The 109,181-nt window shown below is 63.6% G+C and carries 116 protein-coding genes (1 of these 116 cut by a window edge); 72 read left to right on the top strand and 44 right to left on the bottom strand.

The window, feature by feature from the left end:
* A complete protein-coding gene (locus ACTIGC_RS01860) occupies positions 1-861 on the top strand; it encodes a LysR family transcriptional regulator (RefSeq protein WP_439632793.1) in 861 nt (286 codons plus the stop codon).
* Here ACTIGC_RS01860 and ACTIGC_RS01865 read toward each other — a convergent pair.
* Positions 858-1,031 carry a hypothetical protein gene (locus ACTIGC_RS01865; protein WP_439632794.1) on the bottom strand — a complete coding sequence of 58 codons (174 nt, stop codon included), beginning with the start codon at positions 1,029-1,031 and terminating at the stop codon, positions 858-860. The genes ACTIGC_RS01860 and ACTIGC_RS01865 overlap by 4 nt on opposite strands.
* A gap of 25 nt (positions 1,032-1,056) precedes the next feature.
* Entirely contained in the window at positions 1,057-1,953 is an 897-nt protein-coding gene (locus ACTIGC_RS01870; protein ID WP_439632795.1) for an MBL fold metallo-hydrolase, read from the bottom strand.
* 101 nt (positions 1,954-2,054) lie between these two features.
* On the opposite strand from ACTIGC_RS01870, the gene ACTIGC_RS01875 reads away from it, so the two are divergent.
* The 8 genes from ACTIGC_RS01875 to ACTIGC_RS01910 all read left to right on the top strand — a co-directional run bounded on the left by ACTIGC_RS01875 (position 2,055) and on the right by ACTIGC_RS01910 (position 10,931).
* On the top strand, positions 2,055-2,648 hold the full coding sequence (locus tag ACTIGC_RS01875) for an SH3 domain-containing protein (protein WP_439632796.1): 594 nt from the start codon (positions 2,055-2,057) through the stop codon (positions 2,646-2,648).
* A gap of 161 nt (positions 2,649-2,809) precedes the next feature.
* Positions 2,810-3,346, top strand: coding sequence for a 3-hydroxyacyl-[acyl-carrier-protein] dehydratase FabA (gene fabA, locus ACTIGC_RS01880; RefSeq protein ID WP_127565332.1), 537 nt, complete (start codon positions 2,810-2,812; stop codon positions 3,344-3,346).
* A complete protein-coding gene (gene fabB / locus ACTIGC_RS01885; protein ID WP_439632797.1) occupies positions 3,343-4,554 on the top strand; it encodes a beta-ketoacyl-ACP synthase I in 1,212 nt (403 codons plus the stop codon). The genes fabA and fabB overlap by 4 nt, the downstream gene beginning before the upstream one ends.
* Before the next feature lie 483 nt (positions 4,555-5,037).
* Positions 5,038-6,096, top strand: coding sequence for a ribonucleotide-diphosphate reductase subunit beta (locus ACTIGC_RS01890; RefSeq protein WP_439632798.1), 1,059 nt, complete (start codon positions 5,038-5,040; stop codon positions 6,094-6,096).
* A gap of 261 nt (positions 6,097-6,357) precedes the next feature.
* Positions 6,358-7,965, top strand: coding sequence for a Na/Pi cotransporter family protein (locus ACTIGC_RS01895; RefSeq protein WP_439632799.1), 1,608 nt, complete (start codon positions 6,358-6,360; stop codon positions 7,963-7,965).
* Positions 7,966-8,060: 95 nt separating this feature from the next.
* Positions 8,061-8,624, top strand: a complete 564-nt coding sequence (locus ACTIGC_RS01900) for a thioredoxin family protein (protein WP_439632800.1) — start codon at positions 8,061-8,063, stop codon at positions 8,622-8,624.
* Positions 8,621-9,451 (top strand): PhzF family phenazine biosynthesis protein, encoded by an 831-nt coding sequence (locus ACTIGC_RS01905; RefSeq protein WP_439632801.1) that lies wholly within the window; start codon positions 8,621-8,623, stop codon positions 9,449-9,451. Before ACTIGC_RS01900 ends, ACTIGC_RS01905 begins: the two co-directional genes overlap by 4 nt.
* A gap of 133 nt (positions 9,452-9,584) precedes the next feature.
* Positions 9,585-10,931 carry a trypsin-like serine peptidase gene (locus ACTIGC_RS01910; RefSeq protein ID WP_439632802.1) on the top strand — a complete coding sequence of 449 codons (1,347 nt, stop codon included), beginning with the start codon at positions 9,585-9,587 and terminating at the stop codon, positions 10,929-10,931.
* A gap of 12 nt (positions 10,932-10,943) precedes the next feature.
* Here ACTIGC_RS01910 and ACTIGC_RS01915 read toward each other — a convergent pair whose 3' ends face one another.
* Entirely contained in the window at positions 10,944-11,987 is a 1,044-nt protein-coding gene (locus ACTIGC_RS01915; protein WP_439632803.1) for a DUF481 domain-containing protein, read from the bottom strand.
* A 135-nt stretch (positions 11,988-12,122) separates the two neighbouring features.
* Here ACTIGC_RS01915 and ACTIGC_RS01920 point away from each other — a divergent pair, with 135 nt between their 5' ends.
* The 4 genes from ACTIGC_RS01920 (at position 12,123) to ACTIGC_RS01935 (ending at position 14,402) form a co-directional block, all read left to right on the top strand.
* Positions 12,123-12,842 carry a lysoplasmalogenase gene (locus tag ACTIGC_RS01920; protein WP_439632804.1) on the top strand — a complete coding sequence of 240 codons (720 nt, stop codon included), beginning with the start codon at positions 12,123-12,125 and terminating at the stop codon, positions 12,840-12,842.
* Between the two features lie 18 nt (positions 12,843-12,860).
* A complete protein-coding gene (locus ACTIGC_RS01925) occupies positions 12,861-13,613 on the top strand; it encodes a DUF3800 domain-containing protein (RefSeq protein WP_439632805.1) in 753 nt (250 codons plus the stop codon).
* A 166-nt stretch (positions 13,614-13,779) separates the two neighbouring features.
* The gene (locus ACTIGC_RS01930; RefSeq protein ID WP_439632806.1) at positions 13,780-14,013 is read left to right on the top strand and encodes a FitA-like ribbon-helix-helix domain-containing protein; all 234 of its coding nucleotides are present in this window, start codon (positions 13,780-13,782) and stop codon (positions 14,011-14,013) included.
* A complete protein-coding gene (locus ACTIGC_RS01935; RefSeq protein WP_439632807.1) occupies positions 14,010-14,402 on the top strand; it encodes a type II toxin-antitoxin system VapC family toxin in 393 nt (130 codons plus the stop codon). The genes ACTIGC_RS01930 and ACTIGC_RS01935 overlap by 4 nt, the downstream gene beginning before the upstream one ends.
* Here ACTIGC_RS01935 and rpoH read toward each other — a convergent pair.
* Positions 14,399-15,286 (bottom strand): RNA polymerase sigma factor RpoH, encoded by an 888-nt coding sequence (gene rpoH, locus ACTIGC_RS01940; protein WP_439632808.1) that lies wholly within the window; start codon positions 15,284-15,286, stop codon positions 14,399-14,401. The genes ACTIGC_RS01935 and rpoH overlap by 4 nt on opposite strands.
* Before the next feature lie 259 nt (positions 15,287-15,545).
* On the opposite strand from rpoH, the gene ACTIGC_RS01945 reads away from it, so the two are divergent.
* The gene (locus tag ACTIGC_RS01945; protein WP_439632809.1) at positions 15,546-16,073 is read left to right on the top strand and encodes a GNAT family N-acetyltransferase; all 528 of its coding nucleotides are present in this window, start codon (positions 15,546-15,548) and stop codon (positions 16,071-16,073) included.
* A gap of 123 nt (positions 16,074-16,196) precedes the next feature.
* Positions 16,197-16,328 (top strand): hypothetical protein, encoded by a 132-nt coding sequence (locus tag ACTIGC_RS01950; protein ID WP_439632810.1) that lies wholly within the window; start codon positions 16,197-16,199, stop codon positions 16,326-16,328.
* Between the two features lie 23 nt (positions 16,329-16,351).
* Here ACTIGC_RS01950 and ACTIGC_RS01955 read toward each other — a convergent pair whose 3' ends face one another.
* On the bottom strand, positions 16,352-18,028 hold the full coding sequence (locus ACTIGC_RS01955; protein WP_439632811.1) for a methyl-accepting chemotaxis protein: 1,677 nt from the start codon (positions 18,026-18,028) through the stop codon (positions 16,352-16,354).
* Between the two features lie 144 nt (positions 18,029-18,172).
* Between ACTIGC_RS01955 and ACTIGC_RS01960 the strand changes: the two genes are divergently transcribed.
* Complete coding sequence (locus ACTIGC_RS01960; protein ID WP_439632812.1) at positions 18,173-19,063, top strand: bile acid:sodium symporter family protein; 891 nt, start codon at positions 18,173-18,175, stop codon at positions 19,061-19,063.
* 112 nt (positions 19,064-19,175) lie between these two features.
* Here the strand turns inward: ACTIGC_RS01960 and ACTIGC_RS01965 are convergent, their stop codons facing one another.
* Complete coding sequence (locus tag ACTIGC_RS01965; protein ID WP_439632813.1) at positions 19,176-20,186, bottom strand: RluA family pseudouridine synthase; 1,011 nt, start codon at positions 20,184-20,186, stop codon at positions 19,176-19,178.
* 174 nt (positions 20,187-20,360) lie between these two features.
* On the opposite strand from ACTIGC_RS01965, the gene ACTIGC_RS01970 reads away from it, so the two are divergent.
* A complete protein-coding gene (locus ACTIGC_RS01970; protein ID WP_439632814.1) occupies positions 20,361-22,724 on the top strand; it encodes a TonB-dependent receptor in 2,364 nt (787 codons plus the stop codon).
* 137 nt (positions 22,725-22,861) lie between these two features.
* Positions 22,862-24,577, top strand: a complete 1,716-nt coding sequence (locus ACTIGC_RS01975; protein ID WP_439632815.1) for an alkaline phosphatase D family protein — start codon at positions 22,862-22,864, stop codon at positions 24,575-24,577.
* 57 nt (positions 24,578-24,634) lie between these two features.
* On the opposite strand, the gene ACTIGC_RS01980 is transcribed toward ACTIGC_RS01975, so the two are convergent.
* The gene (locus tag ACTIGC_RS01980) at positions 24,635-25,033 is read right to left on the bottom strand and encodes a DUF4168 domain-containing protein (protein ID WP_439632816.1); all 399 of its coding nucleotides are present in this window, start codon (positions 25,031-25,033) and stop codon (positions 24,635-24,637) included.
* Positions 25,034-25,433: 400 nt separating this feature from the next.
* Between ACTIGC_RS01980 and ACTIGC_RS01985 the strand changes: the two genes are divergently transcribed.
* A complete protein-coding gene (locus ACTIGC_RS01985; RefSeq protein ID WP_439632817.1) occupies positions 25,434-26,660 on the top strand; it encodes a hypothetical protein in 1,227 nt (408 codons plus the stop codon).
* Entirely contained in the window at positions 26,641-27,651 is a 1,011-nt protein-coding gene (locus tag ACTIGC_RS01990) for a substrate-binding periplasmic protein (RefSeq protein WP_439632818.1), read from the top strand. Before ACTIGC_RS01985 ends, ACTIGC_RS01990 begins: the two co-directional genes overlap by 20 nt.
* A 58-nt stretch (positions 27,652-27,709) precedes the next feature.
* Here the strand turns inward: ACTIGC_RS01990 and folE are convergent, their stop codons facing one another.
* Positions 27,710-28,345 (bottom strand): GTP cyclohydrolase I FolE, encoded by a 636-nt coding sequence (gene folE, locus ACTIGC_RS01995; protein WP_439632819.1) that lies wholly within the window; start codon positions 28,343-28,345, stop codon positions 27,710-27,712.
* 327 nt (positions 28,346-28,672) lie between these two features.
* Between folE and cysS the strand changes: the two genes are divergently transcribed.
* From cysS to ACTIGC_RS02015, 4 genes are read left to right on the top strand one after another with little or no spacing between them, the layout of a single operon-like run.
* Positions 28,673-30,073, top strand: coding sequence for a cysteine--tRNA ligase (cysS, locus tag ACTIGC_RS02000; RefSeq protein ID WP_439632820.1), 1,401 nt, complete (start codon positions 28,673-28,675; stop codon positions 30,071-30,073).
* An 8-nt stretch (positions 30,074-30,081) separates the two neighbouring features.
* On the top strand, positions 30,082-30,522 hold the full coding sequence (locus ACTIGC_RS02005; RefSeq protein ID WP_439632821.1) for an iron-sulfur cluster assembly scaffold protein: 441 nt from the start codon (positions 30,082-30,084) through the stop codon (positions 30,520-30,522).
* A gap of 12 nt (positions 30,523-30,534) precedes the next feature.
* Positions 30,535-30,855 (top strand): membrane protein insertion efficiency factor YidD, encoded by a 321-nt coding sequence (gene yidD / locus ACTIGC_RS02010; protein ID WP_439632822.1) that lies wholly within the window; start codon positions 30,535-30,537, stop codon positions 30,853-30,855.
* Positions 30,856-30,888: 33 nt separating this feature from the next.
* Complete coding sequence (locus ACTIGC_RS02015; protein ID WP_439632823.1) at positions 30,889-31,824, top strand: glycosyltransferase family 2 protein; 936 nt, start codon at positions 30,889-30,891, stop codon at positions 31,822-31,824.
* Here the strand turns inward: ACTIGC_RS02015 and ACTIGC_RS02020 are convergent.
* Entirely contained in the window at positions 31,821-32,735 is a 915-nt protein-coding gene (locus tag ACTIGC_RS02020; RefSeq protein ID WP_439632824.1) for a hydroxymethylglutaryl-CoA lyase, read from the bottom strand. The two genes, ACTIGC_RS02015 and ACTIGC_RS02020, sit on opposite strands and share 4 nt — an antisense overlap.
* Entirely contained in the window at positions 32,732-34,447 is a 1,716-nt protein-coding gene (locus tag ACTIGC_RS02025) for an ArnT family glycosyltransferase (protein ID WP_439632825.1), read from the bottom strand. The genes ACTIGC_RS02020 and ACTIGC_RS02025 overlap by 4 nt, the downstream gene beginning before the upstream one ends.
* Positions 34,448-34,574: 127 nt before the next feature.
* Between ACTIGC_RS02025 and ACTIGC_RS02030 the strand changes: the two genes are divergently transcribed.
* Both ACTIGC_RS02030 and ACTIGC_RS02035 read left to right on the top strand, forming a co-directional pair.
* Positions 34,575-35,309, top strand: coding sequence for a glycosyltransferase family 2 protein (locus tag ACTIGC_RS02030; protein WP_439632826.1), 735 nt, complete (start codon positions 34,575-34,577; stop codon positions 35,307-35,309).
* Positions 35,310-35,432: 123 nt separating this feature from the next.
* Positions 35,433-35,846, top strand: a complete 414-nt coding sequence (locus ACTIGC_RS02035) for a hypothetical protein (protein WP_439632827.1) — start codon at positions 35,433-35,435, stop codon at positions 35,844-35,846.
* 140 nt (positions 35,847-35,986) lie between these two features.
* On the opposite strand, the gene ACTIGC_RS02040 is transcribed toward ACTIGC_RS02035, so the two are convergent.
* Both ACTIGC_RS02040 and phaR read right to left on the bottom strand, forming a co-directional pair.
* The gene (locus tag ACTIGC_RS02040; protein WP_439632828.1) at positions 35,987-36,298 is read right to left on the bottom strand and encodes a hypothetical protein; all 312 of its coding nucleotides are present in this window, start codon (positions 36,296-36,298) and stop codon (positions 35,987-35,989) included.
* Positions 36,299-36,471: 173 nt separating this feature from the next.
* Positions 36,472-37,056 carry a polyhydroxyalkanoate synthesis repressor PhaR gene (gene phaR, locus ACTIGC_RS02045; RefSeq protein ID WP_439632829.1) on the bottom strand — a complete coding sequence of 195 codons (585 nt, stop codon included), beginning with the start codon at positions 37,054-37,056 and terminating at the stop codon, positions 36,472-36,474.
* Between the two features lie 196 nt (positions 37,057-37,252).
* On the opposite strand from phaR, the gene ACTIGC_RS02050 reads away from it, so the two are divergent.
* Positions 37,253-37,975 (top strand): beta-ketoacyl-ACP reductase, encoded by a 723-nt coding sequence (locus tag ACTIGC_RS02050; RefSeq protein WP_439632830.1) that lies wholly within the window; start codon positions 37,253-37,255, stop codon positions 37,973-37,975.
* 91 nt (positions 37,976-38,066) lie between these two features.
* Positions 38,067-38,792 carry a DUF4908 domain-containing protein gene (locus tag ACTIGC_RS02055; RefSeq protein WP_439632831.1) on the top strand — a complete coding sequence of 242 codons (726 nt, stop codon included), beginning with the start codon at positions 38,067-38,069 and terminating at the stop codon, positions 38,790-38,792.
* A gap of 14 nt (positions 38,793-38,806) precedes the next feature.
* On the opposite strand, the gene ACTIGC_RS02060 is transcribed toward ACTIGC_RS02055, so the two are convergent.
* The gene (locus ACTIGC_RS02060) at positions 38,807-39,262 is read right to left on the bottom strand and encodes a cupin domain-containing protein (RefSeq protein ID WP_439632832.1); all 456 of its coding nucleotides are present in this window, start codon (positions 39,260-39,262) and stop codon (positions 38,807-38,809) included.
* A complete protein-coding gene (gene gloB / locus ACTIGC_RS02065; RefSeq protein ID WP_439632833.1) occupies positions 39,262-40,026 on the bottom strand; it encodes a hydroxyacylglutathione hydrolase in 765 nt (254 codons plus the stop codon). Before gloB ends, ACTIGC_RS02060 begins: the two co-directional genes overlap by 1 nt.
* 111 nt (positions 40,027-40,137) lie before the next feature.
* On the opposite strand from gloB, the gene ACTIGC_RS02070 reads away from it, so the two are divergent.
* Positions 40,138-40,917 (top strand): class I SAM-dependent methyltransferase, encoded by a 780-nt coding sequence (locus ACTIGC_RS02070; protein WP_439632834.1) that lies wholly within the window; start codon positions 40,138-40,140, stop codon positions 40,915-40,917.
* Positions 40,914-41,993, top strand: coding sequence for a histidinol-phosphate transaminase (hisC, locus tag ACTIGC_RS02075; protein WP_439632835.1), 1,080 nt, complete (start codon positions 40,914-40,916; stop codon positions 41,991-41,993). Before ACTIGC_RS02070 ends, hisC begins: the two co-directional genes overlap by 4 nt.
* Here the strand turns inward: hisC and ACTIGC_RS02080 are convergent.
* From ACTIGC_RS02080 to ftsE, 5 genes are all read right to left on the bottom strand, one after another.
* Positions 41,983-43,029 carry a DUF2125 domain-containing protein gene (locus tag ACTIGC_RS02080; protein WP_439632836.1) on the bottom strand — a complete coding sequence of 349 codons (1,047 nt, stop codon included), beginning with the start codon at positions 43,027-43,029 and terminating at the stop codon, positions 41,983-41,985. The genes hisC and ACTIGC_RS02080 overlap by 11 nt on opposite strands.
* Positions 43,030-43,089: 60 nt before the next feature.
* A complete protein-coding gene (locus ACTIGC_RS02085) occupies positions 43,090-43,818 on the bottom strand; it encodes a lysophospholipid acyltransferase family protein (RefSeq protein ID WP_439632837.1) in 729 nt (242 codons plus the stop codon).
* A 46-nt stretch (positions 43,819-43,864) separates the two neighbouring features.
* Complete coding sequence (locus ACTIGC_RS02090; protein ID WP_439632838.1) at positions 43,865-44,452, bottom strand: YdcF family protein; 588 nt, start codon at positions 44,450-44,452, stop codon at positions 43,865-43,867.
* Between the two features lie 88 nt (positions 44,453-44,540).
* Complete coding sequence (locus tag ACTIGC_RS02095; protein ID WP_439632839.1) at positions 44,541-45,431, bottom strand: cell division protein FtsX; 891 nt, start codon at positions 45,429-45,431, stop codon at positions 44,541-44,543.
* A complete protein-coding gene (gene ftsE, locus ACTIGC_RS02100) occupies positions 45,428-46,150 on the bottom strand; it encodes a cell division ATP-binding protein FtsE (RefSeq protein ID WP_439632840.1) in 723 nt (240 codons plus the stop codon). The genes ACTIGC_RS02095 and ftsE overlap by 4 nt, the downstream gene beginning before the upstream one ends.
* A 113-nt stretch (positions 46,151-46,263) precedes the next feature.
* On the opposite strand from ftsE, the gene ACTIGC_RS02105 reads away from it, so the two are divergent.
* A complete protein-coding gene (locus tag ACTIGC_RS02105) occupies positions 46,264-46,962 on the top strand; it encodes a DUF3426 domain-containing protein (protein ID WP_439632841.1) in 699 nt (232 codons plus the stop codon).
* A 10-nt stretch (positions 46,963-46,972) separates the two neighbouring features.
* On the opposite strand, the gene ACTIGC_RS02110 is transcribed toward ACTIGC_RS02105, so the two are convergent.
* The 3 genes from ACTIGC_RS02110 to argH are packed head-to-tail and all read right to left on the bottom strand — an operon-like array spanning position 46,973 to position 51,151.
* On the bottom strand, positions 46,973-49,459 hold the full coding sequence (locus ACTIGC_RS02110) for a DUF4175 domain-containing protein (RefSeq protein WP_439632842.1): 2,487 nt from the start codon (positions 49,457-49,459) through the stop codon (positions 46,973-46,975).
* Between the two features lie 41 nt (positions 49,460-49,500).
* Positions 49,501-49,725 (bottom strand): LPS translocon maturation chaperone LptM, encoded by a 225-nt coding sequence (gene lptM, locus ACTIGC_RS02115; protein ID WP_439632843.1) that lies wholly within the window; start codon positions 49,723-49,725, stop codon positions 49,501-49,503.
* Positions 49,726-49,729: 4 nt separating this feature from the next.
* Positions 49,730-51,151, bottom strand: coding sequence for an argininosuccinate lyase (argH, locus tag ACTIGC_RS02120; protein WP_439632844.1), 1,422 nt, complete (start codon positions 51,149-51,151; stop codon positions 49,730-49,732).
* A 30-nt stretch (positions 51,152-51,181) separates the two neighbouring features.
* Here argH and ACTIGC_RS02125 point away from each other — a divergent pair, with 30 nt between their 5' ends.
* On the top strand, positions 51,182-51,790 hold the full coding sequence (locus ACTIGC_RS02125; protein WP_439632845.1) for a TlpA family protein disulfide reductase: 609 nt from the start codon (positions 51,182-51,184) through the stop codon (positions 51,788-51,790).
* Between the two features lie 132 nt (positions 51,791-51,922).
* Here the strand turns inward: ACTIGC_RS02125 and ACTIGC_RS02130 are convergent, their stop codons facing one another.
* On the bottom strand, positions 51,923-52,438 hold the full coding sequence (locus ACTIGC_RS02130) for a hypothetical protein (protein ID WP_439632846.1): 516 nt from the start codon (positions 52,436-52,438) through the stop codon (positions 51,923-51,925).
* A 191-nt stretch (positions 52,439-52,629) separates the two neighbouring features.
* On the opposite strand from ACTIGC_RS02130, the gene ACTIGC_RS02135 reads away from it, so the two are divergent.
* Complete coding sequence (locus ACTIGC_RS02135; RefSeq protein WP_439632847.1) at positions 52,630-53,127, top strand: nuclear transport factor 2 family protein; 498 nt, start codon at positions 52,630-52,632, stop codon at positions 53,125-53,127.
* A gap of 68 nt (positions 53,128-53,195) precedes the next feature.
* Here the strand turns inward: ACTIGC_RS02135 and ACTIGC_RS02140 are convergent, their stop codons facing one another.
* From ACTIGC_RS02140 to ACTIGC_RS02155, 4 genes are all read right to left on the bottom strand, one after another.
* Positions 53,196-54,140, bottom strand: coding sequence for an electron transfer flavoprotein subunit alpha/FixB family protein (locus ACTIGC_RS02140; protein ID WP_439632848.1), 945 nt, complete (start codon positions 54,138-54,140; stop codon positions 53,196-53,198).
* A 2-nt stretch (positions 54,141-54,142) separates the two neighbouring features.
* Positions 54,143-54,892, bottom strand: a complete 750-nt coding sequence (locus ACTIGC_RS02145) for an electron transfer flavoprotein subunit beta/FixA family protein (protein ID WP_439632849.1) — start codon at positions 54,890-54,892, stop codon at positions 54,143-54,145.
* A gap of 293 nt (positions 54,893-55,185) precedes the next feature.
* Positions 55,186-55,788 carry a YceI family protein gene (locus tag ACTIGC_RS02150; RefSeq protein WP_439632850.1) on the bottom strand — a complete coding sequence of 201 codons (603 nt, stop codon included), beginning with the start codon at positions 55,786-55,788 and terminating at the stop codon, positions 55,186-55,188.
* A 129-nt stretch (positions 55,789-55,917) separates the two neighbouring features.
* Positions 55,918-56,490, bottom strand: a complete 573-nt coding sequence (locus tag ACTIGC_RS02155) for a cob(I)yrinic acid a,c-diamide adenosyltransferase (RefSeq protein WP_439632851.1) — start codon at positions 56,488-56,490, stop codon at positions 55,918-55,920.
* A 100-nt stretch (positions 56,491-56,590) separates the two neighbouring features.
* Here ACTIGC_RS02155 and ACTIGC_RS02160 point away from each other — a divergent pair, with 100 nt between their 5' ends.
* A complete protein-coding gene (locus tag ACTIGC_RS02160; RefSeq protein ID WP_439632852.1) occupies positions 56,591-57,661 on the top strand; it encodes a serine hydrolase domain-containing protein in 1,071 nt (356 codons plus the stop codon).
* On the opposite strand, the gene ACTIGC_RS02165 is transcribed toward ACTIGC_RS02160, so the two are convergent.
* Positions 57,658-57,864 carry a twin transmembrane helix small protein gene (locus tag ACTIGC_RS02165; protein ID WP_439632853.1) on the bottom strand — a complete coding sequence of 69 codons (207 nt, stop codon included), beginning with the start codon at positions 57,862-57,864 and terminating at the stop codon, positions 57,658-57,660. The two genes, ACTIGC_RS02160 and ACTIGC_RS02165, sit on opposite strands and share 4 nt — an antisense overlap.
* A 217-nt stretch (positions 57,865-58,081) precedes the next feature.
* Here ACTIGC_RS02165 and ACTIGC_RS02170 point away from each other — a divergent pair, with 217 nt between their 5' ends.
* A complete protein-coding gene (locus tag ACTIGC_RS02170; RefSeq protein WP_439632854.1) occupies positions 58,082-58,708 on the top strand; it encodes a TetR/AcrR family transcriptional regulator in 627 nt (208 codons plus the stop codon).
* Here ACTIGC_RS02170 and ACTIGC_RS02175 read toward each other — a convergent pair.
* Complete coding sequence (locus ACTIGC_RS02175; RefSeq protein WP_439632855.1) at positions 58,683-59,633, bottom strand: DMT family transporter; 951 nt, start codon at positions 59,631-59,633, stop codon at positions 58,683-58,685. The two genes, ACTIGC_RS02170 and ACTIGC_RS02175, sit on opposite strands and share 26 nt — an antisense overlap.
* Positions 59,626-60,537 carry a tRNA glutamyl-Q(34) synthetase GluQRS gene (gluQRS, locus tag ACTIGC_RS02180; RefSeq protein ID WP_439632856.1) on the bottom strand — a complete coding sequence of 304 codons (912 nt, stop codon included), beginning with the start codon at positions 60,535-60,537 and terminating at the stop codon, positions 59,626-59,628. Before gluQRS ends, ACTIGC_RS02175 begins: the two co-directional genes overlap by 8 nt.
* Before the next feature lie 110 nt (positions 60,538-60,647).
* Here gluQRS and ACTIGC_RS02185 point away from each other — a divergent pair, with 110 nt between their 5' ends.
* A complete protein-coding gene (locus tag ACTIGC_RS02185; RefSeq protein WP_127565386.1) occupies positions 60,648-61,322 on the top strand; it encodes an alpha/beta hydrolase in 675 nt (224 codons plus the stop codon).
* 271 nt (positions 61,323-61,593) lie between these two features.
* Complete coding sequence (locus ACTIGC_RS02190) at positions 61,594-62,160, top strand: HNH endonuclease (RefSeq protein ID WP_127569246.1); 567 nt, start codon at positions 61,594-61,596, stop codon at positions 62,158-62,160.
* An 8-nt stretch (positions 62,161-62,168) separates the two neighbouring features.
* On the opposite strand, the gene ACTIGC_RS02195 is transcribed toward ACTIGC_RS02190, so the two are convergent.
* The 5 genes from ACTIGC_RS02195 to ACTIGC_RS02215 are packed head-to-tail and all read right to left on the bottom strand — an operon-like array spanning position 62,169 to position 70,289.
* On the bottom strand, positions 62,169-63,509 hold the full coding sequence (locus ACTIGC_RS02195; RefSeq protein WP_439632857.1) for a mechanosensitive ion channel family protein: 1,341 nt from the start codon (positions 63,507-63,509) through the stop codon (positions 62,169-62,171).
* Between the two features lie 51 nt (positions 63,510-63,560).
* A complete protein-coding gene (locus tag ACTIGC_RS02200; RefSeq protein WP_439632858.1) occupies positions 63,561-65,615 on the bottom strand; it encodes a hypothetical protein in 2,055 nt (684 codons plus the stop codon).
* Positions 65,612-68,383 (bottom strand): DUF4159 domain-containing protein, encoded by a 2,772-nt coding sequence (locus tag ACTIGC_RS02205; protein ID WP_439632859.1) that lies wholly within the window; start codon positions 68,381-68,383, stop codon positions 65,612-65,614. The genes ACTIGC_RS02200 and ACTIGC_RS02205 overlap by 4 nt, the downstream gene beginning before the upstream one ends.
* Positions 68,383-69,279 (bottom strand): DUF58 domain-containing protein, encoded by an 897-nt coding sequence (locus ACTIGC_RS02210; RefSeq protein WP_439632860.1) that lies wholly within the window; start codon positions 69,277-69,279, stop codon positions 68,383-68,385. The genes ACTIGC_RS02205 and ACTIGC_RS02210 overlap by 1 nt, the downstream gene beginning before the upstream one ends.
* A gap of 11 nt (positions 69,280-69,290) precedes the next feature.
* Positions 69,291-70,289, bottom strand: coding sequence for an AAA family ATPase (locus ACTIGC_RS02215; protein ID WP_127565392.1), 999 nt, complete (start codon positions 70,287-70,289; stop codon positions 69,291-69,293).
* Positions 70,290-70,360: 71 nt separating this feature from the next.
* Between ACTIGC_RS02215 and ACTIGC_RS02220 the strand changes: the two genes are divergently transcribed.
* The 5 genes from ACTIGC_RS02220 to ACTIGC_RS02240 are packed head-to-tail and all read left to right on the top strand — an operon-like array spanning position 70,361 to position 74,673.
* Positions 70,361-70,936, top strand: a complete 576-nt coding sequence (locus ACTIGC_RS02220) for a DUF1285 domain-containing protein (protein ID WP_439632861.1) — start codon at positions 70,361-70,363, stop codon at positions 70,934-70,936.
* A complete protein-coding gene (locus ACTIGC_RS02225; RefSeq protein WP_439632862.1) occupies positions 70,936-71,568 on the top strand; it encodes an NUDIX hydrolase in 633 nt (210 codons plus the stop codon). Before ACTIGC_RS02220 ends, ACTIGC_RS02225 begins: the two co-directional genes overlap by 1 nt.
* Positions 71,569-71,583: 15 nt before the next feature.
* Positions 71,584-71,943, top strand: coding sequence for a hypothetical protein (locus ACTIGC_RS02230; RefSeq protein WP_439632863.1), 360 nt, complete (start codon positions 71,584-71,586; stop codon positions 71,941-71,943).
* The gene (locus tag ACTIGC_RS02235) at positions 71,927-73,171 is read left to right on the top strand and encodes a CCA tRNA nucleotidyltransferase (RefSeq protein WP_439632864.1); all 1,245 of its coding nucleotides are present in this window, start codon (positions 71,927-71,929) and stop codon (positions 73,169-73,171) included. Before ACTIGC_RS02230 ends, ACTIGC_RS02235 begins: the two co-directional genes overlap by 17 nt.
* Entirely contained in the window at positions 73,171-74,673 is a 1,503-nt protein-coding gene (locus tag ACTIGC_RS02240; protein ID WP_439632865.1) for a hypothetical protein, read from the top strand. The genes ACTIGC_RS02235 and ACTIGC_RS02240 overlap by 1 nt, the downstream gene beginning before the upstream one ends.
* A 160-nt stretch (positions 74,674-74,833) precedes the next feature.
* On the opposite strand, the gene hemF is transcribed toward ACTIGC_RS02240, so the two are convergent.
* Positions 74,834-75,742: an oxygen-dependent coproporphyrinogen oxidase gene (hemF, locus tag ACTIGC_RS02245; RefSeq protein ID WP_439632866.1), complete on the bottom strand. Its 909-nt coding sequence runs from the start codon at positions 75,740-75,742 to the stop codon at positions 74,834-74,836.
* Positions 75,743-75,922: 180 nt separating this feature from the next.
* Here hemF and ACTIGC_RS02250 point away from each other — a divergent pair, with 180 nt between their 5' ends.
* The 8 genes from ACTIGC_RS02250 to ACTIGC_RS02285 all read left to right on the top strand — a co-directional run bounded on the left by ACTIGC_RS02250 (position 75,923) and on the right by ACTIGC_RS02285 (position 83,410).
* Entirely contained in the window at positions 75,923-77,371 is a 1,449-nt protein-coding gene (locus ACTIGC_RS02250) for a tetratricopeptide repeat-containing sulfotransferase family protein (RefSeq protein ID WP_439632867.1), read from the top strand.
* Between the two features lie 417 nt (positions 77,372-77,788).
* Positions 77,789-78,406, top strand: a complete 618-nt coding sequence (petA, locus tag ACTIGC_RS02255) for a ubiquinol-cytochrome c reductase iron-sulfur subunit (protein ID WP_439632868.1) — start codon at positions 77,789-77,791, stop codon at positions 78,404-78,406.
* A gap of 14 nt (positions 78,407-78,420) precedes the next feature.
* Entirely contained in the window at positions 78,421-79,707 is a 1,287-nt protein-coding gene (locus ACTIGC_RS02260) for a cytochrome b (protein WP_439632869.1), read from the top strand.
* Between the two features lie 14 nt (positions 79,708-79,721).
* On the top strand, positions 79,722-80,525 hold the full coding sequence (locus ACTIGC_RS02265) for a cytochrome c1 (RefSeq protein ID WP_439632870.1): 804 nt from the start codon (positions 79,722-79,724) through the stop codon (positions 80,523-80,525).
* A 107-nt stretch (positions 80,526-80,632) separates the two neighbouring features.
* Positions 80,633-81,241: a GrpB family protein gene (locus tag ACTIGC_RS02270; protein ID WP_170175422.1), complete on the top strand. Its 609-nt coding sequence runs from the start codon at positions 80,633-80,635 to the stop codon at positions 81,239-81,241.
* Positions 81,241-82,125, top strand: a complete 885-nt coding sequence (locus ACTIGC_RS02275) for an S-methyl-5'-thioadenosine phosphorylase (protein ID WP_439632871.1) — start codon at positions 81,241-81,243, stop codon at positions 82,123-82,125. Before ACTIGC_RS02270 ends, ACTIGC_RS02275 begins: the two co-directional genes overlap by 1 nt.
* A 332-nt stretch (positions 82,126-82,457) precedes the next feature.
* Positions 82,458-82,805 carry a UrcA family protein gene (locus ACTIGC_RS02280; RefSeq protein ID WP_170175423.1) on the top strand — a complete coding sequence of 116 codons (348 nt, stop codon included), beginning with the start codon at positions 82,458-82,460 and terminating at the stop codon, positions 82,803-82,805.
* 74 nt (positions 82,806-82,879) lie between these two features.
* Positions 82,880-83,410 (top strand): adenine phosphoribosyltransferase, encoded by a 531-nt coding sequence (locus tag ACTIGC_RS02285; protein ID WP_439632872.1) that lies wholly within the window; start codon positions 82,880-82,882, stop codon positions 83,408-83,410.
* Positions 83,411-83,714: 304 nt separating this feature from the next.
* Here ACTIGC_RS02285 and ACTIGC_RS02290 read toward each other — a convergent pair whose 3' ends face one another.
* Complete coding sequence (locus ACTIGC_RS02290) at positions 83,715-85,214, bottom strand: S10 family peptidase (protein WP_439632873.1); 1,500 nt, start codon at positions 85,212-85,214, stop codon at positions 83,715-83,717.
* A 129-nt stretch (positions 85,215-85,343) separates the two neighbouring features.
* On the opposite strand from ACTIGC_RS02290, the gene ACTIGC_RS02295 reads away from it, so the two are divergent.
* Positions 85,344-86,237: a 23S rRNA (adenine(2030)-N(6))-methyltransferase RlmJ gene (locus ACTIGC_RS02295; protein ID WP_439632874.1), complete on the top strand. Its 894-nt coding sequence runs from the start codon at positions 85,344-85,346 to the stop codon at positions 86,235-86,237.
* A 122-nt stretch (positions 86,238-86,359) separates the two neighbouring features.
* Here ACTIGC_RS02295 and ACTIGC_RS02300 read toward each other — a convergent pair whose 3' ends face one another.
* The 3 genes from ACTIGC_RS02300 to ACTIGC_RS02310 all read right to left on the bottom strand — a co-directional run bounded on the left by ACTIGC_RS02300 (position 86,360) and on the right by ACTIGC_RS02310 (position 89,979).
* Positions 86,360-87,811, bottom strand: a complete 1,452-nt coding sequence (locus ACTIGC_RS02300; RefSeq protein ID WP_439632875.1) for an esterase/lipase family protein — start codon at positions 87,809-87,811, stop codon at positions 86,360-86,362.
* Between the two features lie 66 nt (positions 87,812-87,877).
* Entirely contained in the window at positions 87,878-89,125 is a 1,248-nt protein-coding gene (locus tag ACTIGC_RS02305) for a multidrug effflux MFS transporter (RefSeq protein WP_439632876.1), read from the bottom strand.
* A gap of 89 nt (positions 89,126-89,214) precedes the next feature.
* Complete coding sequence (locus ACTIGC_RS02310; protein WP_439632877.1) at positions 89,215-89,979, bottom strand: SDR family oxidoreductase; 765 nt, start codon at positions 89,977-89,979, stop codon at positions 89,215-89,217.
* Between the two features lie 110 nt (positions 89,980-90,089).
* Here ACTIGC_RS02310 and ACTIGC_RS02315 point away from each other — a divergent pair, with 110 nt between their 5' ends.
* The 7 genes from ACTIGC_RS02315 to ACTIGC_RS02345 all read left to right on the top strand — a co-directional run bounded on the left by ACTIGC_RS02315 (position 90,090) and on the right by ACTIGC_RS02345 (position 97,048).
* A complete protein-coding gene (locus ACTIGC_RS02315) occupies positions 90,090-90,437 on the top strand; it encodes a 6-pyruvoyl trahydropterin synthase family protein (protein WP_439632878.1) in 348 nt (115 codons plus the stop codon).
* 40 nt (positions 90,438-90,477) lie between these two features.
* Positions 90,478-90,897 carry a dihydroneopterin aldolase gene (gene folB / locus ACTIGC_RS02320; RefSeq protein WP_439632879.1) on the top strand — a complete coding sequence of 140 codons (420 nt, stop codon included), beginning with the start codon at positions 90,478-90,480 and terminating at the stop codon, positions 90,895-90,897.
* A 31-nt stretch (positions 90,898-90,928) separates the two neighbouring features.
* A complete protein-coding gene (gene uvrC / locus ACTIGC_RS02325) occupies positions 90,929-92,842 on the top strand; it encodes an excinuclease ABC subunit UvrC (protein WP_439632929.1) in 1,914 nt (637 codons plus the stop codon).
* Positions 92,843-92,852: 10 nt separating this feature from the next.
* Positions 92,853-93,443, top strand: a complete 591-nt coding sequence (locus ACTIGC_RS02330; RefSeq protein WP_439632880.1) for a CDP-alcohol phosphatidyltransferase family protein — start codon at positions 92,853-92,855, stop codon at positions 93,441-93,443.
* Between the two features lie 106 nt (positions 93,444-93,549).
* A complete protein-coding gene (locus tag ACTIGC_RS02335; RefSeq protein ID WP_439632881.1) occupies positions 93,550-94,911 on the top strand; it encodes a protoglobin domain-containing protein in 1,362 nt (453 codons plus the stop codon).
* 96 nt (positions 94,912-95,007) lie between these two features.
* On the top strand, positions 95,008-95,724 hold the full coding sequence (locus ACTIGC_RS02340; RefSeq protein WP_127565416.1) for a response regulator: 717 nt from the start codon (positions 95,008-95,010) through the stop codon (positions 95,722-95,724).
* Between the two features lie 10 nt (positions 95,725-95,734).
* Positions 95,735-97,048, top strand: coding sequence for an ATP-binding protein (locus tag ACTIGC_RS02345; protein WP_439632882.1), 1,314 nt, complete (start codon positions 95,735-95,737; stop codon positions 97,046-97,048).
* A gap of 5 nt (positions 97,049-97,053) precedes the next feature.
* On the opposite strand, the gene proC is transcribed toward ACTIGC_RS02345, so the two are convergent.
* The 3 genes from proC to ACTIGC_RS02360 form a co-directional block, all read right to left on the bottom strand.
* Positions 97,054-97,914, bottom strand: coding sequence for a pyrroline-5-carboxylate reductase (proC, locus tag ACTIGC_RS02350; RefSeq protein ID WP_439632883.1), 861 nt, complete (start codon positions 97,912-97,914; stop codon positions 97,054-97,056).
* An 11-nt stretch (positions 97,915-97,925) separates the two neighbouring features.
* A complete protein-coding gene (locus ACTIGC_RS02355; RefSeq protein WP_233352486.1) occupies positions 97,926-98,426 on the bottom strand; it encodes a YbjN domain-containing protein in 501 nt (166 codons plus the stop codon).
* 102 nt (positions 98,427-98,528) lie between these two features.
* The gene (locus tag ACTIGC_RS02360) at positions 98,529-98,948 is read right to left on the bottom strand and encodes an accessory factor UbiK family protein (RefSeq protein ID WP_439632884.1); all 420 of its coding nucleotides are present in this window, start codon (positions 98,946-98,948) and stop codon (positions 98,529-98,531) included.
* On the opposite strand from ACTIGC_RS02360, the gene lgt reads away from it, so the two are divergent.
* The 11 genes from lgt (at position 98,949) to ACTIGC_RS02415 (ending at position 107,156) form a co-directional block, all read left to right on the top strand.
* A complete protein-coding gene (gene lgt, locus ACTIGC_RS02365; RefSeq protein WP_439632885.1) occupies positions 98,949-99,839 on the top strand; it encodes a prolipoprotein diacylglyceryl transferase in 891 nt (296 codons plus the stop codon).
* A 2-nt stretch (positions 99,840-99,841) separates the two neighbouring features.
* Entirely contained in the window at positions 99,842-100,969 is a 1,128-nt protein-coding gene (locus ACTIGC_RS02370) for a class I SAM-dependent methyltransferase (protein WP_439632886.1), read from the top strand.
* 112 nt (positions 100,970-101,081) lie between these two features.
* The gene (locus ACTIGC_RS02375) at positions 101,082-102,014 is read left to right on the top strand and encodes a ribose-phosphate pyrophosphokinase (protein WP_439632887.1); all 933 of its coding nucleotides are present in this window, start codon (positions 101,082-101,084) and stop codon (positions 102,012-102,014) included.
* Between the two features lie 154 nt (positions 102,015-102,168).
* On the top strand, positions 102,169-102,804 hold the full coding sequence (locus ACTIGC_RS02380; protein ID WP_439632888.1) for a 50S ribosomal protein L25/general stress protein Ctc: 636 nt from the start codon (positions 102,169-102,171) through the stop codon (positions 102,802-102,804).
* Between the two features lie 126 nt (positions 102,805-102,930).
* A complete protein-coding gene (gene pth, locus ACTIGC_RS02385; protein ID WP_439632889.1) occupies positions 102,931-103,530 on the top strand; it encodes an aminoacyl-tRNA hydrolase in 600 nt (199 codons plus the stop codon).
* Between the two features lie 40 nt (positions 103,531-103,570).
* Positions 103,571-104,146 (top strand): hypothetical protein, encoded by a 576-nt coding sequence (locus tag ACTIGC_RS02390; RefSeq protein ID WP_439632890.1) that lies wholly within the window; start codon positions 103,571-103,573, stop codon positions 104,144-104,146.
* A 38-nt stretch (positions 104,147-104,184) separates the two neighbouring features.
* Positions 104,185-104,436: a type II toxin-antitoxin system VapB family antitoxin gene (locus ACTIGC_RS02395; protein WP_439632891.1), complete on the top strand. Its 252-nt coding sequence runs from the start codon at positions 104,185-104,187 to the stop codon at positions 104,434-104,436.
* Entirely contained in the window at positions 104,433-104,822 is a 390-nt protein-coding gene (locus ACTIGC_RS02400; protein ID WP_439632892.1) for a type II toxin-antitoxin system VapC family toxin, read from the top strand. The genes ACTIGC_RS02395 and ACTIGC_RS02400 overlap by 4 nt, the downstream gene beginning before the upstream one ends.
* An 85-nt stretch (positions 104,823-104,907) precedes the next feature.
* Positions 104,908-106,005 carry a redox-regulated ATPase YchF gene (gene ychF, locus ACTIGC_RS02405; RefSeq protein WP_439632893.1) on the top strand — a complete coding sequence of 366 codons (1,098 nt, stop codon included), beginning with the start codon at positions 104,908-104,910 and terminating at the stop codon, positions 106,003-106,005.
* A gap of 65 nt (positions 106,006-106,070) precedes the next feature.
* Entirely contained in the window at positions 106,071-106,943 is an 873-nt protein-coding gene (locus ACTIGC_RS02410) for an enoyl-CoA hydratase-related protein (RefSeq protein ID WP_439632894.1), read from the top strand.
* Positions 106,944-106,949: 6 nt separating this feature from the next.
* A complete protein-coding gene (locus tag ACTIGC_RS02415; protein ID WP_439632895.1) occupies positions 106,950-107,156 on the top strand; it encodes a hypothetical protein in 207 nt (68 codons plus the stop codon).
* 7 nt (positions 107,157-107,163) lie between these two features.
* On the opposite strand, the gene ACTIGC_RS02420 is transcribed toward ACTIGC_RS02415, so the two are convergent.
* Positions 107,164-108,177, bottom strand: coding sequence for a calcium/sodium antiporter (locus ACTIGC_RS02420; protein ID WP_439632896.1), 1,014 nt, complete (start codon positions 108,175-108,177; stop codon positions 107,164-107,166).
* Between ACTIGC_RS02420 and ACTIGC_RS02425 the strand changes: the two genes are divergently transcribed.
* The 3 genes from ACTIGC_RS02425 to ACTIGC_RS02435 all read left to right on the top strand — a co-directional run.
* The gene (locus ACTIGC_RS02425) at positions 108,176-108,328 is read left to right on the top strand and encodes a hypothetical protein (RefSeq protein ID WP_439632897.1); all 153 of its coding nucleotides are present in this window, start codon (positions 108,176-108,178) and stop codon (positions 108,326-108,328) included. The genes ACTIGC_RS02420 and ACTIGC_RS02425 overlap by 2 nt on opposite strands.
* Positions 108,329-108,502: 174 nt before the next feature.
* On the top strand, positions 108,503-108,823 hold the full coding sequence (locus ACTIGC_RS02430; RefSeq protein WP_439632898.1) for a hypothetical protein: 321 nt from the start codon (positions 108,503-108,505) through the stop codon (positions 108,821-108,823).
* Positions 108,824-108,970: 147 nt separating this feature from the next.
* A protein-coding gene (locus tag ACTIGC_RS02435; RefSeq protein WP_439632899.1) for a hypothetical protein crosses the window boundary here: on the top strand, positions 108,971-109,181 show its 5' portion. The gene runs 104 nt beyond the window's last position; 211 of the gene's 315 nt are visible here — the first part of the coding sequence; the start codon lies at positions 108,971-108,973; its stop codon lies off the right edge, out of view.

Consider the following 109,181-nt stretch of genomic DNA (forward strand, 5'->3'; position numbering starts at 1 on the left):
ATGCTCACCTTGCGCACGGCCCGCCTCTTCATCGCTTGCGCCGACCACGGCACGCTCACGGCGGCCGCCGGTGTGCTGAACGTCTCCCAGCCCGCGGCTACCAAGTCCCTCGCCCAGCTGGAGGCCGCGCTCGGCGGCGCGCTGTTCGAGCGCGCAGGCCGCCGCCTTTCTTTGACGGCGCTGGGCGAAGCGCTGCTGCCGCGGGCGCGGGCTCTGGTGCAGCAGGCGCGTGATCTGGAGGCAGAAGCCAGGCGCTGGCGCTCGGGCGAGGACGGCCTGATCCGGCTGGGCGCCGGTCCGGCAGTGGCGTTCAGCCTGCTGCCCGATGCGGTGAAGCGGTTTTACGCCTCTGGCAGCGCCGCGCGCCTGACCGTGCGCTCTGGCGCTGCCGGGGAGTTGATCGAGCGCCTGCGCCGGGGCGAGCTGGACATGGTGGTGGCAGACCGGGGCGATGACGAGGCCGATCCCGCCCTCGCTGCGCGCGCTCTGCCTGATCAGAGCCTTGCCGCCGCCGTGCGCCCCAGCCACCCGGCGCTTGCAGGCGCGCCGCTGGAGGATTTCCGCATCGCGACGGCTACGCCGCCAGAGCGCCTGCGCCAGTTTCCGCTGGGCTGGAATGCAGGCGCGCCGGGCATTGTCTGCGATGATTATGGCGTGCTGGCGCGTGCCTGCGCGGTGTCGGACCATATCCTGATCGCGCCGGAGCCGGTGATGGCGCGTATCCTCACCGAGTACGCGCTTGTGCCTCTGCCCGGCCCGGTCTCCGGCCTTGTCGTGCGCCCGGCCCTGATCTGGCGCAGTGATGCGCCGGCCAGCGCCGCGCGCGAGCGCCTGTGCGCGTGTTTTGAGGGGGTGAACTAACGCAGCCGCGTCGTCTTTTTCTTCTTTTTTGCCCCTTGCGCCGTCATCACCAGCACGCCGGTAAAGCCAAGGGCAAAGAGCGTGCCGACAATGGCGCCCGCCACCCAGCTTTGCATGAGCAGGGTGAACAGGAGCGCCAGCAGCACTCCTGTCCCGATGGGTAATACCATCACCCTTAGGGGCGGCAATTTGTGCTTATTGCGTGAGGCCGGTGATGTCACGATAGAAGGTCCATGTCATGCGCTCTGTGGTGATGAAACCCCAGTTCCACGCATCATGGAAGTCGCTTAGCGGATTTTCTTCCTGAATGGCCGCAAGGTCATGGCCCTCCTCCACCAGCGCGGCAACGCGCGCGCGGCCCTCGATCAGCATGTCACGGCTGGCGATCAGGTCATCGCGGGATGAAAGCGGGCCGTGGCCTGCGATGAAGCGCGTCTCCTCATCGCTAAAGCCGATAATCTCGTCCAGCGCCGCGATATAGCCCTCTACCGAGCCACCGGCATCCAGATCGATGAAGGGGTAGAGGCCCGAAAACAGAAGATCGCCCATATGGATGATATTGGCGTTAGCGATATTGACGATGATGTCGCCATCGGTGTGCGCATTGGCAAAGTGCAAGACCTCGCCCGTCACGCCAAAGCGGGTCAGCATCATGGCTTCACTGACGAAAATGTCCGGCAGGAAATCATCATCCAGCGCTTCGGGCGTGCGGCCCGTCAGCTGGCTGGTGACCGGGTTGGCGAGGCGCTCGGCGACATTGCGGTGGGCGAGAATGCCGGCTCCCAGAGCGGCGAAATGCGCATTGCCCAGCACGTGATCGCCGTGGAAATGGGTGTTGATGACCAGCGTCGGCGCACGGCCGCCGCTGGCTTCGCGTACCGCGCTTTCAAGATCATCGAGGAAAGGCGGCATCTGGGTATCGATCATGATCAGGTGATCGCCCGCATCGATAAGCCCCACATTGCCCGCCCGGTCATTGGCGATCATGTAGATGCCGTCTCCAAGATCGGTGGTCTCAAAACCGTTTTCCTGCGCGCAGGCCCCGGCGGCCAGGGCAAGGCTTGCAGCTATGGTGGTGAGGGTTCGCAGCATGGGTGTCTCCCTAGGATTTTCCGTAGCATACATGGTTCGGCGCAACCGGGCGCCAAGCTTAACCTCGAATTCACCACAGCGCGCCAGTTTCGGCTGCTGTGATGATCCGCTTCGCCCTCGCCCCTGTTCTGGTTGCTGTGACCGCCGCGCTGTCGGCGGCTGCGCCCGCTTGGGCGCAGGCCTGCGACACACCGTCGGGCCAGCCCGTGCCGCGCTTTGTCACGCTGAAATTCTCCGAGGTGCGCGGACGTATCGGCCCGTCGACCAGTCATCCGGTGCGCTGGGAATATCGCCGTCAGGGCCTTCCCGTAGAGATCGTCGCCGAAACTTCCGACTGGCGGCGTGTGCGCGACCCGCAGGGCGAGGAAAGCTGGATGCACCGGCGCACGCTGTCGGGCCGCCGCGCGGTGCATGTGATCGAGGAAACCGGGCTGCACACCCGCCCCGATGTCGAATCGCCGGAGACAGCACGCGCCGAACCCGGCGCGATCCTGTGGCTGGAGCGTTGCCGCTCCGGTTGGTGCCGCCTGGAATCCGATGGAATACGCGGCTGGGTCATAGCCGCTCATCTATGGGGCACCTATGCTTACGAGCAGGCGGCCGCGCCGGACCCTGAGTCTGCTGCCGGGCCGCCCTGTCATGGCGCGCGGTCCGTGGCGCAGGAAGCCGCTGTGCAGGGCGCGGCAGGCCTGTAGGCACGGCACGGCTGCATCGGGGGGAGACACGGGCGCTTTGCCCGGTCTAGATTGCCTGCCAATCAGCAAGCGCCGGTTCGGTGTGAACCGCCTTGAAAATCCCTTCGCCGTTCTGGCGCCAAGGCGCGCCGTTCAGAATGGCTCATCAGGCAGAGACACACATGTCCCAATACCCTTCCAGCTTTAATTATGACGGTCTGATCGAGTGCGGAAAAGGCCAGCTTTTCGGCCCCGGCAACGCCCAGCTTCCCTTGCCGCCCATGCTGATGGCAGACCGTATCACCCACATCTCCGGTGAGGGCGGCAAGTTCGGCAAGGGCCAGGTCGTTGCAGAGCTGGATATCAATCCCGATCTCTGGTTTTTCGCCTGCCATTTCGAGGGCGATCCTGTGATGCCGGGCTGCCTTGGCCTTGATGCGATGTGGCAGCTGGTCGGCTTCTTCCTTGGCTGGTCAGGCGCGCCGGGCAAGGGCCGTGCGCTGGGTGTCGGCGAGGTGAAGTTCACCGGCCAGGTGACGCCGGACGTCAAGAATGTGCGTTACGTGATTGATCTCAAGCGCGTCATCATGCGCAAGCTTGTGCTCGGGCTTGCCGATGGCCATGTCGAGGCGGACGGGAAGGTGATCTACACCGCCTCCGATCTGCGCGTGGGCCTGTTCAAGCCCGAGGACATGAACCAGTCAGGAGCGTCTGCATGAGACGGGTTGTCGTAACCGGAATCGGCATTGTTTCGTCCATCGGGGAAGACAAGGAAAAGGTCGCAGCGGCGCTGAAAGCCGGCAAGTCCGGCGTGATTGCCGCGCCCGAATACACCGAGCTGAACTTCAAGTGCCAGGTCCATGCCCGCCCGCCGGTAAAGGCGGCCGACCATGTCGACAAGCGCGCCATGCGCTTCATGGGTGAAGGCGCGGGCTGGGCCTATATGTCGATGGAGCAGGCCATCGCCGATGCCGGCCTTGAGCCGGGCGATGTCTCCAATCCGCGCACCGGCCTCATCGTCGGCACGGGTGGCCCCTCGACAGAAGCCATCGTGACCGCCGCCGATATTACCCGCGAGAAGGGTCCGCGCCGCATCGGCCCGTTCGCGGTGCCCAAGGCCATGGCCTCCACCGGCTCGGCAACGCTCGCCACCCCCTTCCAGATCAAGGGGCTGAATTATTCGATCAGCTCGGCCTGCACGACCTCGCTGCATTGCATTGGCGCGGCGGCTGAACAGATCCAGTGGGGCAAGCAGGATGTGATGTTCGCCGGTGGCGGCGAGGAGCTGCACTGGTCGCTCTCCAACCTGTTTGACGCCATGGGCGCGATGAGCTCGGCCTATAATGACACGCCGGAGCGCGCGAGCCGCGCCTTTGACAAGGACCGCGACGGCTTCGTCATCGCGGGCGGGGCGGGCATTCTGGTGCTGGAAGAGTATGAGCGGGCGAAAGCACGCGGCGCGAAAATCTATGCCGAGATCGTCGGCTATGGCGCCACCTCTGACGGCCATGACATGGTCCAGCCCTCCGGCGAGGGCGCGGTGCGCTGCATGCAGAACGCCATTGCCGAGGCTGGCGGGCGCAAGATCGACTACATCAACCCGCACGCTACCTCCACGCCGGTGGGCGATATCAAGGAGATGGGCGCGCTGCGCGATCTGTTTGGGAAAAATGTCCCGGCACTCTCGGCCACCAAATCGATGACGGGCCACTCTCTGGGCGCAGCCGGTGTGCAGGAGGCGATCTACTGCCTCCTGATGATGCGCGACGGCTTCATCGCCCCGTCCATCAATATCGACAATCTCGATCCTGAATTTGACGGCCTGCCCATCGTGCGTGAGACGACAAAGGCCGAGATCACCACCGCGCTGTCGAACTCGTTCGGCTTTGGCGGCACCAATGGCACGGTGATCTTCTCGAAGGTGTAGGGGATTTTTATAGTTCCGCAGCCCATCCCCCGCCTTCGCGGGGGCAGGCCGGGCTTCGCTCCTCGCTAAAGCTGCGGGCGCAAAGGCCAGTCCCCGACTTGATCGGGGATCGCGCTTGCGGCGCTGCGCGCCGGGCAGTCCACCTCATTTCGTCATTCCAGAAAGCGCGTCAGCGCTTATCTGGAACCCAGTGCTTCTGGAAAAACTGGGTTCCGGGTCTCGCCTGCGGCTCGCCCGGAATGACGAGGTGTGTGGGTTGCGACCCAGCAAAATCCCACTTTTCCACCGTCATGCTCATCACATTTTCACGTCCGGCGCACACTAGGGGTGGACGTTAGCGTTCGCTTAACCACAATATCTAGATGTTGAGGGTGAGGCGCGATGTGATTCACGCAAGAGGCGCGGCAAACACGCGCCTTGCCGGAATCGGCCGCGCGCCCAACCATAGTCTCAACGCGCCAGACAGAAGGATTTGCATTCGCCATGAGCACCGGCCTGATTGTTTCCAGCGACCGCCCCGGCCTGTTGACGCCCAGCTTTGCCTACAAGCCCTTCCGCTATCCGTGGGCCTATGAGTACTGGAAGCGCCAGCAGCAGGTTCACTGGCTGCCCGAAGAGGTGCCGCTGGGCGAGGACTGCAAGGACTGGGCGACCAAGCTCACCGATGGCGAGCGCAATCTGCTGACCCAGATTTTCCGCTTCTTCACGCAGTCTGACGTGGAGGTGGGCGCGAACTACATGGAAAACTACATGCCGCTCTTCAAGCCGGTTGAAGTGCGCATGATGCTGGCCTCCTTCTCCAACATGGAGACGGTCCACATCGCGGCCTATGCGCTGCTGCTGGAAACCATCGGCATGCCCGACACCGAATTCTCCGCCTTCATGGAGTATCAGGAGATGTCGGCCAAGCACGATTATCTCGGCAAGTTCGGTGTGGAGACCGACCGCGACATCCTCACCTCCATGGCGGTGTTTGGCGGTTTCACCGAAGGGCTGCAGCTCTTTGCCAGCTTTGCCATGCTGATGAACTTCCCGCGCTTCAACAAGATGAAGGGGATGGGCCAGATCGTGTCCTGGTCGGTGCGCGACGAGTCGCTGCACTGCGAGGGAATGATGAAAATGTTCCACACCTTCGCCGAGGAGACGGGCGCCTATACGCAGGCCGTCAAGGACGACATCATCGATTGCTGCAAGACGGTGATCGGCCTGGAAGACAAGTTCATCGAGCTGGCGTTTGAAGCCGGTGAGGTGGAAGGCATGACGCCGGACGATATCAAGAAATACATCCGCTACATCGCCGACTGGCGCCTGCAGCAGCTCAAGCTCCCGCCGGTCTATGGCGCGAAAGAGCACCCGCTGCCCTGGCTGACCGAGATCCTCAACGGGGTGGAGCACGCCAACTTCTTCGAGGCGCGCGCCACTGAATACTCCAAGGGCGCCACCAAGGGCGACTGGCACGGCGATGAGGGCGTGTGGTCGAACTTCGACCAATGGGTCTCGAAAAAGCGCACCCTGCCGACACAGGCCGAACTGGCGGAGTAGGGGCTAAGGCCCATCAGAGACTGAGAAAAGGGCGGGGCAACACGCCCTTTTTTCGCCAAGTGCCACCAACCTCACCTTCGTCGTTCCCGCGCAGGCGGGAACCCAGAGCTATAGTCACCATCAGAGCTCTACAATCTCTGGACCCCCACCTTCGTGGCGTTGACGAACCCATCGGGGATGACGAGAGAATCTCTCCCCCTCCCTCCCGCACAGTGCTAAACCTTCCGTATCGGGATCAAGCGGAAGGGTGAGCGGCGCGTGATGGAGATACTGGCCCCATTGCTGGGTGGTCTTGGCCTCTTCCTTCTCGGCATGGCGCTGATGACGGACGGGCTGAAAACCGCCGCCGGCGATGCGCTCAAATCCATTCTGGGCGCCTGGACGCGCACCCGCGCGCGCGGGCTTGTTGCTGGCGCGTTCATCACGGCGGCAGTGCAGTCTTCCAGCGCGGTGACGGTCGCCACGATCGGGTTTGTAAACGCTGGCCTGTTGACGCTGGGGCAGGCGATCTGGGTCGTGTTCGGCGCCAATGTCGGCACCACGATGACGGGCTGGCTGGTCTCGCAAGTGGGCCTGAAGCTGGACTGGGGCGCGCTCGCACTGCCGCTGATCGGGCTGGGGATGATCGCGGGGCTGGCGCTGAAAGCCCGCCCCAGGCTTGGCGGCGCGGCGCAGGCCGTTGCGGGCTTTGGCCTGTTCTTTCTGGGCGTCGGGCTGTTGCAGCAGGCCTTTTCCGGCCTCACCCCGCAGATTGCCGCTCTTGATCTGGAAGGGGCGGGGATGTTTGCCATCCCGCTCTTCATTCTGGTCGGCGCGCTGCTGACCACGCTCACCCAGTCCTCCAGCGCCGCCATGGCCATCACCCTGTCGGCGAGCGCAGGCGGCGCTGTGCCGCTATCGCTGGCCGCCGCGGCCGTGATCGGGGCCAATATCGGCACCACCTCGACCGCGCTTCTCGCCTCGATAGGGGCAACGCCCGCCGCCCGCCGCGTGGCGATGGCGCACGTAGCGTTTAACGCGGTAACGGCCATCGGCGCGCTGGCCTTGCTGCCGCTCTTGCTGTGGGCGTCTGAAGGCGTGCTGGACGGGGCCCATCTGGTGGATGATACGCCGGGCCGGCTGGCAGCCTTTCACACGCTTTTCAACCTGCTGGGGGTTCTCCTGATCCTGCCGCTCGCCCCGCGCCTGACGCGCTGGCTGGCGGGTCTGTTCAGCACGCCTGATGAAGCCGTGTCTCGCCCGGAATTTCTCGATTCCAACCTGTTGCAGACACCGTCCCTGGCGGTGCGCTCGCTGGCGCTGGAATGCTGGCGGCTCCATACGCTCGCGCTGGATCTGGCCGCTGCGCATCTGGGCGAATCCGGCAGGCGGACTACCGCGCCCGACCACCGGCGCGAAGCGCTTTCCGAACTGGCAGGCGCCATCCGGGATTTCATCGGTCAGCTGACACAAGTGAGCCTGCCGCCCGAAAGCGGCAAGGCGCTGGCCGACCTTGTCCGCGTCATCCAGCATGCCGAGGAATTGCTGCAGGCCAGTGCGCAGCTGCAGGCCCTGCCTGCTCCCCGGACCGGACCTGCCCTGAAACCGGCCTGGGACGGGATGGATGCTGAGGTGCGCGCCAGCCTGTCCATCGCGGCAGACCGCGAGACCTTCACCGACACGGCCGCCCAGACCGAAAAGGCATTCCAGGCGTTGAAAAAGACGCTGCTGGCGGCGCTGGCAGACGGTTCCGCCAGTCTGGGCCCGGTCGATACCGGCCTTGTCCGCGCGCAGACCTTGCGGCGTATCGCCCTGTCGGCACGCGATGGGCGCCAGCGGCTGGGGGACTGGCTCAATGGCGGCGAGCCGGAAGCCGTCGAGCCGGATTGATACCGCCCGCAGCATAGCTCGGCAGGCCCTTCAGCGCGTCTAACGGGCCGTGCGTATGGCCATTGCGCCGGTGAGGCACTAGCTCTGAAAGCCTGATGGTAGTGAAAGGGACGGATATGCGCTTTGCCGCCGCTTGTGTTTCGCTGATGGTTGCGGCAGGTCTGGCCGCCTGCTCGCCAGAGCCTGAGGAGATAGATGTGTCCAATCTCGAGGTCACCGCCATTGATGAGCCCTACAGCGCCGAGGCAGATGCCCATGGCGAGCTGGACGCGGCCTATGAGCGCGCAGCGGAGCGCGGCACGCGCGTGCTGGTGAAATTTGGTGGCAACTGGTGTCCGGATTGCCGGATCTTCGCTGGCATGCTGGAGCTGGCGCCGGTGCGCGCCTACGCCGATGCGCACTACGAGATCGTGGCGGTCGATGTGGGCCGGTATGAGCGCAATATGGATGTCGTCGCCCGCTTCGGTCTGGACGAGCTCGAAGGTGTGCCGACCGTCATCATCACCAACGCACAAGGCGAGATCATCAATACCGGAACGTCTGCCGAATGGCGCACCGCGCGCGAACGCAACCCCCAGGACGTGCTCGATTACCTCACCCGCTATGCTGAAGCACCCGTGCCGGAAAATGCCCGGCGCGCGGTCATATCGCGCCCATGACCAGCCTGCCCTTCGCCGAGCTGCATGCCTTTTGTGATGGTGACGCGCCGCATACCGGCAATCCGGCGGCGGTGGTCCTGCTGGAGGGCGAGCTTGATGACGAAACGCTCGCCGGCATAGCCCGCTCGAACAATCTCTCTGAAACCGCCTACCTGCTGGCCGATGGTGAGGATCATTGGCAGCTTCGCTGGTTCACGCCCGGCGCTGAGGTGGATTTCTGCGGCCATGCCACGCTGGCAGCTGGTGCCTGGCTTCTGGGCAATGGCGGCACGGCAGGTGATATTGCCCGCTTCTCCACGCGCTCCGGACCGATGAGCGTGGCGCGCACTGGCGAGCCGGGCGTTTACGCGATGGACTTCCCGGCGATTGCGGTAAAGCGGCTGGAAGGCTCGCCCGAGGGCATCAAGGGGCTTGGGGCGGAACCTGCTGAAGTCTTCGAGCTGGTACGCGCCGAACCCTGGCCCTGGTATATGGTGGTCTATGACAGCGCCGAGGCGGTGAACGCCCTGGAGCCGGACCAGCGCGTGCTGAAAGATAGCGGCGCTCTTTGGACGGTCACTGCACCGGGCGGCGATGGCACGGACTTCGTGTCACGCCTGTTCGCGCCCGCGATTGGCATAGACGAGGATCCGGTAACGGGTTCGGCCCATTGCGCGCTCGCTCCGTTCTGGGCGGAGCGTCTGGGCAAGGATCTCCTCAATGCCCGCCAGATCGGCCCGCGTCCCGGTCATCTGGTGGTAAAGGCCGGGCGGGCTTCGCCCGGAACCGGCCGCGTGGGTCTGGAGGGGCGTGCCCGGCTATTTGTCGAAGGCCAGCTATACCTTTAGGCAGTATACCCTCATACAATGCTTGCCTTGCCGCTGACCGCCATGGTCAGGTGACGCCGGCTTTGGGAATGTGTATCGCAGGCCGGTAGTGCAGGCTGCGGGCCGCTGCACGGGCTGTTGAGGGGAAACAGGTATGCGGGCTTTTCTGGGCGCAGTTGCGCTTGCAGCAGGTATTGCCATGGCGGCGGCTGTCGCCCATCACGGCGGGACAGGCGCGAGCGTGCAAAACCCGGCGCCATCATTGTCCGGCGAGGCTGACCCCACCATACTGACGTCGCGCGATTACACGCGCATCCTGCAGCAATTCCAGAAACCCGCTCCTCAGCGGCCCGGCGATGCCCGTCCGGCCGGTTTTACTGGGGATGACAGCTGCCGCCACGCCAATGACGGCGAATGTGACGAGCCAGGTATCGGCACGGGCGCCTGCGCGGCCGGCACCGATTATTCTGACTGCTGGCGTATCGCAACGGGCCAGGAAGACGATAGCTGCCGCTGGGCCAACGATGGCGAATGCGATGAGCCCGGCTTTGGCACCGGTGCGTGCACGCAAGGAACGGACGTCACCGATTGCGGTGATGTCACGCATCTGCGCTTCCGCGACGATTCTTGCGAATTTGCCTTTGATGGCGTCTGCGATGAGCCAGGTATCGGCACCGGGCGCTGCCCGGCGCGCACAGACCGTTCAGATTGCGGCGGGCGTCACCGCCCTCTGACCATCAATGACCATTTCTTCGGCAATGATGACCGTGTGCTGATGGATACGGCGCAGTTTCCGTGGAGTGTGGTTGGCACTATCCAGGCTGACCGGGGCGGCACCTGCACAGCGACGCTTGTTGCCCCGAACGTCATCGCCACAGCTGCCCACTGCATTCACAGCGAAGGCCAGCTTTATGCGGGCGGCGTGTTCACGACCGGGTTCGCGCTTCCGGGCGGGCCGCGCACGGCACGTGTCGTCGATCATCTCATCGACGAGGAATGGGACAATCAGCGCTTCAGCCAGACCGATGACATTGATGGCACGGACTGGGCGCTGCTGCGCCTCGATCAGCCGCTCGGCGACGAGCTTGGCCATGTCGGCGTTCTCGACATCGTGGCAGACCGCAGCGAGCGTGAAGTACGCGAGGCGCGCATCTGGCAGGCCGGTTATTCGTGGGATACCGGCGATAATCTCTCAGGCAATGAGGATTGCCGCATCCTCGCCGCTTACCCCGATGACACCATTTCGCACGATTGTGACACCACCCGTGGCGATTCTGGCTCACCCTTCATGGTCTATGAGGGCGGTGAGTGGCAGGTGATCGCAACGGACTCCAATTTCCGGCGCAATCCCGACGGCCCCTTCATCTATATCTCGTCGCGCTCAAGCCGCTGGGTGCATTTGCTTGACGACTTTGCCGCCGGACGCATCGGTGCAGGCGGCGTGCGTCCGCAGGGCCCCGGAAAGCCCGGCTCGCCGGTCGCCATCAAGGCTGACGGCTAGAAGCGCGGCGCGTCAGAATTCCCGCACGATGGAAATGTCGGTGCGGCTGTCGCCCCGGACGAATCCCGGATTGGGCTCGAATTCGTAGCGGTAGCGGTATTGCAGGCGCAGCGACCATAGATCGTTGAGAGCTGAGTTCAGCCCGAACAACTGGTCGAATCGGCTGGTGTCGGCAATCAGCAGGCCGGTTTCCGACGTGAAGTTGATAGACTCGGTCAGACGCCAGGCCAGGTCCGATCCGACATCAAGCGCGCCGACCGTTTGTGTGCCATTGCTTGGTTCGGCCAGGATGCGCACACCGGGACCCGCACGCAATATCCATGTCCGGCCGGGGCTGGTCAGGACGCGGTAACCGGCACCCACACCGGCAAAGGCCGTCCAGTCATAGCTCGCGATCCGGTCGCGTTCATAATCGGCGGCTGCAAAATAGGTAAAACGCTCACCGGCCTCGCGCTCGCCGCGCAGCCGGGTGCGGAAATTGTCCCGCCCGATCGTGCCGTTCACTTCTGAATAGGCATAGTCGACATCGCCTTGGAAGCCCCACCCGGACAGCTCCCTGCGGACCTGCAGGCCAAATGTATAGTCTTCGCGCGCTGTATTGCCGCTGTCGAAGCGTATGCCAAGGCTTGCCCGGCCCTGCCATAGCTCCAGCCGCCCGGAGGCAAAGGTACGCGCAAAGCCCACAGGCACGGCGGCCACCGTGCCGACAATGCCATTGGCATAGCCGGCCGCGTGGTCTTCCTCGGCAATCTCCGCGACGGCGGCAATGGCCGCATCTTCCGGAAGCTGCGGAGGCTCCAGACCGAGCGCCTGGCGCGCAGCATCACCGCGCCCCAGCTCTTCTGCCGCGCGTAGGATCTCGTCTGCCGGTCGCGTCAACGCGATGAGCTGGACTGCGCGGGTGAACTCGGTGCGCCCCTGCTCATTGGCTGCCTCCAGCAGCTCGGCCAGGATGCCGGGAAGCTGTGCTTCCTGCGCTGCTGCTGCCCCTCCGGACAGGGCCAGGGCCACGGCGAGAGCCTGCAGTGCGGGGCGAGCGCTGGCGCGAGGCGACATTGGGGGTGTCTCCCTTTGGGGGCGTCCGGGGCCGGGTTGACGGGCGATACGCTCAAAGGGGGGCTTCTGGCGCACGCCAACCTGTTCTAGCCTGATCTCAAGGCCCACGCCACATACCCGATGGAGTTGATCTGCATGTCAGACCAAGGTGACGAATTTTCATCAGCCAACCGTTACAAGGAAACCGGACCACTAATTCCTGAGTGGGTCGGCCCGGCCTATCTGGGCGTGGCGGTATTCGCTGCCCTGGTGTTTCTGGTGCTCGACCAGGTGACAGCTGGCGGCGGCCAGATCGCGCTGGTCAAGATCAGCGGAATCATCCTGCTCGCGATGTACGCTGCCTTCCGCAAGGCGTTTGTGCTGACACTGGCGCTTGTCCTGTCTGCAGGTGGTGATTTCGCGCTCGCCCTGAACCCGCCGGAGATGGAGGCGGGGATCGGCTTTTTCGGTGCGGCCCACCTCGTCTATCTGGTCATCTTTGCCGGGTTCATCTTCAAAGATGGCTGGCGCAAGGACGGTCTGGTGCTGGCGGCGGCGCTGCTGGCCTTTGGTGTTGCGATGTTTGTCTGGCTGCGGACGGGCATGGGCGAGCTTCTAATGCCTGCCAGCGCGTATCTGGGCATTATCCTCGCCATGGTCATCGCCGCCGGACTGGTGCGCGGTCCGCGCCTGATCGTGGCCGGTGCGCTGCTCTTCCTCATCTCCGACAGCCTGATTGCCGCGCGCCTGTTCCGTGAGGTGCTCGTCTTTGAGGGTCTGGACTGGGGCGGGGTGGCTGTCTGGATCACCTATTTTGCCGCCCAGCTCTGCCTGACGGTGGGAATCGTCAGGCGCAAGCAGGAGGGGGCTGGGTAGGTTAGAGGGAGAGGCAAATTGGCGTTCAGCGACTACATCATCTTCGCAGACGAAAGTGGCTCGCCGGTCCTTGATGGCGTCGATCCGGATTTTCCGGTGTTCGTTCTGGCCTTCGTGCTTGTCCGCAAGGATGTGTATGCCAACGCGCTTGTTCCTGCCCTCCAGCGTCTCAAATTTGATGCTGTCGGACATGACCAGCTTGTACTGCACGAGCGCGATATTCGCCGCGGCGATAAGGCGTTCACATTCCTGCGCACCAGTCAGGCCGCACGGCTATCTTTTATTAATGCCATAAACTCTCTGGTCGCCGCGGCCGAAATTGAGATCGTTTGCTCGGTTATCCATAAAGATAGGCTAAAGGCACGCTACACCAACCCGTGGAGCCCTTATGAACTCGCACTTCAGTTTTGCTTGGAGAAAGCACTGGATCGTCTGATTGAGCAGGGTCAAACTGAACGGCATATCCATACAATTTTTGAGAGCCGGGGCCGCACAGAAGATCAGAAACTGGAGCTCATTTTTCGGCAGATAACGGCAGATCAAGGCGCATTGCGGCGGCGCTCCGAAGGGGCTCAGGGCAGGCCTGATTTTCGCCAACTCACCTGGGAGCCAGTCTTTGCCGACAAGCGATCCAATTCATCGGGCCTGCAGTTCGCTGATCTCTTTGCGCGTCCGCTTGGGCTTAGCGTACTTACCCCCGGCCAACCCAACCGGGCAGTCGACATTATCAGACCCAAAATTCCGGAACGGTGTCTGAAGATATTTCCTTAAAAGCTGAGGGGCAGCAGCCAAGCCACCGCCCCTCCGCCGACCGAGAAATGCCCAGTCCATTTGAAGGTAAGATAGCAGATATCTGCGATATGGGGAACATGCGCGCCGGGTCTATGGTCATTTGGACGCGATTTACATGTGATGCACATGCAAGTATGTTTATCGCATGGCGGTGATGGTCCAGATACGCAATGTGCCCGACGCCCTGCACCGCACGCTTAAGGCGCGCGCGGCACTCGCTGGCATGTCGCTTTCCGACTATCTGCTTGCTGAGCTGCGTCAGCTTGCCGAGCGGCCAAGCCTTGAGGAACTGCGCGCCCGGCTTCACGCGAGGCCCCCTCTCGCAGCCGATGCTGACATTGCCGCTGCAGTTAGGGCCGAGCGCGACCACGCCGGATGATTGTTGATGCGTCGGCCCTTCTCGAAGTTCTGCTGAGGTCTGCTGCCGCGTCGCAGCTTGAGGCGCTCATGTTCGAGTCAGGCACCAGCCTCCATGCGCCCCATCTCATCGACATCGAAGCCGCGCAGGTCATCCGCAAATTTGCTCTGAGCGGAAAGATCTCCCCCAGTGTTGGCGCAGATGCCCTTGCCGATCTCGCAGGTTTCCCCTTGCGGCGCTACCCGCACGACTTTCTGCTGCCACGGATATGGGAACTGAGACACACGGTCTTGGCCTATGACGCGTCCTACGTGGCGCTGGCAGAAGTTCTGGGCATGCCGTTGTTGACGCGCGATGCCCGTCTTGCAGCGGCCGCCAGCGCGACGGTCAGCGTGCGAGGTGCCGACTAGGCCGCCACCAGTCCGCGTTCTTCGGCGAGGCGCTTCATCTCGGTCTGCAGCTTTTCAAACGCGCGCACCTCGATCTGGCGGATGCGCTCGCGGCTGACATTGTAGACCTCCGCCAGTTCTTCCAGCGTCTTGGGCTCTTCGGCGAGGCGGCGTTCCTCGATGATGTGACGTTCACGCTCATTGAGCCCGCCCATGGCCTCCTGCAGAAGCGTCATGCGGGCAGAGAACTCGTCGCTTTCGGCCAGGCTTTCCTCGGCATCCTCGGCATTGTCGTCAGACAGCCAGTCCTGCCATTCGGCTTCACCATCCACACGCATGGGCGCATTCAGTGATGCGTCCGGCCCGGACAGGCGACGGTTCATCGAGATCACGTCGTCATTCGTGACACCGAGCTTGGTGGCGATCGTGTCCACCTGATCAGGGTGCAGATCACCCTCTTCGAGCGCCTGCATCTGGCTCTTCATCCGGCGCAGATTGAAAAACAGCTTCTTCTGCGCGGCGGTGGTGCCCATTTTTACCAGGCTCCAGGAGCGCAAAATGTATTCCTGAATGCTCGCCCGGATCCACCACATCGCATAAGTGGCAAGGCGGAAGCCCTTGTCGGGATCAAATTTTTTTACCGCCTGCATCAGGCCAACATTACCTTCGGAGATTACCTCCGCAATCGGCAGGCCATAGCCGCGATAGCCCATGGCGATCTTGGCCACGAGGCGCAAATGGGAGGTGACGAGCTTGTGGGCGGCCTCGGAGTCCTCGTGCTCCAGCCAGCGCTTGGCGAGCATGAATTCCTCGTCCTTTTCGAGCATCGGGAACTTGCGTATCTCGGTGAGATAGCGCGAGAGCCCGCCTTCGGGCGACAGTGATGCCAGACGCATGGCGTTCATGTTCAATTCCTCCCTTGGCGGGCAGTTCGTACCGGGTCTCAAGACCAACGCACTGGCTGCCGCCCCCGTTTCGCTGAGCCACTTTTTGGCGACGCAGCAAAAGTCCATTTAGGGTGGCAGCAAGCTCGATGCGAGGGGCAGCAAGTGAAGAAATCCTCACCTCTCAGGTCAAGTTTATAAAACCACCCCCGATTTGTCCCGTGACGTTTCAGAAAGGCTGGCTTGCCAGAGCGGCGATTCTGGCCGTATCGCTGGAGCCATGGACACGCAATCTGTCACTATCCGGCGGGCCGGGCCCGGCGATGAAGCTGCGCTCGCGCTCGTAGGCGCTGCCAGTTTTCTGGAATCCTATGCCGGTATTGTCGACGGGCAGGGCATCGTCCGCCATTGCCAGGAACGCCACGCGCCGGAGGTCTATGCCCGCGCGCTGGCGGACGCCTCGCAGGCACTCTGGCTGGCCGAGATGGCACCGGGCAGCGCGCCGGTCGGCTATCTGCATCTGGCTGCTGCAGACCTGCCCGTACCCACTGGACCGAAGGATATCGAGATCAAGCGGATCTATGTGCTCTCGCGCCTCCATGGAACGGGCCTCGGGCGCAGGCTGATTGGTACGGCTCTCGATCACGCCCGGGAAACCGGCCGCAGCAACGTGGTGCTGGGCGTCTACAAAGGCAATGAAAGGGCGCTGGCCTTTTATGGCCGGGCCGGCTTCGAGGCCTTGGGTGAACGCCAGTTCGACGTGGGCGGTAATGTCTATTGCGACTGGGTGATGGGACGCGCGGTCTGATCGCGCTAACGGTTTTTCCGTGGAACCCGTTGCCGCATTTTGCGTTTTCCTTCGCTATAGCGCTGGTGCGCGGGGCATTTGCTTTGGCGCTGGCGCATCCGCTGGACGAAGAGGAGACGCGCCATGATCGAGAAGAAGAGAGATGAAGTACGACAGGGTGAGCCGGCTCCTGGGCACATGAACCGCCATGCGCTTATCGGCGGCGTGGTGCTTGCCGTTATCGGCGTCGTTATTGCCTATATCGTCATTTTCTAGCGCTGTCAGGCACAAGGCGGCGGTTACGCCGCCTTGATGCCGGACACAAAGCGGGTCATCTGGCTTTTCAGATCCTCGGAGCGGGAATTGAGCGTCTTGCACGCCTGCAGCAGTTCGCCCGAGGCTTGCGCATTACCATCCGAAATCTGGTTGAGCGCCTCGATCGTCGAGGCGATCTGGCTTGCGCCAGCCGCCGCTTCCTGAATGGCGCGCGCTATATCGCCCGTGGCTGCGCCCTGCTGTTCAGCAGAGGCGGCAACACCGCCAGCCAGCGTATTGAGATCGCCGATCCGTTTGACGATATCGGCAATGCGCTCAACCGCATGGCCAGTGGCCGCTTCGATGGCCGTCATCTGGGCTTCGATGTCGCCTGTGGCCTTGGCCGTCTGGGTCGCCAGCGCCTTCACCTCGTTTGCGACGACCGCGAAGCCTTTACCGGCTTCCCCGGCGCGGGCCGCTTCGATCGTGGCGTTCAGGGCCAGCAGGTTGGTCTGCTCGGCGATCCCCTGAATGAGGGTAACCACCTCGCCCACCTTGCTGGCATTGTCCGCGAGCGTGCGCACATCGGCATCGGTCGCGCGCGCTTGCCCGACGGCTTCGCCAATAAGGGCAGAGGCTTCGGATATCTGCCGGGAAATTTCCTGGATAGACGCAGAGAGCTCTTCAGACGCGCTCGCGACAGATTGCACATTGGCCGAGGTCTCTTCAGATGCAGCGGCTGCCGAGCTGGATTCTTCGGTGGTGCGGGTCGCGTTGGTATCCACGATACCGGCTGCTGAATAGACCTGCGAGGCGGCCTGGAGCACGTCGTTGAGCAGGCTTCCGACTTCGGCCTCAAACCTGTCGGCGGTCTCGATCATCAGCTGGCGCTGCATCTCGCGCTGACGGGCTTCGGATTTTTCCTGCTCGGCTTTCATTGCTTCTGCATCGGCCAGTGCTGTGCGCAGCACCCCGACCGTTGACCAGAGCTGGCCGATCTCGTCGCGCGAACGCACGGACGGCACCTCGATCTGAAGGTCGCCGCCGGCCACCTGCTCGAGAACGTCCGTCACTTTTGTCAGCGGCCGGCTCACCTGGAAGATGGCAACGTAAAGCGCAAAGCCAAGGCCGCCCAGAACGCCCAGAATGGCGATGCCGGTCAGCATGATGAAACGCGTCCGGTAGAAGCTGGCCAGTTCGGCTTCGATGGCGTTCAGCTGTGCGCGGTCGCGTTCAACCACGGCGTCGATCTCTTCCTGATAGGCGCGCCGGTTGGAGCGGTTTTCCATGTTGTTGCCCTGCTCATTGGCAAGGACCGGATCAATGCCGCCAAGACGCACCGTCTCCGCCCGGAAGGACCGGAATTCGGACGAACGTGCCACCACGGCTTCAAAGAGGGCGCGTTCCTCGCCCGAGGCCGGCACCAGAGTGCTCCATTCAGCCAGCAGCTCGTCGATCTGGTCCAGCCGGCGCAACAGCCCTTCGCCGAACGGCGCTGCCTGCTCGGTGGTCTGCGAGGCATAGATGCCCCGCGCTTCCATCACCACCGTGGTCACCAGACGGTTGAGATGTGCACCGTGATAAGCCCGGGTCGCGGCATTCTCATAGGCGGCCACGCGGGTATTATAGGCCTGCATGCTCTGGATGCCGAGGCCAGCCAGAATGACAGACACCACACCCAGTACGCCGACAGCGGCCATGATCTTGACGCGAATACTCATGTGCGAATCTCCTGCTTTGCATAAAGCTATGCGCAGCTCCGGGTGAACCGCTGGTAAACCATATCGCTGCGGCGCTTCCGGCTTACGGTGCATGGACGAGATTGGCACGTGACGAATCTGTCCGGCCCCGGCTAACGTCCTGTCATGGACAGCTTTATCGGACAGATTCTCCTCCCGCTCGCCCTTGCCTTCATCATGCTGGCTCTGGGGGTCGGCCTGACGCCGGGTGATTTCCGGCGCATATTCACAAAGCCCAAGGCCCTGCTGGTGGGCGCGGTTCTGCAATATATTTCGCTGCCATTGCTGGCGATTGCGATAGTGGCATTCCTGCCCGCTCCGCCGGTTTTGAAGGTGGGTATTGTCCTTCTGGCGGCCTGTCCTGGCGGTACGACATCCAACCTGCTTACCCACATGGCGCGCGGCGATGTCGCCCTGTCGATATCGCTGACGGCGCTCACCAGCCTCACCTCCATGTTCACTGTGCCGGTTGTGCTGATGATTGCGCTGGCGCTCTTCATGGGACCGGAAGCGCCTTCGGTGGGCCTTGTCACCACAGGACTTGTCATCTTCCTGCTGACGGTTGTGCCGGTTGGCATCGGCATGACGATCCGCCAGTTCGCGCCGAAGGTTGCCAATGTGCTGGACCGCCATTCGCGCCTGCTGTCGGGCATCGTGTTTACCGCGGTCGTGCTGGCAACGCTCATAGCCGACCGCGATGAGCTGGTGGCGCGCTTTGCAGAGGCCGGGCTGATCGCGCTCAGCCTCAACGTGGCGGCCATGCTGGTCGCGTTCTCTGTGGCGAGCCTTGTCATGCTGAAGATGAAGCAGCGTATCGCCCTGACGCTGGAATGCGGGCTGCAGAACGCCACGCTCGCGATCGTCGTGTCGGTGTCGATGCTGGGCAGCGTCTCTTACGCGGTGCCGGCCGCGATCTATGGCTTGCTCATGTTCCTAACCGCAGGCGCCTTCATATTGTGGGCGCGGCGCTGGTCAGGGGTGGCAAGCCGGGCGAGGCGTTTCTCGGCAGGGGCATAAAGAGAATTGTCATCACCCGCGCATGCGGGTGATCCATGCCTGCAACGAAGGATCAGCCGGAAATTCTCAGGCATGGATGGCCCGGATAAACCGGGCCATGACAGCCTTCGGGTCAAACCCTCTTCAGCGCGGCGTGCAGGTTTTGCAAGTCAGCTGGCAATTCTGTCTCGAACACTATCTCTTCGCGCGTTGACGGATGGACAAAGCCCAGTACCGAAGCATGCAGGGCCTGCCGGCCCAACGCCTTGATCTCGGGCAGGTCGGGAACGCCTTTGAGCTGGCTGGTGCGCTGCGGACCGTATACCCGGTCGCCGATCAGGGCATGGCCCAGATGCTCCATGTGAACACGGATCTGATGCGTCCGGCCTGTCTCCAGCCGGCATTCCACCAGCGCGGCGAGCGGCGTGCCGATAGGGGCCTTGGCTTCCTGCCCGTATGTCTCCAGCACCTGATAATGGGTGATGGCTTCCTTGCCGGCTGCGCTCTCCCATTTGAGTACCGCCATTTTCATGCGGTCACGTGTGGAGCGGGCAATCCGGGTTGCTATCTCGCCTTCGCGCGGACGCGGCGCGCCGCGCGTGAAAGCCAGATAGGCGCGCTCGACCGTGTGTTTCGCGAATTGCTTGGAGAGGTAGCGGTGCGCAACATCGTTCTTGGCGACAACCAGAACACCGGACGTGTCCTTGTCAATGCGATGGACGATGCCGGGACGTTCAACCCCGCCAATGCCCGACAGTGTACCCTTGCAGTGATAGAGAAGGGCGTGCACCAGCGTGCCGGTCCAAGCTCCGGCGCCGGGGTGTACCGTCAGGCCCGCCGGCTTGTTGATGACGATCAGGTCGTCATCCTCATGCAATATGTCGAGCGGAATATTTTCCGGCTTGGGCGCGGCCGGTTCCAGCGCGGGCATGGTGAGGGTGTAGACATGACCCTCACGTACCTTTGCCGAAGCATCGGTCAGCGCTTCGCCGTTCACGGCCAGGGCGCCGCTCTCGATTAACGCCTTGCAGCGGGAGCGCGACAGCTCCGGCCATTGCGCAGCAATCCAGCGGTCCAGCCGCTCACCGGCATCATCCGGTCCGGCTTCGATCTGGCGGGTGTCTGATGGGTTCACTGCTTGCATCCTGCCCGGGAGATTGCTGCGCCGTGCGTGCTTTTTGTGCAACGCGTCAGTATCATGCTGCAGCGCGTCAAAGTTCTGTAACACGAATGAAGCGCGCCCGTCACATTGGCGGAGTAGCAGCGGTTCCCTGACGCGGCAAGTGTGCCGCACGCTTTGGGCGAGGGAGCCATTATCATGATCCGCAAGTCAATCCTCATGTCTGCCGTCGCACTCGGTGCGGTATCGGCCCCGGCCTTTGCCGAGCTGAACGAAACGGCGCAGCCGGTTGAAGTGATCCGCGTGACGACGCAGTTCCGTGAGCAGTCTCTCGCAGAAGTGCCGGTAAACGTCACCGCCTTCAATGCCGAGCTGATCGACCGCTTGGACATCCGCAATCTGGAAGACATGGCCGCGTTCACGCCGGGCCTGGTGGTGCAGGAGCAGAGCCCGAACAATACCGGCTATTCGCTGCGCGGCATCACCACCGATAGCGGCGACACCTATGCGGAATCGCGCGTGGCGATCTTCCAGGATGGCATTTCCATCACCCGTTCGCGCGGTTCCTATGTCGAGTTGTTTGACATGGAGCGCATCGAGGTCGCCAAAGGCCCGCAGCCGACCCTGTTCGGCCGCGGCGCGCTCATTGGCGGCATCAACCTGATCCAGAACAAGGCCGAGGATGATTTCTCCGCTTCGGCTTTTGCCGGAATTGGCAATTATGACCAGCGCGAGGTCGGTGGTCATGTCAATTATGGTCTGGGTGATGGCCTCGGCCTGCGTCTGGCCGGTGTGCACCGCAGCCGTGACGGACATATCGACAATCTGCTGGGCGGCACGCTGCAGGGCCGCGATGTCAGCGCCGTGCGCGGTGTATTCTCCGCGCGCCTGGATAACGGGTTCAGCTTCGACCTGATCGGCAATTATCAGGAAGACAATGGCCCGGGCACCTCGTTCAAGTCCGGCGTGCTGCCGACCCCGGGCGGCGATACCAGCCCCTACACGCCTGCGGCCCTGTTCACCTTCCCCGGCTTTGAGGACAATCAGGGCCTTGGCCTTGACCGCACGGTGTGGGGTGTGACGGCACTCGCAGAATACGCCCTGAGCGATGCCTGGACGCTTAGCTCGATCACCGGCTACCGCCAGTTTGACTCCCGCGAAGTGTTCGACCCGATCGGGGCAGGGCTTGATCTCATCAACCTTGCCGAGGATGCGCGCGGGCGCCAGTCCAGCCAGGAATTCCGCCTGACCTATGATGCCGGTGACCGTGTGGCCGCCGTGATCGGGGGTACCTGGTTCTACGAATCCGGTACCCAGCGCATCCCGCTCATCGTCAATGAGGCGCGTGCTCAGGCTCTTCTGCTGCAGACCCCCGCTGTTCAGGCCCAGTTTGCCCAGCAGCTGGGTGTTCCCACCGCGGCGCTCTTCCCGACGCTGAGCTTCCTGCTGGGTGTGCCTGCAAGCGACTTCACCAATATCTTCAACCCGTTCCCGCTGTCGATTGGCGGCACGCTGGCTGCCGGCGTTCCCGTGCCGCTCGGCGTTTACCAGGAAGAAGCCGCCAATTCGGGCCGCACCGAGGCGTTCGACCTGTTCGGCGAGATCACGCTGCGCGCCACGGACCGGCTCAGCTTCACCGCCGGCCTGCGCTATACCGATGAACGCAAGCACACGTCGGGCTATGGCGGTTTCGTCAACGCGCCAAACCTGATCGTGGGCGGTCGCGCCCTGCTCCTGCCGGGCACCCCCAACGGCGCGGTCGTTGGTCAGTCAGCCAGTTTTGATGACGTGACCTGGCGCGTGGTGGCGGCCTATGAGGTCAATGACCGGCTGAACACCTGGGTGTCCTACGCGCGCGGGCGCCGTCCTGACGTTCTGGCGCTGGATACGACCGCTCCGGGCTTCTTCTCCGTAGCCCCGGCAGAGATTGTGGATTCGCTCGAAGCCGGTGCCTTCCTGACGCTGGACCGCGGCACCGTTTCCGGCTCCATCTTCCGGTCGGAATACGAGAACTTCCAGTCTAGCCAGTTCGATCCGTTCGACGGTTCGCTGGTACCGACGAATGCCGGTGAAGCCACCCAGTATGGCCTCGAACTTCAGGCCAATTACGCGATCACCGACGCGGTCGAGGTCTACACCACCTACGCCTACAACCTTGCCAAGATCAACAACACGCTGGGCGGGGTGCCGCAGGAGTTTGGCGGTAACCGTTTCCGCTACGCGCCTGAGCATGCTGTCTCCATCGGTGTGCGCGCCGAGCTGTTTTCCAATGAAATGGGTACGCTCAGCCTGCTCCCGGCCTATAGCTGGCAGTCCCACATCTTCTTTGACGAGGACAATCAGCGCTTTGCCGGTGTGCGTCAGGACTCCTACGGCCTGTTGCGCGCCCGTCTGCGCTTTGAAAGCGCCGACATGCGCTGGTATGGCGAGGCGTTCGGCAATAACCTCACCGATGAGCAATATCTCATCGATGCCGGCAATACCGGGGCGACGTTCGGCCTGCCGACCTTCATTGCCGGTTCGCCGCGCACCTATGGCGTCCGTCTGGGCGTAAACTTCTAAGTAGCATACGGCCGGGGGGCGGTGCGAAGAGGGCCGGACCACTGCTTGAAAGAGCAAAGGGTCCGGCCCTTCTTCTTGTGCCTGTCACAATCGGCGGGCATCTTCGCTGACAGACAAATCAGGGGAAGGGCAGGATCATGGTTAAACGTTTCGATCTGACGCGCAGGGGCGCGCTTCTGGCAGCGGCGGGTGTGGGGGCGGGCCTTGCCGCCTGTTCACAGGAAGCGCCGCGCTTTGATCCGCTGCCCGCGCCTGAGGGTCCGTTCAAGCATGGCGTGGCGTCCGGTGACCCCGATCAGACCAGCTTTATGGTCTGGACCGCCGTCACGGCTGATGGCGATGTCCGCGCCACGCTGGAGGTGGCTAGAAACGAAAGCTTCAACACGATTGTGGAACGGCGCGAGATCAGTCCGCGCGAGGGCGTGATCGCGATTGATGGCGCACGGCCCATGAAGGCCCTGATTGAGGGGCTGGAGCCGGGACGGGTGTATTTCTACCGCTTCCGTCACGGTGATGAGGTGTCCCCGGTGGGCCGCACCCGTACGCTTCCCGAGGCCGGTGTCGACCGTTTCCGTATCGCGGCCTTTTCCTGCTCGAACTATCCGTTCGGCTTCTTCAATGCCTACCGCGATGCTGCTGATCAGGGCGATTTCGATCTCGTGGTGCATCTGGGCGATTACATCTACGAGTACGGTTATGGCGGGTACGGGACTGCCGACGCGGAGCGCCTGTCGCGCATGCCTGACCCCATGCATGAAATCCTCACCGAGGAAGACTATGCCCGCCGTCATGCACTCTACTGCTCCGACCCTGACCTGCAGGCACTCAAGGCCAGCGCGCCATGGATCCTGATCTGGGACGATCACGAAACGGCCAACGATGCCTGGCGCCATGGCGCAGAGAACCATGATCCCGAGACGGAAGGTGATTGGGCCACACGCCGGGACAATGCGCTGCGCGCCTGGCATGACTGGCTGCCGGTGCGCGAGGCCGAACCGCTCAAAGCGCGCTATGGCGCGGTGGAAATCGGTGATCTCGCAACGCTGATCTTTGTGGAAACCCGCCTGACGGCACGCTCGGAGGAACTGACCCTCGACACCTTCCCGATCCCCGTGGAATCCGATCCGGAAGACCCTGAAAACAGGGAAGCCGTGCAGCGCTGGCGCGACGAGGTGATCGGTGATCCGGAACGCCGCCTGATTGATGACGAACAGCGCGCCATGATCGGCGGGGCACTCGCCGCGTCCGTGCAGGCGGGCAAGCCGTGGCGTATCATCGCCAATCAGGTGCTGATGGGGCGCCTCGAAGCGCCCAACTACCTCACCCAGACACCGTTCTGGCTGCGTACCTATATGCGCCTGCAGGGCGGGTTTAACTGGCATTTCGCCCAGCGCACCGCGCACGGCGTGCCGCTCAATCTGGACAGCTGGGACGGATTTCCGGCGGACCGGGAGCGCCTCTATCAGACGGTGCGTGATGCCGGCGCCGACATCGTCGTGCTGACCGGGGACACCCATAACACCTGGGTCAATGATCTCCATGACGCGCAAGGAAACCGGGTCGGCACCGAGTTTGGCGTCACTTCCGTGACCAGCCCCTCGCCCTTTGAAACGGTGAATGCGCCGGGCGTCGATTTCGGCACGATGGCTGAGGACCGCAACGCGGAAATCCTGCGCAATAATGCCTGGGACAAGGGCTATACCCGCCTGACCCTGACGCGCGATGAGCTGATTGCCGAGCAGATGATCCTGTCCACCATCAAGGATCGCGAGTTCTCGATCCGCCCTGATAGTGTCTGGCGTGTCCGCCCGGCCAATGGCCGGCCGGTGCAGCAGGTGGAACGGCTGGGCTGAAACGAAGACGGGCGGCCCTGAAGGCCGCCCGCCGGTCGTCTCAATGAGGCCTGTCTATTAAGGCTGACCCATCGCGGCTTCGGCCTGCGCATTGATGCGCGCGGCCAGTTCGGGATCGCTCTGCGAGCCCGCCGCGATAGCCGCATACTCCTCTACGCTAAGCCCGCTCTGCTCGACTGCTGCGTGCAGCTCAACCTGGGCTTCCTGCTGGACAGCCATCGCAGCTTCCTCGTTCTCCGCCGCGTCCAGCTGGGGCTGATAGGTCTGGATAATCATATTCACCCTCTGGACTGCAGTGATGTAGGAGCCAATCTGCTCATCGGTCACGCTGGCGGAGTCAGCCGGGGCGGGCTGCTGCATCGGCGCGGCGCCTTGCTGGGCAAAAGCGGCCGGCACGGAGACGCCAGCGGCGAGCATGGTGGACGCCAGCACGGCGGTCAGGAATGATTTTTTCATGGAGAAGTCCTTTTCCCGGTTGCGAAAAATTAAGCGCCTGATCGCGCTGTGAGAACGGGAACGTTTCGAGTAATAACATCGTTCCGGGCGAATGTCAGTCGAGATGCTGGAATTAAGCAAAGCATCGAAATGAACTCACAAATGTTACGACAATGTAATGTGCGTCACATGCTTTATATGTTGATGAACCAGTTATTTATGGCGTCAGCGTAAGAAGTTTTGTTGTGCATGGAATTGTTTCCCAGAAAGCCAGTTTAAGCGTCTCCACGCCACTATTTCACATAATCCGGGATTGCGGCCTGCACAGTGCCGCCGTGCCGTGGACGGTATCGGCTCGGCGCGGTTGCAGGTCTGACCGGTCTGCCTAGTATGACAGGCGTGCCGGGGGAGTGACTGTTCGATGCGTATCATCACCTATGCGCCGCTGAAGACGGATCTTCGGCTGGCTCCGGGCGTAACTCCATCGCTGGATTCCTTCGGATCGATTACGGCGGCCTTGCGCGCGGGTCTGCCCGGTGACGCGTTCACGGTGCTGAACCTGCCGGAGAATGCCAGGCGGGCCTATGCGGTCCTGAGCGAGGATGTCTGGGACCTGCGGCTGTTTGTCTGGCATCCGGACGACACCATCCGTATCCATGTCTATCCCGGTGCGCTCGCCATTGCAGAAGTTACGCTGGACGATGTACCGGCCGGGACGGCCAGCGAGCTGGAGCGCTGGTCACAGGACGAGACGGAGGCGCGGCTGTGCGCGCATTTTGACGCGTTCAGGGCGGCGCTGGACAGGGCGCGCCAGGCCCTTCCCGACTATGCGCTGGACACGGGCCGGGGCGCTGCGCCGGAGCGCGAGGTTGATTTCGATATCACGCGCATATCGCGCACCCTGCTTGTGACGCCGCAGGAGCGGGCGGAGCCTGCCGTGCAGGCGCTCGTAACGGACTGGCTGGCCGCCACTATCCGCCCGTTTGATGCAGATGCCATCAATGCAGGCACGCTCGATATGTCGATGAGCTGGGTCAATTACGTGATCGTCGATGTGGATGCAGCGAGGACACGCGAATTTACCGCCACCATGCGTATCGCCCAGTATTTCTGGTCGGCCCAGGAATGGCTGAATGCGGAAACCCAGGCCATTATCGCAGGCGCGCGGACACGCGGCCGCACCCGCACCGCAGAAGCAAGGCTGACAGCCAGCCGCTCGCGCATGCAGATGCTGCAGGTGGAGTATAATGCCCTGCGTTCGGTTCTGAGCCGTGCCAAGGAGGCGCGGCTGCAGGAGATTCTCAGCGGCTGGTCCTATGACACGCTGGCGGCCAATGGCGCGCTTCTGGTGGAGATGAGCTCCAACAGATTAAGCGAGATCGCGGCGCGGCGCGCCGACCGGTCGAGCCTGTTTACCGACATGATCCTGGTCGGGATCGGGCTTTTTGCGGTGCTGGATGTTCTGGTCGGGCTTTTGGCATTCAGCCGCGAGATCAATGCACGTCCGGCCCTGCAATATACTGATAGCGGCGTCTCGCAGGTCCTGTCCGTGTTTGCTGATCTCAATACCGACACGACCCTGTTTGGTGGCGGATTTGTCGTGCTCGTCCTCTTGGGGGTGTATCTTGTTGCCAGAAAAGCCAAATAGCCTTCCTGCCCTGCTGCTGGCCGCTCTGATCTGCCTTTGCGGGCCGGCGAGCGCGCAAAGCGCACAGCCGCTGGCGGTCCATACCGATGTCTGGCCGCCTTATGTGGAGGCCGGTGCGCCGGTGCAGGGCAGCGTGGTCAATCTGGTGCGCACCGTGCTCGACGATATGGGGGAGAGGCCGGACTGGCACCGCTTCGACTTTGCCTACAGCTATGACAAGGTGCTGCGCCAGCGCGCGCCAATGGCCTTTCCCTATTTCCTCACGCCGGAACGCGAGGCGGAGGTGATGTTTTCCGCGCCGCTGTTCGAGGTCACCAATCTCATTTTTCACAACCGGCGCTTCGGCACGTTGGGGGCTGCCGGGCTTGAAGGTGCGCGCTTTGGCCGGGTGGCTGGCTATCGCTACGGCGCGGTGCTGGACGCCTATGCCGGGGATGCCCGTGTGTTTGCAAGCGAGGCTGGCGCCCTTCGCGCGCTTCTTGATGGCGAGATTGACGCCCTGCCGATGACGCAGAGCGTGGCCGAGGCCACGCTGGCGAGCGAGTTTCCCGATGAGCTGGAACTGATCCGTCCGGTGGAAGGCGTATCAGACACGGCCAGCCTGCACGTCATCGCGCCGATGAGCGAGGAAGGCGCCAGGCTGATTGCGCGTTTTGATGCCTCCCTTGCCCGGCTGCGCGCGGAGGGGATCATCCCGGCGGGTGATCCGTCGGCGCGCGTGCGCCTGCCCGAACGTACACTGGCGCGGCTGGTGGCTTCTGAAGGCTTTCCGATGATCCTTGCCCGTGTGCCGGGTGAGGAGGGCCATCTGTCCATGCCGCCGGGTGCGCGCGCCACCATCATCGAATGGAGCCCGCGTATCGCAGGCGGCCAGAGCGATGAGCGCATCTACCAGACCATGATGGACGAAACGCGCGTGGTGATGCTCTCCGGGCCCCATGTGGGCCGCGAACTTCTGGTGCGTAACATGCATCTGGAGATCATCGACTAGGCATAAAAAAAACCCCGGACGGGAACGTCCGGGGTTTTTCAAGTTCAGGCTGTCTGCCCTATCTCTTCGATTGCTCGCACAGGCGCATGAAGCGCTCGCGCAGTTCCGGATTGGCCTTGAACTCGCCGGTAAACGTCGTGGTGATGGTGGAGACGTGGGGGTGATGCACACCACGCGTCGTCATGCACTGGTGCTTGGCGTCCACGAAGATGGCCACACCGCGCGGCGCCATGGCGTCATTGATGGCATCGGCGATCTGGGCGGTCATCGTCTCTTGCGTCTGCAGACGCTTGGAGAAGGCTTCCACGACCTTGGCGATCTTGGAGATGCCGACGACCGCACGGTCCGGCAGATAGGCGACGCACGCCGTGCCCAGGATCGGGGCCATATGGTGCTCGCAATGGCTCTCCACATCGATATGGGTGAGCATGACCATGTCGTCATAGCCCTGCACATCCTCAAAGCGCTTGCCGAGAATCTTGGCGGGGTCTTCATGATAGCCGCGGAACCATTCTTCATAAGCCTTGACCACGCGCTTTGGCGTTTCGATCAGGCCTTCGCGGCGGGGGTCGTCACCGGCCCAGCGCAGCAGGGTGCGCACGGCCTCTTCGGCCTCTTCGCGGCTGGGGCGTTGAACAGGCTCAAGTATTTCGGCGGCAGAGCCGAGGTCGGTTTTTTTCACAATCGCGTCCATGAAGGGCGGATCCTTTCGTTGTCGGGTCCCGGCCAGTGCCATTGCGGCGCGGCCGGTATAGTGCCGGTTTCCGGATCCAGCGGCGGGGCGGGCTTTTGGAAGGCCCTTGTCACATGCTCCAGCGCCGGGGCTTGCAGTCCGGTGGAAAAGACCATCCTTCTCCATGGGCTGCCATGCATATATGGCGTCATTTCGCCGTTTCCACTGCGCCATGACGTCTTTTCTTTCTATCGTGCCTGCTGCGCTGTCACAAGCATGTGAGGCCGGTGTGTGCCAGACGCGGCTTTGGGGCTGCGTAAAGCGTGCGGTTACGCTACATAGCCGCCTATGAGCGACATATTCCTTTACGACACCGCCAGCCGGAGCCGCCGCCGCTTCGTTCCCGCCAATCCTGAGCGGGTGACGATGTATGTGTGCGGCCCCACAGTGTATGGTCCCGCCCATATCGGCAATTTCCGCCCGGCCGTGGTGTTTGATGTTTTGTTCCGCCTGCTGCGCGAGGCCTATGGCGCCGATCATGTGGCCTATGCGCGCAATTTTACTGATGTCGATGACAAGATAAATGCGGCTGCGGCCAGCGAAGGTGTTGATATTTCGGTGATCACCGACCGTTTCACCAAAATCTACCACGCCGACAGCGATGCGCTCGGCATTATGCGGCCCACCTTCGAGCCGACCGCGACCGGACATATGGCCGAGATCATCGAGACCATTGATGCGCTGATAAAGGCCGGTCACGCCTATACGGCGGAGGGCCATGTGCTGTTTGCGGTGGAGAAGTGCGACGGCTATGGCGCTCTCTCGCGGCGCAGCCAGGACGACATGATCGCCGGCGCGCGCGTTGAAGTGGCGCCCTACAAGAAGAACCCGGCCGATTTCGTGCTCTGGAAACCCTCGAAAGAGGGCGAGCCGGTGTGGGAGAGCCCGTTTGGGCCGGGGCGTCCAGGCTGGCATACCGAGTGCGTGGCGATGATCGGAGCGGCGCTGGGGCCATCCATCGACATCCATGGCGGGGGCATGGATCTGGTCTTCCCCCATCATGAGAATGAGGTGGCGCAAGCCAAATGCCTGCATCACGACGCCCCGCTGGCGCGCTACTGGGTGCATAACGGCTTTGTCTCGATGGACACCGAGAAGATGTCCAAATCGCTCGGCAATGTGATCCGCCCGAGCGAGCTGATCGCGCGCGGCATTCGCGGTGAGGTGATCCGCTACGGCCTGCTGACCGGCCATTACCGCGCCCCGCTGGACTGGAATGACAAGCTGATCGAGCAAAGCCGCAAGGCGCTGGACCGGCTCTATGGCGTGCTGCGCCGCTTATGCGATGTCGAGGCGGCGGACGTGCCTGTGCCGGCATCCGTGCTTGAGGCGCTGAGCGACGACATCAACACGCCCAAAGCCTTTGCGGCTGTGTTTGAAATCCTCGCCCGTGCCAACAAGGCCGCATCGTCTGAGGAGAAATCCACGGCCAAGGGCGAGCTGCTGGCAGCCGGCCGCGTGCTGGGCTTCCTGCAGGAGGAGCCCGACAGCTGGTTTGGCGTGGACGGGATCGACAGCGATACGCGCTCCCGTATTGATGCCTTGCTGGAAGAGCGTCACGCCGCGCGGCTGGCAAAGGACTTCGCCAGGGCTGACGCGCTACGCACGCAGATCGATGCCCTGGGCGTGCTGGTGGACGACACGCCTGAAGGCCCTGTCTGGCGGATGAAGGCGATAGAGGAGGCTTGAGCGCCGCCGTGACGACGCCCGACCCCTATTCGCGGGATGTCATCGCGCTGGCGGCCTCCATCCCGCACCTGAAACGGCTGGAAGCACCGCAGGCGAGCGTGCGCAAGGTCTCGCGCCTGTGCGGATCGGAGCTGACGCTGGACATGAACCTCGCCGATGATGGCCTGGTCAGCGAGATCGGCTGGGATGTCTCCGCCTGCGCACTGGGGCAAAGCTCAGCTAGCATTCTGGGCAGCGTCATCATCGGCGCAGACCGGCATTTGCTGGCCGAGGGGCTCGATACGATCAACGCCCTGTTGAAGGGCACTCCGGTGCCGGACAATAGCCCTTTTCAGGCCCTGCGTGTGCTGGAACCGGCTGCGCAATATCCCGCTCGGCATGGCTCCATCCGGCTGGCGTTTGAGGCGGCGTTGGAAGCCTTCGACCAGGCCGCTGCGCGCGAAAGATGAACGATATCTGTCATGTGTTGTCAGAAAAAAAACGCGCAAACGCCCCAGAAGTGGATTGGAATCGCGGCGATCACGGCCTACAGGTGGACCCTGTCGCCGGTATTTTACGCCTTCGGTGTGCGGTGCCGGCATGAGCCCAGCTGTTCGCTCTACGCCATGGACGCCATCATGGCGCAGGGCCTGTGGCGGGGGTCGTGGCTGGCGCTGGGCCGTATCGGCCGGTGCAGGCCGGGAGGGACGCACGGGTATGATCCGGCGCCGTTAACGCGGACCGGCTCACCCTGGTGGAAAATCTGGGCCTTCCGGGGAACGGATGGGCCGGCAATTGAGTAGATCAGCCGTAAACGCGGCGCGCGAGGGGTAGTGATGAGTTCGGGGGGGCGCATAAGCGCGGTAATGGTCAGTTACCGGACCGGGCCGGTCCTGTTTGACTCGATCCGCTCGGTCCTCAGCGATCCGGATATTCACGAGCTCGTGCTCGTCAATCATGATAATCCGACCAATGTCACCGTCCGTCTGGATACCATGGCGGCGGCGGAGCCGCGTTTGAATGTCATCCATACCGGCGCAAATCTCGGCTTTGGCCGCGGGTGCAATATCGGCGCGCGGTCGGCGTCGGGTGACTACATATTGCTGCTCAACCCCGATACGCTGATCGCACGCGGCGCTGCCCGTATCATGGTCTCCACAGCGCGGACCCTGCCGCCGGTATCCATTGTCGGCGCCCGCATTCTGAACACGGATGGCACCGAGCAACGCGGCGGCCGCCGGGGTGGCCTAACCTTGATGTCGGCCATGCTCAGCTTTACCGGCCTTGCCCGTATCCTGCCCGGTATTCGCGACTTTCACCGTGAAAACGAGCCTCTACCCTCCGGCCCGGTGGAGGCTCCGTCCGTATCCGGCGCAGCCATGCTGATGAGCCGCGAGACCTATCGCGCCCTGAACGGCTTTGATGAACGCTATTTCCTTCATGTGGAGGATATCGATATCTGCGAACGGGCCCGGCGGATGGGCGGCAGAATCGTCTTTGAACCCCGTGCAGCCTTTGTTCATGTCGGCTCGACAAGCTCGGCCAATATCCTCCTTGTCGAGTGGTACAAGGCAAAGGGTCTGAACCTGTTTTTCCGCACCTATTCCGGTCCTGCCGGCCAGCTGGCGCTGGTGGTGGCCGGCCCGCTCATGACAATGGCGCTTCTCGGCCGCGCTCTTCTGATCCGCGTGAATGTGCGCGCTTCGCAGGCCCGTAACCGTGTTCGCGCCCGCCTGCGTCTGGCGCAACGGCGAAGGAATGCAGGCGACTAGGCCGGGCCGGCTTTTGCAGGAAATCGGCCTGCCTTGGCCAGTGCTGACTGTATCGGGTGTTTGAGGGCGGTTTCTTCCAGCCAGTGCGCAACCGAAATCATCCGGTCCAGATCAATGCCGGTGTCAAACCCTGCCCGCTCCAGCATGTAGACGACGTCTTCAGTGGCGACGTTGCCGGTGGCGCGCGGGGCGAACGGGCATCCGCCAATTCCGCCCGCGGACGCATCGATAATGGTGACACCGTTCTGTACCGCTGCATGGATATTGGCCAGCGCGGTGTTGCGTGTGTTGTGGAAGTGCAGGCGCAGCTTCAGAGACGGCGCAGCGTCGCGCACAATCCGTATCGCGCGCTCCACGTCCCAGGGGGTGGCCACGCCGATCGTGTCGCCCAGCGCAAATTCGGCTGCCCCAGCGGCTGCAGCCCGCGCCGCCAGCATACCCAGAATGCCCGGATCGACCTCGCCGTCGAACGGATCACCAAAGGCCACCGAGACCGTGGCCGAGAGCGGGATGCGCGCATCAAGTGCCAGTACCGCGATCCGGTCGAGAAGGTCCGCGGTTTCCTCCGGCGTGGCGTTCTGATTGGCCTTGCCAAAGCCTTCAGATGCCACCAGCACATAGTTGATCTCGTCGCAGCGCGCCTCGATGGCCCGGCGCATGCCGCGCTCATTCAGGGCCAGGCCGATATAGGAAACGCCCTTGTCACGGGGCACGGCGTCCATGATTTCAGCAGAATCGGCCATGGCAGGGACAAGCTTCGGATTGACGAAGCTGGCTGCTTCCATGCGCTTCACGCCAGCCTCGATCAGCCGGTCGATGAACTCCAGCTTTACCGGCGTGGTCAGCAGCGTCTTGTCATTTTGCAGGCCGTCGCGCGGGCCGACCTCAACGATCTCAATGGTTCGGCTCATGGCTGGCCTGGCTCCTGAAATGGCGTGCAATCGCCTGTGCGGGCGATCAGCAGGGATGTGGCGCGTCCGCGTGAATAGTTAAAGCCCTCAATCTCGCGCACACCGCAAGCTTGCGAGCGCAGCGCATCAAGGAAGCTGGCGGCAACGGACGCCGGCTCGTCTTCCTGCGGGAGGCGCGACAGGTCGATGATCAGGAGCTGTTCGGCAGAAAAATCGCCCGACAGGGCGGCCAGCACCGGAAAATCCATCAGATCGGTATCGCTGCGCAGGGCAAAGGCAAGGCTCGGCTCGGTATAGCTGGAGCGGATCACTGTCTGCGGGCTGAGCCAGTCCTGCGCGTGAACAAGGGCGGCGGCCTCGCGCGAGGGAAAGAGATTTGTCTGCGGCGCGATGATCCCGCGCCCGGCCGTCTGCCAGACCAGCCCGGCCAGCACTGCGCACAGCACAGCCGGGCCTGTTCGTGAGCCCGCAGCCAGCACGATGGCGCCGATTGCTGCTGCGATGACCATCACCGCCAATACCGACGCCAGGACAACGGGTCCGTCATACTGATGGCTGAGAAGGAAGAGAATTGCGCCAAGGAGCAGGCTGGCCGCGATGATCAGTCCCGCCCCGAGCCACCGCCAGAGCGCCGGTGTTTCCTGCCACGCAAGAACGCCCCATGCAGCGAAGATGGCAAGGGCAGGGTAGGCAGGCAGCACGTAGTGCGGCAGCTTCGTCGGCAGGAGCTCGAACACGACCCAGACCGGCACGCTGATCACCAGAAGTATTCTGGCCGTCCCCGCATTGGCGCTCTTCGAGCGCAGGGCCGCCACGCCCGCTCGGAGGCCCGCCGGGAGGAAAAGTACCGCGGGAAAGAGCAGGAACGTCAATAACAGAAGATGATAGCCGGGCGGAGCGCCGTGGCTTTCATGACCGGATACCAGCTTCGGTCCCAGATCATCGCCCAGCGCCTCGCGCAGGAAGTCACCATCGGTCGCGATCTGCACCGAGATCAGCCAGGGCAGGAGAATGAGCGCGGCCAGCACCGGTCCCGGCCAGAAAGCCAGCGGGCGCAACCAGTAAAATCGCCTGCTCCAGAAGGCGAGGCCTGCTACCGCGAGTCCCGCCGCCATGGGCGTCACCGGCCCTTTGATGAGCGCGCCCAGCGCTACCAGCACCCACACCCCGACCGCCCATAGCCTGGCTTCGCGGGGCTCTTTGGCCTGGAAGAGGCACACCACCGCATACAGCCCCCAGATGGTGATGCCTGCCAGCATGGCGTCGGTCTTTGCGATGCCGCTCTCCACGCCCAGCAGCACGCTGGCACCGAGCAGCACGCCCGCATACAGCCCCGCCGGATGACCCAGCAGCCTGTTGGCCAGTGTCATGGTGCCGAGGGCCGCCAGCACCGCACCCAGCGTGGAGGCCAGCCGCCAGGCCCAGATCTGGCGGTTCTCCAGCGCACCGCTGACAAGCTCGCCAATCGAGACGCTGGCCAGTTGCACCCAGTGAATGCCAACCGGCTTCTTGTTGCGGTCTTCATCCAGAAAGCTGATGCGCACCCAATCGCCGGTTTCGAGCATTTGCGCCGTCGCCTGGGCAAAGCGGGCCTCGTCCCTGTCGAGGACAGGCAGGGAGAAAATGCCGGCCATCGATGCGGCAAGCGTCACGGCCACAACGATCAGCCAGCTTTGGCGCTGCTGCATCACAGTGCGGACAAGGCGTGTCATCTCGGCCCCATAATGGCTTTGCACAGTAGGGCCCATTGCATATTCACGGTGGCACGGGCCCGGCTATTGGGTATGTATCGGGTTCGATATTGCCGCAAGGCTCGCGGCCGAATGAAGGTGTAATCTGATGTCATCGCCCGCCCCCGCCGTCTCTGTCGTGGTCCCCATGCATAATGAGGAAGGCAATGCCGGAGCGCTCGTGCGCGAGATCGCAGCGGCGCTTGCCGGGCAGGCGTTCGAGATTGTCGCGGTAAACGATGCCAGCAAGGACGGCACGCTGGCCGAGCTGCAAGCCGTCAAGGCGGAGGTGGCGCAATTGCGCATCGTCAGCCACCGCAATAATGCAGGCCAGTCACGTGCGGTCCGCACCGGCTTCATGATGGCTCGCGCGCCGGTTGTCTGCACGCTCGATGGAGACGGACAGAACCCGCCTGCGGACCTGCCTGCTCTCATAGCGCAACTTACCCGCGATGGTGCTCCCGGCACGCTTGGCATGGTGGGCGGCGAGCGCGTGGGGCGGCAGGACAGCGCCTGGAAGAAGTTCGCGTCGCGCCTGGGCAACGGGATACGCAAGCGGCTTCTCAATGATGAAGCCAGGGATACGGGCTGCGGCATCAAGGCGATGCGGCGCGACGCGTATCTGGCTTTACCTTATTTCGATCACCAGCATCGCTTCCTGCCGGCGCTGATGAAGCGCGAGGGTTATATGGTGGAATTTCATCCCGTAAGCCACAGGCCGCGCACGGCAGGAACATCGAAATACACGAATATTGGACGTCTTTTCGCCTCGATCAGTGACATAATGGGGGTGATGTGGCTCAATAGCCGCTCCAGGCAGACGGGTGGATGGGAGGAATCCTGAAGTCCCGGAAAGCCAAAGGTGAGGAGTATCGCCATGGCAACTGGCGCAGGTAGCGGTGTATTCATGGGCGTAGAAGCGGCGCGCCGCCGTAGACGGGGCGGCCCGGTGAGGAGGGGGCTTTCCATGTTTAGCATATTTCCAAAGCTGATTATCCCGATGGTGATCTATGCCATCATCGCCTTTATCGGCGGGGCGGATACGGTGGCAGCGCGGCTCGCTGATCCGCTGTTCGAGATAGGCATGATGTCTGGCGCGACCTGGGGGCTGACGCCGGGCGACCTGATCTTGATGCTGGCCCTGTTTTTCCTGTTTGTAGAAATGGTGAAGTCGTCGGACACAGGCACGGCGTCCATCATCAATCATGGCATGTCCATGCTGGTCTTTGTGACGGGACTTGTACTGTTCCTTCTGGTCGGCCAGTTCGCCACCTCGGTCTTCTTCCTGCTGGTGCTTATGGCCCTGCTGGATACGGTGGCCGGCTTCATCGTCACCATTGTTGCGGCGCGCCGCGACCTTGCAGTTGGTGGCGACGCCTGAGCCAGGGGCTGAGACGTCAAGTCAAGCGGGCCGCTCCTGTACCGGGAGCGGCCTTTTTGCTGCCGTTCAAAGAACGAGAAAGAAGACGCTGACAGCCAGAAGCGCGTCAGCCGCGCGCAGCAATAATGGCTCGGTCCGGTTCATGCCCGGCGCTCCATGCGCGGGGCTTGCGGGGCAGGTGTAGCTGCAGCGCCGGCATAGCTCGCCCGGTAGCGGCGGCGTTCGGTTTCGTCCGCGCGCAATCCGCGGCGCCGAGCGCTGTGCAGCACCGGCACCCAGCCAATACCCGCAAGTGCCACGGCCTGACCCGATACCATCCGCGCTGGCGACACAGAGGGGCCTGCAACAGCCGCTGCAGTATCCGTGCGCGCCTGAGCGGCTCCACTATCATTGCGGACAATGACCGCCGGGGGCGGGAAGGCGCCAGATATGGGTGCAACGGGCTCGCTCATACGCAGTGCCTGCGCAAGAACGGGGCCAGCCTTTACCCTCCGTAAACCTTTGTAAAAGGCCGATTAACCGTATCCAGCGAGCCGTTCTGGCGCATCGCGGCCCGATAGCTAGCCGCCCGGTGTTCCTTAATGAAACACTAACGCTGAAACGGATGCGGGCAGCGGTTCAGCCCCTACCCGCCTGCCAGCTTGTCCAGCTTGGCGCGCATCGCCTCCAGCTCGTCGCGCAGGGCTTTGACATCGTCACTCTTGTTCTTGGCCGCGGGAACGGGCGCACTGCCTTCCTGCTGGCCTGCAGCGTTGAACGGGCTGAATACTTTCATGGCCTGCTCGAACATGGCCATGTTGCGCCGCGTCTGCTCTTCCAGAAGCGCCATCGATCCTGCTGGCGAGCTCATGGCGCCCGCCATTTTCTCGCGCAGCTCGTCCTGCTGGCGCATCAGGCCTTCCATCGACATTTTCAGATAGCCAGGGACAAAGGCCTGCATGGAGTCGCCGTAAAACCCGATCAGCTGGCGCAGGAATTCAACCGGCAGCAGGTTGGCGCCTTTGGCTTCCTCCTCGAAAATGATCTGGGCGAGAACGCCGCGTGTCAGGTCTTCGCCGGTCTTTGCATCGACGACCTCGAATTCCGCGTTCTCTTTTACGAGGTCGCGCAAATGGTCGAGGGTCACGTACCGGCTCGCCGACGTGTCATAGAGGCGGCGGTTTGCGTATTTCTTGATAGTGATCTTGCCGGATTTGGAATGTGCACTCACGCTATGTCTCCCCCTGGGTTTGTTGCGCCGCATCGTTTTCTCGTGCGGTGTCAGATTCTGTCGCGATCGCCCTCGACAACAGGCGGATTCGCGTTAAGAAAGACCATTGCGCGGTATGCTTCATGCTGCAAGCATGCTGCGCTTTTGCTGCGCACAATAAACGGCTCCGATCAAGAGGGCCAGAGGGAGGAATTTCATGACACGCACCGCTCTGGTGACCGGCGGAACGCGCGGTATCGGCAAGGCGATCTGCTTCGCGCTTAAGGAGGCCGGGTACACGGTCGCGGCCAATTATGCGGGCAATGATGCCGCAGCGGAGGCGTTCAGCAAGGAAACCGGGATCGCGGCCTACAAATGGTCGGTTGCCGATTACGAGGCTTGCGTGGCGGGTATAGGCCGGGTCGAGCTGGCCCATGGTCCGGTGGACATTCTCGTCAACAATGCCGGGATTACGCGCGACGCGCCGTTTCACAAGATGACCCCGCAGCAATGGCGCGAGGTGATCGAGACCAATCTCTCCGGTGTCTTCAACATGACCCACCCCGTCTGGAACGGAATGCGTGAGCGCGGCTTTGGCCGCATTATCACCATCTCGTCGATCAACGGGCAGAAAGGCCAGTTTGCGCAGGCCAATTACTCTGCCGCCAAGGCAGGCGATATCGGTTTTACCAAGGCCCTGGCCCAGGAAGGCGCGCGCAAGGGGATTACGGTCAACGCCATATGTCCGGGCTATATCGCCACCGACATGGTGATGGCCGTGCCCGAAAAGGTGCGTGAGCAGATTATCGAGACCATTCCTGTCGGACGGCTGGGCGAGCCGGAGGAAATAGCGCGCTGCGTGGCGTTCCTGGCGTCTGATGAAGCCGGTTTCATAACGGGTGCCACACTGACGGCCAATGGCGGCCAGTACATGGTTTGAAGCGTACGCGAAGCGGAAAAACGCGGCACGGAATTGGTAAGGGGGCAGTTTCGCCGCGAAACTGCCCCTTTTTGCAGAGAGATTGTCGGCCATGAGCAGGGGAATCATCGCCCTTATGCTTGCTGCCGCCGGGGCTTGGGTGGCATTGGCAAGCGACGGGCTTGGCCAGCAAAATCCGTTCTCGCGCCTGACGGGCCGGGAACAGCCGGTTGAAGCATCCGCAGTCTGGTACGAGCGGGCCGACCGTCGTGGACGGCTGGTACTCGACCGTTCTTCGGTGCCTGCCCTGCTCTGGCAGGAAGGCACGGCGGAGGTTCACGCCGTCTACTCCAACCGCGCTTCCGGCGGGGGCGAAGTTATGCTCACCGACACGGACCGGGCGATTTTGCGCCTGTCCAATCTGGGCGGCGCGACCTTCTTCCCGCCTGACGCCCCTGACGGTGTCATTGTCGAGCTGATCGGTCCGGCGCACACGCTGGTGGCACCGCCGGTAGGTGCGGCAGAGTTGCAGCGGACCGCGCGCGACCTCGCTGATTCTGTCACGCGCATAAACCGCAACCAGGTCACCGTAGAGGTTCCCTCGCTCGGCCCATCCGACAACGCCTATCTGGCTGATACACTGCGTCTGGTCCAGCTCGGCATTGACCGGGCCAATCGCCGTGCCTTGCGGGACCTGCAGTCTGTCCGGGTGCAGACCGGACCGCATCCCGACGCCGTATATTCCGGGGGCACGCTGGAAATAACCATCGCGGCGGGGCGAGGCTATGCCGGCCGCCCCTCCTCGGAATTCATCAGGCGCGCACTTGACCGCCGCTAGGCGTCAAGCAGCCACTAACGCGCATTGTGTAGTCCGGGCCGCCAGTGCGCAGGCGCCAGTTCAAAGCCGGAAAATTCAAAGCCCGGCGCCACCACGCAGCTGACAAGTGTCCAGGCGCCAAGGCTCTCGGCGGTCTGCCAATGGCCTGCCGGGACTACCGCCTGCGGCCGTTCGCCCGACCGAAGATCAGCACCCAGGCGCAGGCTGCGGGCCTCCACACCATCGGCGGACATGGTCATTACCAGCGGCGCCCCCGCATGCCAGAGCCAGACCTCGCTTGCATCCACACGGTGCCAGGCAGACACCTCGTCGGCGGCCAGCAGAAAATAGATGGCGGTGGAATGCGCCCGCCCGCCGGAGCTGTCCTTGTCCCGGAAAGTTTCGGCATACCAGCCGCCTTCGGGATGCTTCTGCATGGAGAGCATGCGAATGATCTCGTTCGCGCCGAGATCGCCACTGATCGACTTCATCAGAACTGGTCCTTTGCGCTGCGCACCGCCGCATAGACATCGGCGTCGCTGGCGCCTTCAAGGCCCAGCCGGCCGCGCAAGCCCGGATCATCCCAGCGCAGGAAGGGATTGGTCTGCTTTTCACGGCCGAGGGGGAAGGGCACGGTCGGCTTACCGGCTTTTCGCGCCGCTTCCACCTCGGCGCTGTAGGATTTCAGCGCAGCATTGTCCGGGTCGATACTCAGCGCGAAGCGGGCATTGGCAGCCGTGTATTCATGGGCGCAATAAACCGTAGCCGTATCGGGCAGCGCCCGTAGCCGGGCGAGGCCTGCCTGTGCCTGCTGCGGCGTGCCTTCAAACAGGCGCCCGCAGCCCAGCGCGAACAGCGCATCACCGCTGAACAGAATGCCTTCGCTCTCAAACCAGTAGGCGATGTGGCCAAGCGTATGCCCGCCAGTGTCGATCACTTCGGCCTCCAGCGCACCGAGCCGGATCCGGTCACCGGGTGACACGCGCGTGTCCACATGACCGATCTTGTCCGCTTCTGCAGCCGGAGCGGTGATGCGGGCACCAAACTGCTGTGCAATATCGGCATTGCCGCCGGTATGGTCCCAATGGTGATGGGTGTTCCATATCTGATGGATGTGCCAGCCGGCCAGCTCGGCCTCCGCAATGAGGGCCTTGCCGTCCGGCGTGTCGATGCTGGCTGTCTGCCCGGTTTCACTGCACCGGATCAGAAAGCCGTAATTATCGTCCAGACAGGCGATCTGGCGGATTTCGAGCATGGGCTGGCTCCTCCTTGCTGCACGGCGCGGGTGTGCTGGCTTACACAAATGCCCTGTCCAACCTATCATCCCCGTCTTCAGAGGCGAGCCCGCCACCGCACCAGGAGCGCCATGCGTACCGAAGCGATCGAGATCGACAGATTCTACCGCTCGCAGCGCGGCGAGGCGGCCCGCACCATGGTCCACCGGCGCCTGCAGGCGCTATGGCCGCAGGTCAAGGGCCTCGACATGCTCGGTTATGGTTTTGCCGGCCCGTATCTGGAGCCGTTCCGAGAACATGCCCGGCGCGCGGTGGCTTTCATGCCCTCAACGCAAGGTGCGGTCGCCTGGCCAGACCGGCATGGCGAGCGGTGCGCATCAGCCTTGGGCGAGGAAACGCGCCTGCCTTTTGCCGAAGCCATGTTCGACCGCATCGTGGCTGTTCATGCCCTGGAGGAGGCCGATGATCTTCAGCGGTTGCTGCGGGAGCTCTGGCGCGTGCTGGCGCCGGAAGGGCGCCTCGTCATCGTCGCGGCGCATCGTGCAGGCGCCTGGGCACGTGTTGATTCAACGCCTTTTGGTCATGGGCGTCCGTTTTCGCGCGGCCAGCTCACCCGGCTTCTGACGGGCGCGCTTTTTGAGCCGGTTGCCTGGGCACGGGCGCTGTATGCTCCTCCCTGGAACCTGTTCTGCGGACCGCGCCTGTCGGGCGTGTTTGAATCGGCGGGCGAGCGCGTCTGGCCCGGTTTTGGCGGGCTGATATTGGTCGAGGCGGTCAAGCATGTCGGCGCAATCAGACCGACCACCGCCGCCGTCCCGGTGCGGCGCAAGGCCCTTGATGCCGCGCCCGGAGCCGCGCTATCCCCGCCCGAACCTAGCCGCACCCTTACCGCGAAGGACAAGTGCCAATGATCCCTGATCCCCGTCCGGGCATTCTCGACATCACCCCCTACAAGCCCGGCCTGCCGGCGCCCGCCGGGGCGGTGAAGCTGTCCTCGAACGAGAACCCGCTTGGCTGCAGCGGGAACGCGGCGCGGGCCTTCAGGGATGCAGCGGAGAAACTGCATGTTTATCCTGATGGCAGTGTCACCCGCCTGCGTGAGGCTATCGGCAAGGCCGAAGGCATCGATCCTGCGCGTATCGTTTGCGGTGCGGGCTCGGACGAAATTCTGCAGCTGATCGGCCGTGCATGGCTCGGCGCCGATGATGTGGTCCTGCAAAGCCAGTACGGCTTTCTGGTCTATCGTCTGGTGGCCATGCAGAGCGGCGCCAGCATTGTCAGCGCGCCGGAGCGTGAGCACCGCACTGACATCGATGCCATGCTGGAGGCAGCAGCCGAACACAAGCCGCGCATCGTGTTCCTGGCCAACCCGAACAACCCCACGGGCACCTGGGTACCACGCGAGGACATTATCCGGCTGCGTGAGGGGCTGGCCGATGACTGCCTTCTTGTGCTCGACGCAGCCTATGGCGAGTTTGTCGATGATCCGGCCTTTGAGTCTGGCATGGGCCTTGTGGACCAGTACGACAACATCATCGTCACACGTACCTTCTCCAAGATACATGGACTGGCGGGCCTGCGCCTGGGATGGGCCTGTGCGCGTGAAGAGGTGATCGGCATTCTCAACCGCGTGCGCGGGCCGTTCAATGTCAGCGTGCCAGCCGTTGAGGCGGGCATTGAAGCCATCGCCGACACCGGCTTCATCACACGCTCAAAGCAGCATAATGCCCGCTGGGTGGATTTTCTGACCCAGCAATTGCGCGGCGTGGGCCTTGAGGTCACGCCTTCTGTCTGCAATTTCGTGCTGGTGCATTTCCCGTCAACGCCCGGCAAGACGGCTGACGATGCCAACCGCTTCCTGACGGCGAAGGGCCTGATCGTTCGTGACGTGAAAGCCTATGGCTTGCCGGATGCCTTGCGCATTTCCATTGGTCTCGACGACGATAACCGCCGCGTCGCCGACGCACTGTCGGAATTTATGGGTTAGCCCCCGGCAAATCGTCCGCATCAGGTAGCTCCGGCGGCGATGGCAGCTGCCCCGTCAGGGGACCGGCCTCGCCGATACGTACGGGGCCCAGGAAGATGCCGCCTTGCTGGAAGCGAAATGGCAGGGCCACCCCCTGATCCCGGCGCGGCGCCATCATCAGGGCAAGGCGCAGAGCCTCACCATCGCTGGAGCTGACGACACCGCCCGCCACCAGGGCGGCGACCAGGCTCTCCGGTTCGGTTACCATGACGGATAGCCGCCCTTCAGGACGCAGCAGGCCATCAACGCCCATGGCGCCCTCGCCGCCCAGACGGGCATTGCCCCAGTGCAGATCCGCCATGGCGATCTCCGCCCGCCCGCCGCTCTCGCTCCAGCTGGCAAGATTGGCGTCGGCAGCCAGCGCACTCCAGTGGGAGAGCGTCGTATCGGTACGCATCAGTTCTATCCGGCGGCCGAACGCGTTTGCCGTGCGCTCATCCAGCTGATCGGGACCAAGTTCCAGACCGCGCACTTCAAGGCGGATCCGCATCCGGTCTTCGTCAACCACCTCGCTGGACAGAACCAGCTGATCGAGCGCCTCGATCAGAACGTCCCCGCCTTCGCGTTCGATCAGGCGGAACTCTTCCAGCTCTGCCCCGGCGCGCACCGTGCCGGCACGGCTTGAGGCCAGACTGACGCGTGCGCGCGCTGCGGTGGCCAGCAGGGCGCTGGTTCCCTCATCGCCTTCAAAATCCAGCTCTGCCGGGCTGGCGAACGCAACAATCCAGTGAGAGAGGTTATAGGGCAGCGCGCTTGCTGACAGTTCGGGCATCGCCATGCGCCAGGCGCCATCTTCCGGCGGCGCGATGATTTCCGGATCGCGTACCCTTACCGTGAACCGGAAGGGAAACCCGCTGACTGAAAGCCGGTCAACGGTGATGGCATAGCCTTCGCTTTCACGCTCCTCAATCCAGTTGTCAGCGGTCTTGCGGATCTCGCCTGACATCCACAGCCAGTATCCGCCATAGGCGGCCAGAAGTACGCCAAAAAGCCGCAAAGGGTAATATCAGGCCGAGGCGCGACCGGCGCGCCGGTGCCGGTGTGCTGAAATCGCGGATCATGGGGAAACGTTTCCTTGTGGCGAAGGCAGCAAGGCCTGGGAGGCGGTCTCTATGCGCGTTTCCAGCTCGCTCATGAAGCTCGCGCGCGGCAAGCCAGCCGGAATGGGCGGCAGAAACTCGATGATGATGGTGCCCGGCCTGCGTACAAAGCCTGAAGGGGGCCAGTAAAGCCCGGAATTGAGCGCCACCGGCACGCAAGGCACGTCCATCGCGCCATAAAGCCCGGCAACGCCCGGCTTGTAGGTCTCCGGCGCACCCGGCTCCACCCGTGTGCCTTGCGGGAAGATCACGACCTGGCGGCCCTCATGGGCGCGTTCGCGCGCGGCGCGCAGCATGGCTTTCAGCGCGCTGGCGCCGGCGGAGCGGTCCACGGCCACATTCTTCAGCTTCATCGCATACCAGCCAAAGAAGGGCAGGTATTTGAGCTCCTTCTTCAGGATGATCGCCGGATCGGGCAGTATGTGCCAGAAGGCCAGCGTCTCGAACATGGACTGGTGTTTGGAGGCCACCAGAGCGGGCCCGGACGGAATGTGCTCAGCTCCGCGGACCTCGAAGCGAATGCCGCACAGGACCCGCAACCCGCCAAAGACCAGCCAGCGATAGACGGCAAAACACCGCTGAGCCCAGCTGCGCGGTCCCAGAAGAAGCGGCGAACACAAAAGGCCCATCACCGCCATCAGGCCGTACATCCAGACGGCGAAAACTGCTGAACCGATAATATGCACGCTGACCTGTCCTGAATGTTTGCCGCTGGGCGGGTTTTACGTGTCGCTATGCCGTCCCGCCAAGGGGCGCGCGCACTGTCTCGCGTGCATAAACGGCAGAAAACTTCAGATATTCCTGCAGCCAGCGGCGCGCGGCACGCGTACTGGCCCAGGGCGGCGGTGTGGCAACACCATGCGGTATCAGCTCGCGCTCGGGCATGGCAGCTTTCAGCTCCAGCAGGGCGCGCGGCATGTGAAAGTCGGAGGTGATGATAACCAGGCGCTGATAGCCGTGCGCGCTCGCCCAGCGCGCGGTTTCCTCGGCATTACCCACCGTATTTGCGGCCTCGATCCCGATATCCACGCAGCAGTCGAACAGTTCGGGTGGCGCGCCGGCTGCGGCACGGATGGCATCCATGGTCACTTCGGGATTGCCGCCGGAAATGAGCAGGCGTGCGCCATGGCCCTGCGCGAGCACCGAAACGCCAGTCGCCACGCGGCCTTCACCGCCGGTAAGCGCGACAATCGCGTCGCCGCTGACCGCTTCCTCCTGCACATGGGAAATGCCCGCCCGGACAAACAGGGCAAAGCCGGCTACCGCCGTTATGACAAGCGCGAATGCGGCAAAGCGGATAAACGAGAAGGCGGCTTTCATCTCCTGCGTCTCTCCTACTGGTGCCCGGAGGGCAGTGACGGGCAGACAGACTATGGCCCCGGCGGGCCTGCCTGCCAATCGTGCGTGTTCACGGCCAGCGCGCTTTAAGTCCCGCTGTGACCGTCAGGCGGGCTGCGAGAGCCGATATAAGGCCGGATACCAGAGCCGCCACCGGCACGATGATGACAACACCCCAGCCCGGCGCAAGGCTGGGCAGGAAAAACAGGGAAGCTGCGCTGCCACCGGCAAGGTTCAAGGCTCCCGCCGCCAGCAGGGCCAGCACAGATCCCGCAGCGCCCGCCTTCAGCCCCAGCATGAAGAAACGCTTCTGGAAAAGGGCGGTGATGAAGCGGTCCGGCGCGCCGACCAGATGCAGGGCCTCTGCCACGTCGCGGCGCATGGAGAGGGCGGCGCGCGCAGCAAACACGATGACGGCGGCTGCCGCCCCGCACACCAGTGCCACCAGAGCGATGGCAAAATAGCGCACGGTGGCTGACGCCCGTGCAATCGCACCGGCCCATAGCCGGTTGTCGTCCACGATCACCCGGTAAGGGGCATCGGCAAACAGGGCATCTACCGCTCCCGGCGCAGGCCTGTTTTCCGGATCAATCTGAAGTGTGACAAGCCGCGGCAGCGGAAAGTCATCGGGCAGTGATGTATTACCCAGCCAGGGCCGCAGGAGCGCCAGGGACGCGCTGCGCGAACGCACTTCGGTGCCGAGGACACCGGGAAGGCCGGAGGCCAGCGCGCCCGCCTGCCGGGCGGCCTCATCGCCGTCATCTTCTTCACCGGGCAGAACCTGCAAGGTCATTTCAGAGGCCAGCTGGTCCGACCAGCCGCTGGCCGCCCGCCAGGCGCCTGCCGCGCCAATGACCGACAGGCAGGCGAGGAACACCAGTATGGCGCAGACCGCCAGCAGAGGCAGGTCACGCCCGGCCTCACCGGGCAGTAGCGGAGCGGATCGGCGCGGTTTTGTCATGCGCTTCTCGTCCGCCGGTTGAGCTTGCCATCTGCCAGCTCCAGCACTGGCGCGTTGACCGAGCGGATCAGGGCGATGTCGTGGCTCGCGATCAGTACCGTCGTGCCCAGCCGGTTCAGCTCGACAAACAGGCGCAATAGCCGTCTTGCCATATCCGGGTCGACATTGCCGGTGGGTTCATCCGCAATGAGGATTTCCGGGCGGCTGACCACGGCTCTGGCAATGGCCGCGCGCTGCTGCTCACCGCCTGACAGGGTAGGCGGCAGCGCATCGACCCTGTGACCCAGCCCCACCCAGTTGAGCAGTTCCACTATGTCTTCGCCGTACTGGCGCACATTCTGACCGGCAACGCGTAAGGGCAGGGCCACATTATCGAAAACGCTCAAATGCTGGAGCAGCCGGAAATCCTGGAACACAACCCCGATACGGCGCCTGAAGGCGGGCAGGGCGCCCCGCTCCATGGCCGTCGTATCCTCGCCAAACAGCGAGACCAGTCCGCGCGACGGGCGTTCAGCCAGGTAAATCAGCCGCAGAAGCGATGTTTTGCCGGCTCCGGACGGTCCGGTCAGAAACTGGAAACTTCCACGCGGTAAATCAAAGGAAATGTCGCTTAGCACTTCCGGTCCGCGCCCGTAGCGCATGCCGACATTGTCAAAGCGGACCGCCGGGGCGGATCCGCTTTCGTCTGTCAGACTGCTGGCATTGGTCGGCTGATCCATGGGGAAGGCGTGTCCCGGGGGTCGCGGTTCGGAAGACAGAAGCGAACAGGTGTTACGCCTGCATACGGAAAGCAGGCGAATCTGACTATGCAGGAGATGAGAGGTCGGCGTCCATGATCGTTACCTGCCCTAGCTGCGAGACCCGTTACCGGGTTGATCCCGAGGCCATTGCCCTGCGCAAGGGGCGGGTGCGCTGTGCTGCCTGTGGCCATGGATGGAAAGCCGACGACGAAGCGCTCACGCTCGAAGAGCCCGCCCGGCCGACCCTGCGCAAGGAAGCGGTCGCTTCCGATGCTGCGCCGAGGCCCGTCGGTGGCATGGAAGCGGTCAAACCCCATGAAGTGGTACGCAAGCGCGCCGAAACCCGCCGCCAGCGCAGCCGCCAGACGGTGGAAGGCGCAGGCTGGGCCGTTGTTGCGGCATGCGGCGTTCTCCTGATGGGTGCCGCCTGGCTGTTCCGGGTCGATATCGTTGACACCTTCCCGCGTACAGCCAGCGCCTATGCGGCTATAGGCGTTCCGGTAAACCCGCTTGGCCTTGAGGTGCGTGATCTGCGTGCCACCCCGTCTGAAGACGAGGAGGGCGCGCTGATCATCGAGGGCGTGGTCGTCAACATAACGGGCCGTGACCGTGCGACGCTGCCACTGCGCGCCGTGATTACCGGCGAGGACGGCAGCGTGCTTGTCGAGTGGGTGGTGATGCTCGATTCGCTCAGCCTGCCCGCGCGCGGCGAGGAGAGCTTCCGCTCGGTGCTCAGCGACCCGCCAGCGGGTGCGGCGGAACTTGAAGTGCTCTTCGCGCCGGAAGGGTGAAGGGCAGACGCTAGAACCTGTCCAGCAGGCGCTCGATATAGGCGCGTTCTTCCGGCGTGAGTGACCCGTCACCGGCCCGGCGCCGCAGCTCTTCCAGAATATCGCGCGCGCGCTGGCGCTCCATCTCGGATGGCACTTCGGTGTCTCCGCCAACGCCGCCGCCGTCGGTGTCGCGGCCCAGCGGATCGCGATCACCCTGCCCGCGCCCGTTCGCCTCGTTCTCAGCCTGCAATCTCTCGGCTGTTTCGGCAGCGCCTTCGCGCAAGGCGCTCAAAGCTTCGTCCTGCGCGTCCAGCGCGCCTTGCCCGTCGCCGCGCTGCAGGGCGCGGCTGGCCTCGTCCATCTGGCGGGCGGCTTCGTCAAACGCGCGCTCGCCCTCTTCGCTCATCCCGTCAGGCATGTTTTCCAGCAGCTCGGCCAGACGCCCGCGCAATCCGTCCTGCCGCTCGGCGAGCGCGCGGCCTTCCTCGCCCTCGCGCCCTTCAGCCAGATCACCAGAGCGGGACTGTTCGTAGGTTTCGTCTGTCAGGCCGCGCTGTTCGCCAATGACCTCGCCCAGCTCTTCAAGCGCTTCACGCAAGGCGCGTCCCAGCGCGCTTTCGCTCTGACCCTGCCCGCCCCCGCCCGCCATGATCTGCATGTTGCGCAGAAGCTCGGTCAGCTGTGCCAGCGCCCGGCGTGCGCCTTCGGTATCGCCCAGCTCGGTCGCTTCACGCAGCGCATCGAGCAATTTCTGCAGCATGTCCGCGTTCAGATTCATGCCCTGCCCGCCACCGCTGGCGAGCTGGTCTGACTGCATCGCTTCGCGCATCAGCGCGGCGATATAATTGCGAGTGGCTTCCTCAAACTGCTCAAACAGCGCGGCCAGCTCCATCTCGTCAGCCCCGCGTGCCAGCGCATCGGAAAGCGCGCGTTCAGCGGCTCTGAGAGCCGCTTCGGCGTCTGCCAGCGTACCCAGCTCCGCGCGCAGGGCGATCTGCCAGAGATCCTCCTCCATATGATCGAGATCGCCGATCTCGCGGGCCCGGCGCACCTGATGCATGGCCGTTCTCAAGCCTAGAAAAACGATACGGTCCGCGAAGTGGGCCGAGGGCGCATCACCCAGCGCGTCGAGGGCGCGGGCAAGGCGCTGAACGCCCTGTGGAGCCCGTTCCAGACGCAGTTCCGGCTCGTCATCCAGCCACGGCCAGAACCCGTCCTCCTCATGCCGTGCCAGTGGTCCGGGGTGGGGTGCGTACTCGCCTGATCCTTCTAGAAAAAGGCGGCGCTCATAGGCCACTGCGCGGGCCATGGCATCGAGGAAGAGGCGCTGGGGCAGACGCAAACCTATCGGCCCGGTCAGACCTGACTGGCCAGCCCCGTCAATGCCCTCCATCCGCACCAATACCCGTTCACCGGCAAGGACATGGCGCGCGGTTTCCACCGTCGCGCGATAGCGGTTCTCCCCGCGTGCTGGCACGACCGCACCTGGCGAAATATCGATGGCGTCCCAGCTATCGTCAGGCGGATTGGCTCCGTCTCCCGGATCACGCGCAAACTGCAGCCGGTAGTGTTCGATGCCGTAATCGTCCGTCGCTGTGAACTCCAGCATCAGACGGCCCTGCCCGTCGCTTTCCGGTTCGGACACCAGTGCCAGACGCGGTGGTGTGTCCTCGATCACCCGAAGGTCAAGGCGTTCGGTGAAGGCGCCACTGCGCACGATGACAGCGCTATCTGCATTCAGTGTCATGCGCAGCTGGTGAACGCCGGCGCCTATCTCCTCGATCACCGCCTCGCCGCCGGATACGCGCGGCTGGCGGGCAAGGCCGGTAATGCGGGCAGCCAGTACCGAGCCTTGCGGGACCCGCGCTTCGCGCCGTTCGCGCAGAAACACGACCGGCCTGCCGGTATAGTCTGGCGGCTCAACCCAGAACTCGGCCACGGCGCGCTCACCCCCGCCAGCCAGCGGCAGCGGCGAAAATGCGTCAGACAGGCGCACGGTGGCCATGTCACCGGCGTAGACAAAGGCCGTCGCCAGCACGATCACCGCGCTGATCCGCGCGCCATGGGTGTCGAGGCTTGCCCAGGCAGCGCGCGGGCGGCGCGCTTTCACCTGACGCAGGGCCTCGCGCATCCGCCCCCTGTGCGCCAGCCAGAGCACGCTCTCGCCAGTGGCAGGCTCGTCTTCCAGTGCTTCAAACGGGCGCCCTTTAAGGCCGCTATCGGCCTCCACGCGCCGCTGGGCCTCGTTCCGGGATGGCCAGCGCCAGGCACGTACCGCCGGTGTCGCGAAGGCCGCCCCCAGCGCAAGCAATCCCACCGCTAGAACAGCGCGCCAGGGATCACCCATGCGCTCGATCAGCCCCACCAGCGACAGCGTCGCGTAGACAGCCAGCATGGCCAGTGGCCAGGCCAGTACCGGCGCGGCGCGCTCCCACAGCAAGGCGAGGCGGGCAAGGTGGACGGGCAAGGGTGTCATCGCGCTGGCGAGCCTAACGCGCCCGTCTGCAGCGTGCATCTGCTACATGCACCACAATGCATGTCAGCGAGCGGTGGCGCCTATTCGTCGTCGAACGGATCGTCGCCGGGCATAGGGGGCAGGCGCTGTTCGGGACGCTCCTCGTCCAGCACGCTGTCATCCTCGCCGGGCGCGCCGTCCTGTACCGGCACGTCCCGCGGATCGCCCCAAAGCGGACCGGGGCGCTCCAGGGCGCCGCGATTGCCGCAGGCGGCAAGGCCTGTTGCGGCCACGCAGACTGCTAAAGTCAGAAATCTGGTTTTCATCTGCTCACTCCTGTGCCAGCCGCTCGGCCCAAAGCGCGCATTGTTCGCGTACGCGTACCGGCGCGGTGCCGCCATAGCTGGTCCGGCTTTCCATCGATGCCCGGGCAGTGAGCACGTTGAAAACCGCCTCGTCAACGCGCGGCTCGATGGCCTGGAAGACCTCAAGCGGCAGTTCGGACAGTGAAACACCGCGCGCCTCGGCTTCTTTCACCACACTGCCTGCAATGTGGTGGGCATCGCGGAAGGGCAGGCCCAGCTCGCGCACCACATAGTCGGCCAGATCGGTCGCATCCGAATAGGCCTCGCCTGCCGCCTCTTCCATTGCCTCGCGGTTGAAAGACAGGTCTGCGGCCATGCCGGTCATCGCCGCGATGGCCAGTTCCAGATCATCAAAGGCGGTGAAAACCAGCGCCTTGTCTTCCTGCAAATCCTTGGAATAGGCGAGCGGCAGGCCCTTGCACACGATGATGAGGCCCTGCAGCGCGCCGGAAATCCGCCCCGGCTTGGCGCGTACCAGCTCGGCCGCATCGGGATTGCGTTTTTGCGGCATGATGGACGAGCCTGTTGAGAAGGCGTCGGTGAGCTTTGCAAAGCCGAAACGGCGCGAGGTCCACAGCACAATCTCCTCGGCAAAACGGGAGAGATTGACCGCAGCAATCGTGGCCGCGCTCAAGGCTTCCAGTGCGAAATCGCGCGAGGACACGGCATCAAGCGAATTGGCCATGGGCCGGTCAAATCCCAGCGTCTTTGCCGTCATATCCCGGTCGATGGGGAAGGCCGTGCCAGCCAGCGCCGCTGCGCCAAGCGGGCTTTCATTGAGACGCGCGCGGGCATCGGCAAACCGGCCGATATCGCGCTCGGCTGCTTCCACCCAGCACAGCAGGTGATGACCAAGGCTGACCGGCTGGGCGGTCTGCAGATGGGTAAAGCCCGGCGCCACCCAGTCAGCATGGGCCGCCGCCTGTGCCACCAGTGCGCGCTGATAGGCGCGAAGCCCTTCCTCCATGCGCGCGCAGGTCTCGCGCAGCCAGAGACGGAAATCGGTCGCCACCTGATCGTTGCGCGAGCGTGCAGTGTGCAGCCGGCCCGCAGGCGCGCCGATACGCTCCTTCAGTGCGGCTTCAATATTCATATGCACGTCTTCGAGCGCCGCCGACCATGTGAAGTTTCCAGCGCGCATGTCGGCGCGGATGGCTTCCAGCCCGGCGGAGATGTCGCGGGCGTCCTCACTTGAAATTATCCCGCATGCGGCCAACATCGCGGCGTGGGCCAGGCTCCCGTCAATATCCTGCTCTGCAAGGCGCTGATCGACATCCACCGACGCGTTGATGGCTTGCAGTATGGCCGACGGACCGCCAGAGAAGCGCCCGCCCCACATATCGGTGCCAGATCCGGGCCGGTTGCTGGGGGTATCAGACGTGCTCATGGGCAAAACGGACCTTCTGGAAGGAAAATCATGATTGAACGTATGGCGGCTTTTCTCAAAGCCCGGGGCCTTGCTAGCGCGATTATCGCAGCGGCGATACTCGGCATTGCCGGGGTTCTATACGTGATTTCCACCGCGCTTGTCAGTTCCACGCCCGGCCCGCTGGACAGCTATGCGCGCGGCGCGATGAGCAGCTTCATCTCGGTAAGCGAGCCGCCGCCCCAGCCACTGGGGCGCATCATTACAGGCGAGGGCGAGGAAATCACGCTGGCAGACCGGCGCGGCAAGCTGGTGCTGGTCAATTTCTGGGCCACCTGGTGCGCGCCTTGCGTGGTCGAAATGCCCGAGCTGGACGCGCTGCAGGCAAGGCTCGGCTCTGATGATTTCGAGGTCATGGCGATCTCCATGGACCGCACCATGGATGAGGCCCGCCGGTTCTATGAGGAAAACGCTCTGGAGCATCTGGCGCTCTATCACGATCCCGCGCTTCGCCTTGCCATGGCAGCAGGCTCACGCGGCTTGCCCACCACCATTCTCTATGACCGTCATGGCGGCGAGATTGGCCGTCTGACAGGCGAAGCGGCCTGGGCGAGCGAGGACGCCGTAGCCCTCATTGAGGCGGCGCTGGAGCGGTATTAGGGCCCTCATATCGTCATCCCCGCGCAGGCGGGGATCCAGAGATCACAGGGCAAAGGCGTTGAATGTGGCTCCGGGTTCCCGCCTGCGCGGGAACGACGAAAGAGAAGCAGCAATGATGGAGGGATAGCGCCCCTACTTGTCCTTCTTGGCCTGAGCCTTCTTGATCTGCTGGCTTACCCGGCCAACCTCGCGCGGATCGGTGATCTGCTCGTTCTTCTTGTTCGGCTTCGCCTTCATGCCTTTGTCCGCGGTCTTGCTGGACGGGCGCTTGGGCGCAGCTGCGGCAGATTTCAGCTCCATGGCGCGCTTCATGCCCGACGCGGTCGAGTTGCGCGCCGAAAGCTGTTCGCGGCGGGTCTGCTCGGAATTGAGGCGTTTCAGCGCCTGCGCGAGAACCGCCATTTTCTGCTTCGTGCCGGCATTGTCACCAGCCGCTTTTGCGCCCTGCGGCTTGGCTTTGCCGCGCATTTCCCGGCGCTGGCGCTGACCGATTTCGCGCGCCCGGTCGCGGCGCTCACGGATCAGCTTGATGGTGCTGGACAATTCCTTGTCATCAAGACTGCTGATGTCGGGATGGTGGGATTTTTCCACCAGCGCGGTTTCGTCCTTGTCGAGAAAGCGGGCTTCGTCCTTGCGGCTGATCGCCATGAGCGCACTCCTTTGATGTTCTGGATATCCAGTATGGAGCCGATAACGCTCAAAAGGCAAAGGAAGCTGCAAAGAGCACTGTAATTTGAACAGTCTGGCCGCGCGCCGTGCCGCCTTGCCAATCGGTAAGTTGTCAGATCAGCCCGCAGCCTGCTTTTCTGATGGCCAGGATGTTCTTGGGGGAAAGCGATATGCGCATTATCACAGCCGCGCTGGCAGGTCTTGCGGCACTGACGGCCACATCCCATGCACAGGAAACGCCTGGAGAGGCACTTGAAGCGCTTTATGAGGCGATTTCGGGTCCGGTTGGCGAGGCGCGGGACTGGGAGCACTTCCGCTCGCTCTTCCTGCCCGGCGCGCAGATGAGCGTGGTGGTCACTGCGCCCGATGGAACCGAGCGTGTCGTGATCCTCACGCTTGATGATTATATCGAACGCAATGGCTCCCGCCTTGCCGAGATCGGCTTTACCGAAACCGAAACCCGGCGCGAGACTTATCTTTATGGCGGCATGGCCACCATATTGTCGGCCTATGAGGCGATCCGGGCCGACACCGGCGAAACAATTGCTGTGGGCGTAAATAGCCTCACCATTTTGAACGATGAAGGCACGTGGAAAATAGCCTCTATCGCCTGGCGCGCTGCCGATGAGGCATGGCCGGTAGAGCGGGCGTTTGAGGCGGCGGAGTAGGCGCAAAAAAAGCCCCGGAGCGCGCTCCGGGGCTTCTTCACTACGGAAATGGCAGAGCCTAGTAGCCCCTAGTAGCCGATCTTGGCCAGCTCTTCTTCAAACTCCGGCACGGCCTTGAACAGGTCCGCGACGAGGCCGTAATCGGCCACGGAGAAGATCGGGGCTTCCTCATCCTTGTTAATCGCGACGATCACCTTGGAATCCTTCATGCCCGCCAGGTGCTGGATCGCGCCGGAAATGCCAACTGCGATGTAAAGCTGCGGGGCGACGACCTTGCCGGTCTGGCCGACCTGATAGTCGTTCGGCACAAAGCCCGCATCGACCGCAGCGCGGCTGGCGCCAACGGCGGCGCCCAGCTTGTCGGCGACCTTTTCCAGGATGGCAAAGTTCTCGCCATTGCCCATGCCGCGCCCGCCGGAGATGACGATCTTGGCAGCGCCCAGCTCCGGGCGGTCGGACTTGGAAAGCTCTTCGGAGACAAAGGCGGATTTGGCGGCCGCGTCGGGAGCGGACACCGTCTCCACGCTGGCAGAGCCGCCATCGCCGGCCTTTTCAAACGTGGTCGGGCGCACGGTGATGACTTTCACCTTGTCGTTCGACTTCACCGTCATCAGCGCGTTGCCGGCATAGATCGGACGGATGAACGTGTCCGCGCTTTCAACCGATGTAATGTCGGAGATGAGCATGACATCAAGCTTGGCAGCAACACGGGGCATGAAGTTTTTGCCCACGGTCGAGGCCGGGGCGACGATCGCGCCATAACCATCAGCAATCGAAAGGACGAGGCTTTCCAGAGCTTCGGCCATTTTGTGGCCCAGCGCGTCGGATTCTGCCAGCATCACCTTGGCAACGCCGTCCACCTTGGCGGCTTCATCAGCAACGCTTTTTGCGCCCTGACCGGCCACCAGAATGTGGATGTCCCCGCCGCCGATTTTCTTCGCCGCCGTCACGGCTGCGCGCGTGGCTTCGTTGAGCGATTTGTTGTCGTGTTCAGCAATAACGAGCGTGGCCATGATTACAGCACTCCTGCTTCGTTCTTGAGTTTGTAGATAAGGTCGGCCACTGATTCGACCTTGATACCGCCCTGGCGTTTGGGCGGCTCGGAGACCTTCACCACCGACAGGCGCGGGGTCAGGTCAACGCCGTAGTCTTCGGGCGTTTTCGCATCGATCGGCTTGCGCTTGGCCTTCATGATGTTGGGCAGCGAGGCATAGCGCGGCTCGTTGAGGCGCAGATCGGTGGTCACGATCGCGGGAAGGCCGAAGGACACTGTCTGCAGGCCGCCATCGATCTCGCGGGTGACTTTGAGCGTGTCTCCGTCTTTCTCCACCTTGGAGGCAAACGTGCCTTGCGGCCAGCCGAGCAGCGCGGCCAGCATCTGGCCGGTCGCATTGGCATCATCATCAATGGCCTGCTTGCCGAGAATGATGAGTTGCGGGCTTTCCTCACCGGCGATTTTGGCCAGGATTTTCGCGACTGCCAGCGGCTCGACTGTGGCGTCCGTGGTCACGTGGATGCCCCGGTCGGCGCCCATGGCAAGCGCCGTGCGGATGGTTTCCTGCGCGCCAGCCGGGCCGATGGAGACCACAACGATCTCTTCAGCCAGCCCCTTTTCCTTCATGCGGATCGCCTCTTCGACGGCAATCTCGCAAAATGGGTTCATGGACATTTTGACGTTGGCGAGGTCGACGCCGCTCTGGTCGGGTTTCACCCGGACCTTCACGTTATAGTCGACCACCCGCTTGACGGGGACGAGGATTTTCATCGGCCGCTCCGGTTGTCTCTGGTTGCGATTGATATGAACGGAAAAGACAGCGCCACGCTGATCCTTGCCGCCCATGGTGCAGGGCAAAATAGGCGCGGAAACTGCCTTCGCCCACGCGTCGTGTCAACGCAGGTGCAAAAACTGTCGTGGGGAGTGGCAGGGGACGCCTGCCGGGGCAGGGGCAAAAACGAAACCCCGGAAGCGCGCCATATGCGCTTCCGGGGTTTGCATGAACCCGTCAGGTCCTGAATTTCCGACTCGCTGAGACGGTCGGCAGATCGGTAAGCGGTGGTCTATTCGTCGGCGACGCTGAGCTCGGTCTCGATCGACAATTCGATCTCGTCAGACACGAACGGGGCTGCATAGCCCAGGCCCCATTCGGAGCGGACAATCGTCCCGGACGCTGAGAAACCGGCTGTCTGCCGCTCGTTCATCGGGTGCGGACCGGAAAAGTTCAGCGTGACGTTCAGCGATACAGGACGGGTTTCACCCAGCAGGGTCAGGTCGCCGGTCATGACGCCGGTCTGGCCATCTTCTGTTTCAAAGCTCGTGCCGACAAAGCGGGCGGTCGGATACTCGGCGGTGTTGAACAGATCGCTATGCTCCAGATGGGCTTCGAAATCGCCCTGATTGGCACCGACCCAGAAACCATCGGAGAGGTTGAACGTCACGTCCACGGTGGAGTTTTCCGGCTCTTCCAGGTCGAGCAACAGCACGCCTTCATAGTCGGTGAAGTAGATGGACTGGCGCGACATGCCCAGATGGTCCCAGGTCGCGCGGATGGCGGTGTGGGTGCGGTCAAACTCGTAGGCGACCGGCTCGGCAAAGGCGGTAGCGCCCATCATCGGCGCGGTGAGGAAGGCCGCCAGCGAGGCAGCAGCAAATACGGTTTTCATCAGGCCTGTCTCCGGTTGTTGAACCTTGGCGTGCGGCCACACGCCGCAGGACCAGACATAGGGAGCAGGCAGGGGCAATTTCCAGTGCGGGGAATGAAATACCGCGTTGCCGTGATGGAAATAGCGCGGCTACCGCGTCTTGCCGGGTATCCAGAGCACGTCGGCGCGGCCTTCATCATTGGCGATGCGCGCGGCCACGAACAGGAAGTCCGACAGGCGATTGAGATAGATGATAACGGCCTCGCTGACCGGCTCGCCTAGGTCTTTCAGCTCCACGGCCCTGCGTTCCGCGCGTCGGGCTATGGTGCGGGCGAGATGCAGGCGGGCTGCGGCTTCCGAGCCACCCGGCAGGATGAAGCTCTCCAGCGGTGAGAGCTTCGCGTTGAACGTATCAATGTCCGTTTCAAGCCGGGTGGCCTGTTGCGGCGTAACGCGCAAGGGCTCCCATTCGAGCTTTTGCCCCCTGTCCGGCACGCACAGATCGGCGCCGAGATCGAACAGCTCGTTCTGTATGCGCAATAGCGTGTCTTTCAGCGCGCCGTCCTCCAGCGCCGCTATGGCCAGCCCTATCGATGCATTGGCCTCATCGACCGTGCCATAGGCCTCCACGCGCGGATCGTGCTTTGCCGCCTCGCTCATATCGCCGAGCCGGGTCGTGCCCTTGTCGCCGGTGCGGGTGTAAATTTTTGTCAGGCGGACCATGGACAAGTTTCCTTTACATTTTTTAAGCTGACCCAGACTGGCCCGCGTGGCATGAGGATTTCAACTCACAACGGCGTAGCGTTACGCGAAAGGCTTCACCATGCTTACTCTCATTGCCGCAGCCCTTGCACTGGCACTGGCCTGGCCAGGCGTTGACGAGGCCGCAGAGGCTCTGCTGGACGATTCCGGTGCACCGGGCGCCGTGGTGGCGCTTCTCGATGATGACGGCGGTCATATCGGTGTTGCCGGGACGCGCATTCACCGGCGGGACGCGCCGGTGGAGGCGGACGATCTCTGGCATATGGGCTCCAACACCAAGGCGATGACGGCCACGCTTGTGGCCCGCCTCGTCGAACAGGGCGTGGTACGCTGGGAGATGACGGTTGGCGAAGTGCTCGGCAGTCTCGATCTCGATATTCATGACGATCTGGCCGGAGCTGACTTTGCAGCCCTGCTGATGCACCGCTCCGGCCTGGCCGCCAATGCCGGTCCGATTACGGCGATCCGGCTCGGCGGAACCGATTCCAGCCGCGATGCGGCGGCAGACCGCCTGATTTACGCGCGCGCGGTACTCGGCTCCACCGGCGGGCCAGCGGGAGAGTTTCTCTATTCGAATGCCGGATACGTCATTGCTGCGCTGATGCTCGAACAGCTGACGGGTGAAACCTATGAAACGCTTATGGAGCGCGAGGTGTTCGGCCCGCTTCGCATGGGCAGTGCGGGCTGGGGGCCTCCCGGCATTCGCGATGCGGCCGACCAGCCGCGCGGTCATCGCCCGGGACTGTTCGGGTTTTCGGCTATTGAGCCGGGTGCCAGCGCCGATAACCCGCCAGCCCTGAATCCCGCAGGGCGCGCCCATATGACGATGGCGGACCTGCTGCGTTTTCTCGACATTCACCGGCGCGGCGCAGCGGGCGAGGAGACGGGTTATCTGTCAGTGGAGAGCTTTGAGCGCCTGCATCGGCCGGAGGGCAATTACGCGATGGGGTGGGGCGTGCGCGAGGACGGCACGCTCAGCCATTCCGGCTCAAACACGATGTGGCTGGTGACCATGCGGATCGACGCTTCGCGCGGAGTGGCCGCGGCGGCGGGTGTCAATGACGGACGGCTGGATACTGTGGCCGGGCCTGTCGGCGCCGCGCTCAATACCGTGATGGCAGAACCGGACTAACCGCCAAACGCACCCTTCGCCCAGAAGCCTGCGACGATGACCAGCACCGCGAGAAACTGGAACAGGACGCGCGCGCGCATCAGCTTGTTTGACCAGGACCGGCCAAAATCACCGCCGCGCACAAGCGAGTAGATGCCCGCGCACAGGATGACGAAAACCACGCCCATCAGAACATAGAGGAGTATGTCGAGAAATCCGCTCATCCCGCATAGATAGAGCGCAAATCGGCAATCCTCAATCGCGTGCTGCAACTTGCCAGTGAGGCAATTGCGCGCGGCCCGATTGCACGGCCCGCGTGCGAATTGCTTGCAGTCGCAGCATAAAGCTGCTCATCTAAAGAAACTTACCACGCGCTCAGTGAACCGGCCCGGTGAACTGGCGCTTTTGTTTATTTGCAACAGGCAGTTTCAGGCTGGCGCTATGCGTGACGATTCCCGACGGCGGTTAACCCGCCGCGATGCCCGTAAGCAGGAAACCCATCATCAGGTGATCCAGGCGGCTCGCCGGGTTTTCCTTGATGAGGGCTATGAGCGCGCTACGATCAAGACGATCGCGGACGCGGCGGGCGTCTCCGCCGGCACGGTGTTGAATGTTGCTCCCACCAAGAGCGCGCTGCTCATCCTGATACTCGGTGAGGAGTATGAGGCCATCCGCGATTCGGTGGACCGGCTGGAGGCGGCCCTGTCGGGCAATCTGCTCGACCGGCTGAGCGCGCTTGTGCAGGTCATAATGGAAGCCCAGCTGCGCCACGAAGAGCTGTTTGCCGCTGCTATCGCGCACACCTGGCTGTGGACAGGAGACAGCTATACCGAAGCGGCAGCGCAGATGTCGCAGGCCTGGGGCGCCGTTGAGCGCCTGCTGGCCAAGGGTATTGAAAAGGGCGAGCTGCGCCGCGATCTGGCCCCTGTCGATGCAGCGCGTCTGATCGAGGATTGTTATACAGGGATTGTCCGGCGTGCCCGCGGCGAACAGCTTGACCGTTCGGCGGCCTCTGCCCTGATGCGAAGCCGTCTGGAGCTCGTCATTCAGGGTCTCGCGGCACACTAGGCGGCGGGGCAGGTGATTTTCGCTGGGCGACGTAAAGCCCCGCAAGAATAATGGCCGCGCCGAGAAGCTGGATCGCGCTTAGCGCTTCATCGAACAGCATCCACCCCGCTGCCGCAGCCACGATGGGCTGGACCAGCAAAAGCAGGGCTGCCAGCGGCGCGGGAATACGTCCAAGTCCGAAGATGATGGCACCCTGCCCCCCGGCATGGACCACCACGCCCAGCAGAATCAGCGGTATCCATCCCTCCCAGCCCTCTGGCAGCAAGGTTTCGCCGAACGCCAGCGCAAGCGCGAGCGAGATCGGCGCTGCGATCAGGGTCGACAGGAAGATGACACGCGGTGCGCTGGCACCATCGCGCGCCTTGCGCACGGTCAGAAGGTAAGCAGCGTACCAGAACGCCGTCAGGATGCTGAAGACGTCGCCGGTCAGCCGGTCCGGGTCGATTGTCAGATTGCCGCCTGCCAGCAGCGCGGCGCCGCTGAGCATGACCGCGCAGACCAGTATGAAGCTGCGCGTCACCGTCTCGCGGAATATCAGCCACGAAAACAGTGCCACGAGTATAGGCGTCAGATTGGCCAGCAGGGTCGCATTGGCCGCCGTCGTGATCTTGATGCCCACATGCCAGAAGGCGAGGTCCAGCGCGAAGAATATGCCTGCCAGTGCCATCAGCCGCATGTCGGGGCGCCCCGGCGGCGTGTCCTTGCCGTGCCGGTGGAGCGCCAGCCAGAGCGCCAGGGCGGGCAGGGCCAGCGTCAGGCGCCAGAATGCTGTGGCCTGCGGACCAAGGTCGGACGCCTTGACCAGAATGGCCGCGAACCCGATGACGCACGCGCCAGCGAGGACCGCAAGCGTGCCAGCCAGCATGCTGGCTGCGGGCAGGTCCGTGCCGGTTGTCGAGGCTGTGCCATCTGCTGGTTCAGTCATTAGCCCCCGGTCCCTTAATAACATCGCCGCGTTCCAGATGGGTATCGATGAGCGCGCGGATATCGCCGGCCTGATATCCGGTTTCGCGCAGATGCCGAAGCGTCATGGACTGGTCGCGCTTGGCGTAGCGCTTTCCGTCCGGCCCGGTCAGCAGCCCATGATGGCGGTAGACGGTTTCGTGATAGCCCAGAAGTGTTTGCAAGAGCCGATGGAGACCGGCGGCGGGGCGCAGATCCATCCCGCGTATTACATGGGTGATGCCTTGCAGCGCATCGTCGTGGACGGCGGCCAGATGATAGCTGGTACCTGCATCCTTGCGGGCAATCACCACATCACCGAACAGCTCGGGTCTGGCAGGCACGCTGCGCTGCGTATGCGGCGGATCAAGGCTTTCCTCGTGCCAGCTCAGCGTGTTGAACCCGTCCCCCAGCTTTTCCGCGCAGGCCTTCATGGACAGGCGCCAGGCATAGGGCCGTCCGTCCTCGAGCAGGCGTTTCTCCCGCGAGGGCGGCAGTGGCCTGCCGGTGAAGGCCGGGCCTTCAGGGCCTTGCGGTGCAAGGTGCGGCGCGCTGGCAATCTCGGCCATCACCTCCTTGCGGGTCCGGAAGCAGCGATAGACGAGGCGGTCCCCGATCAGGCGCTCAAGGGCACGGGTATAATCGTCCAGATGCTCGCTCTGGCGGCGGACGGGGCTTTCCCACTCAAGGCCCAGCCATTCAAGATCTTCAAAAATTGCCGCCTCGAACTCCCGCTTGCAGCGAGCGGTGTCTATATCCTCGATACGCAGCAGGAAGCGCCCGCCCGCGGCTTTCGCGGCGCCATAGGCGCAAAGCGCCGCATAGGCGTGGCCCAGATGCAGGCCGCCTGTGGGGGAGGGCGCAAATCGGGTGATTAGGCCGGTCATGGGCGCACCATAAGCAAATGCGCGCAATTTCCGCGAGGGGGTTGTCAGCGAAGGCAGGCTGCGCATGATCGCCAGCCTTCCCATACCCAGATGCTTGGAGACTGGCCCCGATGATCCTGCTTGATGGTCCGCGTATCCCTGCGCGTTCAGGACAGACGAAAAAGCTTGTCATCCTGTTTCACGGCTATGGCTCCAACGGGGCCGATCTGGCAGGGCTTGCCCAGCACTGGGCGCCTGACTTTCCTGATACCGCGTGGGTGGCGCCCGATGCGCCGGAGCCGGTGCCGGGCGCCCCGGGTGGCTATCAATGGTTTCCCATCTCCAGGCTTGATCCGGCAGCCATGGCGTCAGGCGTACGCATGGCAGGCCCGGTTGCCGACCAGTTCATCGCGTCCGAGCTTCGCCGCCATAACCTCACCCACGCCGATCTGGCCCTTGTAGGTTTCAGTCAGGGGACCATGCTGGCCCTCCATCTGGGCCTGCGCCAGCCTTCGGCCATTGGCGGCATACTCGGCTATTCCGGCGCGCTGGCGGGCGGTGAGAGCCTGAAAGAGGACATGGTATCCAAGCCGCCTGTCATGCTGATCCATGGCGACCGCGATGATGTGCTGCCTGTCGGTTTCTCGCTGCTGGCCGCCCAGCAGCTGGCCGCGGCCGGCCACGGCGCGGAGTTTCATATCAGCCAGGGCCTGCCGCACTCCATTGGCCCGGACGGGCTGGAACTCGGCGGCCGCTTCCTCAAGGCAGCGCTGTCGGGGCGTTACCGCTCCGCGCTTGCCGCCTGAGCCTCGCCGTCCCATCTCTGTGAAGGTATTCGGGTGCAACAAAGCTGTGGCCCTGGTGTCATAGGCCCGTTGCACGAGTTGGAGTAAAGTCTCTCCAGCGTGCCTGATTTGCTGATTCGTTTCCTGAATCGGTAATTGAGCGAGGGAGGTGCGTCTTCAGGACGGTTGTGTGTCATAAGCCAGGCGGCCAGAGACACCGGACCGGCGCTTCCGCCGGGAAGGTTTGTTCTCTCGCCCCTCCATTGCCCTCTCAAACAGAGGTGCAGACATGATGCGCGTATCCAGAACAGCGCCTGAAGACCTGCGCTGCCTTGTCCTGAACGCCGACTACCAGCCGCTCTCCTATTACCCCTTGTCGACCTGGCCCTGGCAGGAAGCCATCAAGGCGGTCTTCCTGGAACGTGTGGATGTGGTCTCCGAGTATGAGACGGCGATCCGCTCGCCCTCCTTTGCCATGCGCGCCCCGTCGGTCGTGGCCTTGCGTGACTTCATCAGCCAGGACCGTCCGCCCGCCTTCACACGGTTCAACGTGTTCCTGCGCGATGGCTTCCAGTGCCAGTATTGCGGCTCGAAACAGCTCGACATGCTGACTTTCGATCATGTGGTCCCGCGCTCGCGCGGTGGCCGTACCACGTGGGAGAACATTGTGGCCGCCTGCGCGCCCTGTAATCTGAAAAAAGGCGGGCGCACGCCGGAACAGGCCCGCATGCCGGTCCGCAAGCCTGCCATGCGGCCGAGCGTGCATCAGTTGCAGGGGCAGGGGCGGCGCTTCCCGCCCAAATACCTGCATGAAAGCTGGCTGGACTATCTCTACTGGGATGTCGAGCTGGAGCCGTAGGTTTAGACCTACCCCCCGTCCTTCTCGATCTGTACGCGCACCGGCCCGCGTGCATCCAGATGCACATCGCGCTGCGGGAAGGGGAACTGGATGCCTTCGGTTTGAAACGCCTTCCAGATCGCCAGCAACACCTCGGACGAGACATTGTTCACGCCCTGCTGCGGGTCCGCGATCCAGAAGCGCACTTCCAGATCAATCGAGTTATCGCCAAACCCGCGCAAGAGGCAGCGCGTCTCCGGCTTGTTCAGCACCCGCTCGACGGAGTTGGCGGCATTCACGATCACCTGCATGGCATGGGGCACATCGGTGCCGTAAGCGACGCCCACCGGCCGCTTGATGCGGACCGCCTCATCGGAGAACGACCAGTTGATCACCTTGGTGGTGATAAACTCCTCGTTGGGGATGAGGTGTTCAAGACCGTCACGCGTCACCACACTGGCAAAGCGCATGCCGAGCGCATTCACCTTGCCATAGGTCTCGTCCAGCGTGATGACATCGCCTGGCTTCACCGAGCGGTCCATCAGGAGGATCAGCCCGGAAATCAGGTTGGAGAATATCTTCTGCAGGCCGAACCCGATGCCCAGGCCCACCGCGCCAGAGAAGATGGCCAGTGCCGACAGGTCGACGCCTGCAATCGAGAGCGCCGCTGCCACCACCACGACCAGCAGCGCTATCTGCACGCTCTTGGTGATGAGCAGGCGCGCGGACGGGGTCAGGGTCGGGACCTGCTCCACCCGCGCCGCGAGCAGCTTCGATATGCGGCTGGCAACCCAGTAGAGGACGACGAGCAATATCGCGGCGCGTACGACGGTCAGAAGTGAGATACGGCTGTCGCCGACATCAAACCCGACCGATGCCAGAAGCCCCAGAAGCGGCGCCAGAAGACCGACAATGTTCAGCGCCGCCACAAACCAGATCAGCGTGGCGGCGGTGCGCGACCAGAAAGGTTCGGCAATGAAGGCGGTCAGGATGCGGATCAGCACCCAGGCGCCGGTGAGGCTCGCAGCCAGATTGACGGCAAAGGATCCAAGGCCCGCCTGGTCAAACCCGATGCGTGTCAGGGTGAGGATGAGGAAGGCGATGACAGGCAGGATAAGCGACAGGACGAGGTCACGCGTGGTGGTGTTGACCCGCGACATGAACTGCCAGCCAAAGGCGCGCTCCAGCGCGGTACGCACCGGTGCGCGCAAAAGCCAGCTCACACCGAAAGCGACCACGATCACTATCGTCTGCAGACCGATCTCGGGCGTGATGAAGGCGTCACGTGCCTCCATCAGCACGCCTTGCGCCCGCTCGATCAGCGCGGAGGTCCACTCAGTGGAGAAGGGAGCCGGTTCGTTTGCAGCCATATCAGTACGTTAGGCGGCGGCTTGGACGGGGGCAAGCATGACCCGCGCGCCCTACTTGCCCTCGCGCCACCAGCCTGCGCCCAGAAGCGCCAGAATGAGCGCCGCAATCAGCAGGCCGGGTGCCAGCGGCGTGCGCTGCGACTCCGCCACCGTATAGGCGCCATTGCGCTGCAGGCCGGCCCAGCCGGGCCCGGCCTGCAGGCCATCCGGCCGGGTGCGGCGCAGAGATGGCATTTGCGGAGTTTCACCGCCGCCCAGCATGAAGCTGCCGCCGCGTGTTGCCCGCACCAGCGGGGCCAGTGCCTCGCGCGTGACACGCAGATCCATGTATTCGCGCGGATTGAGCGGCCCTGCGGAGATGACGGTGGTGGCGTCGCCCGAACGCAGGCGGATCAGCCCGGCCTCATTGCCGGTTTCCGCGCTCGCGGTGAAGCGCCCGGGGCCTGCCCCTTCCATTGCCACACTCTCTTCACGCCCCGAAGGCCAGGTGATGTCGAGGTCAGGTGCGTCATCGCTGAGCGTTGTGCGCGTCACGTTCAGTGTTCCGTCGGACAGCGCGGCCGTCAGGCGCTCCTCGTCCAGCTCCGGCTCGTTCATCAGCCAGTGCGCAACGCGGCGGAACAGCTCATCATGCGGCCCGCCGCCATCATGTCCGCGTGCCCATAGCCAGGACTGGTCGGAGAGCAGGATGGCAGCCCGTCCCTCTCCCTGCCGTGACAGCACCAGAAGCGGCTCGCCAGAGGGCGTATCCAGCAGGGTTTCGCCTGCCAGTGCCTGCCCGCCCACATAACGGTACCAGCGGCCCCAGCCCTCTTCCTGTCCGCGCATGGGCGCCGTTACCGGGTGGCGCTCGCCTGCGGTTGATATGCGCGGGCGGAAGGCGCCCTCGCGGACGGCTCCCGTAGGACGGGCGGGCAGGACGCTCGCCAGCAGCGACCGGGCGATGGACTCCTCACCGGCATAGTCCGGCCCGGCAGTGATAAGGAGGGCACCGCCCTGATCCACATAGCGCGCGATATTCTGGAAATAGTTGGCGGGCAGAATCCCGCGCCGCCGGTAGCGGTCGAAAATCACCAGATCAAACTCGTGCAGGCGCAACTCGAACAGCTCGAAGACCGGGAAGGCAATGAGAGCCAGCTCTTCAGGCAGGGCGCCATCGCCCCGGTCCAGCGGACGCAGAATGGTGAAGTGAACGAGATCGACCGACGGGTCGGACTTCAGCAGATTGCGCCAGGCCCGCGCACCATTATGCGGTTCGCCGGTCACCAGCAGCACACGCAGACGGTCACGCACGCCGGTAACGCTCACCGCCGCGCGGTTATTGATGAGGGAGAGCTCGTTCGGGCCGGGCTCCACTTCCATCTCGATCACGTTCGCGCCCCGGTTCTGGACAAGCGCCTCTACCGTGACAGTCTCGCCGATTGTGGCGCGCGCCCGGATCGGGTCACCGCCATCAAGGCGCAGGGTCAGCATGGCGGTTCCCGCCGGTGCCCCCTCATCCTCCACCCGCAGGCGGAAGCGTACCGGCTCGCCGACAATCCCGAATCTCGGGGCTTCCTCCACGATCAGGCGCCTGTCGGTCGCGCGCGGATCGCCAATGGCGAAGTGGTGCAAGGGCGCATCAAGGCCAAGTGACGCTGGATCGGACGGCACATCATGCACCTGTCCCTCCGACAGCATGACGATGCCTGCCAGCCGGTTTCTGGGAATATCGCCAAGCCCGCTGCGAAGCGTGTCGATCAGCCGCGTGCCGTCGGGCGTGGCGCCGCCTTCCACCTCGATCAGGTCCAGCCCGTCATCGGCGTCAGCGAAGGCCCGCAGTGACTGGCTGGCGGCCGCCGCATTGGCTGCCCGGTTGCCGATCTCCATCGAGGCTGAATTGTCACGCACCACCAGAAGAATATCGCTTAAAGGTTCGCGTATCTCGCGCACCAGTGCCGGATTGGCGAGTGCCGCCAGAACGGCAAGCCCGGCCAGTGTCCGCCAGACCCAACCTTTAAGGCCCCGCCAAGCGGCAAAGGCGGAGGCCGCTACGAGCGCGATGCATAGCGCGGCGAGTATCCATTGCGATACCAGCGGGGCGAGGATCAGGCTTGATGCGCTCATGGCTCAAGGGGCCGCGGTGTGCCCCGCGGCCCTCCCTGTCCGAGGCGTTCAAGGATGGCCGGCACATGCACCTGATCGGTCTTGTAATTGCCGGTAAGGGCGTACATGGCGAGATTTACGCCAACCCTGTAGGCCATTTCGCGCTGGCGCTCGCCGCCTTCGACGGGCAGTAGCGGAATACCATTATCGCCGCGTGCCCAGGCCCCCGCCCAATCCGCTGATCCGATAATGACACCCGACACCCCGTCGCGCGCGGTGCCGTCAGGGTTTGATTCCACCCAGACATCGCCGCCGGCCAGCCGTCCCGGCAGACCGCGAAGGAGGTAGAAGGTACGGCCCAGCACATGCTCTGCGTCCAGACGCGCAAGGGCGGGTATCTCCAGCCCTTGCATCACCTGCTCCAGGCCGGGATGCGCGCCGCCGCGCGTGCCGGCCCCGCCATCACGCGTATCGAATATGATCATCCCGCCGGAGCGCAGATAGGTGTTGATATTGGCCGCTGCCGCCTCCGAAACGGGGCGCGCATCAGCGCTCACGGGCCAGTAGATGAGCGGGAAGAAGATCAGCTCGTCCTCGTCCGGGTCTATCCCGCGCGGGGCTTCCGGCTCGATGGAACTGCGGCGTGTCACCTCTGAGGACAGCGAAGCCAGCCCGGCCTCGCTGATCCGGTCGGTTTCCGCATTGCCGGTAAGTATATAGCCAAACCGCACCACCAGGGCGCGGTCCAGCGCCTCGGCTATGTCGGTCGGGGGCGTGCCCGGCGCATCGCCCTGTTGCGCCTCAAGCGGCGGCGGGACGGTCACAGACAGGGCCAGCATGACGCCCAGCCCCGCAACGGTCCGCGAACTGCGCAAGGCCGGTAGGCGCCCGGCAAAGGCCAGCGCGATGATGGTATCGGCCAGCAGCATGAGGAGGGCCAGTGTCAGGAGAGGCCCTGCAAGGCGTTGTTCACGCAGCCCGTCGCGAAATTCGTAAAGTGCGCCCGGCAGGTTGCGGGCGACCGGATCAAGGCGGGTGTCAGGCCCGGTAGCATTCAGCGCCGCGCTGGCCGCGCCTAGCTGCCAGATGCCGGGCGGCGTATCAGCGGCCGGCAAGGCGGACGCAAATTCATCTGCCGGTATGGCGCGTGTCTGGCCTGTGGGCGCGCCAAGGCGGCCAGACCCGTCCAGTGCGCGTTCAATCTGCCAGCTGCCATCACTGCCCGCGCCGCCCGCTCCAGCGCCTTCGGCCAGTGCGATGACCCGGCGCAGCATGGCCGGGAAGGTGCCGGTCAGCGGCAGGTCCGACCAGTCCGGCCCTGCCGTGACGTGGAACAGGACGATCCAGCCCTCACCCCGCCGGTCTGCCGTGACCAGCGGTGTGCCGTCTTCAAGGCGCGCCCAGACGCGCCGGTCGAGATCGGCTTCCGGCTGGGCCAGCACCTGGCTGCGAATGCTGGCATCCTCGCTGACGGAGAGGCCCGCAAACGGGCTGTCATCGGCAAACGGGGCGATGCGCTGCGGCTCTTCCCAGTTCAGCGCCCCGCCCAGCAGCCTGCCACCTGCGCGTAGCTGTACAGGCAGCATATCATCGCTGCGCACGGCCAGGCGTGGCCCGGCAAAGCGGATGAGCACGCCGCCGGCTTCGACAAATTCCGCGACAGCCGGATCTTCGATGCGCGCAGCATCCACCATCACAAGGCCGGAGGGTTCGTCTTCGAGTACCCGCTCCAGTGGTCCACGCACAAGCTCGGCGTGGGCCGAGAGCGCCTGCTGTGCATAGTGCAGATCGGACAATAGCGGCTGACGGTTGTCCCCGCCTTCCGGTTCGATCAGGGCGATGCGCGGGCGCTGCCAGCTATCGTCGAGCAAATGGACGCCGCCTGCTGAATTGATGCCTTCCAGCCGTACAGAGCGCACCCGGTTGCGCAAATCCAGCGGCAGGCGCGCCGATGCGCGCGCGGTGCTGGCACCCTCCTCGAAGCGGGCCTGCGCGCGGGCTATGACCTGCCCGTCCTGCCCTATGGCGCTGACATCAATCTCGCGGGCTGCGCCGCTGCCTGATCTCAACAGACGCGCCTCGAACCCGTCTGCCGATGCGCTGACGCCGGTGAGTGCGATCACCTGGTCTTGCGCGCCGGGCAGGCTGAGTGTCAGACGGCCACGTTCGGAAAGCGCGCGGGCAAACGCAATGTCGTCCTCGCTGGCAATGCCATCACTCAGCCAGCGTGTCTCGAAGCGCGCCGGCGCGCTGCCGCTCTCCAGCGCAGCTTCAAGCGCGGCCCGTGCGCCCGCGCGATCAGGGGCCCAGGCTTGCGGGCGGGCCGCTTCAAGCCGGGAAAGCGTCTGGCTGGCCTCGGCAAATTCAGGCGGCTGGGCATTGGCGGTCAGAAGCAGCGCGGCCTGCCGGCCGTCAGCGGACGCTGCCTCAGCATAGGCGCGTGCCTGCGCGAGTGTGCGCGGCCAGCCATCCGCGCTTTGCCAGCCATTATCAACGACCAGCAGAAGGGGCGCGTCGCCAGGCAGCGTGTCGGCGGGGCGCCAGACCGGCTGGGCCAGAGCCAGAATGATGATGGCAGCGGCCAGCAGGCGGAACAGGATCAGCCACCAGGGCGCGCTTTGGGGCGTTTGCGGCGTCTGGGCGAGGCGTTGCAACAGGCGCAAGGGTGCAAACACAACGTGGCGCGGCGCAGGCGGCGTCGCGCGCAGAAGCAGCCATAGCAGCGGCAGGGCTATCAGTGCCGCCAGCGCCCAGGGCGCCGCAAATCCGATCGGTCCAAGGCTGAGCATCACCCCCGCTCCATGATGCTGGGTGCGAGCGCCTGATGGAGCGCGAGAACGGCTGTCCCTGCCGGCCTGTCCGTGCGGTGCGTGATAAGTGGCCAGCCCGCCTTGCGTGCCATGGCTGCCAGCCCGTCTCCATGCTCGGCCCAGACCTGCCGGTAGCTGTCGCGTGCATCCTCAGCCCGGCCCAGCACGAGCGGCGCGCTGCGCCCTGACGGCTCGGCAAAGCGGGTGCGCCCGGCAAACGGGAAATCTTCCTCTGCCGGATCGATAATGCGCAGCAGGATACCGCTCGCGCCGCTGGCATTCAGCCGGGCAAGGCGCGAAGCCCAGGTCTCTGGCGGATCAAGAAAATCGCTGGCCAGCACGATCCGCGCATGACGCACTATGTCGGCTTGCTCGACCGATCTGGCCGCGCCTGCGCCCTCAGCCAGTGCCCGCGCGGCAATATCGAGGCCTGAACGCCCGGCGCGTGCCCGCCCAGTTTCTCCAAGGGCCGCAATGCGTTCGCCGCCGCGCACCAGTAGCGATGCCAGTGCCATCAGGCAGACGGCAGCCCGGTCCTTCTTCAGGGGCAGGCTTTTTGAGCTCACCGCCATGCCGGGCGATCCATCGCGCCACAGATAGACGGCGTTGGCAGCTTCCCATTCGGTTTCGCGCACAAACAGATGCTGGCCGCGGGCAGAGCGCCGCCAGTCCACGGCCTGCGCGCCGTCTTCGGTGCGGTGGCGCCGATACTCCCAGAAAGTCTCGCCATGGCCCGGCGTGCGGCGGCCATGCGTACCCAATGCCACGCTCGCCGCGATCCGCTCGGCCTCCGCCAGCAGGGCCGGAAACGGCGCAGCCGCCTGTTCGGCGGCCCGGCGCAGGGTTTGGGTGTGGTTTGACCTTGAGGGGGACATGCCAGTGCCCGTCAGGCCGCCTTGGCGGCGAGGCGTGCAATCAGCCGGTCGACATTCAGCCCGTCGGCCCGCGCCGCAAATGTCAGTGCCATGCGGTGTTTGAGGACTGGTCCGGCCAGCGCCGCCACGTCTTCGGTGGAGGGGGCAAGACGCCCCTGCAGAAGCGCTCTGGCGCGCACCGCCAGCATCAGCGCCTGTCCGGCACGCGGTCCTGGACCCCATGCCACGGCTTCGGCGACTTCAGCGTCCGCAGACCCGTCCGGGCGCGCGCGCTCCAGAAGGTCCAGAATGGCATTGAGCGTCTGCTCCCCGACAGGCATGGCCCGTACCAGTGTCTGCAAGCCGGCAAGCTCCTGCGCATCGAGAACCGGCACGGCGCTGTCTTCAGCGGCGCCTGTGGTCGCGATCAGTATGGCCCGTTCGGCCTCGCGGCTGGGATAGGGCACGTCAATCTGCATGGTGAAACGGTCAAGCTGGGCTTCGGGCAGCGGATAGGTGCCCTCCTGCTCGATCGGGTTTTGCGTGGCGAGTACGTGGAAGGGCTTGGGCAAATCGTGGCGTACCCCCGCAACGGTGACGAAGCCTTCCTGCATGGCCTGCAATAGCGCGGCTTGCGTCCGCGGGCTGGCCCGGTTGATCTCGTCCGCCATCAGCAGGCGGGTGAAGACCGGGCCGGGGATGAAGCGGAAAGAGCGCTTCCCGCTGGCATCCTCGTCGAGCACCTCAGAGCCCAGAATGTCAGCTGGCATCAGGTCGGGCGTGAACTGCACGCGCTTGTCATCAAGCCCGGTGACGACGGCCAGCGTGTGTACGAGGCGCGTCTTGGCAAGACCCGGCGCGCCGACCAGCAGCCCGTGCCCGCCAGAGAGCAGGACGCACAAGGCTTGCTCTACCACCTCTTCAAGGCCGAATATGGAGCGGGCTATCGAGGCGCGGACCTCTGCCAGACGCGCTGTAGCAGCATCGGCGCTGGCGGCAAGCTGGGTGACATCTTCCTTCGGCGCGGTCATGAGCCTATGTCCTTGGTTCGCATTGCTGTAGCCCCAAGGTGCAGCATGCCCCGCTGAAGCTTGAGGTGTCCATGGGTTCACAGCGCACAGAGACGGACGGAATGCAGTCGCTGATCGAGGCGGCGCGCGGCTCCGGCAAGAGTCTGCCGCCAGTCGAGCGCTGGCATCCGGAATATTGCGGCGAGATGGACATGGTCATCCGGCGCGATGGCAGCTGGTGGCATGAGGGCACGCGCATTGGCCGCGAGGCGCTGGTGCGCCTGTTTGCGCGCATCTTGCGCAAGGACGAGGATGGCGAGACCTATCTCGTCACCCCGGTTGAAAAGATCCGTATCGAGGTGGAGGCGGGGCACTTCCTCGCCGTGCGCGTCGACGCGCTGGGCGAGGGGGCAGAGCAGAAGCTCGTTTTCACGACCGATCATGACGAAACCATCATTGCCGGGCCGGACCATCCCTTGCGCATTGCCTTTGGCGAAGACGGCGAGCCAGAGCCCTATGTCCATGTGCGCGGGCGGCTGGAAGCGCTGCTGACCCGGCCTGTCTTCTACGAGATGGCCAATCTGGCCGTTGAGGGGCAGGCGCCCGATGGCCGCAAAGCCACAGGCGTGTGGAGTGACGGTGTGTTCGTGCCGCTGGACCGGGGATGATGCTGGACGATCCATACCACGTGAACAGCCTTGTGGAGCGTCTCAGCCGGGCGCTCGACCCGGTTGAGGGTTCGCCGCCTGTGCCCGCTCGCGGCGATGGTGATCTGAACGGAACGCCCTCGCCAACCGGACGGGCCTTGCGTCCGGCAGCGGTGCTGGCTCCGCTGGTCATGCGCGACACCGGGCTGAGTGTCGTGCTGACCCGGCGTGCAGATCATCTCTCCTCGCATGCCGGCCAGATCAGCTTTCCCGGCGGACGTCTCAACTTGGGTGAGGAAGCGGCCGATGCGGCTTTACGTGAAACCGAAGAGGAGATCGGACTGCCACGCAGCCGGGTCCGGCTGATCGGCCGGTTTGATCCCTATGAAACGGTGACAGGCTTTCAGATCACGCCCTTCGTGGGCCTGGTTGACGCACGCGCTCGGTTTCGCGCCGATCCGGGTGAAGTTGCAGAAATCTTTGAAACGCCGTTCGACTTTCTGATGAATCCCGCCAACCATGTGCTTGAAGAGCGCATGTTTGCAGGTCAGCTGCGCCGCTATTACGCCATGCCCCATGAGGGGCGCTATATCTGGGGGGCGACGGCCGGACTCCTCAAGGCGCTGGCCGACAGGTTCAACGCGTTCCGCTAAAGGTGGTTACCAGACATGCGCTTTCTTCTGACGGTTGCCGTCCTCTTTCTTCTCCCCTTTGCGGGCTATTACACCTGGCGCGGCATCAAGGCGGCGCGTTCAGCCGCGGGCGAAGGAGAGAATGGCGAGGCACGTGACCTGCCGCCCCCGCCCTTGCAAGTGCTGGCTCTGGTGGGCGCAGGCCTTGCCATCATCGGGATTCTCGCGCTCGCCATCGGGACGGCCTTTGGTGGCGGCGCCCAGACGGGCCAGTTCCGTCCGCCCGCGCTGGAAGGCGGGCGCGTGGTGCCCGGCCGCATCGATCCGGTAGAGCAGCGCCGCGAAGCGCCGCCGGAGGAGGAACAGGAGCCAGCCGGGGATGGGGCGCGTGGCTGACCGGCTAAGGCCGGAAGATCATGACTGGCTGAAGGATCCGGCCGGGCTCGCGGTCATGGACGCGCTGCTGGCAGCGGCGCCCGGCGGCGCGCGCTATGTCGGCGGCTGCGTGCGTAATGCCTTGCTAGGGGCGCCGGTGAGCGACACCGATATCGCCACCGTGCTGACGCCGCCGCAGGCGGTTGCCGCTCTGGAAGCAGCCGGTATACGTGTGGTCCCCACCGGCATTGATCATGGCACTGTAACTGCAGTGTCGGGCAAGCGGGGTTTTGAGGTCACAAGTTTGCGCAAGGACGTCGCCACGGACGGACGGCGTGCTGTTGTGGCCTTCTCAACCAGCTGGGATGATGACGCCGCCCGGCGCGATTTCCGCCTCAATGCCATCTATGTAGATCGTGACGGACAGCTTTTCGACCCTGTTGGCGGGATAGACGATGCCATGGCGGGGCGTATCCGCTTTATCGGCGAGCCCAGCGAGCGCATCACGGAAGACTATCTGCGTATACTGCGCTTCTACCGTTTCCACGCCTGGTATGCCCGCACCCCGCTCGATCCTGAGGGCCATGCGGCGTGCCTTGCCCTGAAGGCGGGTCTTGGCCAGCTATCGGCTGAGCGCGTCTGGCTGGAGCTGAAAAAACTGCTCGCCGCGCCTGACCCGAAAGTGGTGCTGGAAGCGATGCAGGAAGGCAACGTTCTTAACGAAGTATTGCCGGAACGTATCGACTTAAAGCTTTTCTTAAGCTTACACTCCCTGCAAGCGCAGGAGTTCTGCCCGCCCGATCCGCTATTGAGGGTGGCGGCGCTCCTCGCGGGGGGAGACGCTATGAGGGTAGACGCGCTCTGCGGCACCATGAAGGTGTCAAACGCCGAACGGACGCGGCTTCATGCCGCCGTCCGGCGCGTGGGCGTTCACCCCGGCATGGACCGCGTGGCGTTGCGCGCCGCTCTTTACGAACAGGGACGTCAGGCGGTGGAGGACCAGCTCCTGCTGGCCGCTGCACGCGGCGAGGGACGCCGTGATGTGCTCTCCCGCGATCTTGATGCCGTCAGCCGCTGGCAACGCCCGGCCTTTCCGCTGAAAGCCGCCGACCTGCTGGCCATTGGTCTTGAACGCGGCCCGGCGCTTGGCCGCACGCTGAAGGCGCTCGAGGCCCGCTGGGTGGAAAGCGATTTCATCCTCAGCCGTGCTGACCTTCTGGCTATCGCGCAGCAGCCGGGAGAGTCCTGATGGACGTGTTCTCCCGGCGCTTTCAGTACCGGATCGGCTCCGGTCTCTATGACCGGCAGCTCTATCTGCACGACTACGACAAGGTCGCCGAGGACGCCCAGCACCGGCGTGACCCCGACGCGGACCGCGAGCGTGAGCACGCCAGCCAGGAATTATCGCTGCGCCACCAGGTACGCGTGGCCATCACCCAGTCCGTGGGCGGGCGCGGCGCCGGCACTTTGCCTGAAGGACCACGCGCCGAGCTGGCCGACCTTTATGCCCAGGTACGCAATCCGCTGGCACCTCTTGTCCGGCAGGAGACGCTTAACTGGCTGATGCCGGTCATGCCGCTGGCGGGACAGTCGATTGTCGTGCCCGAACCGCTGGCGGCGGGCATCCGCCAGGACGAGCCCAACGTGTCGCGTCTGGCGATGTGGGCATGCGTCGTGCTGATGGATTATGTCGAGGTCCATTACCAGACCTTGTCGGCGAGCGCGAAAACCGACTTTTCGCGCGATCTCAACACGCGCCTGTCCAATGGCGGGTCGCCCTGGTCCTTTGATCTGGGGCGCTGGATGCGTCCCAGCTGGCCGCGTGAACGCGATACCGGGTTTGACCGGATCGTTCATGCTCTCTGGTCAGAGAGCGACACCGCGCTTGCCCGCCGCGTCAACGAAGTGCTGGGGCCAGACTACCAGCCGGGCCAGAACCATGGACCTGATGGTGAACTGGCGCGTGTAGAAGCCTCCAACCGCGACATCAAGCCTGTCCTGAAGCAGGCGGCTGGTGATCTGGCTCATGCCGAGCGCCTGCTGCTCACAGACCCCAAACTTGAGCACGAAGGGCACACCAAGGCGATTGCCGCTGCCCGCAGTGCGTTCGACCAATGCGCCGCCAGCTACCCAGGCTCGGTTGGCCGCGCATTCATGCGCTACAAGCCGCCGCCGGGCCGCCGTTCGCGTTTTTCCGCGCCGCAACGCACGGCACGCTCGCGCATAGACGCGCAGGCCGGTCCGGGTACCCGGCGCGCGCCTCAGCAATTCATCTCTCCCAGTGAGGGTGCAAGGGCAGCCCACCGTCTGATGCGGCTTGCCGAATATGCTGCCGGTGACAGTCTTGTGCGGCCCGGAGGCGCCAGCGCAGCAACCCGCGAGACGATCCTCAAGCGCATGCCGTTTGCAGAATTTCTCGTGCGTCTGGTCGTGATGAGCCCGTCGGAGAACGAGGCGGAAGAGTATGCCCGCGTTGTACGCATGCCGTCCGGTTCCAAGCTCGAGATCAAGGTTGATGATGGCGTGCTGGCCCGTCTGGTCATCGACATGATGGCGCATCTGGGCATTTATGCTGCGCGCGCGGACACCATTGAGGTCAAGGAAAGCCCAAGCCTGCTGCCGGACGCTGCAGACATGCCGGACTGGCTTGTCAGCACGCTGGCCGTGAGCTGGATGGTGTTGAAAGCCGGGGTGCTGCTGGGTATCGGCTTTGCAGTCGGCGTTCTGGCCGCGCGGATGGGGCTGATCTAGCGGCCGACATTCTTGTCCTCCCCCGTTTACGGGGGAGGTGTCTGGCTTGCCAGACGGAGGGGGAACTTGTTTCCATAATCCCCCCCCTCGCCCCTTTCAGGGGCACTCCCCCCGTAAACGGGGGGAGACACCGGGGATGCTTGCTCGCTTTAGATTGGCTTTACGGCCATTTCGCCTCCGGCGGCATGGATGACAGGATGGAGGTCACATTGCCGCCCGTTTCCAGGCCAAACTTCGTTCCCCGGTCATAAAGCAGGTTGAACTCGGCATAGCGCCCGCGCCGTATGAGCTGCTCTTCACGATCAGCTTCGGTCCAGGGCGTGTCCATGCGGCGCGCCACGATCTCCGGATAAATCTCCAGAAACGCCTCGCCTACATCGCGGGTGAAGGCAATATCCGCGTCGTGGTTTCCGCTATCGAGATGGTCGTAGAAAATCCCGCCGACGCCGCGCGGCTCGTTGCGATGTTTCAGCCAGAAATACTCGTCGCACCATTTCTTGAACTTTGTGAAATAGGCCGGGTCGTGGGTGTCGCAGGCATCCTTCGCCGCAGCGTGGAAGTCCTTCGCATCCTCGAAATCCTCGCGGCGCTGATAGTCCTGCGTCGGGTTGAGGTCCATGCCGCCGCCAAACCAGCTGACCGTCGTGGTGATGAAGCGCGTATTCATGTGAACGGCGGGCACATGCGGATTGCGCAAATGGGCGATGAGCGAGATGCCGGTGGCGAAAAAGCGCGGATCTTCGGCTGCACCACGCACATGCTTGGCAAACTCCGGCGAGAAGCTTCCGTAGACGGTGGAGCAGTGCACGCCGACCTTCTCGAACAGCCGTCCGCGCATCATGCCCATCACGCCGCCCCCGAGATCCTCTGATCCGTCACCGCGTGTCCACGGTGTCAGCTCAAACCGGCCAGGCTCGCCGGGATAGAGATCAGCCGGCGCTTCCTCCTCCAGTGCTTCAAACGCTGCGCAGATGCGGTCTCGCAGACCTTCAAACCATATACGGGCTTCCTCGCGGCGAGCTTCCAGCGTGGCGGCGGCAACGGGGGAGGCGGCAGGTTGGCTGGACATCAATAACCCTTTTTCGATCATGGCTTTTCAGGCGGCACAAAAGACACTTAACGCCGCAAGCGCAAGTGACGCAGTGCCGCAGGCTGGCCTTGCCCGTCAAGCTTGGCTAGGTTCACCTGGCCGCAGCAGGGGGCTTGCGGCGTTTCATTGCCAGCACGGCACCAGCCCAACGGAGCTGACATGCTTCAGCCGCGACAGGATGATCCGCTTGCGGGTCTTCACAATGCCGCCTCGCGTGAGGATTTGCTGGGCATGTCCGTTGAGGCGCGCGCACTCGTCAATGCCGGTCTCGAACTGGGCTCGCGTTGGAGCGAAGTTGCCGGTATCATGAATGAAGCGGGCGATATCGCCTGCCTGCTGGGTGCCTGCCACAAGCTGGTCGAGCAAGTGCCCGATGACCCCCAGTCCCATATCTGGCTTGCCAGCGCCTACGCCTCTGGCGGCGATCACCGCTCCGCGCTGCAAACCCTGCAGCCCCTGCTGGCCGCCAATCCGCGCGATGCCGGACTGAACCGGCGTGTCGGGCGCATCCTGCTCGATCTCGGTCTGAAGAACGAGGCGCAAGTCCTGTTCCGCTCGGCGCTGGCCTCGAACGGGCTGGACGCACTCGCCTGGGAAGGGCTGGTGAAAGCCAAGACCTTCGTGACCGGCGACGATGATCTGGCACAGCTGGAACAGGCGCGCATCTCTGCAGGCGACGACATGAGCGCGCGTGACCGGGGCATTCTGTCTTATGCACTGGCGAAGGCCTACGAGGATGTTGGCGAGTACGAGATTGCCTCGCGGCGCATTGCCGAGGCGGCGGCCTTCTACCGTGCATCAGCCCCGTTTGACATGGACCAGCACGAGGAAGGCGTAAGACGGATATTGGCCGTCTACGATTCCAGCTTTACTGGCGCAAACGAGGCGGCGGGACTGATCGACAGCCGTCCGGTCTTTATCGTCGCGCCGCCATCGAGCGGCGCCAGCTGGCTGGCATCGGTGCTTGCAGCATCGTCAGACGTAGCCGCCCTGCCACGCAGCAACTCGCTTTTCTGGATGAGTGCAGCTCCTCTCGGCGATCAGACGCGCGAGCACATCCATGCAGCGCTCCTGGCGCCGGGCGAGGGCAATGTGCTGACGGGGGTAGGCGAGGCATATCTGGAGTACGCGCAGGAACTTCTCGGCGATGTTCGCCGCTGGGTTGATCCGACATCGCTGAGCGAACTGGCGGCGGGCGCAATCGGGCTTTGCCTGCCGGCTGCGCGATTTGTTCGGATTTGCCGTGACCCGCTCGATCAGGCCTGGTCGATTCTGAAAACCCGCTATCAGCGCGCCCGTCACTGGACCTATCATGCAGATGATATTGCCCGCGCGCTCGCCGCCCATAACCGGCTGGTGGAGCACTGGGAAACCCTGTTCCCGGGCCGTTTCCTCACGGTCCGCTACGAGGATCTCGCAGCGGACACCGAAAACGAAGTGCGCCGTATCGCCTTCTTCACCGGCATTGATGCCGACAGTGCTGCAGACGCCGCAGTCCAGCGAAAGAGCAACCTGGACGAAGATCCCGTCGGCCTGCACCAGCGTGCCGGCGCGCGCATTGAGCCGGTGCGCGAGGCGCTCGTGCGGGCGGGCTTCACCCTTCCCTAGCGGCGACATCGCCGAGCGTCCGGCCTGCCTCCAGAACCCGCGCTGCGCTGCGCATGTCTCTGCGGCGCGAGGAAATGGTCCCGCGTCACGGTTTTCCACAAGCCGGCCGCTGTTGCCAGCGCGGTTATCCTGCCGGCGGGAGCTGCTTCACTGGCCCGGCCGCTGGCACCTTCGGCAGGCTGAGACGCTTTCACGCAGATAATCTGGTTGAAAAAATGCGGCTCTCATTCTAATCCCCCGGCACCACAAAGCGTTGACGGGGCGGACGCTGCGGCGTTGGGACGCAAGGGCCAGGCCGGCCTGTCACGCTAGATCAAAGGTAACGACGTGTCTGTGCGGGCCTTGCGGCTGCGTGCAGACTTACGCCATACAGTGGCGTAGGCGATCATTACCAGCCGCCGTGAGAGAGGTCTGCGCGTGACAGAATCTGTTGAACACACCGGCGCCGACGGCCAGGAGCCTAGCCGCCGCGATTTCATTTACATCGCAACCGGCGGCGCGCTGGCCGTCGGCGGCGCATTTACGATCTGGCCCTTCATCGACCAGATGAACCCGGCGGCTGACACGCTCGCGCTTGCCTCGACCGAGGTGAATATCGGCGAGCTGGAAGAGGGCCAGGAGATCACGGTGATCTATCGCGAGCGCCCGCACTTCGTGCGCCGCAGGACCGCTGCGGAAGTGGAATCGGCACGTAATGTGGATGTGTCCAGCCTTCCCGACCGCGACGCCCGCAATTTCAACCTCGGCGACGGTGTGCCTGCCACTGATGAGAACCGTTCCGCGGTTACGGCCGCAGTGGCTGACGGTGTAGAGATTGAGGATGCGGTGCGCGCCTCCCTGCTGGTCACCAGCGCGAACTGCACCCACCTTGGCTGCGTGCCGACCGAAGGGGCTGGCGATTACGGCGCGTGGTTCTGCCCGTGCCACGGCTCCCACTATGACACTTCGGGGCGTATCCGCCGCGGACCGGCGCCGGAGAATCTCTCCGTACCTGTCATGACCTTCACCTCAGCCTCCGTGCTGCGTCTCGGCTAGGGGAAAAACAAGCGATGAGCGGACCTTCGACCTACGAACCGAAAACCGGCTTTACCAAGTGGCTGGACGCGCGCCTGCCGGTTGTGCGTCTGGGCTGGGACTCCTTTGTGGATTTCCCGACGCCCCGCAACCTCAACTACTGGTACACATTCGGTGGCATTCTTACCGTCTGCCTGATGATCCAGATCATCACCGGCATTGTGCTGGCCATGCACTACGTGCCCCATATCGACCACGCCTTTGCCAGCGTGCAGCGCATTGACCGCGATGTGAACTATGGCTGGCTGATTCGCTCCATCCACGCGGTGGGCGCATCCATGTTCTTCCTCGCCGTCTACATGCACATTTTCCGGGGTCTCTATTACGGCTCCTACAAGGCGCCGCGTGAATTGCTGTGGATTCTCGGCGTGGTCATCTACCTGCTGATGATGGCCGCTGCCTTCCTCGGCTATGTGCTGCCCTGGGGCCAGATGTCCTACTGGGGCGCGATGGTGATCACCAACCTCTTGGGCGCCTTCCCGATCATTGGCGGCCCGATCACCGAATGGCTGTGGGGCGGGTTCTCGGTGGGCAATGCCACGCTGAACCGCTTCTTCTCGCTGCACTATTTGATCCCGTTCCTGATCGCGGGTGTGGTTGGCCTGCACGTCTGGGCTCTGCACGTGCCGGGCAATAACAACCCGACCGGCATCGAGGTGAAGTCCAATCGCGACACGCTGCCCTTCCATCCCTACTACACCTCGAAGGATGGTTTCGCGATTGTCCTCTTCCTCGTGATCTTCGCCTTCTTCGTCTTCTACTGGCCGGACGCGCTGGGGCACTCGGACAACTTCATCCCCGCTGACCCGCTGGTCACGCCTGCGCTGATCGTGCCGGAATGGTATCTCCTGCCTTTCTACGCCATCCTGCGCGCTGTGCCGGACAAGCTTGGCGGCGTCCTGCTGATGTTCGGCGCTATCGGCATTCTCTTTGTGCTGCCCTGGCTCGACACTTCCAAAGTGCGTTCCATGCGTTACCGCCCGCTGGCGCGCTGGTTCTTCGGCTTCTTCGTGGTCGCCTGCCTTGGTCTGGGCTGGGCGGGCGCGGAACTGCCCGACACGCCGGTACCCGGACTGGGCGCAATCGGTGTCGACTTCCTGCTGCTGGGCCGGGTGCTGACCATCTACTACTTTGCCTACTTCCTCGTGATCCTGCCCATTCTGGGTTTCGTGGAAAAACCATCCGAACGGCCGGCTTCGATCGAGGAATCGGTCCTGGGTAACACGTCCAAACCCGCGCCTGCCGCGGTTCCGGCTGAATAGGAGTGAATGGAACAATGCGTCTGATCCGCACCCTTTTCGTTGCCGCTACCGGGGCTCTGGCTGCTGTAGGCCTGGCCTCTGCCGCCGGCGAGTACCGCAAGCCGGAAGACCACCGCTTCTCGTTCGACGGGCCTTTCAGCTCGTTTGACCGCGGCGCGGTCCAGCGGGGCTTCTATGTGTTCAACCAGGTCTGTGCCGCCTGTCACAGCCTGGAGCATCTGGCGATCCGCCATCTGGGACAGCCCGGCGGCCCGTTCCATGACCCCAATTACCCCAATCCGAACGACAACCCGATCGTGCGCGCCATTGCGGCCGAGTACATCGTGGAAGACGGGCCGGATGAGTATGGCGACATGTTCGAGCGTCCGGGCCGTCCGTCTGACCGCTTCCCGTCGCCCTATGCCAACGAGGCGCAGGGCCGGGCGGCCAATAACGGCGCTTATCCGCCGGATATGTCGATCATCACGCGTGCCCGCCACTATGGCGCGCCCTATATCCGCTCGCTGATGATGGGATACGGGGAAGAGCCGCCCGAAGGCGTCACCGTGGGCGCTGGCCTCTACTACAACCCGTACTTCCCGGGCGGGCTGATTGCGATGCCGCCCCAGTTCGAGGACGGGCTGCTCACCTATAACGATGGTACAGAGGCGACCGTCGAGCAGATGGCCAATGACGTGACCGAGTTCCTGGCGTGGGCGTCAGACCCCCACATGGAGCAGCGCAAACGTCTCGGCCTGATGGTGCTGGCCTATCTCGTCATTCTGTGCGGCTTGCTGTTCTTCACCTATCGCCAGATCTGGTCGAAAGTGAAGCACTAGTCAGCAGACGGGCTTGCCTCGCAAGGCCCCTGCAATAAGCTGAAACGGGCCGTTCCTGCATGGGGCGGCCCGTTTGGTTTTTCTGTTTCAGGCATTATCAGGACGGCATGAAGAAAGACCCGATCGACGTCATCGCCTATGAGCCCCGCTGGGTGGAGGAAGGCCTCAGCCACGCCGAGGCGGTCGCCGCCGCGCTGGGCCCGCTTGCCTTGCGTGTCGACCATGTCGGCTCGACCGCGGTGCCGGGGCTTGCCGCCAAGGACGTCATAGACATACAGGCTCTGGTGATGCGCCTCGAAGACGAGGGGATTGCGGCAGCAATGGCCGGAGCAGGCTACCGCTTCCGCGACGCCAATACCTATGACCCGCCGCATCCGGAAAGCCCGGCCGCGCTGGGTGAGGATGACTGGCGCAAGCTGTACTTTCGTGAGGCAAAGGGCGCGCGCCGCGTCCATATCCATATCCGCCGCAACGGCGCTGCCGCTGCGCGCAATGCCCTTCTCCTGCGTGACTTCTTGCGCGACGACGCGCCGTCCCGGCGTGACTACAGCGAATTCAAGATGGCCCTGGCGGCCAAAACCCGCAAAGATCGCGACGCCTATCAGACGATCAAGCGTCCCTTCATATCCATTGCCCTGCGCAGTGCGGAAAGCTGGGCCGAATTGAGCCGGTGGGTGCCGGGCGCCCCGGATGCCTACTGGAGGAGTGCCGAGTAATGACAGGCTGGGTGTTGGGGATTATCGGCGGATCGGGTCTGTATCAGCTTTCGGGCCTCGAGAATGTGCGCCGGCAGACAGTCGAAACGCCGTGGGGGTCGCCTTCGGGCCAGCTGGTCCGCGGGACGCTCAATGGCGTGGAGCTGGTGTTTCTGACCCGTCATGGCAAAGGGCACCATCTGTCACCCAGCGCCATCAATTACCGGGCCAATATCCATGCCCTGAAGCGTGCGGGCGTGACGGACATCCTCTCCCTGTCGGCCTGCGGTTCCATGAAGGAAGAGCTGCACCCGGGCAGCTTCGTCATCGTGGACCAGTATGTGGACCGCACCTATGCCCGCGAGAAGAGCTTCTTCGGGCCGGGCTGCGTCGCCCATGTTCCGATGGCCGATCCGGTGTGCAAGCGCCTGTCCGCGATGGCGGCCGAGGCAGCCCGCGCTGCCGGCGTGGAAAACGTGGTCGAGGGCGGCACTTATCTCGCCATGGAGGGGCCGCAATTCTCCACCCGCGCCGAGAGCCTTCTCTACCGCAGCTGGGGCATGGACGTGATCGGCATGACCAACATGCCCGAAGCCAAGCTCGCGCGCGAAGCCGAACTCCCCTATGCTAGCGTCTGCATGGTGACCGATTACGATTGCTGGCGCGATGCGCATTCCGACGTCGACATCAACGACATCCTGAAAGTGATGGCGGACAATAGCGGCCGGGCCCATGATCTGATTTCAGCTCTGACTTTGGTGATGTCAAAGCAGGAGCGCACCCCCGACCCGGCCGGTATTGGCAGCGTGCTCGATCACGCCATCATCACCGCGCCCGAACACCGCGATCCCGATCTGGTGGCCCGGCTGTCCACGATTGCAGGGCGCGTATTGTCGCGCGGCTAGGACCAGATTTGCAGGATAATCCGGAAAAGTTATCCACAGGCTTGTGGTGACAAGGGCGCTGCCGCACTCCGGAAATGCTTGAAAATTACAAATCAATTTATACCACATTCGCGGCAAATTAAAAAAACTATCAAAAATATCAGTTGGATAATAGGGTTTTGCGGGCGGTTTCGCGGGCTCTTTTCATCCGTATCCAGATGTATTACAGTAATGTGACTGATCCGAGACGATTATGTGTCGCGGACCGCGTGGGGACGGCAGTTTCCGTCCATTGTCAGCCGCCGTCCGGCATTCCCGGCCTTGCGTCTGGCCAAGCCTCCCGGGAGGACAAAATGAAATTTGAACAATTTGCTCTCGCTGCCCTTGCATCGTTTGCGATAAGTGCCGTGGCTTCAGCCCAGCAGACGCACAACGTGCCGGTCTTCGAGTTCGATGTTGAACGGGTCGCGCTCCACGATGAAGCCAACACGGCAGGCATCTATGCGCGTCTGGTCAGCGAGGCGGGCGAGTATTGCGGTGGCATTGTCGCGCGCGAGTCGGTGGAATATCCGGTCTGCGTTGAGGCCATGGTGACCCTTGTTGTCACTGAGCTGGACCATGCGCCCCTTGCGCAGCTTCACGGTGCCGCCACGCAGGCACGCGCGCCGCGTCAGCAGGCTGTTGCGTATAGCGCAGGCTAGCTGCACCCCTTTGCCTTGACGTCTCCCGCGCTGAACAGGATGGTCTGGCCGTCTGTTTAGCGCGGGGAAATTTCATGGACCACATCAAGGCGGCGATCCGGACCATCCCGGACTATCCAAAGCCCGGTATCATGTTCCGCGACATCACCACCCTGCTGGGTGATGCGCGGGCCTTTCGCGCTGCGATAGACGCGATGATCGCGCCGCACGCGGGCACCAAGATCGACAAGGTGGCCGGTATTGAGGCGCGCGGCTTCATTCTGGGCGGGGCCATCGCCCACCAGCTCTCCATCGGCTTTGTGCCAATCCGCAAGAAGGGCAAGCTGCCCTTTGCCACTATCGGCCAGTCTTATGAGCTGGAATACGGCACGGACGAGGTGGAGATGCACACCGATGCCGTAAAGCCCGGCGAGCGTGTCCTGCTGGTTGATGATCTCATTGCCACCGGAGGCACCGCAGAGGCGGCGGTAAAGCTGCTGCGCCGGGCCGGCGCCCATGTGGAAGGAGCATCCTTCGTTGTGGACCTGCCAGAGCTGCGCGGCGTGGAGCGCCTCCGCGCGCTGGACGTGCCGGTAACGGCTCTTGTGGCGTTCGACGGGCATTAGGCAATGAAGCTTCACACGAAAGATGGCCGTAGCCCAAAGCTCAACAGCGACGGCTTTCTAATATTGGAGATACGCCGTCGTGGCGCGAACGCAAATTCGGCAAATACCATTCTCACAAAGTCATTGGAATGTGCGGTCGAGATATTGAAGCATGTTCCTGATGCTGTGATCCGGATGGGCGACAGTCCATCAAATCACTTCCGTTCCAGCAAGCTTTTTGTGGACGGCGTGCCGTTGAAATAAAGTCTGTGGCGAGGCCGGACCCGCGCCGGAGCGGCCCGGCCTCACTTCTTGTTGCTAAATTCTAGCGGTTACCCGCGGCCACGAACTCGCGCACATCACGCGCCAGCTGCTCGATCGAGGGGTGGTGCAGATACATCATGTGCCCGGCCTCGTAATAGGTCAGTGTCACGCGTGACGGGTCATAGGCCCGCTGGTTGAAGGTCATCTCCGTGCCGAAGAAGGGCGTGGCGAGATCGTAGATGCCGTTGGTGGCCAGCACCCGCAGGTCGGAGTTCTGCCGCATGGCGCGCTCCAGCCAGATCGAGGTGTTGAGGTAGGAGTTGTTGCCGCCGGCCTCGCCCGCATTCCAGTTCCAGTCGCGCACCCCGCCGAGCGTCACATAGGTGTCCGGGATGTTGACGCCGAGATTGCGGGTATAGTGCTCGCGCATGGCTGCGGTGTAGCCCGCCGAGATGCCATAGCCCGACGGATCACCTTCGGGGTTTTCCCGCAGGGAGTCCGGCTCCAGCCCGGCAAAGCGGGAATCAAACCGGCCCACGCTGCGGCCATCTTCGCGCAGTATCTCGGTGCGGAAGCGGTTCAAGGGCACGCGCAGGCTGGCTGAACGCAGATAGTCTGCCGACAGACCCGTCAGCTCTGCCATCCGCACGGCAGTGGCGTTGAAGCGGGCTTCGTCCACATCATGGCCGCGCAACAGGACGGGCAGGAACTCGTCGGTGGCAAAGTCGCGCGCATCGCGCAGGAAGGCGTTGAAATCATTGCTCCAGGCAGAGCGGTCCACCCGGTTATGGTACCAGGCGGTGGCCGCATAGCCCGGCAGCAGTCCGGTCAGGCCCAGCGGATTGTCAGGCCGGGCATTGGCCATCTCCATGACGACCGAGATCAGCACCACACCGTTGAAGGCGACATTGTTCCAGCCCAGCTCCAGCTCGTTCATCAGCGCCCCGATGCGCGTCGTGCCATAGCTTTCGCCCATCAGGTATTTCGGCGAGTTCCAGCGCCGGTTCTCGGTCAGCCAGATGCGGATGAACTGGCCGATGGCGCGCGCATCCTCATTGACGCCCCAGAACTGGGCCGGGTCGGCATCGCCCAGCGCGCGGCTATAGCCGGTGCCCACCGGGTCGATGAAAACAAGGTCGGCTGAATCCAGCAGTGAATGCGGGTTGGAGCGGATGTCATAAGGCGCCGCGCCATCGTCTTCGGCCTCGGAGGGCAGGACCAGATGGACCGGGCCGAACACGCCCATATGCAGCCAGAGCGAGGCCGAACCCGGCCCGCCATTGAAGATGAAGGCTACGGGCCGCGTGCGCGGATCAGACACGCCTTCGCGGATATAGCTCGTGGAGAAGATGGCGGCGGTTGCTTTCCCCTCGTCATCACGCAGGAAGGTCTCGCCGGCGACCGCCCGGTAGCGCACGCGCTGGCCGTTGGCAGTAACCTCGCCGCGGCTTTCAAACACGCGCGGTTCGCGTGGATCGTTTGCTGTATCGGGCGCCTGTGCGGCTGCGCCGGAAACTCCAAGGACAAGGGCTGCAAGCCCTGCTGCGATGGATCTGATCATGATGCCTCCCCGGTACGGCTGTGGTGCCGTTGTGATCTGGCGGGCAGGCTAGCCGCGATGCCTGACGCGTCAATGCGGATGCGCGTTCACAATTGCGTGGCCTCGCCTGCCCGCCTAGAAACTCATCCCATGAATTACCGCCACGCCTTCCATGCCGGAAACTTTGCCGATGTGCTCAAGCACGCCGTGCTGGCGCTGTGCCTTGAGCATTTGAAACGCAAGGACAAGCCATTTGCCGTCATCGACAGCCATGCCGGGATCGGCGCCTATGACCTGACCAGCGATGCCGCACGGCGCAGTCCGGAATGGCAGCAGGGTATTGGCCGGGTGATGGAGGCGGATTGTCCCGCAGATGTGGAGCGCGTGCTGGCACCCTTGCTGCGTATCATCAAGGCTATGAATACGGGCGCAGACCTCACCGCCTATCCCGGCTCGCCGGAAGTCTCCGCCCGGCTGATACGTCCCGCTGACCGGGTGCATTTGTGCGAACTGCACGAGGCGGACTCAAAGACGCTCGACAAGCGCTATGCGCTCAATGCGCGGGTGAAAGTGGAGCAGCGCGACGGTTACAAGGCGCTCAAAGCCCTGCTGCCGCCGCGCGAGAAGCGGGGCCTTGTCCTCATCGATCCGCCCTTTGAAAGCCGCGACGAGTTTGTGCGCCTTGCCGAGGCCGCGATGAAGGGGCTGGAGCGCTGGCCATCGGGTACGTTTGTCTTCTGGCGGCCGATGAAGGATATCTGGTCGCTCGACCGGTTTGACGAGGGGCTGGCCGAGTGGCTGGTCACCGAGCGCGATGTGGAGCCGTCATCCATTCTGCGCGCCGATATGTGGGTGCGTGATCTGGAAAGCGAGGGCAAGCTTGCTGGAGCGGGCCTCGTCATCATCAACCCGCCCCACACGCTCGAAGCCGATCTGCTGGTGCTGATGCCGTGGCTCTGCGAGGTGCTCAGACAGGGTGAGGGTGCAGGCTGGCGCCTCGATGGCATTGTCACCGATGAGATGGCGGCGAGCTGGGAGAGCTAGGGGTTCTCACTTCCTGAAACCCCGGACGCGAAGCGATCCGGGGCCTCTCTCCGCTTCTCCTGCCCGAGGTCCCGGCTCTGCGCTTCGCTTGGCCGGGAGTTCACGAAAGAAAAGTCCAGGCCCTAGCGGCTCGCGCGCACCGTGAACACGCTCTCATCGGGGCGGCGTGGCACGATCACTTCGATGAAATGGGTGGCGTAGCGTTTCAGGAATTGTTCCCCGTCGCCGGTCAGGCTGCGCAGCGGGATGAGGCCCGACCCCATGGCATCGCCGCGTTCAAAATAACTGATAAGCCTGCCGGGTGCCGGCGCAGAGAGCCCCGCAGCCAGCAAAGGCAGGCGGGCCGGCGTCATCGCCGATTTCAGCCCGCCCTGCTTCATCAGCTCGCGCCGGTCGATATGGAAGACGCGCCGCGAGGCATCGCGCCGGTTCACATGCACTTTTTTCAGTACGTGGCGCAGCGCGTATTCCTCCGGCCTTGAAACGGATGCACCCAGACCCGAGGCAAGCTCGTTTTCGGTGGGTGTGGTCAGCCAGACGAAATAATCATTGACCGGCAGGCCGGTATCATCGCGCACCGAGAACACGATCTGATAATGCTCATTGAAGGTGTCTGGCGCCATATCCTCTTCTGAATCGAGACTAGCGCGGCGGGCTTCGGCATCGGGCTGGACCAGCGTGCGGGTCGCGGCATTGACCGCTCTCCAGTCATCACGCACCTGCCGGTAGCCTTTGGCGTCATCGGTGCGCAAAGCCTGCAGGATCATTCGCCCCAGCCGCCCTGCGCCCGTATCGCCGCGTTCTGAGGGCTCGGTGATGTTGAGATGATGACGGTCGGGCAGCACGGCAAAGGCGGTGCTGTCCGGACCGCGCCGCGTCCACAAGCGCCGCCAGGGCAGGCCGTCATCGCCGCGCTGGCTGAAATCAACCGTCACCCCCTGCGGGTCGATATGGGCGCTGGCGGCGCGTACTGTGCCGTCCCAGGCGCTTTCGCCCAGAATGCCCATCGGCCGGAAGACATCGAGGCCGGTAATGACATAGGGCCGTGTGCCCGCCTCGCTGAAAACGCTCTTCCGGTCGCCCTCGCGCGATAGCCGGTCAGACAGAGCCAGACGCTCCTGCAGGGCCGAGCCATGCTCCAGCGCATGCAGGAACTCGGTGCCGGTCTGGAAGCTGTTGCCAAACCCCTTGATCAGCCGCCCCAGCGCAGAGCGGCCCATCACCGCCAGCGGCGAGCCGAAATTGGCCGGAGCCAGCATGACGAGATTATCAACCGGCGCGCCGCCGCCCGCGTGTTCAAAGGCGAGCCATTGGCGCACGACCAGCGCGCCGGTGGAGTGGGTGATGACATGGAAGCGCGGGCCCAGCCTGCCATCGGCCTGCATCTCGGCGACAAGCTGACCGAGCCGCCGCGCGCTATCGGCCAGATGCACCTCGTCGGCCATGGAGGGGTAGCCGCCCAGCCAGACATGCTCCACGGCGAAGCCCTGTCCGCCGAGGAATCCGGCCAGCTTGCCCATCGATGTATCGCGGGCGCTCCAGCCATGAACAGTGAGCACGTGACGGGTCGGCATGGCGGGTCTCCGGTAAGGTGAACCCGCCCATACTATGCCCGAAAGCACCCCCTGTGGACAGATTGCCTAACTCGGCGGGATGTCTGGCTCGGCCTCGCCTACGCCAAACAATTGACCGCGCTCGGTAATTGCCACGATCACGAAGGCGATCACGCCAAGGGCCGCCATGCCCGCCAGCAGGGGAAAGACCGAGCCGTCGAAGGATTGACCGATGAGCGAGCCGAGGATCGCCCCGCCAATCGCTGTCACCGATCCGTAGAGCGCCGACGTCGTACCTGCGCGCTTGCCGGCCGGTTCCATGACCAGCGCGGAGAAATTCGCCCCCATCATCCCGAACAGCATCATGCCCAGCGTCAGCAGCGGGTAGAACAGCCAGAAGGGTGGTTCGGATATCAGCGCATAGAGCGCATGCCCGCCATTGATGATGATGAAGGCTATAATCGCGCAGTGGGAAATCCGGCGCATGCCATAGCGCTGCACGATGCGCGCATTGATGATGTTGGCGACGGCCAGGCCCGCTGCGATACCGGCAAAGGCCAGCGCGAACCACACTTCCAGCCCGTAAAGCTCGCCCATCACCTGTTCGGCGGTCGCGATGAAGGCAAACAGCCCGCCAAAGATGAAGGCCGCGGCCATCATATAGCCGAGCGTGATGCGGTTTTTGGCCGCCAGCCAGTAACTCTTCGCCGCCGACCCGATCCGAACCGGGATGCGGTTTTCGATGCTGAGGGTTTCAGGCAGGCGTACCAGCATCCAGCCCCATAGCAGCCCGCCGCCCGCCAGCAGGGCGGCAAAGATCCATTCCCAGCTGGCAATGAGAAGGATGGCCTGGCCCAGACCGGGCGCGAGAATGGGCGCGGCCATGAAGAAGGTCATGGCGATGGAGATGATCTGCGCCATCTTGCGCCCGGAAACGAGGTCACGCACGACGGCGGTCGCGATGACGCGGGTACCGGCTGCCGCGGCGCCCTGCAGTGCGCGCGCGGCCAGCATCCAGCCAAAGTCAGGCGCGGCCAGACATAGCAGCGTTGCCAGCGAGTATGCGCCCAGAGAGGCCAGCAATACCGTGCGCCGGCCCAGCGCATCGGCCAGCGGTCCGTAGAAAATCTGCGCAATCCCGAAGCCGAGCACATAGGAGGTGATGACCAGCTGGCGCTCATTGCCCATCGCATCAAACGCCCGGCCAATATCGGGCAGGGCGGGCAGCATGATGTCGATGGACAGCGCATTGAGTGCCATCAGCGCGCTCGTCATCGCGATCAACTCGGCCATGCCAAGCGTCGGGCGCTTCGGATCGGGGGAGGTGAGGGCCACGGCAGGATGTCCAGAACAGGAAGGACGCAAAAACCTTCCACGTCCTGAAGCCTCTCTAGTTAGGCGGTGCGGACAGTTCCGTCGAGCGTCTAGCTGCCAAGCGCGCCGAACACGTCACGCGTCAGGCGCGGGTCGAAATGTTGGCCGCCATCGACGCACACGATCTGCCCCGACACCGAGGGCGTGGCGAGGAACCAGCGCAGCGTGCGCACCAGATCATCCGGCGTCGGCCCGCATTTGAGAGGGTTATCGTCATGCAGCCGCTCGAACGTGGCCTCGTCGTGATAGGGGCTCGGCAGGGTCAGGCCGGGCGCTACCGCGTTGACACGGATACGCGGCGCGAGGGCGCGCGCCAGCATCTCCGTCATGGCTTTCAGGGCGGCCTTGGAGATCGTGTAGGAGTAGAAGTCCGCGTTGATGTTGAAAAGCTTGTAGTCGAGCAGGTTGAAGATCATCGCGCCTTCCGGAGCCTGCGCGGCGAAGGCCTTTGACAGGAGTATAGGCGCGAGCGTGTTGGCTTCCATATGCGCGCGGAAGCTCTGCGCGCTCACGCTCTCCACGCTGTCATCTTCAAAGATCGAGGCGGAGTTCACCAGCAGGCTGACCGGCCCCATGGCTTTGGCGGCCTCCTCCATCAGCGTTTCGGCATTGGCACCATCGGAGAAGTCGGCGGCGAACACGCCAGCCTTTACGCCTTTGCCCTCAAGCGTCTGCGCCAGCGCTTCGGCGTCATCGCGCGAACGGTTGAAATGGATGGCGATCGCATAGCCGTCCTCGGCCAGCGCCTCGCAGAATGCGCGCCCTATACGCTTGGCCCCGCCGGTTACCAGCGCCGTCCCTTTGCTCTGTGCCATGTCATGCTCCTGCATCTGGGGCGAAACTAAACCTTGCGCGCGTGGTTGAAAGCCCCGACCTGCGGGCAGGGCTTACCTTGCACCGCCCTTCGCAGTATAGAGCGCGCGCCATGATGCTGATTTCTGCCCAGGTGAATATCGAAGCCGCGCACTTCACCCCGTTTGGGGATGAAGATGATACGCGCCGCCAGATTCATGGCCATTCCTATCTGGTGCGCGCCTGGGTACAGGCCGAGCCGGGCGTGGAAGATCTTGACCGGCTGCGTGAAAACCTGTTCTCGGCGGCGCTGCCGCTGGACCATGCCCTCCTCAATGAGGTGGAGGGACTGGCCGGCCCATCGATGGAAGCGATTGCCGATTTTGTGGCGCAGCGCCTCGCCCCGCTCTGGCCCGGACTGAGAAAAGTTTCGGTTGCCCGGCCCACTCTCGGTTATGAAGTGGTACGAGAGCTCGCCTGAGCTGAAATCTCGCATTCCGCTGCCAAACAGGATTTCCGGCATGAAACTGACGCCTGCCAATGCCGATGCAGCCCTTGCTGCACGCGCAGAGCCCGCCGCGAGCGGGGAGCGTCTGAGCGTGCGCGTGGAAGGCCTGCGTCTGGACGCGGAAGTGGGCGTCTATGCCAGCGAGCACGGCCGCAAGCAGCCGATTCTTGTCAGCCTCGAAGCCGAAGTGGCCAGCGAAGCGGCTCACCCGGAGGCCGATCTGGGCCATGCGGTGAATTATGCCGCGCTGGCAGAAACCGTGCGCCAGGTTGTGGGCCGCCAGCATCATGAATTGCTCGAAGATCTGGCGCAGGCATTGGCCGATACCATGTTTGCCGATCCCCGCATTGTGCGTATCGCCCTTAGAATCGACAAGCTGACCGCGCTTGATGATGCCGCTTCTGTCGGCGTCAGCTATGAGCGCTGGCGCTGACGCCGCGCGCAAGACGGCCTATCTTTCCCTCATGGCCCGCGCACAGAAGCCTCAGACACCGCCTGCAGACACGCCTGACGCTCCTGGCCGCGCCAGCGAGGCGTCTGCGCGTTCCGGGCCGGAGGTAATTGCCGATTACGTCAAGCGCCTGCCGATGAAGCCGGGCGTCTACCGCATGTATGGCGCGGACGGCGAGGTGCTCTATGTGGGCAAGGCCCGCCAGCTGAAATCGCGCGTGTCGAACTACGCCAAGTCCGGCGGGCATAATAACCGCATCGCGCTGATGATCGCGCTGACGGCCAGCATGGAATTTGTCGTCACGGCGACCGAGACCGAGGCGCTGCTGCTGGAGGCCAATCTCATCAAGCGGCTGAAACCCCGCTTCAACATCATATTGCGCGATGACAAATCCTTCCCCTACATCCTCATCCGCACCGATCATGCATCGGCCCAGCTGACCAAGCATCGCGGCGCACGCAAGATGAAAGGGGACTATTTCGGCCCCTTTGCCTCGGCAGGCGCGGTGAACCACACGCTCAACACACTGCAAAAGGCGTTTCTCTTACGCACGTGTACCGACAGCGTGTTCGAGGCGCGCTCGCGCCCCTGCATGCTCTACCAGATCAAGCGCTGCGCCGGGCCGTGCGTCGATCTCATCGCGCCGGAGCGCTATGACGATCTGGTGGGTGAGGCGCGCGAGTTCCTGCGCGGGCGATCCGGTGCTTTGCGCGAGCGCCTGCAGGCCGACATGGAGGAGGCCGCAGACGCGCTGGACTTTGAGCGCGCCGCGCGCCTGCGGGACCGGCTGCGCGCGATTGCCGCCGTCACCACCAGCCAGGGCATCAACCCGGAGGGCATCGAGGAAGCCGATGTCATCGCCGTCCATCAGGAGGGCGGCAAAAGCTGTGTGCAGGTCTTCTTCTTCCGGGCAGGCCAGAACTGGGGCAACCGGGCCTTCTATCCGCGCCATGATGCCGAAGCGGGGCCGGAAGACGTGCTGGGCGCTTTCATCGCGCAGTTTTACGAGGACAAGCCTGCGCCAGCCTTGCTGCTGGTGTCCCATGAGCCCGAACAGGGCGAGTTGCTGGCCGAGGCGCTGTCGTTGAGGGCGGGGCACGCGGTTGAAATCCGCAAACCCCAGCGTGGCACCAAGACCCAGCTTGTCGATCAGGCGATGACGAACGCGCGCGAGGCGTTGGGCCGCACGCTGGCGGAGTCCAAAAGTCAGGCCCAGCTTCTCGACGGCGTGGCGCGTGTCTTTTCGCTCGAAACCCGGCCTGAACGGATCGAGGTCTACGATAACTCCCACATTCAGGGCTCCAATGCGCTCGGTGCGATGATCGTGGCAGGGCCGGAGGGGCTGGAGAAATCCCAGTACCGCCGCTTCAACATGAAGGGCGGCGATGCGGCCACCAACGATGACTTTGCCATGATGGCCGCCATGCTGCGCCGGCGCTTCGCGCGTCTGGCGAAAGAGCGTGAGGAGGGCGCGCCTGTGCCGGGTCTCGTTCTGGTCGATGGCGGCAAGGGCCAGCTTTCGGCAGCGATGGCCGTCATGGAAGAGCTTGGCATGGCTGACATACCGCTCGCCGCCGTCGCCAAGGGACCGGACAGGAATGCGGGCCGGGAAGATTTCTACATGCCGGGCAAGGCTCCTTTCCGCCTGCCGGCCAATGATCCGGTGCTCTACTATCTGCAACGCCTGCGCGACGAGGCGCACCGGTTTGCGATCACCGGCCACCGCGCCGCGCGCAGCCGGGCGATCAAGGATAACCCGCTCAACGACATTGCCGGGATTGGCGCCTCGCGGCGTGCTGCGCTCCTGAAGCATTTCGGGTCGGCGCGGGCTGTCTCGCGGGCGAACCTTGCCGATCTCGAAGCGGTTGAAGGTGTTTCAAAGGCGCTGGCCCGCAAGATTTACGATCATTTCCACGAGCAGGGGTAGGAGACAGGCCATGCTGCGCCACATTCCCAATCTGGTGACGGTGCTGCGCGGCGTTGGCGGCCTTGCCGGCGCCTGGCTACTCTTGCAGAGCGCAGGTGCGGCGCTGGAAGAGGCGGCGGTTTTCTATGCCGTCCTCTCCGGGCTGATCTTCGTGGCGGCAGCCCTTACCGACTGGCTGGATGGCTGGCTGGCGCGGCGTTTCAGCGCAACCAGCTCACTGGGCGCCCTGCTTGATCCCATAGCCGACAAAGTGCTGACGGGCGCCTATCTGGTGGCCTACACTTTCCTGGCCGGAGGCAATCCGGCGCTGGCCGTTCCCGTCGGCATTATCCTGCTGCGTGACATCATCGTCACGGGGCTGCGTCTGGCGGGTCCGCCGCGCGCCGAAGGCGCCTATGCCGTCACCAGTGATGCCAAGGCCAAGACGGCTCTGACCATGATTGTGGTCGCGCTTCCCTTCATGCTCGTGGCGGCCGGTTTCACGGAGGTAAGAGACTGGTTCTACATCTGGGTTGGCGGGGTCTGGCTATGCGCGGCACTTACCGTCTGGAGTGCGATACCCTATCTGCGCCGGGCAATTTCGACTAACAACCATAAGTAGGCATATCTTATGCTACACGGTTTAGTGGCCGTTAACTACGTTCATGGTTTTTTCACCATGGCGGTCGAGTGTGCGGCTCTGCCGTCTGAAAAGGCGGAGTGTTTCCATGAGCATGGCGATTGTCGATTTGACCGAACGTTTTGAATTTCTCAGTTTTTCAGACGCTGACCGTGAACGCCTGCGCGCCGCGAGGCCGCTGGTTGAAGCAGAGCTGCCGGCGATCCTGGACCAGTTCTATCTGGATATCTCCAAGCACCCTGAAGTGGACGTGATGTTCAAGAGTGCGGAGATGCGCAGCCATGCCCGCCAGAAGCAGCTCGAACACTGGCTGCGCATCTGTGCGGCGGATTACGGGCAGGACTATCTGGACTCGGTTAGGCGTATTGGCGAGACCCATGCCCGCCTTGGCCTGAAACCTGCCTGGTATTTTGGCGGCTATGCGAAGATTCTTGGGGGGCTGGTGCGAGCCATTACCCGCCGGTCATTGTCGGGCAAAAGTCCCATTCGCAACCGTGGCAAGGAAGAGCAGCTCGAGGCCATTTTGGACACGCTGGTCAAAGCGACCATGCTGGATATGGATCTGTGCATGTCCACGATCGAGTCGTGTGCCGCGAACGCCAAGGCGGCCGAGCGCGACGCACTCGCGGGCGAGTTTGAAAAGACGGTTTCGGCCATTGTGTCGTCTGTGGCGGCAGCGTCTGAAGAACTGTCAACGACGGCAAAGGCGATGGCGCAGACGGCTGAAGGGACAACCGACCGCTCCTCCAGCGTAGCGGCCGCCTCCGAGGAAGCCAGTGTGGCCGCCCGAACGGTCGCCCAGGCGGCTGGCGAGCTGACGCGTGCCATCGGCGAGATATCCGAGCGCGCGAGCGAAGCGGCTGGCGCATCCTCACAGGCGCGCGACCAGGCCCGCAAGACCGCAGAGACCATGGCCGAGCTGTCCGCGGCGGCCGAGCGTATCGGCACGATAGTCAGCCTGATCGAGAAGGTGGCCGAGCAGACCAACCTCTTGGCGCTGAACGCCACGATTGAAGCCGCCCGTGCAGGCGAAGCAGGCAAGGGGTTTGCTGTGGTGGCCTCGGAAGTGAAATCCCTGGCCGCGCAGACTGCCAAGGCTACCGAGGACATTTCCAGCCAGATCGCCAATGTTCAGTCGGTCGTCAACACGGCGGTTAAGGCGATCGAGGCCATGTCCGGCTCGATTGAGCAGGTAACGGGCGTGTCAGCCTCCATCTCGGCGGCGGTCGAAGAGCAGAGCGCGGCAACAGCCGAAATCGAGCGCAACACCAACCAGTCAGCCGAAAGCTCCGGCATGGTCTCGCAGACCATCACCGAAGTGCTTTCCGGCGCGCAGGAAACCAGTAACTCTGCCGGTGCGGTCGTGAGTGCGGCCGCTGAACTCGGCAATCAGGCCGAGCGGCTGCGCGGGGATGTGTCGCGCTTCCTGGAGCGAATCCGCGCGGCGTGAAGCCGGGCTGAAATGCTGCGTAACATCCTGCCACTTTGTGGGCCGGGCAATTCGGTCCATCCTCGGCGCTGACTTTGCAGGCATAGCGGAGCGAGGATGACCGGACTGCCGCCTGAAACCCATATACTCGTCGTCGATGATGATGACCGTATCCGCACACTCCTGAGCCGCTTCCTGCGCGAGCGGGGCTTTCGCGTATCCTCCGCCCCGAACGCGGACAAGGCGCTGTCCATGTTGCGTTCGCTCGCCTTTGACCTGCTCATCCTCGATGTGATGATGCCCGGCATGGACGGATTTGAACTGACGCGTGCCGTGCGCGAGGCCCATGATTGCCCGATCCTGCTTTTGACCGCGCGCGGCGAACCCGAAGACCGGATCAAGGGCCTGTCACTGGGCGCCGACGACTATCTGGCCAAGCCTTTCGAGCCCGAGGAGCTGATCTTGCGCGTGCAGGCAATTCTGCGCCGCATGATTCCCAAGAAGCTGGGGGCAAGGCGCGTTCGCTTCGGCAGCTGGATATTCGAGCTGGAAACCGGCCAGCTCCTGCAGGGCGAGGCCCGTGTGCGCCTGACCGGCGGCGAGGCGGCCCTGTTGACAGCCCTTGCCCAGTCGCCCGGAGAGCCTGTCGACCGTTTCCTGCTGTCCGAACGGGCGGCAGGCGGCGCAGGTGAACGCGCGATTGACGTGCAGATGACGCGTCTGCGCCGCAAGATCGAGGATGATCCGAAAAATCCTGTTTTCCTCCAGACGGTGCGTGGCGAAGGCTATAAGCTGGTGGCCGAGCCGGTATTCGAGGCCCCGGCAGGAAAGTGAGCGCGCGTCCATGAGGCTTGCATTCAAGCGCTATCTGCCGACGAGCCTGTTCGGCCGCTCTCTGCTCATCATCGTCCTGCCGGTGGCGATTATGCAGGTGGCCGTCACCTGGTCCTTTTTCGAGGAGCACTGGCAGACAGTCACGGCGCGACTGTCTGAGAGTGTGGCTGGTGACGTCGCACTGGTGACTGCCCTGGTCGAACGCTCCGGCCCGGAATCAGTTGATCCAATTGCCAACCTTGCCTTCGAGACGGTCGGCCTGTCGGTGGATATGCGGGAGGGCGATGTGTTGCCGACCAGCCGGCGCACGGCCTTTTTCCGGGCGCTCGACCGCTCCTTGCGCCGTGCGTTGACCGCGCGGCTCGATAACGAGTTCTGGTTCGACACCACGCGCTATCCCGAATATGTCGACATACGCGTGCAGGTGGATGCAGGCGTCTTGCGCTTCATCGCGTCGCGAGAGCGGGCTTTCGCCACCACGGGGCATATCTTCATCTTGTGGATCGTCGGTGCCTCCACGCTTCTCAGCGCGGTATCCATCATCTTCATCCGCAATCAGGCAAAGCCTATCCAGCGCCTTGCCGCCGCCGCCGAGGCGTTCGGGCGCGGGCAGGACACGGCCGGTTTCCGCCCCGCTGGCGCGCGAGAGGTGCGCCAGGCCGCGACCGCCTTCATCGATATGCGCGAACGCCTCGTGCGTTATGTCGAGCAGAGAACGGCCCTTCTGGCAGGCGTCAGCCATGATCTGCGTACGCCGCTGACGCGCCTGCGCCTGCAGCTCGCCATGATGCCAGCCGGACCTGACCGCGAGGCAGCGATCCAGGACATCGCCGAGATGGAAATGGCGCTGGACGAGTATCTGGCATTTGCGCGCGGCCAGAGCGGCGAAGAAAGCGCTTACACCGATCTGGCTGAACTCTGCCGCTCGCTGGCGGCAAAGGCCGGGCGTTCGGGCTGCATGATTTCGCTGGACGTGCCGGATGTTCTGACCCGCGAGGTGCGTCCCGGCACCCTGACCAGAGCAGTATCAAATCTCGTCAATAACGCCGCCGCGCACGGCAATACGGTAAGCCTGTCACTGGTAGACACCGGCGGGCGCATTGAGTTCCGCGTCGAGGATGACGGGCCGGGCATTCCGCCCGAGCTGTACGAGGAAGCCTTCCGGCCCTTCAGCCGTCTGGATCCTGCGCGTAACAGCAATACGACCGGTGTCGGGCTGGGGCTGGCCATCGCGCGCGATGCAGCACGTGCCCATGGCGGCGATGTGTTTCTGGAGCGCAGCGGGCTGGGCGGACTGAAAGCGGTTTTGTGGATACCCGCCTAGCGGCCCTAGAGCGCGCTGCCGAGCTTGCGTGACTGGCGCTCGGCGGCGGACACGGCGTTGCGCACCAGCATGGGCAGGCCTCCACCGGCCATCATCACGTCCAGAGCGGCCTGCGTGGTGCCGCCCGGGGACGTAACCGCACGCCGCAAGGCTGCCGCGTCCGCTGTCTTGCGCTTATGGCCGTCTTCCAGCAACGCGCCGGCACCGGCGACAGTGGCGACGGCGAGTTTCTCGGCCAGCTCTGTGGGCAGGCCTTCGGCTTCTCCCGCCCGCGCGAGCGCTTCGCACATGAGGAACACATAGGCCGGGCCGGAACCGGACACGGCTGTAACGGCATCCATCATGCGTTCGTCTTCAACCCATTCCACGCTGCCAAGCACTTTCAGGAGTGCGTCGGTGGCGGCGCGGAAATGGGGCGGGTCGGCTTCGATATTGGAAATCGCGACGGAAATGCCCTTACCGATGGAACCGGGCGTGTTGGGCATGGCGCGCACGATGGGATGGCCGGGAAAAAGGCGCCCCAGACCGATCAGCCCCGCTCCGGCGAGGATGGAGATAATCAGCGCATCGCGGGGCAGTTTCCCGGCAAGGTCTTCACCCAAAGCTGGCAGCGCCTGCGGCTTTACGGCCAGCACCACGCGGTCAAGGCCGCTTGCCGCGCTCTTGGTCAGCGTAGGAAGCACCTTGACGCCATGCTTGCCAGCGAGCGCGTTGAGTTCATCAGACGGGTTTGGCTCGACGATGACCAGCGTATCGCAATCCAGCTCGCCCCGGCGCGCGCGCAGCCAGCCAGCGGCCAAAGCCAGCCCCATCCGGCCTGCACCGATAAGTGCGACCTTGCCTGTACGTTCGTTGCTGGCAGACATGGTCGTGACCTTCAGGCCTCCCCGGCCGTGTCAAACATCGCGGCGGCGACAGCCTCCTCGACGCTCTTGCCCCCCCAGACGAGGTAGTGGAACGCCGGATAGAGCCGTTCGCCGGCCTCCCGGGCAGCCACGATCAGGGCGGCGGCCTGCGCCGGGCTTACCGTCTCGCCGCCAGCCAGCGACAGGGCGTGGCGGAACACCACCGAACCGTCTTCGGCCCAGACATCGAAATGGCCAAGCCAGAGGCGCTCATTGAGGCGGGTGACAAGCTCGCAGACCTCGCGAAAGCGTGCCTGCGGCGTTTTCAGCTCAAGGCTGGCACAGACATGCATCACGTCCAGCTCCGGGCGCCAGGCGAACCAGACCTGATGGTCGCGCCACTCACCGGGTACAGCCATGTGCAGCTCGGTATCATCGCGCTCATAGGCGTATTGCTCGGCGATGACCGCCTGCTCCACGCTTTCCAGCGGATCGATTGTCTGAATGTAGGTTTCGGTATGCAGATCCATCATTGCGCCTCCCTCAGAGCACATGCCGGCCTCGTCCCTTGCTGCGACGGTAAGCCGCTCCGGGCAGAGTGCGCAACGGTGTGCAAGGGTTTGAAATTAAGCCGTTCAGCTGGAAGCCTTTTTCGAAGCGGGCTTTGGCTTCGAAGCCGCCGCAGCGCGCGAGGGAGCAGGCTTTTTGCCCTCCAGCGCCGTCAGACGGGCTTTAAGTGATTCGATTTCCTCGCCCTGCCGGGCGATGATCGCGTGCAAGGCGCGCACTTCCTCGCCCGAAGCGAGATCCATGTCAGCGGCCACCCGTTCGGCCTGCGCCCGGAAAACCGATCGCGCCTCATCACCCGCAGCACGCGCTGCGCCGAAGGCATCGGTCATCAGATCAGCCAGATCAGTGAAAACGGGGTTGCGCGTCTGCATGACAAGACGGTCCTTGCTGGTATAGAGGTCAGGATATAGGCCTTTCGGCCCGTCCAACGCAATGTCCGCCCCGCAGATTTCACCGTTAACGCCGCTCTGGAGACGATACGCCACATGGCCCCGTGCCCCGCGAGTTTCGACCTGATTGACCCGGTCATCTTCGAGATCGGCCCGTTTGCGCTGCGCTGGTACGCGCTGGCCTACATTGCTGGCTTCTTCCTCGGCCTGTTTTACGTTCTCAAGCTGATTGCCCGGCCGCGCCTGTGGACCACACATGCCAGCCCGAAGGCCGCGCCCATGGACCGGGCCTATGTCGAGGAGCTGATGCTGTGGGTGATGGTGGGCGTCATTGTCGGCGGCCGCGTCGGCTATGTCCTCTTCTACCAGACCAGCGCGCTCTGGGAGCGCCCCTTGTGGGTCATAACCGGCATCACCGAAGGGGGGATGAGCTTCCACGGTGGCCTGATCGGCGTCATGCTGGCCATGATCGTCACCGCACGGTTGTGGAAAATCCCGCTGCTGAATGTGTCTGATGCCGTGGCGGCGGCTACCCCCATCGGCCTTCTGCTGGGGCGTCTGGCCAATTTCATCAATGGCGAGCTGTGGGGCCGGCCCGCACCCGATCTGCCCTGGGCGATGCGCTTTGCCGATGATCCGCTGTGCGCACTGCGCCATCCCAGCCAGCTTTACGAGGCCTTCCTTGAGGGCGCTGTGCTGCTGGCGCTCATCGCCTTCCTGATCTGGCGTTTCCGCGCCCTTTCGCGGCCGGGTCTCGTCACCGGCGTGTTCCTCGCAGGCTATGGCGTATTCCGCGCGTTCGTGGAGGTATTCCGCGAGCCGGACCGGCATATGCCAGAGGCGCTGCAGGGCTATGTCACCATGGGCATGCTCTTGTGCGTGCCGATGATCGCTGCCGGAGCGTATCTCATCTGGCGTTCGCTCAAGGCGCCGCCTGCCTCCGTGCCGGGCGAGGTGCGCCCTGAGCGCAAGAAATCCCGGCCCTAGCGGTGACTGAAGCGGACGAGTTCAACCCGGCGGCGCGCATCGCGGCAAACTTGCGCGCGCGCATGGCCTCGCAAGGGCCGTTGCCGGTCTCCGTCTTCATGATGGAGGCGCTCTTTGACCCGATGGCAGGCTACTATGCCACGCGCGACCCTATCGGGGCTGGCAATGATTTCATCACCGCGCCGGAAATCAGCCAGATGTTCGGCGAGCTTCTGGGCCTGTGGGCCGCGCAATGCTGGCAGGACATGGGCAGCCCGGAGAGCCTTGTTCTGGCCGAGCTGGGTCCCGGCAAGGGCACGATGATGGCCGACATGCTGCGCGCTGCGCGGGCTGTGCCGGGCTTTGCCGATGCCCTGAAAGTCAGCCTGGTCGAAGCCAGCGCCGCGCTGAAAATGGTGCAAGGCCAGACGCTGGCTAGGGCGGGCGTGCCGGTGGGGTGGGCCAAGAGCCTTGAAACCATTCCGGCAGGCCCGGCCATCATTTTCGGCAATGAGTTTCTCGACTGCCTGCCTGTGCGTCAGGCCGTGCGGGTGGACGGCCAGTGGCGGGAGCGCTGCGTGACGCTGCACCCTGATGATGAGAGCCGGTTCGCCTTCGTCACCGGGCCGGTCATTGCTGAGGATGACCCCTTCATCCCTGAGGCTTTGCGCGACAGCCCGGACGGCACGCTGGTCGAGCTGCGCCCCGGTGATGCGCAAGTTGTGGACGCACTTGCTGCGCGTTTCTCAGACCATCCCGGCCATGCCCTGTTTATTGATTACGGCCCGTCCCTGTCCGAGCCCGGCGATACGCTGCAGGCGATACGGGAGCACCAGAAAGTGGACCCGCTGGATGCGCCCGGCACGGCGGACCTGACCGCGCGGGTGGATTTTGACACGCTGGCGCAGCGCGCCCGTGCCGCAGGGCTGGATGTGTATGGTCCGGTGGAGCAGGGTGCGTTCCTGAAAAGTCTGGGCATGGAGCAGCGCGCCGCCGCGCTCGCGGCATCCCGGCCAGACCAGCGCGGCGTGATCGCCCGCCAGCTTCACCGGCTGACGGCGGGCGAGGAGATGGGCGTTCTGTTCAAGGTGATAGCCCTTAGTGCGCCGGGCATGCCCGCCCCGCCCGGTCTGGAGCCGTTCACCGGATAATCCGTGTACGGGATATGGCCTGCGGTGCACAAACACGGCTGCGGCGCTTTCGATACGCCCAACTGTCTGCTATGAGCGCGCCCATCACGGCCAGCGCGAGGGGAAGCTTTCGATGAAACTGATGAGCGGCAACGCCAACCGGCCCCTGGCCAAGGCAATCGCCAATTATCTCGACGCTCCGCTCTCCAATGTCGAGATCGAAACCTTCGCCGATGGCGAGCTCTTCGTGCGCATCGAGGAGAACATGCGCGGCGAGGACGTTTTCCTCATCCAGTCGACCTCCAAGCCCGCCAATGACCATCTGATGGAGCTGCTGATCTGCATGGACGCGCTCAAACGCGCCAGCGCCCGGCGGATCACGGCGGTCATCCCCTATTTCGGCTATGCAAGACAGGATCGCAAAACCGGCGGACGCACGCCGATCACCGCCAAGCTGGTCGCCAATCTGATCGCCAAGGCGGGTGCCGACCGCGTGCTGACGCTGGATCTGCATGCCGGGCAGATACAGGGCTTTTTCGACATTCCGACGGATAATCTCTTCACCACGCCGGTCTTCGAGCAGGATATCCGCAGGCATTACGATGCATCAGACCTGATGATCGTCTCGCCGGACGTTGGCGGTGTGGTGCGTGCCCGCGCGCTCGCCCAGCGCCTGGGCGCCGACATCGCCATCGTCGACAAGCGCCGCCCCAAGGCGGGCGAGAGCGAGGTGATGAATATTATCGGTGATGTGGCGGGCCGACGCTGCATCATCTTTGATGACATCATCGATAGCGGCGGAACGCTCTGCAATGCCGCTGCCGCCCTGAAGGACCATGGCGCTGCCGAGGTGTCCGCCTACATCACGCACGGCGTGCTCTCGGGCAAGGCCACCAGCCGGATCACGGATTCGGTGCTCAAGGAGCTGGTGGTGACCGATTCCATTGATGTTACCGACAAGGCCGCCGTCTGCGCCAAGGTGCGCGCCGTCTCCATCGCGCCGCTTCTGGCCGAGGCGATCCGGCGTATCGCCAACGAGGAAAGCGTCTCCAAGCTGTTTGACTAGCGGTTGCCAGCAAGAGGGCAGGGTCAACAAGACTCACTGCGCCCTGTTGCACGGCGTGCAAAAACCGGCTAATAGCCCGCGCTCGCTTGAGCGCCGCCCGCTTCCAGGCGGCGAACGCGTTTGAAACCAGAATTTACCACAGGGACCGGACCCCATGAGTGATATTGTTGTTTCCGTTGAGGTGCGTGAGCGCACCGGCACTGGTGGCGCCCGTGAAGCGCGCCGCTCCGGCCTGGTTCCCGGTGTCCTTTACGGTGGTACCCGCGGCGCTGTGTCGATCAGCGTAAAGCGCAACGAGCTGGTGAAAGCCATCAATACCGGCAAGCTGATTGCCCAGATGGTCGACCTCGAGCACAAGGGCGAGCGCCAGCCGGTGATCGCGCGCGACATCCAGTTCCATCCCGTTACTGACGAGCCGGTCCATATCGATTTCTACCGTGTGGAAGAAAACTCCGTCATCACGCTGAACGTGCCGGTGCACTTCATCAATGATGAGAAAGCTCCGGGCATCAAGCGCGGCGGCGTTCTCAACATCGTGCGCCACGACATCGAAGTGCGCTGCAAGGCGGGCAATATTCCCAGCGAGATCGTGGTCGACCTTTCCGGCTATGACATTGGCGATTCCATCCACATCTCCAGCGTTACGCTGCCTGAGGGTGTGAAGCCGGTGATCACCAATCGCGACTTCACCATCGCGACGCTGCAAGGCTCGCGCGCTGTCATTGAAGACGGTGTCGAAGGCGAAGATGCCGATACGGGCGCTGATGAGGACGAGGGCGACGAGGACTAGTCGCCTTTGCGCTGGCCGCTGCGTGCGGCCGGGCGTCTTATACTTTTTGAAAAGGCGGCGCGGGATGACCTGCAGCCGCCTTTTTCATGACCGGCCCGTGCCGGACAGGCTCGCAAGGGGCATGACATGCTGATCATTGCCGGTCTGGGCAATCCCGAAAGCAAATATCTGAAAAACCGCCATAATGCGGGCTTCATGACGCTTGACGGAATTGCGTCCACGCACGGCTTCGGGCCGTGGCGGGAAAAGTTTCAGGCTGCGATCAGCGAAGGCCTGGTCCAGACGATTGCCGGGCCGAAAAAGACCCTGCTGATGAAGCCTCTGACTTATTATAACAATTCCGGCCTCGCCGTGCGCGCGGCAGCCGATTTCTACCGCGTCGGCCCGGAGGCGGTGACGGTCTTCCATGATGAGCTGGACCTGGCACCGGGCAAGTTCCGCCTGAAGGCTGGCGGCGGGCATGGTGGCAATAATGGCATCCGCTCGATTGCCTCCCATATCGGCCCGGATTTCCGGCGTGGGCGCATCGGCATTGGCCATCCCGGTGACAAGAACATGGTCACCAATTATGTGCTCTCCGATTTTCCAAAAGCCGATGCCGTCTGGTTCGACGCGCTGACCGACGCCGTCGCCCGCAGCTTCCCGCTGTTGGCAGGCGGAGAGTTTGATGCCTTCCAGACCCGCGTCACCCATCTTGCCCCCGCTCCGGGCGCCGCGGACGAGTAACACGCTTTGTCGCGCGCCTTCGCGGCGCTAGACTGCGCCCATGAGCCTTGCTGCGATCATCCTCGCCCTCACGCTTCAACCCGCGCCGGCCGTGGAGCCGGGCGCCGTGCCCGAACGGGCGCTGCCCTATATCCATGAGGCGGGAGGTTTCGCCCTTACCCTGCCTGCAGGCTGGCGGTATCTGCCGCTGGAGGATGGATCAGGCATCGCATTGCTCCACGAGGGGCTGGACGCCCGCATTGAGGCCTTCGCGGTGGCGGTGGAGCCATCCGGTGTGCCGGGCCTGCCCGATGACACGCTTGATGCGCTGATCCTGCGTCTCGATGGGCCGGGATTCCGGCGCGGCGCCCATGTCCGTGTGCCGCTGGTGGTGACAGGAGCAACCGCCTCCGACCGCCAACAGGCTGGTGATGTGGAAGCCCTCTCCTATATGGGCGGTGATGCAGGCCGGCGCTGGACGGGTGTCGCCACCACGCGCTGCGGCGCCGACATCATGCTGACGCTGGAGGCGGAGGCGGAGGCTTTTCAGGCAGTGCAGCCGGTCTTCGACGGCGTTCGCGCCAGCTGGGGGCTTCTTCTAGCTGGCGGAGACGAGTTTCCCTGCGGCGGGCGTTAGGCTGGCCAGGCAACCTGATATGAGATATAGGTTGCCTCATGACGCTGAGCATCAAGGATCCCCAAACCGATGCCCTGGCCCGCAAGCTCGCCGAGCTTAAAGGCCAGACGATCACCGATGCCGTGCGGGCTGCGCTGGAGGCTGAGATCGCGCGCGCCGAGAGGGGCGAGACAGCCCGTCAGGACCGCATCCGGGCACTGGTGGAGCGCGTCGCGGCCGGGATGGAGGGCAGCGGTCACTCGCTGGATCATGGCGACCTCCTCTATGACGAGATCGGCCTGCCGAAATGATCGTGGACGCTTCCGCGATCCTCGCCATTGTCCTGCGCGAGCCTGAGGGGCCTCAATTCCTCGACCAGATCATCGCTGAGCCAAGACCAAAAATGTCCGTCATCAACTGGATGGAAGTCGCCATCCGGGTGGAGCGTCAGGGCGTGCCTGACAGCGTGGTGGCATTCGACAGCCTTGTGGAGGAGCTGGGCCTTGAGCTGATCCCGGCTAACGCCGAACAGGGCCTGATCGCCCGCCAAGCCTACCGGCTCTACGGAAAAGGGTCAGGTCATCCTGCCCAGCTCAATCTGGGTGACTGCTTCGCCTATGCGCTGGCGGCCAGCACCGGCGAACCTTTATTGTTCAAGGGCGGGGATTTCGCGCACACAGACGTGATGCGCGCCTGACAACATCCGCTCCATTGACGCTTGCCCCCCACGCGTCTAACCCCACGCCAGCTTTGTGAAACCTTATATCTGACAGGGGCCATCCATGGGCTTCAAATGCGGTATTGTCGGCCTGCCTAACGTAGGCAAATCGACGCTTTTCAACGCGCTCACCCAGACCGCCGCCGCGCAGGCGGCGAACTATCCATTCTGCACGATCGAGCCCAATGTCGGCGATGTCGCGGTGCCTGAGCCGCGCCTTGAAAAGCTCGCCAGCATTGCCGGTTCGGCCAATATCATTCCGGCGCGGATGAGCTTTGTGGATATTGCAGGCTTGGTGAAAGGCGCCAGTCAGGGCGAGGGCCTTGGCAACCAGTTTCTCGCCAATATCCGCGAGGTGGACGCCGTCGTTTACGTGCTGCGCTGCTTTGTCGATGATGATGTGACCCACGTGGCTGGCAAGGTCGATCCGCTGGCTGATTTCGAGACCGTCGAGACCGAGCTGATGCTCGCCGACATGGAAAGCCTCGAAAAGCGCCGCGCCAACGTGGAAAAGAAGGCCAAGTCCGGCGATAAGGACGCCAAGGCACAAGTGGCGCTTATCGACCTGGCGCTGGACAAGCTGCGCGAGGGCCAGCCAGCCCGCTTTGCCGAGGTGCCTGACGATCAGCGCCGCGAATGGCGCATGCTCCAGCTTCTCACGTCCAAGCCCGTGCTCTTCATCGCCAATGTGGATGAGGAGAGCGCGGCCACCGGCAATGAGATGAGCCGGGCGGTGGAAAAGCGCGCCGCCGAGGAAGGCGCGGTCTGCGTGACCATCTCTGCCAAGATCGAGGCAGAGCTCGCGCTGCTGGACGCCGACGAGCGCGCCGAATACCTGGAATCGCTGGGGCTTTCCGAGCCGGGCCTCAACCGGCTGATCCACGCCGGTTACACACTGCTGGACCTGCAGACCTATTTCACTGTCGGCCCGAAAGAGGCGCGCGCCTGGACCATCCGCAAGGGCTGGAAGGCTCCGCGCGCGGCGGGCGTGATCCATGGCGATTTTGAAAAGGGCTTCATCCGCGCAGAAACCATCGCTTTTGACGATTATGTTGCGCTGAATGGCGAAGCAGGGGCCCGTGAAGCGGGCAAGCTGCGCCAGGAAGGCAAGGAGTATGTGGTCCAGGACGGCGATGTGATGCTGTTCAAGTTCAACGTTTAAGGGGTGGCGTTGACCGGCTTGTGCGCTAGCCTGACGGGAAAACATCGACCCGCCGGGGAGCATCCATGAGCTATTCCACGATTACCTACGCGGTTGCAGACCATATCGCGCTCATCACGCTGAACCGGCCGGAGGCGATGAACGCCTTCACCCATGAAATGGGCCGCGAACTCGTCGCCGCGTTTGACCAGAGTGATGCCGACCCGGACGTGCGCTGCGTGATCGTGACAGGCGCGGGCAGGGCATTCTGCGCGGGCGCTGACCTCTCCACCGGCGCGGAGACGTTCAACGCTGTCGCGCAGGCGGCGGCCAGCGGCGAGTTTGACGAGACCGATCCGAAATGGCGCGATTCCGGCGGCGTGCTGAACCTGCGCATCTTCAACTCCGCCAAGCCGGTTGTCGGGGCCATCAATGGCTCTGCGGTAGGTATCGGCGCGACCATGATCCTGCCGATGGACATCCGCATTGCCGCGACGGGCGCGAAAATGGCCTATCCCTTCACCAAGCGCGGTATTGCCTGGGACGGCTGTGCGAGCTGGTTCCTGCCGCGCGTGGTGGGTATCGAGACGGCGCTGGACTGGGGTCTGACGGGCCGCACTTTTCTGAGCGAGGAAGCGCTGGAGAAGAGGCTGGTGAGCGAGCTGGCACCGGCAGACAAGGTGCTCGAGCGCGCCTATGAGCGCGCGCGGCTGATCGTGGAGACGGCCGCGCCTGTTTCTGTCTCGATGAACCGCTATCTGGCCTGGCAGATGCTCGCCGCCACGCACCCGATGGAAGCGCACCGGCTGGAAAGCCGGGCAATATTGCGCCGGGGCATGAGCGAGGACGCGCGCGAAGGCGTGATGAGTTTTCTGGAGAAGCGCCCACCTGCCTTCCCCGGCCAGATGCCCGATGACCTGCCGCCGGGCTGGCCCTACAAGTCTGAACCGGAGTATTGAACCGTCATGGCTAATGAACCAAGGCCCTCAACCGGCATCAGCTTGCGCCAGCTCTTTATCTGGGCGATTCCCTTTGATCTGGGGCTCGTGGGCCTCCTCATCGTCATTCTGATGGGCTGGGAATTATGGACCGGGATCGGTCTGGTCATTGCGGGTGCGCTGGGCACGGTCATGCTCATCGGCCAGCACTACAAGATCGGCCCCGACAGCTGACGCCAGATCAGGCAATACCCATCGTGAAATACAGCAGGGCAGCCAGATAGGCGCCATAGGCAAGCAGCAGGACCGCCCCGGTCATGCGCCCGAGCGGTTTGCGCGAGAACACCAGCAGGGTGATGAAGATCGCGCTGGCGAGAAACACCCAGAGATCAAGCCGGAAGAAGCTGGGGTCGATGGCTACGCCGCCGGAGAACCCGCCTGCAGCAAGCCCGGTAATGCCGCCCACGGCGAAGATGTTGAAGATGTTGGAGCCGATGACATTGCCGATGGCCATGTCGGCCTGACGGCGCACGGCAGCGACGACAGAGGTCGCCAGCTCCGGCAGCGAGGTGCCGATGGCCAGCAGGGTCAAGCCGACCACTGCCTCAGAGACACCGAGCGTAACGGCAAGGCTCGCGCCGCCTTCAACGATCAGATTGGCCCCGATGGGCAAGGCAACCAGGCCGACAATCAAGCTGAAACCGATTCCGAGCGCCGACCTGGGCAGGCCCTCCATGGAGTCCACGCCGGTCAGTTCGGCCACCATCGGATCTTCACGTGACCCCATGGCCACGAAGCCGAGATAGACAATGTAGGCGATGATCATCGCGGCCAGTATGGCGCCTTCAAGCAGGCTGAGCGCGCCGGGCGCATTGGCTTCCCAGTCCCAGCACAGCGCGATGAAGAGCAAGGATGCGGCCAGCGCGATCAGCGCATTGGTACGCACGCCTTTTGCCGTTGTGCCCATAGCGGCAATCAGGGCGGGCAGACCGAGCACCAGGAATACATTGGCGATATTGGAGCCGACAATATTGCCAACGGCCAGGCCTGGAGAGCCGGCAAGCGCGGCAAAAACGCTGACCACCATTTCCGGCGCGCTCGTGCCGAACGCGACGATGGTCAGGCCGATCAGCAGAGAGGGCACGCCCGTGCGCTTGGCGACCGCCGTGGCGCCCCGCACCAGATAGTCGCCGCCAAACAGTATGATGATGATGCCGATGACCAGCAGCAGGACATCAAGGAGGGTGGCGGACATGGACGCTCCGGTGCCGGGGGCTGGTCGTCAGGCTCTAGTCGAGGCGCTTGAACTCGATCAGGTTGAAAAGCGCGAAAAGGCCAAAGCAAAGGCCAAGGGCGATGAGGGCTGCCATGAGGTCTGCTCCATTCTTGTTGTGCTGGGCCCGTGAAGGACCACACGAAACTGGCTGATGGTGTCTATAGCGTGCGTTGCATACCCGCACCAGTACGCCTTGCCGCAATTTTCCGATTTGGGTTGACTCCATCGCAGGGCTGTTAACCATACGGGCATGGCCTGCCATGAGGCAGGTCAGCACAATTACAGACCAGTCGGGGAGGAAATCATGAAAATGTTTGCAGCAGGCCTGGTGGCCGCTCTGGGGATGGCCGGTATCGCGCTGGCGAACGGACCTGCAGGGCAGGTCTACGAAAGCACCGAAACGGAGTCGGGCCACAGCTACACCTCCACCTTCCATGCTGATGGCCGCTTTACCAACGACATGGGCAATGAGGGGCACTGGACCTACGAAGATGGCGAGCTGTGCATCATCGTGGGTGAATCATCGCTCTGTAATCCGTTCGAGCCGTCCGAAGTCGGTGAGAGTGTAACGACGGATCAGTGGCGCGCTGACGGGGTGGAGATAACCATCACCCGGATCGAGTAGAACTCTACAGGGCAGCAATCTGGAAGGGCCCGTTGTCTTGGCAGGCGACGGGTTCTTTTATGTTTGGTAAGGTGCGTAAGGCGGGTTGATAGGCGGCACGAGGGGATGACTGCCGCCAGCCCGGTGATGCTGAGGGAGTCACTCAAAATGAATCGTCTGTTTCTTCGTCCGTTTTCTGCGTCGATGACGCTGGCACTATCCGCGATCCTTGCGCCGATCCTTCTGGTGAGTTTTGCGCTGTTCCAGCCTTCATGGCTTCTTGTGGTGCAAGACGCGTCCGGCGTCGTTTACCGCTTCATCACCAGCACCGATCTGCCGCCGACCTACCGCGCTGCCTTGCGCCAGTGGACGAGTGAGC

Origin of the sequence: Glycocaulis sp. (assembly GCF_051859565.1) — a bacterium.
In the GTDB taxonomy this organism is placed as follows: domain Bacteria; phylum Pseudomonadota; class Alphaproteobacteria; order Caulobacterales; family Maricaulaceae; genus Glycocaulis.

What these genes read in the sequence shown, in the direction of transcription:
- ACTIGC_RS01860 (WP_439632793.1), top strand. Translation starts at nt 1, where the DNA reads ATGCTCACCTTGCGCACGGCCCGCCTCTTCATCGCTTGCGCCGACCAC.
- ACTIGC_RS01865 (WP_439632794.1), bottom strand. Translation starts at nt 1,031, where the DNA reads ATGGTATTACCCATCGGGACAGGAGTGCTGCTGGCGCTCCTGTTCACC.
- ACTIGC_RS01870 (WP_439632795.1), bottom strand. Translation starts at nt 1,953, where the DNA reads ATGCTGCGAACCCTCACCACCATAGCTGCAAGCCTTGCCCTGGCCGCC.
- ACTIGC_RS01875 (WP_439632796.1), top strand. Translation starts at nt 2,055, where the DNA reads ATGATCCGCTTCGCCCTCGCCCCTGTTCTGGTTGCTGTGACCGCCGCG.
- fabA (WP_127565332.1), top strand. Translation starts at nt 2,810, where the DNA reads ATGTCCCAATACCCTTCCAGCTTTAATTATGACGGTCTGATCGAGTGC.
- fabB (WP_439632797.1), top strand. Translation starts at nt 3,343, where the DNA reads ATGAGACGGGTTGTCGTAACCGGAATCGGCATTGTTTCGTCCATCGGG.
- ACTIGC_RS01890 (WP_439632798.1), top strand. Translation starts at nt 5,038, where the DNA reads ATGAGCACCGGCCTGATTGTTTCCAGCGACCGCCCCGGCCTGTTGACG.
- ACTIGC_RS01895 (WP_439632799.1), top strand. Translation starts at nt 6,358, where the DNA reads ATGGAGATACTGGCCCCATTGCTGGGTGGTCTTGGCCTCTTCCTTCTC.
- ACTIGC_RS01900 (WP_439632800.1), top strand. Translation starts at nt 8,061, where the DNA reads ATGGTAGTGAAAGGGACGGATATGCGCTTTGCCGCCGCTTGTGTTTCG.
- ACTIGC_RS01905 (WP_439632801.1), top strand. Translation starts at nt 8,621, where the DNA reads ATGACCAGCCTGCCCTTCGCCGAGCTGCATGCCTTTTGTGATGGTGAC.
- ACTIGC_RS01910 (WP_439632802.1), top strand. Translation starts at nt 9,585, where the DNA reads ATGCGGGCTTTTCTGGGCGCAGTTGCGCTTGCAGCAGGTATTGCCATG.
- ACTIGC_RS01915 (WP_439632803.1), bottom strand. Translation starts at nt 11,987, where the DNA reads ATGTCGCCTCGCGCCAGCGCTCGCCCCGCACTGCAGGCTCTCGCCGTG.
- ACTIGC_RS01920 (WP_439632804.1), top strand. Translation starts at nt 12,123, where the DNA reads ATGTCAGACCAAGGTGACGAATTTTCATCAGCCAACCGTTACAAGGAA.
- ACTIGC_RS01930 (WP_439632806.1), top strand. Translation starts at nt 13,780, where the DNA reads ATGGCGGTGATGGTCCAGATACGCAATGTGCCCGACGCCCTGCACCGC.
- ACTIGC_RS01935 (WP_439632807.1), top strand. Translation starts at nt 14,010, where the DNA reads ATGATTGTTGATGCGTCGGCCCTTCTCGAAGTTCTGCTGAGGTCTGCT.
- rpoH (WP_439632808.1), bottom strand. Translation starts at nt 15,286, where the DNA reads ATGAACGCCATGCGTCTGGCATCACTGTCGCCCGAAGGCGGGCTCTCG.
- ACTIGC_RS01945 (WP_439632809.1), top strand. Translation starts at nt 15,546, where the DNA reads ATGGACACGCAATCTGTCACTATCCGGCGGGCCGGGCCCGGCGATGAA.
- ACTIGC_RS01950 (WP_439632810.1), top strand. Translation starts at nt 16,197, where the DNA reads ATGATCGAGAAGAAGAGAGATGAAGTACGACAGGGTGAGCCGGCTCCT.
- ACTIGC_RS01955 (WP_439632811.1), bottom strand. Translation starts at nt 18,028, where the DNA reads ATGAGTATTCGCGTCAAGATCATGGCCGCTGTCGGCGTACTGGGTGTG.
- ACTIGC_RS01960 (WP_439632812.1), top strand. Translation starts at nt 18,173, where the DNA reads ATGGACAGCTTTATCGGACAGATTCTCCTCCCGCTCGCCCTTGCCTTC.
- ACTIGC_RS01965 (WP_439632813.1), bottom strand. Translation starts at nt 20,186, where the DNA reads ATGCAAGCAGTGAACCCATCAGACACCCGCCAGATCGAAGCCGGACCG.
- ACTIGC_RS01970 (WP_439632814.1), top strand. Translation starts at nt 20,361, where the DNA reads ATGATCCGCAAGTCAATCCTCATGTCTGCCGTCGCACTCGGTGCGGTA.
- ACTIGC_RS01975 (WP_439632815.1), top strand. Translation starts at nt 22,862, where the DNA reads ATGGTTAAACGTTTCGATCTGACGCGCAGGGGCGCGCTTCTGGCAGCG.
- ACTIGC_RS01980 (WP_439632816.1), bottom strand. Translation starts at nt 25,033, where the DNA reads ATGAAAAAATCATTCCTGACCGCCGTGCTGGCGTCCACCATGCTCGCC.
- ACTIGC_RS01985 (WP_439632817.1), top strand. Translation starts at nt 25,434, where the DNA reads ATGCGTATCATCACCTATGCGCCGCTGAAGACGGATCTTCGGCTGGCT.
- folE (WP_439632819.1), bottom strand. Translation starts at nt 28,345, where the DNA reads ATGGACGCGATTGTGAAAAAAACCGACCTCGGCTCTGCCGCCGAAATA.
- cysS (WP_439632820.1), top strand. Translation starts at nt 28,673, where the DNA reads ATGAGCGACATATTCCTTTACGACACCGCCAGCCGGAGCCGCCGCCGC.
- yidD (WP_439632822.1), top strand. Translation starts at nt 30,535, where the DNA reads ATGTGTTGTCAGAAAAAAAACGCGCAAACGCCCCAGAAGTGGATTGGA.
- ACTIGC_RS02015 (WP_439632823.1), top strand. Translation starts at nt 30,889, where the DNA reads ATGAGTTCGGGGGGGCGCATAAGCGCGGTAATGGTCAGTTACCGGACC.
- ACTIGC_RS02020 (WP_439632824.1), bottom strand. Translation starts at nt 32,735, where the DNA reads ATGAGCCGAACCATTGAGATCGTTGAGGTCGGCCCGCGCGACGGCCTG.
- ACTIGC_RS02025 (WP_439632825.1), bottom strand. Translation starts at nt 34,447, where the DNA reads ATGACACGCCTTGTCCGCACTGTGATGCAGCAGCGCCAAAGCTGGCTG.
- ACTIGC_RS02030 (WP_439632826.1), top strand. Translation starts at nt 34,575, where the DNA reads ATGTCATCGCCCGCCCCCGCCGTCTCTGTCGTGGTCCCCATGCATAAT.
- ACTIGC_RS02035 (WP_439632827.1), top strand. Translation starts at nt 35,433, where the DNA reads ATGTTTAGCATATTTCCAAAGCTGATTATCCCGATGGTGATCTATGCC.
- ACTIGC_RS02040 (WP_439632828.1), bottom strand. Translation starts at nt 36,298, where the DNA reads ATGAGCGAGCCCGTTGCACCCATATCTGGCGCCTTCCCGCCCCCGGCG.
- ACTIGC_RS02050 (WP_439632830.1), top strand. Translation starts at nt 37,253, where the DNA reads ATGACACGCACCGCTCTGGTGACCGGCGGAACGCGCGGTATCGGCAAG.
- ACTIGC_RS02055 (WP_439632831.1), top strand. Translation starts at nt 38,067, where the DNA reads ATGAGCAGGGGAATCATCGCCCTTATGCTTGCTGCCGCCGGGGCTTGG.
- ACTIGC_RS02060 (WP_439632832.1), bottom strand. Translation starts at nt 39,262, where the DNA reads ATGAAGTCGATCAGTGGCGATCTCGGCGCGAACGAGATCATTCGCATG.
- gloB (WP_439632833.1), bottom strand. Translation starts at nt 40,026, where the DNA reads ATGCTCGAAATCCGCCAGATCGCCTGTCTGGACGATAATTACGGCTTT.
- ACTIGC_RS02070 (WP_439632834.1), top strand. Translation starts at nt 40,138, where the DNA reads ATGCGTACCGAAGCGATCGAGATCGACAGATTCTACCGCTCGCAGCGC.
- hisC (WP_439632835.1), top strand. Translation starts at nt 40,914, where the DNA reads ATGATCCCTGATCCCCGTCCGGGCATTCTCGACATCACCCCCTACAAG.
- ACTIGC_RS02090 (WP_439632838.1), bottom strand. Translation starts at nt 44,452, where the DNA reads ATGAAAGCCGCCTTCTCGTTTATCCGCTTTGCCGCATTCGCGCTTGTC.
- ACTIGC_RS02095 (WP_439632839.1), bottom strand. Translation starts at nt 45,431, where the DNA reads ATGACAAAACCGCGCCGATCCGCTCCGCTACTGCCCGGTGAGGCCGGG.
- ftsE (WP_439632840.1), bottom strand. Translation starts at nt 46,150, where the DNA reads ATGGATCAGCCGACCAATGCCAGCAGTCTGACAGACGAAAGCGGATCC.
- ACTIGC_RS02105 (WP_439632841.1), top strand. Translation starts at nt 46,264, where the DNA reads ATGATCGTTACCTGCCCTAGCTGCGAGACCCGTTACCGGGTTGATCCC.
- ACTIGC_RS02110 (WP_439632842.1), bottom strand. Translation starts at nt 49,459, where the DNA reads ATGCACGCTGCAGACGGGCGCGTTAGGCTCGCCAGCGCGATGACACCC.
- lptM (WP_439632843.1), bottom strand. Translation starts at nt 49,725, where the DNA reads ATGAAAACCAGATTTCTGACTTTAGCAGTCTGCGTGGCCGCAACAGGC.
- argH (WP_439632844.1), bottom strand. Translation starts at nt 51,151, where the DNA reads ATGAGCACGTCTGATACCCCCAGCAACCGGCCCGGATCTGGCACCGAT.
- ACTIGC_RS02125 (WP_439632845.1), top strand. Translation starts at nt 51,182, where the DNA reads ATGATTGAACGTATGGCGGCTTTTCTCAAAGCCCGGGGCCTTGCTAGC.
- ACTIGC_RS02130 (WP_439632846.1), bottom strand. Translation starts at nt 52,438, where the DNA reads ATGGCGATCAGCCGCAAGGACGAAGCCCGCTTTCTCGACAAGGACGAA.
- ACTIGC_RS02135 (WP_439632847.1), top strand. Translation starts at nt 52,630, where the DNA reads ATGCGCATTATCACAGCCGCGCTGGCAGGTCTTGCGGCACTGACGGCC.
- ACTIGC_RS02140 (WP_439632848.1), bottom strand. Translation starts at nt 54,140, where the DNA reads ATGGCCACGCTCGTTATTGCTGAACACGACAACAAATCGCTCAACGAA.
- ACTIGC_RS02145 (WP_439632849.1), bottom strand. Translation starts at nt 54,892, where the DNA reads ATGAAAATCCTCGTCCCCGTCAAGCGGGTGGTCGACTATAACGTGAAG.
- ACTIGC_RS02150 (WP_439632850.1), bottom strand. Translation starts at nt 55,788, where the DNA reads ATGAAAACCGTATTTGCTGCTGCCTCGCTGGCGGCCTTCCTCACCGCG.
- ACTIGC_RS02155 (WP_439632851.1), bottom strand. Translation starts at nt 56,490, where the DNA reads ATGGTCCGCCTGACAAAAATTTACACCCGCACCGGCGACAAGGGCACG.
- ACTIGC_RS02160 (WP_439632852.1), top strand. Translation starts at nt 56,591, where the DNA reads ATGCTTACTCTCATTGCCGCAGCCCTTGCACTGGCACTGGCCTGGCCA.
- ACTIGC_RS02165 (WP_439632853.1), bottom strand. Translation starts at nt 57,864, where the DNA reads ATGAGCGGATTTCTCGACATACTCCTCTATGTTCTGATGGGCGTGGTT.
- ACTIGC_RS02170 (WP_439632854.1), top strand. Translation starts at nt 58,082, where the DNA reads ATGCGTGACGATTCCCGACGGCGGTTAACCCGCCGCGATGCCCGTAAG.
- ACTIGC_RS02175 (WP_439632855.1), bottom strand. Translation starts at nt 59,633, where the DNA reads ATGACTGAACCAGCAGATGGCACAGCCTCGACAACCGGCACGGACCTG.
- gluQRS (WP_439632856.1), bottom strand. Translation starts at nt 60,537, where the DNA reads ATGACCGGCCTAATCACCCGATTTGCGCCCTCCCCCACAGGCGGCCTG.
- ACTIGC_RS02185 (WP_127565386.1), top strand. Translation starts at nt 60,648, where the DNA reads ATGATCCTGCTTGATGGTCCGCGTATCCCTGCGCGTTCAGGACAGACG.
- ACTIGC_RS02190 (WP_127569246.1), top strand. Translation starts at nt 61,594, where the DNA reads ATGCGCGTATCCAGAACAGCGCCTGAAGACCTGCGCTGCCTTGTCCTG.
- ACTIGC_RS02195 (WP_439632857.1), bottom strand. Translation starts at nt 63,509, where the DNA reads ATGGCTGCAAACGAACCGGCTCCCTTCTCCACTGAGTGGACCTCCGCG.
- ACTIGC_RS02200 (WP_439632858.1), bottom strand. Translation starts at nt 65,615, where the DNA reads ATGAGCGCATCAAGCCTGATCCTCGCCCCGCTGGTATCGCAATGGATA.
- ACTIGC_RS02205 (WP_439632859.1), bottom strand. Translation starts at nt 68,383, where the DNA reads ATGCTCAGCCTTGGACCGATCGGATTTGCGGCGCCCTGGGCGCTGGCG.
- ACTIGC_RS02210 (WP_439632860.1), bottom strand. Translation starts at nt 69,279, where the DNA reads ATGTCCCCCTCAAGGTCAAACCACACCCAAACCCTGCGCCGGGCCGCC.
- ACTIGC_RS02215 (WP_127565392.1), bottom strand. Translation starts at nt 70,289, where the DNA reads ATGACCGCGCCGAAGGAAGATGTCACCCAGCTTGCCGCCAGCGCCGAT.
- ACTIGC_RS02220 (WP_439632861.1), top strand. Translation starts at nt 70,361, where the DNA reads ATGGGTTCACAGCGCACAGAGACGGACGGAATGCAGTCGCTGATCGAG.
- ACTIGC_RS02225 (WP_439632862.1), top strand. Translation starts at nt 70,936, where the DNA reads ATGCTGGACGATCCATACCACGTGAACAGCCTTGTGGAGCGTCTCAGC.
- ACTIGC_RS02230 (WP_439632863.1), top strand. Translation starts at nt 71,584, where the DNA reads ATGCGCTTTCTTCTGACGGTTGCCGTCCTCTTTCTTCTCCCCTTTGCG.
- ACTIGC_RS02235 (WP_439632864.1), top strand. Translation starts at nt 71,927, where the DNA reads ATGGGGCGCGTGGCTGACCGGCTAAGGCCGGAAGATCATGACTGGCTG.
- ACTIGC_RS02240 (WP_439632865.1), top strand. Translation starts at nt 73,171, where the DNA reads ATGGACGTGTTCTCCCGGCGCTTTCAGTACCGGATCGGCTCCGGTCTC.
- hemF (WP_439632866.1), bottom strand. Translation starts at nt 75,742, where the DNA reads ATGTCCAGCCAACCTGCCGCCTCCCCCGTTGCCGCCGCCACGCTGGAA.
- ACTIGC_RS02250 (WP_439632867.1), top strand. Translation starts at nt 75,923, where the DNA reads ATGCTTCAGCCGCGACAGGATGATCCGCTTGCGGGTCTTCACAATGCC.
- ACTIGC_RS02260 (WP_439632869.1), top strand. Translation starts at nt 78,421, where the DNA reads ATGAGCGGACCTTCGACCTACGAACCGAAAACCGGCTTTACCAAGTGG.
- ACTIGC_RS02265 (WP_439632870.1), top strand. Translation starts at nt 79,722, where the DNA reads ATGCGTCTGATCCGCACCCTTTTCGTTGCCGCTACCGGGGCTCTGGCT.
- ACTIGC_RS02270 (WP_170175422.1), top strand. Translation starts at nt 80,633, where the DNA reads ATGAAGAAAGACCCGATCGACGTCATCGCCTATGAGCCCCGCTGGGTG.
- ACTIGC_RS02275 (WP_439632871.1), top strand. Translation starts at nt 81,241, where the DNA reads ATGACAGGCTGGGTGTTGGGGATTATCGGCGGATCGGGTCTGTATCAG.
- ACTIGC_RS02280 (WP_170175423.1), top strand. Translation starts at nt 82,458, where the DNA reads ATGAAATTTGAACAATTTGCTCTCGCTGCCCTTGCATCGTTTGCGATA.
- ACTIGC_RS02285 (WP_439632872.1), top strand. Translation starts at nt 82,880, where the DNA reads ATGGACCACATCAAGGCGGCGATCCGGACCATCCCGGACTATCCAAAG.
- ACTIGC_RS02290 (WP_439632873.1), bottom strand. Translation starts at nt 85,214, where the DNA reads ATGATCAGATCCATCGCAGCAGGGCTTGCAGCCCTTGTCCTTGGAGTT.
- ACTIGC_RS02295 (WP_439632874.1), top strand. Translation starts at nt 85,344, where the DNA reads ATGAATTACCGCCACGCCTTCCATGCCGGAAACTTTGCCGATGTGCTC.
- ACTIGC_RS02300 (WP_439632875.1), bottom strand. Translation starts at nt 87,811, where the DNA reads ATGCCGACCCGTCACGTGCTCACTGTTCATGGCTGGAGCGCCCGCGAT.
- ACTIGC_RS02310 (WP_439632877.1), bottom strand. Translation starts at nt 89,979, where the DNA reads ATGGCACAGAGCAAAGGGACGGCGCTGGTAACCGGCGGGGCCAAGCGT.
- ACTIGC_RS02315 (WP_439632878.1), top strand. Translation starts at nt 90,090, where the DNA reads ATGATGCTGATTTCTGCCCAGGTGAATATCGAAGCCGCGCACTTCACC.
- folB (WP_439632879.1), top strand. Translation starts at nt 90,478, where the DNA reads ATGAAACTGACGCCTGCCAATGCCGATGCAGCCCTTGCTGCACGCGCA.
- uvrC (WP_439632929.1), top strand. Translation starts at nt 90,929, where the DNA reads ATGGCCCGCGCACAGAAGCCTCAGACACCGCCTGCAGACACGCCTGAC.
- ACTIGC_RS02330 (WP_439632880.1), top strand. Translation starts at nt 92,853, where the DNA reads ATGCTGCGCCACATTCCCAATCTGGTGACGGTGCTGCGCGGCGTTGGC.
- ACTIGC_RS02335 (WP_439632881.1), top strand. Translation starts at nt 93,550, where the DNA reads ATGAGCATGGCGATTGTCGATTTGACCGAACGTTTTGAATTTCTCAGT.
- ACTIGC_RS02340 (WP_127565416.1), top strand. Translation starts at nt 95,008, where the DNA reads ATGACCGGACTGCCGCCTGAAACCCATATACTCGTCGTCGATGATGAT.
- ACTIGC_RS02345 (WP_439632882.1), top strand. Translation starts at nt 95,735, where the DNA reads ATGAGGCTTGCATTCAAGCGCTATCTGCCGACGAGCCTGTTCGGCCGC.
- proC (WP_439632883.1), bottom strand. Translation starts at nt 97,914, where the DNA reads ATGTCTGCCAGCAACGAACGTACAGGCAAGGTCGCACTTATCGGTGCA.
- ACTIGC_RS02355 (WP_233352486.1), bottom strand. Translation starts at nt 98,426, where the DNA reads ATGATGGATCTGCATACCGAAACCTACATTCAGACAATCGATCCGCTG.
- lgt (WP_439632885.1), top strand. Translation starts at nt 98,949, where the DNA reads ATGGCCCCGTGCCCCGCGAGTTTCGACCTGATTGACCCGGTCATCTTC.
- ACTIGC_RS02375 (WP_439632887.1), top strand. Translation starts at nt 101,082, where the DNA reads ATGAAACTGATGAGCGGCAACGCCAACCGGCCCCTGGCCAAGGCAATC.
- ACTIGC_RS02380 (WP_439632888.1), top strand. Translation starts at nt 102,169, where the DNA reads ATGAGTGATATTGTTGTTTCCGTTGAGGTGCGTGAGCGCACCGGCACT.
- pth (WP_439632889.1), top strand. Translation starts at nt 102,931, where the DNA reads ATGCTGATCATTGCCGGTCTGGGCAATCCCGAAAGCAAATATCTGAAA.
- ACTIGC_RS02390 (WP_439632890.1), top strand. Translation starts at nt 103,571, where the DNA reads ATGAGCCTTGCTGCGATCATCCTCGCCCTCACGCTTCAACCCGCGCCG.
- ACTIGC_RS02395 (WP_439632891.1), top strand. Translation starts at nt 104,185, where the DNA reads ATGACGCTGAGCATCAAGGATCCCCAAACCGATGCCCTGGCCCGCAAG.
- ACTIGC_RS02400 (WP_439632892.1), top strand. Translation starts at nt 104,433, where the DNA reads ATGATCGTGGACGCTTCCGCGATCCTCGCCATTGTCCTGCGCGAGCCT.
- ychF (WP_439632893.1), top strand. Translation starts at nt 104,908, where the DNA reads ATGGGCTTCAAATGCGGTATTGTCGGCCTGCCTAACGTAGGCAAATCG.
- ACTIGC_RS02410 (WP_439632894.1), top strand. Translation starts at nt 106,071, where the DNA reads ATGAGCTATTCCACGATTACCTACGCGGTTGCAGACCATATCGCGCTC.
- ACTIGC_RS02415 (WP_439632895.1), top strand. Translation starts at nt 106,950, where the DNA reads ATGGCTAATGAACCAAGGCCCTCAACCGGCATCAGCTTGCGCCAGCTC.
- ACTIGC_RS02425 (WP_439632897.1), top strand. Translation starts at nt 108,176, where the DNA reads ATGGACGCTCCGGTGCCGGGGGCTGGTCGTCAGGCTCTAGTCGAGGCG.
- ACTIGC_RS02420 (WP_439632896.1), bottom strand. Translation starts at nt 108,177, where the DNA reads ATGTCCGCCACCCTCCTTGATGTCCTGCTGCTGGTCATCGGCATCATC.
- ACTIGC_RS02430 (WP_439632898.1), top strand. Translation starts at nt 108,503, where the DNA reads ATGAAAATGTTTGCAGCAGGCCTGGTGGCCGCTCTGGGGATGGCCGGT.